This is a genomic window from Cyclobacterium salsum, from assembly GCF_010119245.1.
GTDB lineage: Bacteria > Bacteroidota > Bacteroidia > Cytophagales > Cyclobacteriaceae > Cyclobacterium > Cyclobacterium salsum.
The window spans coordinates 114,431-229,773 of record NZ_WNKG01000002.1; the positions used below are offsets into that span (position 1 = coordinate 114,431).

At 45.9% G+C, this 115,343-nt stretch carries 93 protein-coding genes and 1 riboswitch (2 of these 94 running past the window's edge); of the genes, 51 read left to right on the top strand and 42 right to left on the bottom strand.

Annotated elements, in window-relative coordinates; genetic code table 11:
• From GJS45_RS03390 to GJS45_RS03415, 6 genes are all read right to left on the bottom strand, one after another.
• Nucleotides 1–273, bottom strand: partial view of an RbsD/FucU domain-containing protein gene (locus tag GJS45_RS03390; protein WP_162340061.1) — the start only. Its footprint begins 294 nt before the window's first position; 273 of the gene's 567 nt are visible here — the first part of the coding sequence; its start codon is at nt 271–273; its stop codon lies off the left edge, out of view.
• 219 nt (nt 274–492) lie between these two features.
• Nucleotides 493–2,067 carry a solute:sodium symporter family transporter gene (locus tag GJS45_RS03395; RefSeq protein ID WP_162340062.1) on the bottom strand — a complete coding sequence of 525 codons (1,575 nt, stop codon included), beginning with the start codon at nt 2,065–2,067 and terminating at the stop codon, nt 493–495.
• Between the two features lie 72 nt (nt 2,068–2,139).
• Nucleotides 2,140–3,021, bottom strand: coding sequence for an inositol oxygenase family protein (locus tag GJS45_RS03400; protein ID WP_162340063.1), 882 nt, complete (start codon nt 3,019–3,021; stop codon nt 2,140–2,142).
• Nucleotides 3,022–3,108: 87 nt separating this feature from the next.
• Complete coding sequence (menD, locus tag GJS45_RS03405; protein WP_162340064.1) at nt 3,109–4,815, bottom strand: 2-succinyl-5-enolpyruvyl-6-hydroxy-3-cyclohexene-1-carboxylic-acid synthase; 1,707 nt, start codon at nt 4,813–4,815, stop codon at nt 3,109–3,111.
• Nucleotides 4,812–6,017 (bottom strand): chorismate-binding protein, encoded by a 1,206-nt coding sequence (locus tag GJS45_RS03410; RefSeq protein WP_162340065.1) that lies wholly within the window; start codon nt 6,015–6,017, stop codon nt 4,812–4,814. Before GJS45_RS03410 ends, menD begins: the two co-directional genes overlap by 4 nt.
• Nucleotides 6,018–6,022: 5 nt before the next feature.
• Nucleotides 6,023–6,442, bottom strand: a complete 420-nt coding sequence (locus GJS45_RS03415; RefSeq protein WP_162340066.1) for a hotdog fold thioesterase — start codon at nt 6,440–6,442, stop codon at nt 6,023–6,025.
• A gap of 53 nt (nt 6,443–6,495) precedes the next feature.
• Between GJS45_RS03415 and GJS45_RS03420 the strand changes: the two genes are divergently transcribed.
• Nucleotides 6,496–7,125, top strand: coding sequence for a histidine phosphatase family protein (locus tag GJS45_RS03420; protein ID WP_162340067.1), 630 nt, complete (start codon nt 6,496–6,498; stop codon nt 7,123–7,125).
• Here GJS45_RS03420 and GJS45_RS03425 read toward each other — a convergent pair.
• The 3 genes from GJS45_RS03425 to GJS45_RS03435 form a co-directional block, all read right to left on the bottom strand.
• Complete coding sequence (locus GJS45_RS03425; RefSeq protein ID WP_162340068.1) at nt 7,115–7,525, bottom strand: hypothetical protein; 411 nt, start codon at nt 7,523–7,525, stop codon at nt 7,115–7,117. The genes GJS45_RS03420 and GJS45_RS03425 overlap by 11 nt on opposite strands.
• Before the next feature lie 105 nt (nt 7,526–7,630).
• Complete coding sequence (locus tag GJS45_RS03430) at nt 7,631–8,398, bottom strand: zinc ribbon domain-containing protein (RefSeq protein ID WP_162340069.1); 768 nt, start codon at nt 8,396–8,398, stop codon at nt 7,631–7,633.
• Between the two features lie 3 nt (nt 8,399–8,401).
• The gene (locus GJS45_RS03435; RefSeq protein ID WP_162340070.1) at nt 8,402–9,502 is read right to left on the bottom strand and encodes a Nif3-like dinuclear metal center hexameric protein; all 1,101 of its coding nucleotides are present in this window, start codon (nt 9,500–9,502) and stop codon (nt 8,402–8,404) included.
• Between the two features lie 44 nt (nt 9,503–9,546).
• Here GJS45_RS03435 and lpxK point away from each other — a divergent pair, with 44 nt between their 5' ends.
• From lpxK to GJS45_RS03460, 5 genes are all read left to right on the top strand, one after another.
• Nucleotides 9,547–10,614 carry a tetraacyldisaccharide 4'-kinase gene (lpxK, locus tag GJS45_RS03440; RefSeq protein WP_162340071.1) on the top strand — a complete coding sequence of 356 codons (1,068 nt, stop codon included), beginning with the start codon at nt 9,547–9,549 and terminating at the stop codon, nt 10,612–10,614.
• Nucleotides 10,607–12,520: a putative porin gene (locus tag GJS45_RS03445; protein ID WP_162340072.1), complete on the top strand. Its 1,914-nt coding sequence runs from the start codon at nt 10,607–10,609 to the stop codon at nt 12,518–12,520. The genes lpxK and GJS45_RS03445 overlap by 8 nt, the downstream gene beginning before the upstream one ends.
• Before the next feature lie 8 nt (nt 12,521–12,528).
• The gene (gene miaE, locus GJS45_RS03450; protein ID WP_202928024.1) at nt 12,529–13,140 is read left to right on the top strand and encodes a tRNA-(ms[2]io[6]A)-hydroxylase; all 612 of its coding nucleotides are present in this window, start codon (nt 12,529–12,531) and stop codon (nt 13,138–13,140) included.
• A gap of 114 nt (nt 13,141–13,254) precedes the next feature.
• Complete coding sequence (locus GJS45_RS03455) at nt 13,255–14,499, top strand: ABC transporter permease (RefSeq protein WP_162340073.1); 1,245 nt, start codon at nt 13,255–13,257, stop codon at nt 14,497–14,499.
• A 10-nt stretch (nt 14,500–14,509) separates the two neighbouring features.
• A complete protein-coding gene (locus tag GJS45_RS03460; RefSeq protein ID WP_162340074.1) occupies nt 14,510–16,204 on the top strand; it encodes a GMC oxidoreductase in 1,695 nt (564 codons plus the stop codon).
• A 276-nt stretch (nt 16,205–16,480) separates the two neighbouring features.
• Here GJS45_RS03460 and GJS45_RS03465 read toward each other — a convergent pair whose 3' ends face one another.
• The 3 genes from GJS45_RS03465 to GJS45_RS03475 form a co-directional block, all read right to left on the bottom strand.
• Complete coding sequence (locus GJS45_RS03465; protein ID WP_162340075.1) at nt 16,481–17,239, bottom strand: LytR/AlgR family response regulator transcription factor; 759 nt, start codon at nt 17,237–17,239, stop codon at nt 16,481–16,483.
• A gap of 6 nt (nt 17,240–17,245) precedes the next feature.
• Nucleotides 17,246–18,241, bottom strand: a complete 996-nt coding sequence (locus GJS45_RS03470; protein ID WP_162340076.1) for a sensor histidine kinase — start codon at nt 18,239–18,241, stop codon at nt 17,246–17,248.
• A 212-nt stretch (nt 18,242–18,453) separates the two neighbouring features.
• Nucleotides 18,454–20,991, bottom strand: coding sequence for a TonB-dependent receptor (locus tag GJS45_RS03475; protein ID WP_235954575.1), 2,538 nt, complete (start codon nt 20,989–20,991; stop codon nt 18,454–18,456).
• Between the two features lie 36 nt (nt 20,992–21,027).
• Here GJS45_RS03475 and GJS45_RS03480 point away from each other — a divergent pair, with 36 nt between their 5' ends.
• The 3 genes from GJS45_RS03480 (at nt 21,028) to rbsK (ending at nt 23,403) form a co-directional block, all read left to right on the top strand.
• Nucleotides 21,028–21,417, top strand: a complete 390-nt coding sequence (locus GJS45_RS03480; RefSeq protein ID WP_235954576.1) for a DUF2784 domain-containing protein — start codon at nt 21,028–21,030, stop codon at nt 21,415–21,417.
• Nucleotides 21,418–21,500: 83 nt separating this feature from the next.
• Nucleotides 21,501–22,238, top strand: coding sequence for an iron-sulfur cluster repair di-iron protein (gene ric / locus GJS45_RS03485; RefSeq protein ID WP_162340078.1), 738 nt, complete (start codon nt 21,501–21,503; stop codon nt 22,236–22,238).
• Between the two features lie 232 nt (nt 22,239–22,470).
• Complete coding sequence (rbsK, locus tag GJS45_RS03490) at nt 22,471–23,403, top strand: ribokinase (RefSeq protein ID WP_162340079.1); 933 nt, start codon at nt 22,471–22,473, stop codon at nt 23,401–23,403.
• 89 nt (nt 23,404–23,492) lie between these two features.
• On the opposite strand, the gene GJS45_RS24035 is transcribed toward rbsK, so the two are convergent.
• The 9 genes from GJS45_RS24035 to GJS45_RS03535 form a co-directional block, all read right to left on the bottom strand.
• Nucleotides 23,493–23,708, bottom strand: a complete 216-nt coding sequence (locus GJS45_RS24035) for a serine hydrolase (RefSeq protein WP_162340467.1) — start codon at nt 23,706–23,708, stop codon at nt 23,493–23,495.
• Nucleotides 23,709–23,768: 60 nt separating this feature from the next.
• Nucleotides 23,769–24,152 (bottom strand): DUF3037 domain-containing protein, encoded by a 384-nt coding sequence (locus tag GJS45_RS03500; protein ID WP_162340080.1) that lies wholly within the window; start codon nt 24,150–24,152, stop codon nt 23,769–23,771.
• Nucleotides 24,130–24,921, bottom strand: coding sequence for a HipA family kinase (locus GJS45_RS03505; RefSeq protein WP_162340081.1), 792 nt, complete (start codon nt 24,919–24,921; stop codon nt 24,130–24,132). Before GJS45_RS03505 ends, GJS45_RS03500 begins: the two co-directional genes overlap by 23 nt.
• Nucleotides 24,914–25,759: a sulfurtransferase gene (locus GJS45_RS03510; RefSeq protein ID WP_162340082.1), complete on the bottom strand. Its 846-nt coding sequence runs from the start codon at nt 25,757–25,759 to the stop codon at nt 24,914–24,916. Before GJS45_RS03510 ends, GJS45_RS03505 begins: the two co-directional genes overlap by 8 nt.
• A gap of 110 nt (nt 25,760–25,869) precedes the next feature.
• Nucleotides 25,870–26,070: a hypothetical protein gene (locus tag GJS45_RS03515; protein WP_162340083.1), complete on the bottom strand. Its 201-nt coding sequence runs from the start codon at nt 26,068–26,070 to the stop codon at nt 25,870–25,872.
• A 61-nt stretch (nt 26,071–26,131) separates the two neighbouring features.
• Nucleotides 26,132–27,199 carry a DNA polymerase IV gene (dinB, locus tag GJS45_RS03520; protein ID WP_162340084.1) on the bottom strand — a complete coding sequence of 356 codons (1,068 nt, stop codon included), beginning with the start codon at nt 27,197–27,199 and terminating at the stop codon, nt 26,132–26,134.
• Between the two features lie 8 nt (nt 27,200–27,207).
• Nucleotides 27,208–28,557: an NADP-specific glutamate dehydrogenase gene (gene gdhA, locus GJS45_RS03525; protein WP_162340085.1), complete on the bottom strand. Its 1,350-nt coding sequence runs from the start codon at nt 28,555–28,557 to the stop codon at nt 27,208–27,210.
• On the bottom strand, nt 28,558–29,838 hold the full coding sequence (locus GJS45_RS03530) for an anthranilate synthase component I family protein (RefSeq protein ID WP_162340086.1): 1,281 nt from the start codon (nt 29,836–29,838) through the stop codon (nt 28,558–28,560). It lies immediately after the preceding gene.
• Between the two features lie 81 nt (nt 29,839–29,919).
• The gene (locus GJS45_RS03535; protein WP_162340087.1) at nt 29,920–30,642 is read right to left on the bottom strand and encodes a YceI family protein; all 723 of its coding nucleotides are present in this window, start codon (nt 30,640–30,642) and stop codon (nt 29,920–29,922) included.
• Nucleotides 30,643–30,790: 148 nt separating this feature from the next.
• Between GJS45_RS03535 and GJS45_RS03540 the strand changes: the two genes are divergently transcribed.
• Nucleotides 30,791–31,300 carry a gamma carbonic anhydrase family protein gene (locus tag GJS45_RS03540; RefSeq protein WP_162340088.1) on the top strand — a complete coding sequence of 170 codons (510 nt, stop codon included), beginning with the start codon at nt 30,791–30,793 and terminating at the stop codon, nt 31,298–31,300.
• Nucleotides 31,301–31,305: 5 nt separating this feature from the next.
• On the opposite strand, the gene aceK is transcribed toward GJS45_RS03540, so the two are convergent.
• Nucleotides 31,306–33,033, bottom strand: coding sequence for a bifunctional isocitrate dehydrogenase kinase/phosphatase (gene aceK, locus GJS45_RS03545; RefSeq protein ID WP_162340089.1), 1,728 nt, complete (start codon nt 33,031–33,033; stop codon nt 31,306–31,308).
• 224 nt (nt 33,034–33,257) lie between these two features.
• On the opposite strand from aceK, the gene GJS45_RS03550 reads away from it, so the two are divergent.
• The 11 genes from GJS45_RS03550 to GJS45_RS03600 all read left to right on the top strand — a co-directional run bounded on the left by GJS45_RS03550 (nt 33,258) and on the right by GJS45_RS03600 (nt 48,607).
• The gene (locus GJS45_RS03550) at nt 33,258–33,902 is read left to right on the top strand and encodes an NUDIX hydrolase (RefSeq protein ID WP_162340090.1); all 645 of its coding nucleotides are present in this window, start codon (nt 33,258–33,260) and stop codon (nt 33,900–33,902) included.
• On the top strand, nt 33,892–35,142 hold the full coding sequence (locus tag GJS45_RS03555) for a DUF819 family protein (protein ID WP_162340091.1): 1,251 nt from the start codon (nt 33,892–33,894) through the stop codon (nt 35,140–35,142). The genes GJS45_RS03550 and GJS45_RS03555 overlap by 11 nt, the downstream gene beginning before the upstream one ends.
• A gap of 14 nt (nt 35,143–35,156) precedes the next feature.
• Nucleotides 35,157–35,399, top strand: a complete 243-nt coding sequence (locus GJS45_RS03560) for a (2Fe-2S) ferredoxin domain-containing protein (protein WP_162340092.1) — start codon at nt 35,157–35,159, stop codon at nt 35,397–35,399.
• A 186-nt stretch (nt 35,400–35,585) separates the two neighbouring features.
• A complete protein-coding gene (locus tag GJS45_RS03565) occupies nt 35,586–39,533 on the top strand; it encodes a PAS domain S-box protein (protein WP_162340093.1) in 3,948 nt (1,315 codons plus the stop codon).
• Nucleotides 39,534–39,610: 77 nt separating this feature from the next.
• The gene (locus tag GJS45_RS03570) at nt 39,611–40,921 is read left to right on the top strand and encodes a hypothetical protein (protein WP_162340094.1); all 1,311 of its coding nucleotides are present in this window, start codon (nt 39,611–39,613) and stop codon (nt 40,919–40,921) included.
• Between the two features lie 102 nt (nt 40,922–41,023).
• Nucleotides 41,024–41,125: riboswitch (SAM riboswitch) on the top strand.
• Between the two features lie 73 nt (nt 41,126–41,198).
• Nucleotides 41,199–42,242, top strand: a complete 1,044-nt coding sequence (locus GJS45_RS03575) for a homocysteine S-methyltransferase family protein (RefSeq protein WP_162340095.1) — start codon at nt 41,199–41,201, stop codon at nt 42,240–42,242.
• A gap of 4 nt (nt 42,243–42,246) precedes the next feature.
• Nucleotides 42,247–44,958 carry a methionine synthase gene (gene metH / locus GJS45_RS03580; RefSeq protein ID WP_162340096.1) on the top strand — a complete coding sequence of 904 codons (2,712 nt, stop codon included), beginning with the start codon at nt 42,247–42,249 and terminating at the stop codon, nt 44,956–44,958.
• Nucleotides 44,959–44,983: 25 nt separating this feature from the next.
• A complete protein-coding gene (gene metF / locus GJS45_RS03585) occupies nt 44,984–45,937 on the top strand; it encodes a methylenetetrahydrofolate reductase [NAD(P)H] (RefSeq protein ID WP_162340097.1) in 954 nt (317 codons plus the stop codon).
• A 53-nt stretch (nt 45,938–45,990) separates the two neighbouring features.
• Nucleotides 45,991–46,461 carry a hypothetical protein gene (locus tag GJS45_RS03590; RefSeq protein ID WP_162340098.1) on the top strand — a complete coding sequence of 157 codons (471 nt, stop codon included), beginning with the start codon at nt 45,991–45,993 and terminating at the stop codon, nt 46,459–46,461.
• Entirely contained in the window at nt 46,458–47,882 is a 1,425-nt protein-coding gene (locus GJS45_RS03595; protein ID WP_162340099.1) for a CCA tRNA nucleotidyltransferase, read from the top strand. Before GJS45_RS03590 ends, GJS45_RS03595 begins: the two co-directional genes overlap by 4 nt.
• On the top strand, nt 47,882–48,607 hold the full coding sequence (locus tag GJS45_RS03600; protein ID WP_162340100.1) for a tetratricopeptide repeat protein: 726 nt from the start codon (nt 47,882–47,884) through the stop codon (nt 48,605–48,607). The genes GJS45_RS03595 and GJS45_RS03600 overlap by 1 nt, the downstream gene beginning before the upstream one ends.
• Nucleotides 48,608–48,680: 73 nt before the next feature.
• Here the strand turns inward: GJS45_RS03600 and GJS45_RS03605 are convergent, their stop codons facing one another.
• On the bottom strand, nt 48,681–48,917 hold the full coding sequence (locus GJS45_RS03605) for a hypothetical protein (RefSeq protein ID WP_162340101.1): 237 nt from the start codon (nt 48,915–48,917) through the stop codon (nt 48,681–48,683).
• A gap of 143 nt (nt 48,918–49,060) precedes the next feature.
• Between GJS45_RS03605 and GJS45_RS03610 the strand changes: the two genes are divergently transcribed.
• The 6 genes from GJS45_RS03610 to arsS all read left to right on the top strand — a co-directional run bounded on the left by GJS45_RS03610 (nt 49,061) and on the right by arsS (nt 53,357).
• On the top strand, nt 49,061–49,684 hold the full coding sequence (locus tag GJS45_RS03610) for a Crp/Fnr family transcriptional regulator (RefSeq protein WP_162340102.1): 624 nt from the start codon (nt 49,061–49,063) through the stop codon (nt 49,682–49,684).
• Nucleotides 49,685–49,707: 23 nt separating this feature from the next.
• Complete coding sequence (locus GJS45_RS03615; RefSeq protein WP_162340103.1) at nt 49,708–50,283, top strand: DUF4256 domain-containing protein; 576 nt, start codon at nt 49,708–49,710, stop codon at nt 50,281–50,283.
• A gap of 684 nt (nt 50,284–50,967) precedes the next feature.
• Nucleotides 50,968–51,180 carry a hypothetical protein gene (locus GJS45_RS03620; RefSeq protein ID WP_162340104.1) on the top strand — a complete coding sequence of 71 codons (213 nt, stop codon included), beginning with the start codon at nt 50,968–50,970 and terminating at the stop codon, nt 51,178–51,180.
• On the top strand, nt 51,177–51,500 hold the full coding sequence (locus GJS45_RS03625; RefSeq protein ID WP_162340105.1) for a type II toxin-antitoxin system VapC family toxin: 324 nt from the start codon (nt 51,177–51,179) through the stop codon (nt 51,498–51,500). Before GJS45_RS03620 ends, GJS45_RS03625 begins: the two co-directional genes overlap by 4 nt.
• 491 nt (nt 51,501–51,991) lie before the next feature.
• Nucleotides 51,992–52,324, top strand: coding sequence for an arsenosugar biosynthesis-associated peroxidase-like protein (locus GJS45_RS03630; RefSeq protein WP_162340106.1), 333 nt, complete (start codon nt 51,992–51,994; stop codon nt 52,322–52,324).
• A gap of 1 nt (nt 52,325) precedes the next feature.
• Nucleotides 52,326–53,357, top strand: coding sequence for an arsenosugar biosynthesis radical SAM (seleno)protein ArsS (gene arsS, locus GJS45_RS03635; RefSeq protein WP_162340107.1), 1,032 nt, complete (start codon nt 52,326–52,328; stop codon nt 53,355–53,357).
• Nucleotides 53,358–53,707: 350 nt separating this feature from the next.
• On the opposite strand, the gene GJS45_RS03640 is transcribed toward arsS, so the two are convergent.
• Nucleotides 53,708–55,747: a M3 family metallopeptidase gene (locus GJS45_RS03640; protein ID WP_162340108.1), complete on the bottom strand. Its 2,040-nt coding sequence runs from the start codon at nt 55,745–55,747 to the stop codon at nt 53,708–53,710.
• A 38-nt stretch (nt 55,748–55,785) separates the two neighbouring features.
• On the opposite strand from GJS45_RS03640, the gene GJS45_RS03645 reads away from it, so the two are divergent.
• Nucleotides 55,786–56,340 (top strand): DinB family protein, encoded by a 555-nt coding sequence (locus GJS45_RS03645; RefSeq protein WP_162340109.1) that lies wholly within the window; start codon nt 55,786–55,788, stop codon nt 56,338–56,340.
• A gap of 64 nt (nt 56,341–56,404) precedes the next feature.
• Nucleotides 56,405–56,722 carry a thioredoxin gene (gene trxA, locus GJS45_RS03650; protein ID WP_162340110.1) on the top strand — a complete coding sequence of 106 codons (318 nt, stop codon included), beginning with the start codon at nt 56,405–56,407 and terminating at the stop codon, nt 56,720–56,722.
• Nucleotides 56,723–56,738: 16 nt separating this feature from the next.
• Here trxA and GJS45_RS03655 read toward each other — a convergent pair whose 3' ends face one another.
• Nucleotides 56,739–57,218, bottom strand: coding sequence for a DUF4442 domain-containing protein (locus GJS45_RS03655; protein ID WP_162340111.1), 480 nt, complete (start codon nt 57,216–57,218; stop codon nt 56,739–56,741).
• A gap of 167 nt (nt 57,219–57,385) precedes the next feature.
• The gene (locus tag GJS45_RS03660; RefSeq protein WP_202928025.1) at nt 57,386–59,716 is read right to left on the bottom strand and encodes a CHRD domain-containing protein; all 2,331 of its coding nucleotides are present in this window, start codon (nt 59,714–59,716) and stop codon (nt 57,386–57,388) included.
• A gap of 189 nt (nt 59,717–59,905) precedes the next feature.
• On the opposite strand from GJS45_RS03660, the gene GJS45_RS03665 reads away from it, so the two are divergent.
• The gene (locus GJS45_RS03665) at nt 59,906–60,709 is read left to right on the top strand and encodes a M48 family metallopeptidase (RefSeq protein WP_162340112.1); all 804 of its coding nucleotides are present in this window, start codon (nt 59,906–59,908) and stop codon (nt 60,707–60,709) included.
• Between the two features lie 16 nt (nt 60,710–60,725).
• Here the strand turns inward: GJS45_RS03665 and GJS45_RS03670 are convergent, their stop codons facing one another.
• Nucleotides 60,726–63,146, bottom strand: coding sequence for a glycoside hydrolase family 31 protein (locus GJS45_RS03670; protein ID WP_162340113.1), 2,421 nt, complete (start codon nt 63,144–63,146; stop codon nt 60,726–60,728).
• A gap of 162 nt (nt 63,147–63,308) precedes the next feature.
• On the opposite strand from GJS45_RS03670, the gene GJS45_RS03675 reads away from it, so the two are divergent.
• Nucleotides 63,309–64,409, top strand: a complete 1,101-nt coding sequence (locus GJS45_RS03675) for a DUF6544 family protein (protein ID WP_162340114.1) — start codon at nt 63,309–63,311, stop codon at nt 64,407–64,409.
• On the opposite strand, the gene GJS45_RS03680 is transcribed toward GJS45_RS03675, so the two are convergent.
• Complete coding sequence (locus GJS45_RS03680) at nt 64,399–64,761, bottom strand: hypothetical protein (protein ID WP_162340115.1); 363 nt, start codon at nt 64,759–64,761, stop codon at nt 64,399–64,401. The genes GJS45_RS03675 and GJS45_RS03680 overlap by 11 nt on opposite strands.
• A 456-nt stretch (nt 64,762–65,217) precedes the next feature.
• Between GJS45_RS03680 and GJS45_RS03685 the strand changes: the two genes are divergently transcribed.
• The gene (locus tag GJS45_RS03685; protein WP_162340116.1) at nt 65,218–66,495 is read left to right on the top strand and encodes a hypothetical protein; all 1,278 of its coding nucleotides are present in this window, start codon (nt 65,218–65,220) and stop codon (nt 66,493–66,495) included.
• A gap of 264 nt (nt 66,496–66,759) precedes the next feature.
• On the opposite strand, the gene GJS45_RS03690 is transcribed toward GJS45_RS03685, so the two are convergent.
• Nucleotides 66,760–68,607, bottom strand: a complete 1,848-nt coding sequence (locus GJS45_RS03690) for a M1 family metallopeptidase (protein WP_162340117.1) — start codon at nt 68,605–68,607, stop codon at nt 66,760–66,762.
• Nucleotides 68,608–68,717: 110 nt separating this feature from the next.
• Here GJS45_RS03690 and GJS45_RS03695 point away from each other — a divergent pair, with 110 nt between their 5' ends.
• Entirely contained in the window at nt 68,718–71,009 is a 2,292-nt protein-coding gene (locus GJS45_RS03695; RefSeq protein ID WP_162340118.1) for an efflux RND transporter permease subunit, read from the top strand.
• On the opposite strand, the gene GJS45_RS03700 is transcribed toward GJS45_RS03695, so the two are convergent.
• Entirely contained in the window at nt 70,978–72,015 is a 1,038-nt protein-coding gene (locus GJS45_RS03700) for an endonuclease/exonuclease/phosphatase family protein (protein ID WP_162340119.1), read from the bottom strand. The two genes, GJS45_RS03695 and GJS45_RS03700, sit on opposite strands and share 32 nt — an antisense overlap.
• A 263-nt stretch (nt 72,016–72,278) precedes the next feature.
• Here GJS45_RS03700 and GJS45_RS03705 point away from each other — a divergent pair, with 263 nt between their 5' ends.
• From GJS45_RS03705 to GJS45_RS03720, 4 genes are all read left to right on the top strand, one after another.
• Nucleotides 72,279–72,854: a DUF2911 domain-containing protein gene (locus GJS45_RS03705; protein WP_162340120.1), complete on the top strand. Its 576-nt coding sequence runs from the start codon at nt 72,279–72,281 to the stop codon at nt 72,852–72,854.
• Nucleotides 72,851–75,262 carry a penicillin acylase family protein gene (locus GJS45_RS03710; protein ID WP_162340121.1) on the top strand — a complete coding sequence of 804 codons (2,412 nt, stop codon included), beginning with the start codon at nt 72,851–72,853 and terminating at the stop codon, nt 75,260–75,262. The genes GJS45_RS03705 and GJS45_RS03710 overlap by 4 nt, the downstream gene beginning before the upstream one ends.
• Nucleotide 75,263: 1 nt before the next feature.
• Nucleotides 75,264–75,623, top strand: coding sequence for a hypothetical protein (locus tag GJS45_RS03715; protein WP_162340122.1), 360 nt, complete (start codon nt 75,264–75,266; stop codon nt 75,621–75,623).
• 146 nt (nt 75,624–75,769) lie between these two features.
• Nucleotides 75,770–77,944 (top strand): bifunctional alpha,alpha-trehalose-phosphate synthase (UDP-forming)/trehalose-phosphatase, encoded by a 2,175-nt coding sequence (locus tag GJS45_RS03720; protein ID WP_162340123.1) that lies wholly within the window; start codon nt 75,770–75,772, stop codon nt 77,942–77,944.
• Nucleotides 77,945–77,988: 44 nt separating this feature from the next.
• On the opposite strand, the gene GJS45_RS03725 is transcribed toward GJS45_RS03720, so the two are convergent.
• The 4 genes from GJS45_RS03725 to GJS45_RS03740 all read right to left on the bottom strand — a co-directional run bounded on the left by GJS45_RS03725 (nt 77,989) and on the right by GJS45_RS03740 (nt 80,205).
• Entirely contained in the window at nt 77,989–78,426 is a 438-nt protein-coding gene (locus tag GJS45_RS03725) for a DUF6526 family protein (RefSeq protein WP_162340124.1), read from the bottom strand.
• A 168-nt stretch (nt 78,427–78,594) separates the two neighbouring features.
• Nucleotides 78,595–79,107, bottom strand: coding sequence for a DUF1905 domain-containing protein (locus GJS45_RS03730; protein ID WP_162340125.1), 513 nt, complete (start codon nt 79,105–79,107; stop codon nt 78,595–78,597).
• Nucleotides 79,104–79,517 (bottom strand): hypothetical protein, encoded by a 414-nt coding sequence (locus GJS45_RS03735; protein WP_162340126.1) that lies wholly within the window; start codon nt 79,515–79,517, stop codon nt 79,104–79,106. Before GJS45_RS03735 ends, GJS45_RS03730 begins: the two co-directional genes overlap by 4 nt.
• Complete coding sequence (locus GJS45_RS03740) at nt 79,492–80,205, bottom strand: NUDIX hydrolase (protein WP_162340127.1); 714 nt, start codon at nt 80,203–80,205, stop codon at nt 79,492–79,494. The genes GJS45_RS03735 and GJS45_RS03740 overlap by 26 nt, the downstream gene beginning before the upstream one ends.
• Nucleotides 80,206–80,877: 672 nt before the next feature.
• Between GJS45_RS03740 and GJS45_RS03745 the strand changes: the two genes are divergently transcribed.
• From GJS45_RS03745 to GJS45_RS03770, 6 genes are all read left to right on the top strand, one after another.
• Complete coding sequence (locus GJS45_RS03745) at nt 80,878–84,156, top strand: SusC/RagA family TonB-linked outer membrane protein (protein ID WP_235954577.1); 3,279 nt, start codon at nt 80,878–80,880, stop codon at nt 84,154–84,156.
• Between the two features lie 20 nt (nt 84,157–84,176).
• A complete protein-coding gene (locus GJS45_RS03750; protein ID WP_162340128.1) occupies nt 84,177–85,952 on the top strand; it encodes a RagB/SusD family nutrient uptake outer membrane protein in 1,776 nt (591 codons plus the stop codon).
• Nucleotides 85,953–86,508: 556 nt separating this feature from the next.
• Nucleotides 86,509–89,781, top strand: a complete 3,273-nt coding sequence (locus GJS45_RS03755; RefSeq protein WP_162340129.1) for a SusC/RagA family TonB-linked outer membrane protein — start codon at nt 86,509–86,511, stop codon at nt 89,779–89,781.
• Between the two features lie 18 nt (nt 89,782–89,799).
• Nucleotides 89,800–91,575, top strand: coding sequence for a RagB/SusD family nutrient uptake outer membrane protein (locus GJS45_RS03760; protein ID WP_162340130.1), 1,776 nt, complete (start codon nt 89,800–89,802; stop codon nt 91,573–91,575).
• Between the two features lie 337 nt (nt 91,576–91,912).
• Entirely contained in the window at nt 91,913–93,802 is a 1,890-nt protein-coding gene (locus GJS45_RS03765; RefSeq protein WP_235954578.1) for a heparinase II/III domain-containing protein, read from the top strand.
• Nucleotides 93,803–94,429: 627 nt separating this feature from the next.
• Nucleotides 94,430–96,310, top strand: coding sequence for a heparinase II/III domain-containing protein (locus GJS45_RS03770; RefSeq protein ID WP_162340132.1), 1,881 nt, complete (start codon nt 94,430–94,432; stop codon nt 96,308–96,310).
• A gap of 413 nt (nt 96,311–96,723) precedes the next feature.
• Here the strand turns inward: GJS45_RS03770 and GJS45_RS03775 are convergent, their stop codons facing one another.
• The 4 genes from GJS45_RS03775 to GJS45_RS03790 form a co-directional block, all read right to left on the bottom strand.
• Nucleotides 96,724–97,251: an REP-associated tyrosine transposase gene (locus tag GJS45_RS03775; RefSeq protein WP_162340133.1), complete on the bottom strand. Its 528-nt coding sequence runs from the start codon at nt 97,249–97,251 to the stop codon at nt 96,724–96,726.
• A 454-nt stretch (nt 97,252–97,705) separates the two neighbouring features.
• Nucleotides 97,706–98,035, bottom strand: coding sequence for a thioredoxin family protein (locus tag GJS45_RS03780; RefSeq protein WP_162340134.1), 330 nt, complete (start codon nt 98,033–98,035; stop codon nt 97,706–97,708).
• The gene (locus tag GJS45_RS03785) at nt 98,026–99,387 is read right to left on the bottom strand and encodes a hypothetical protein (protein ID WP_162340135.1); all 1,362 of its coding nucleotides are present in this window, start codon (nt 99,385–99,387) and stop codon (nt 98,026–98,028) included. The genes GJS45_RS03780 and GJS45_RS03785 overlap by 10 nt, the downstream gene beginning before the upstream one ends.
• The gene (locus GJS45_RS03790) at nt 99,384–100,439 is read right to left on the bottom strand and encodes a c-type cytochrome (protein ID WP_162340136.1); all 1,056 of its coding nucleotides are present in this window, start codon (nt 100,437–100,439) and stop codon (nt 99,384–99,386) included. The genes GJS45_RS03785 and GJS45_RS03790 overlap by 4 nt, the downstream gene beginning before the upstream one ends.
• Nucleotides 100,440–100,626: 187 nt before the next feature.
• Here GJS45_RS03790 and GJS45_RS03795 point away from each other — a divergent pair, with 187 nt between their 5' ends.
• Both GJS45_RS03795 and GJS45_RS03800 read left to right on the top strand, forming a co-directional pair.
• Entirely contained in the window at nt 100,627–102,579 is a 1,953-nt protein-coding gene (locus tag GJS45_RS03795) for a heparinase II/III domain-containing protein (protein WP_202928026.1), read from the top strand.
• A gap of 178 nt (nt 102,580–102,757) precedes the next feature.
• On the top strand, nt 102,758–103,156 hold the full coding sequence (locus GJS45_RS03800; protein ID WP_262887926.1) for a glycoside hydrolase: 399 nt from the start codon (nt 102,758–102,760) through the stop codon (nt 103,154–103,156).
• Between the two features lie 33 nt (nt 103,157–103,189).
• Here GJS45_RS03800 and surE read toward each other — a convergent pair whose 3' ends face one another.
• The 4 genes from surE to dnaG form a co-directional block, all read right to left on the bottom strand.
• On the bottom strand, nt 103,190–103,981 hold the full coding sequence (gene surE / locus GJS45_RS03805) for a 5'/3'-nucleotidase SurE (protein ID WP_162340138.1): 792 nt from the start codon (nt 103,979–103,981) through the stop codon (nt 103,190–103,192).
• Complete coding sequence (locus tag GJS45_RS03810; RefSeq protein WP_162340139.1) at nt 103,981–104,631, bottom strand: hypothetical protein; 651 nt, start codon at nt 104,629–104,631, stop codon at nt 103,981–103,983. Before GJS45_RS03810 ends, surE begins: the two co-directional genes overlap by 1 nt.
• Nucleotides 104,632–104,715: 84 nt before the next feature.
• Nucleotides 104,716–105,933 (bottom strand): bifunctional 3,4-dihydroxy-2-butanone-4-phosphate synthase/GTP cyclohydrolase II, encoded by a 1,218-nt coding sequence (locus GJS45_RS03815; protein ID WP_162340140.1) that lies wholly within the window; start codon nt 105,931–105,933, stop codon nt 104,716–104,718.
• Between the two features lie 78 nt (nt 105,934–106,011).
• Nucleotides 106,012–107,940 (bottom strand): DNA primase, encoded by a 1,929-nt coding sequence (gene dnaG / locus GJS45_RS03820; RefSeq protein WP_162340141.1) that lies wholly within the window; start codon nt 107,938–107,940, stop codon nt 106,012–106,014.
• A 180-nt stretch (nt 107,941–108,120) separates the two neighbouring features.
• Between dnaG and GJS45_RS03825 the strand changes: the two genes are divergently transcribed.
• From GJS45_RS03825 to GJS45_RS03850, 6 genes are all read left to right on the top strand, one after another.
• Entirely contained in the window at nt 108,121–109,218 is a 1,098-nt protein-coding gene (locus GJS45_RS03825) for an Mrp/NBP35 family ATP-binding protein (protein ID WP_162340142.1), read from the top strand.
• 3 nt (nt 109,219–109,221) lie between these two features.
• Nucleotides 109,222–109,470, top strand: a complete 249-nt coding sequence (locus tag GJS45_RS03830; RefSeq protein ID WP_162340143.1) for a NifU family protein — start codon at nt 109,222–109,224, stop codon at nt 109,468–109,470.
• A gap of 12 nt (nt 109,471–109,482) precedes the next feature.
• Nucleotides 109,483–112,533: a M43 family zinc metalloprotease gene (locus GJS45_RS03835; protein WP_162340144.1), complete on the top strand. Its 3,051-nt coding sequence runs from the start codon at nt 109,483–109,485 to the stop codon at nt 112,531–112,533.
• A gap of 146 nt (nt 112,534–112,679) precedes the next feature.
• Nucleotides 112,680–113,453, top strand: a complete 774-nt coding sequence (locus GJS45_RS03840) for a PASTA domain-containing protein (protein ID WP_162340145.1) — start codon at nt 112,680–112,682, stop codon at nt 113,451–113,453.
• A complete protein-coding gene (locus GJS45_RS03845) occupies nt 113,453–115,291 on the top strand; it encodes a T9SS type A sorting domain-containing protein (protein ID WP_162340146.1) in 1,839 nt (612 codons plus the stop codon). Before GJS45_RS03840 ends, GJS45_RS03845 begins: the two co-directional genes overlap by 1 nt.
• A 3-nt stretch (nt 115,292–115,294) precedes the next feature.
• Nucleotides 115,295–115,343: the start of a rhodanese-like domain-containing protein gene (locus GJS45_RS03850; RefSeq protein WP_162340147.1), read on the top strand. Its footprint extends 260 nt past the window's final position; 49 of the gene's 309 nt are visible here — the first part of the coding sequence; the start codon lies at nt 115,295–115,297; its stop codon lies beyond the right edge, outside the window.

Below are 115,343 nucleotides of genomic sequence, written 5' to 3' on the forward strand. Positions count from 1 at the left end.
ATCAATAAAAATATTAGCCTTTACATGTGTAGCTTTTTCAATTAATTGATTAACAAATTCAACTGCTTCTAATTGATCGGCATCAATAGCTAGCGTTTTGATTGCCTTATTGCTTTGTTTTGGGTAGGCAGCATCTGCTATTACGATCCAATTTCTATGACCAAACAGTTGTAAAAAGCTTTTCACCTCTGATTTCCAATCTTTTACATCTGCCTTTTCTCCAATATTTGGTTCTTGACGCACTGGTTTCGTACATGATAATATTGTTATCATTATTATAAATATTTCCTGCCTCTTATTCATGTGCATCTTTCCGGACCAGGCTTATTGCTGCCAACCACCGCCCAAGGCCCGGTACAAACTGGTGATGCTTTGCCGTTGTTGAACATTTAGATTGATATAATCCAGCGCTGATGATAAGGCGCTGGACTGCCCTGTTGATCACCTCCAGGCAGTCGGCATATCCTATCTTGAACTGACAGGAGGGTAAACTCAACTTCCCAGCCAGATATAGATCAATAACGTCACCAGGCAGAGTATGGCGGAAACCGGTTTGGCATACTTCCAGGGCTTCATTTCCAGCACCGGAGGTCTGCTGACATAGGTATTGGGCTTTCCCGGGAAGTAGTGGCTAATGGCAATCATCAATAATAGGTTCATCACGAATTCAATGGCCCATATATGGATAAAGTGAATACCTGTATCCAAAACAAAGCTGGTCAGTAGGTAGAAGCTCAGCCCCGTGATCAATCCAATTTTAGCTCCCCGGGCCGTTACTTTTGGAATGAAAAAACCGGCAATCAAAACGGAGGCAATGGGAATAAAAAAAATGCCATTGAGTTGCTGCATGAGTTGGTAAAGCCCTTCCGGGGCGTTTCCCACCAAGGGGGCGATGCCTATGGCAAATAAGGCCAGGACCAGGGAACTCAAGCGCCCCACCCGGACCAGTCGCTTGTCGGTACAGTCCGGATGAATCAGTTTTTTATAAATGTCGAGGCTAAAAATCGTCGCGGCGGAATTTAGTACGCTATTAAAGGTACTCAATATGGCACCCAAAACCACCGCAGCAAAGAATCCCAAGAGTCCTACCGGCATCACCCGGGTGAGCAGTACCGGATAGATGAAATCCTGATTGTCATAATAGGTATCGCTGTAGTAATAGTAGGCAATGATTCCTGGCAACACGATGATCAGGGGGATAAAAATTTTGAACATTCCCGTTAATAGTAGCCCTTTTTGGGCTTCCGCCATGTTTTTTGCTCCAAAAGCCCGTTGGATAATGGTTTGGTTCATCCCCCAGAAATAGAGTTGATTGATCATCAATCCGGTGAAAATGGTTCCAAAGGGAAGCACCGAGTCTGCTTCACCGATCACATTGAATTTTTCCGGGGCATATTCATATACCTTGCTCATGCCCGTTAGGATATTGCCTTCTCCGATATCCCATAGTGCAAAAATGGGAACCATCAGCCCTCCGATAACCAGGCCTATGGCATTGATCGAATCCGATAAGGCCACGGCTTTCAATCCTCCAAAAATGGCATATACCGATCCAATGACCCCGATCGTAATGACGGTGATCCAGATGCCTTCGGATAAACTTACGCCTAAAACCTCGGACACATTAAAAATGCTTTCCAAATTGATGGCTCCGGTGTATAATACGATGGGCAGCAGGGTAACTACAAAGGATACCATCAGTAAAAAGGCCACCAAGGTCTTGGTGCTGCTGTCATACCGGTTTTCCAGGTATTGGGGGATGGTGGTCAGCCCCATCTTTAAATAGATGGGCAGGAAGTACAATGCCGCAATCACCAATGCAATCGCACTGGTCACTTCCCAGGCGATGATGATCATGCCGTTTTTATAGGCAGAGCCATTCAGCCCTATCAGGTGCTCGGTAGAAATATTGGTCAATATCATGGAACCGGCGATTACGCCTCCGGTGAGCGAACGACCACCCAAAAAATACCCGTCTCTGGAGCGAATATCGTCTTTTCGTAATTTATACCAGGAAAAAATAGCCACGAATAACGTGAATCCAACAAAGGTCAGGGCTGTAAGCATGGGTGAAAATTAAATTGCTGCCCGGGATCCGTTCCAGGCAGCAATGAATACGTTATTTTGGAAAAAAGGAAATCAAAATCTAAGGGTTGCCGGCAAATACTTAGCAACCAGATCTTCGTAATAGGGCCTTAGTGCTTTTGCATCCGGCGGTACCGGAACTTTCGAGTACAGGTCGTAAGGATTGAATTTATCTACCCATTTAAACATCTCCTTGTCGTGATCATTTAGTAGGTGATCGTAGGCACCTTCCCGGTGCTGGGCATAAAAAGAATGGTACCGAATCATGTACAGTGCCGGTTCCGGCAAGTAATCCTTGACCATTTGGTAAAGGTACTCGTCATGTCCCCAGGACATTTTTACGTTATCCAGGCCGGTGTTGGGTTCGTAGATTCCATATTGGGTATTAAACCGTTCGTCTGATGCGTCGGGGTTTTCCTCAAAAAACTCCGGGTAAACGATTTTGTCCGAATGGCGACAGCCCACCGGAAAAGTGTCACCCACAACGGCCCACTGGGGCTCCCCGAAAAGGCACAATACCTTTCCCATATCGTGGATAAAACCGGTCAGCACAAACCAATCCGGATGTCCGTCTGCACGAATGGCTTCCGAAGTTTGCAAGAGGTGCTGCAACTGATCCAGGTTGATATCCGGGTCCGAGTCGTCTACCAGGGTATTTAGATAATCAATGGCCTCCCAAAAGGGCATTTCTTTCTTGTCAAACTTCAGGTAATCCTGTTGCTTTTGGCTTACAAAATCATACGTTTGATACTGGTGGTTTAATCGGTAAAATTCCCGTACCGTGTCTACCCGTTCCGAATCGTGGTAGTTTCGGTAATCCTGTTTGCTTTTAGCTTGTTCGGCCTTGGGTTTTGGGTAACGAACTTTTAAATCGTCTTCCCATTCTTCTATATTTCCCAAGGGGGCTTTTTCTTTATCTGTATATTGTTTGGTCATGATTCAGAAGATTTTATTCAGTGGTTTAAATTTAGAAAAAAACAACTTGTATTTTATTACCTAACTTATATTTTTCAAAATAATTGTTCACAAATTACGATCGATCAGAAATTTTTGTATCGCTTCATGAAGCATTTTCAGGGTTCGGGTATTGCTTTCACTGCTACTTTCTATTTCTACGATTTTTGGGTGGAGGGATTTTTGGAAAAAAGTTTCCAGACATTCTTCCAGCGCAGCGGCATCCCGGACTACCCGGTATTCAAATCCCATTTCTGCGGCCAGGTGTTTTGCACTAAGCTTCTGGTGGGTTTCAAAATACTCTTCCAACTCCGGTTGTTCGGCCGGCCCCTCGATCATTCGGAAGATGCCCCCTCCGTGATTATTAAAGAGCACCACCCTCAAATTTGTTAGTTGGTACTGATGCCAGAAGGCGTTTCTGTCGTAAAAAAACGCCATGTCACCGGTAATCAGGGTGACGTTTTCTTTGGTGGTGAAGGTGCAGCCTACCGCGGTACTGGTGGAGCCGTCAATGCCGCTGGTCCCCCGGTTACAGATAATCTCCAGGTCTTTTTCCGGCAGGCCCAGCCTATTCACATTCCGCACGGCCAGGCTATTGGCTAAATGTACCTTCCCGAAGGGAGGCAGTTTGGCTAACACCCGTTTCAGTGCCAGCAGTTCCCCGAAAGCCTGTTTCTCCAGCAGGCCTTGAATACCGTTTCGCAGGGCTTCGTTTTTTTGACTCCAGCTTTGACTAAAAACGGGATCTGCCGGTCCTTGTTCGTTTGTGAAATGTTCCAGGAAGTATTCGGGATGCACGCGGATGATCTGCCCCAGTTTTTGAAAGGGATCCGGTACCCTACCGGCGGGTTGCACGTGCCAGTGAGTGGCCTGGCTCTTTCGCAGAAACTGCTTCATTGCCTTTGATAGGATGGATTTTCCAAAACTAATGATAAGCTCCGGAGCCATTTCTTTTTGGGTTTCGGGGTCTTTAATAAAAAAATCGTGGTGGATGATGGCGCCTTCCTGTACCTGGTTACTGATCACATCCGTCACCAGGACGGCCTGCCGTTTACGAATAATTTCAGCCAGTAAGGTTTTGATTGCCTGATTTGGCCGCTGCTGGCCAGGAAGAAGTAGGATTTTCCGGTATTTTCCCAATTGTGCCCGGATCTTCTGTATGGCCTCCTCCCCAAAGGTGCTGAGGCCTGTCTGTATTTCCAGCGGCGGTTCGAGGTCGGTCACTTCAAATGAATACTTCTCCTCAGGCAAGGGGTAGAAAGGCTCCCTCACCGGAATGTTTATATGTACCGGACCCATGGGGAAACTTTTGGAAAGGACCAGGGCCTCTTTTACGATGCGTTTGGCATGCCATAACTTGTCGGGAAGCTGTGCTTCGTCAGGAAAGGTAAAGCTTTCTTTTACATGTGGCCCGTAGAGGTTTTCCTGCCGAATGGTTTGGCCGTCCCATTGGTCGATCCATTCCGGCGGACGGTCTGCTGTCAGCACCAGTAATGGGATTTGTTGGTAAAACGCTTCGGCGATGGCTGGTGCGTAATTTAAGGCAGCCGAACCACTGGTGCAAACCAACACCACCGGTTTTTGAAGTTGCTGGGCCATTCCCATCGCTATAAAGGCAGCCGATCGCTCGTCCGGAATGGTCCGGCAGTGGATTTCAGGGTGACGGATAAATGCCAGAGAAATCGGAGCACATCTGGAACCAGGCGATAATACCGCCTGAGTCACGCCACTTTTGGCACAGATAGAAGCTAAATGAGTTAATTGAGGAAGTATCAATGGGGCTTCGTGGTTTGGATGAATTTTCCGATAATGTCACACTTTAGCTCTGTCTCCTCCCATTCCTTTTCCGGGACGGAATCTTCCGTAATCCCCGCACCGGCATAAAGAAGTGCCTGGTTGTTTTCCAATTTGGCGCAGCGAAGATTCACAAAAAGGCTGGTTTCCCCATTTAGATTTACCGGACCAATAAACCCGGAAAAATAAGAGCGGTCAAAACCCTCTTCCTCCTTCAGAAAAGTCAGGGCATCCTCCTTCGGCATGCCACAAACGGCAGAAGTAGGATGTAATAACTCCAACATGACCGAGCCGAGTTGCGGGAAGTTAGTTGCCTTCATATCCACCAGGAATTCGGATTTTAAATGAAGTAGCCCTCCCGCTACTGAGGTTTTAGGCCCCAGTTCCTGGTATTCCCGAAGCCGGATTTTTTTAAAGCAGTTGACAATGTAACGACTTACCAGGGCTTGTTCTTCGATTTCCTTCTGCGTCCAGGCGGCATTTTTCAAGGGGTTATCTCCCTGCGCTTTCTGGGTGCCTGCCAGGGCCATGGTGTAAAAAAGATCGCCCTTGGTCCGGATTAGGGTCTCAGGACTGGCTCCGATCCAGCATCCACTGGTTTCACTATAAAAACAATTGACAAAGGCGCTGGGATAGGCCTCGCATAATTCCAGAAATACCCGGGCCAAGTCAAAATCCGGGGGGAGTTGTCGTTTTTTTAAGCGGGCGGGCACCACTTTGTAGAATCCTCCCGATTGAATACGATCAATGGCGTTTGCGACGGTACTCAGAAAGTTTGCTTTGTTGGAAGGGGTACTGTTGGGTGCTTCCGGGAGAGAGGCAATTTTATTTCTAACAATAGTTGCGGATCCCTCCAGTATCGGTTCATTGGAATTCCACTCCTCTTCGGCGGCGGGAGATACTTCTCCCAGCATAAACCGTTCGTAGCGAGAGGCTTTTACGTATACTTGTTCATGGACTTCAGAACTCTGGAAGGGGTGTATCATAAAGCCCCCCGGCAATTCGTCCAGGTCCAGGTTTGGACGGGAATAGGCTTGTGGATCCTTATCCATAATCATCTCCACCAGTGGCTGGCCCGGTTTTTTCCACACAGCGAACGGACATCCTTCGCGAAAGGCTTCCGCTATAAAGGATTCCAGGAACAGCTCCCGGGTGGTATTGTTTGCAATGTTTTGTGTATCCATCGGATTTACTTTCGGATAATAGCCAGGGTGATCCGGCTGACACAGGTAAGGTTTCCCTCCTGATCGTTAATTTTTATTTCCCATACCTGTGTCCTTTTGCCAATGTGCAGGGGAGACACCCTTCCTGTAACCTTGCCTTCTTTTACAGATTTTAGGTGGTTAGCATTAATTTCGAGCCCTACAGGATAAGCACCTTCTTCATCCAGGGTTAGCAAGGCTGCTACAGATCCCAGGCTTTCGGCTAATACCACGTTTGCTCCTCCATGTAACAGGCCAAATGGCTGTTTGGTTTTGGCTTCCACCGGCATTTCTGCTTCCAGGTAATCCTCGCCAGCGGCCGTGTAGCTGATGCCCAGAAATCCGATCAGGTTGCCTTTTCCCATCTGATTTAAAAAATCCAGGTCGGGTTTTTTCTTAAATAGCATGTTTTATGGGATAAAATTTTTTTCTTTGAATCCAAATTCAAAAATAGAGAATCTTGAGCAGTAAAAAAATTTACGTGGTGCGCCACGGACAGACAGATTTCAACCTCAAAGGGGTGGTACAGGGAAGTGGAATAGACGCCCCGATAAACGAAACGGGGAGAAAGCAAGCGGAACTATTCTTTCAAAATTTCAAGCATATTCCGTTTGACCGGGTTTTTTACTCCTCCCTGATACGAACCAGGCAGTCTATTGAAAAATTTTTAACTCCGGATATGTATCAGGAGGAACTTTCCGATCTGAATGAGATCTCTTGGGGAGATTACGAAGGTCTTCCTATGGACCACGACGAAAACCAATATTACCTCAACATGCTTACGAAATGGTCCTCCGGGGAGCTGGAACATAAAATAGGTGGCGGGGAGTCGCCCATTGACGTGGTGCAGCGATTAAAACGGGCCATGGATCACATTCTGTCGACAGGGGGAAATAACCTGCTTATCTGCATGCACGGTAGAGCCATTCGAATCTTAATGACGCTGTTGTTGGGGTATGATCTTAGGTATATGGATGTGTTCAGGCACGAAAATCTATGCTGCTACGAATTGCATGTGGAGGAAAATGGAAGCCTGATCTTGGATAAATACCACCCTTCCCCATTAAAAAAGACGGCCCCTATAAGCTGAGTTTGATGGTAGCCACTTTTTTTTGTGATCCCTGGTCCTTGGATTCGGAAAGCAGGGCCTGAAAATTTTCCTGACATTCATTCATGTCAATGATGCGGAACGCAATGGATTCCAGCGGAATTTCGCTTTTGTCAGATAGGCGAACGAGCGATTTTCCCATCTCGCAAACGGTCCAATCCGAAAAGGGAACGGTAACAAACAAAGCGTGTTCTGAATTTCCTACGTATACCTTGGTTTTAAAGGCATCCAGAAAACTCAATTCCATCTTTTGGGCACTGGATTGATACAATTCCAGCTCGGCCTCATCAAAAATAATCAAAAAGGTTTTTTGTGGACCCTCCTTGGCGGTGGAGAGATGCGTAAGACAAACGAATAATAGGGTGTAGATCAGCTGTTTCATTGTTTGGAAATATATGGAATAAACATATACGAAACAACAAAAGTTTTTGGATCTAACCAAAAAAGAAAAAACCGGAGAATATCCGGTTTTGGTAATAAGGAGATTTTAAGCTTTGCTTCGCTTTCTTTTTGGAGTTGGTTCTTCTACGATTTCATCTTCCACTCCTGCCAGAATTCGGCCACAGTGTTCGCAGACGATAATTTTTTTCCGTTCGCGAATTTCGGCTTGCCTTTGTGGAGGAACGATATTGAAACAGCCACCGCAAGCCCCTCGTTTTACCAAAACAACTGCCAATCCATTCTTAGCATTGTTTCGGATTTTATCATACGATTTGATGAGGCGATCTTCCACTTTCTTGGCGGCTTTTTCCCTTTCGGTTTTAAGCTTCTTTTCGTCGGATTCGCTTTCTGCTACGATGGTATCTAATTCCCCCTTCTTTTGATCCAGATCGTTTTGCCGATCGTCAAGGATTTCTTTCAGATCTGCGATATCTTGCTGCTTTTCTTCTATTCGTACCTGCGCTTCTGCGATTTTCTTTTTAGATACTTGAATTTCCAGATCCTGCAGTTCCAATTCTTTGGTGATGGCATCGTACTCCCGATTATTTCGCACGTTCATCTGCTGTTCCTGGTACTTTTTGATCAGCTTCTCAGATTCCTTAATGGCATCTTTATTTTTTTTAATCTCGGCCTCCTTCGCTTCAATATCGGTATTGAATTTGTTCAGTCGGGTTTCGTAGCCTATAATTTCATCTTCTAAGTCCTGGACTTCCTCCGGAAGGGCCCCCCTGACCTTAAAAATGGCATCTAGACGGGAATCAATATTCTGAAGATTGAGGATGGCTTCTAGTTTTTGTGCGACTGGACTTTCCATGTACTAAAGGTAACTTATCGGATTGGTAACTAAATTTGTCAAATAGGTTGCAATATTACTAAATTTTTGCGACAATAAATCTTTTAATAGTTCTTTTGTGTAAATTTCACTTTCGTAATGTCCGATATCCACCAGGAGAAGCTTTCGGTCAGCGTCGAAAAATTCGTGGTACTTAATATCAGCCGTGATAAATACATCAGCACCTGTTTTCATAGCAGATCCCAGCAGAAATATTCCTGCCCCTCCGCAAATGGCTATCCGCTGCACCTTTTTATCTAAAATGGCAGTATGTTTGAGAATTTCCAGCCCCATTGCCGCTTTTAGGTGTAGTAAAAAAGATTTTCCGTCCATAGGTTCGGGAAGCATGCCTACCATTCCAGAACCTACTTCTTGGTGCTCATTTTCGAGGGATTGGAGGTAATAAGCCACCTCCTCGTACGGGTGGGCTTCCTTTAGAGCACGAATGATACCCGTCCGGAGATATTCCGGAAACATGAGCTCTACCCGAACCTCATCCACGCTTGCCTCTTCTCCCCGGACTCCCAGGTGAGGGTCAGCACCATCTAGCGGCAAAAACGTACCTTTTCCCTGGATTTGAAAACTACAATGGGCATATTCCCCGATTGTCCCCGCTCCGGCCTGGTACAGGGCATTTAGGACCTCATCTGCATTTTCTTTCGGAATGAAGGTCGTGAGCTTAGTCAAGACACCCTTTTTTGGGTCTAAGATTCGTGTTTGCTGCAACCCGATTTTTTGGGCTATTTTTTGATTTACGCCCTGATAAACTACATCCAGGTTGGTATGGATGGCGTAGATGGCAATGTCATTTTTTATGGCCAATATGACCGTTCGCTCTACATAGTTTTTTCCAGTTAGCGTTTTTAATCCCTTGAAAACAATAGGGTGATGCGCCACGATGAGATTACAACCTTTCGCTATCGCTTCCGCTACCACTGCTTCGGTTACGTCCAGACTGCACAATATCCCAGACACTTCGGCATCCCGGTCACCGGTTATCAGTCCGGAATTGTCGTAATTTTCCTGATATACAGGTGGAGCAATGGATTCCAAATGAGATATGACATGCTTAATCAAATAAACCATATATTTGCTTTTGTTTTTCAATCAAAATTACAAAAAAATCCACAATGCGCTTTTCTGAATTATTGCTGTATCCTTTTGCCTGCATCTATGGGGCGGCTACTGCATTCAGAAACAGGCTGTTTGATCTGGGGATAAAAAAAAGTCAGGTTTTTGAAGTCCCTACTTTGGTGGTAGGAAACCTGGCCGTAGGCGGTACAGGCAAGACTCCTTTCGTTGAATTTCTACTCCGCCACCTTTCTTCCCAATACAGATTGGCGGTCCTGAGCCGGGGTTATGGACGAAAAACCCGTGGATTTATTTTGGCGGATGATAGCACCGGCCCTGAAGCGATTGGAGACGAGCCCTTGCAGATTTACTCCAAATTTAAGGAGAACGTAAAAGTAGCCGTAGGGGAGGAGCGGATCCTGGCCATACCCATGATCCTGGCTACAGGTGGAGATATTCAAGCCATTTTGTTGGACGATGCCTACCAGCATCGCTACCTGGAACCAGACATGCGGATATTGCTTACTACCTATTCCGAACCCTTTTTTTCTGACCGTTTGATGCCCCTGGGAAGGCTCAGGGAAAGTCCTGCGAATGCGGTACGGGCAGATGTGGTAGTGGTCACCAAATGCCCCTTACCGGTATCTCCAGAACAAATGGAAAGATACGTTTCCAGGTTGCGTGAATTTACGCGAGCGGAAGTGCCGATATATTTTGCTGGTTTGACTTACGGAATGGCTTACCCCCTGACCTCGAAAGCGGAGGAACTGCCAAAAAACCTGATTGTAGTTACCGGTATTGTTGACCCCAATCCCCTGGTGGAAGAACTTTCCAAAAACCACAGCGTATTGGAAGTGATGTCGTTTCCTGATCACCACCGGTATCGCTTAAAAGACCTGGAGGGTATTCGGGCTGTTTACGATAAATACCAAAAATACCAGCCTGCTATTTTGACCACCGAAAAAGATGCGGTAAAATTGAAGAACAGAAAATTTGAGCCGGTAATCGATGAACTCCCTATCTTTGTCATGCCTGTAGAGGTGCGGATGGACCCGCAGGATGCGGAACAATTAATACATCAGGTAGCCCATTTGATAAAAGAAAAACAATTTGGTGGTGATGCGTAAGAGAGGTTATTTTTTGGCAATGTGGATCGCTTTGTTGGCTTGGAGTCCGGCGGCATTTTCCCAGCAACAAGATGAGGAGGAAGGAGAGGGGGCTAGGAGAGGATTGCTGGACGACTCTACTAAAATGGTCTACGGCCCCAATACTTCCCTTTACTTCTATGAGAAATTTGTCCGGAACAACCGGTTTGAGAAAATAGAACTGGACACCTCGCTGACGGGTTTTCACAATTACGAACCCGTTGCCGACACCTGGTACAAATACCAGGACCTGGGAAATCTGGGCACTGCCGCCAGACCGGTTTTTTACGATGTGCCCCAACAGATTGGAAGAACCTCCGGTTTTGAGGCATACGATCTTTACCATAATTCTTCGGACAGCATCCGTTATTTTGATACCAAGTCACCTCACACGCACATTGCTGCGTTTTTCGGTGGTGGCAATCGCAACCAGCTGGATGTGGAATTTGTGCGAAACATCCGTCCGAACTGGAATGTTGGCATTGCTTACCGCACGATCCGGGCACGGAAAACCCTAAACCCGACCCGAAGGGACGATAATAATGTGGTTAACGACTCCTACGAGATACATACGAATTATTCCTCCCCTAATGGCAAGTACAGGTTGCTGGCTAATTTTACCCGGATGGAGCACAACGTGAACGAACAGGGGGGAATCATTCCGCCTGAGGTGGATACGACTTCCCTTTATTTTACCTATGAAGACTCCAAAGTCTGGCTACGAAACTCCAGAGCCAAGGATTTACGGCAGGAATACCATCTTTATCAGCAATACGAGATAGTGAAGGGCTGGCAGGCCTACCATGTATTCGATAAGAAAAAACAAGAAGTGAGGTTTTTTTCCGATCTGGAAACATCAGATGCCGATTTTTTTAATGAAAACCGCTTCAATTCCTCGGATACCACCCTGGTATTCAGTAAACGGGATACGACCAATAACCACAATCATTTTTCGGAATGGAAAAATGAATTTGGATTCAAGGGGGATTTAGGTCCTGTTTATTACAATGCCTATTTGAAATTCAGAACCGGCAGAATGGCCAGTCGCTTTTTTTCTTATAACAACTCCTTTACCGAGTTATACCTGGGGGGAGCTTTAAGAGGGGAGATCAATGAAAACTGGGTTTTTGAAGCCGAAGGGGAGTACCTGATCCCTGATGGTTACCGGCTCACCGGTTTGTTTATCTCCCCCTACCTGGATGTCCGGTATACCAAGGCCCTGTACAAACCTACACTGGCTCAGGAAAAATACCGGGGCAATCACTACCGCTGGGACAATGACTTCTCCAATATCGGAGTGGATCAGATTCAGGGAACAATCAAGGTTAATGTAGGCGACATGAGTCTCAGACCCAACCTGACCATAAACAGGATCAATAACTACGTGTTTTATAACGAAGAACAGGTACCCGAGCAGGCAGCGTCACAGGCATTTATGGTTATTCCCGGATTAAACAGCCACTTTGTTGTTGGGAAACGATTTCATTGGGTATCCGAAGCGCGTTATACGCTCATCACGGGAGGAGCTGCAGATAAATTCAGAATCCCCGAATTGTTTATCAATTCCCGTATATACTTCGACGGCCCTTTATTTGACGAAAATATTTTTGTACAAATCGGACTGGAAGGAAGGTACCGGTCGGATAACCTTGCTCCGGCCTACATGCCAGCCACTCAGCAGTTCTACCTACAGGACGACTTCAATGTGTATGCCTACCCGGTGGCCGATGCCTTTCTTAATTTTCGGATCAACCGCACGCGTGTGTTATTCCGGTACAATCACCTGAATGCCGGTTTTATGGAAAACGACGGGTACTTTGTTACCCCCGGGTATACCGGATTAAAAAACATGCTGGATTTGGGGATTAGTTGGTATTTCTTTGATTAACCGTTAGTATGGACTGGAAAGAATCTACGAAAAGCAAAATGTTGCACCTGCAATTGCCTACGGACCCGCGCTGGGTAGATATTGCTAAAATCAGTTTGGAGGCTATTTTGGTGGACCACGCTTATTGTGAGCAAAAGGCAGCCTCGTCCTGCATCTCCCTGATCATAAAATTCCCCGAGTTTGATACCATGGTGGATGTACTTAGCCCCGTGGTAGCGGAAGAATGGGCGCATTTCGAAGCGGTAATGCACCAAATCCGTAAGCGAGGGTACCGTTTTGGACATCCGCGGAAAGATGAATATGTGGTACAATTGCAAGGGTTTATTCATAAAGGAGGCAGCAGAACGTATCAGCTTACCGAACACCTTTTAATGAACGCATTGATCGAAGCCAGGTCCTGTGAACGCTTTAAATTGCTTTCCAGAAATTTACAGGATGAGGAGTTGAAACAATTCTATTATGATCTAATGGTTTCGGAAGCGGGGCATTATGTGAATTTTATCCAGTTGGCCAAGACCTATCAGGATCCTGATAAGGTGGAACGGCGATGGAAGGAATGGCTTGATTATGAAAAGGAAGTTATGAATTCGCTGGAAGTCAGAGGGGACCGCATGCATTAAGGTCCATAAAATACCGTTAAAATTTCTGAAATTCTTTGCCCAGACTTGATTTATGATTAATATTATCAAAATAGTTCGTTCAGAAAAATTCTTTTGCCCTTATACAGACAAAACATGGATTTGATAGAAAATATCCGGGAGGCTTTCCGGTCCGTCAGAATGAACCTGTTACGGACGATTCTGACAGGCTTGATTATCGCCATCGGTATCACCTCACTGGTGGGCATGTTGACGGCCATTGATGCCATGAAGGCGCAGATTGAGGAAAGTCTTTCCGGATTTGGGGCGAATAATTTTGATGTCAGAAGCCGGGGGTTTTCAGGTGGAAGGGCGACCAGCTCCGGTGTGGCCCCCAAAAATTACCCCAATATTTCCTACAGAGAAGCATCAGCTTTCAAGGAAAAGTATAGTCAAAATGGCATTTCTACCATCACTACTACGGTCACAGGTTCTGCCGAGGTTTCAAGGAGATCCAAAAAAACCAATCCAAATAGCCGGATTATCGGAGGAGATGAAAATTATTTTTTAATCAAGGGAATCGCACTGGAGGAAGGGCGGAATTTCAGTAATGTGGAAATTGAGTATGGCAACAATGTTTGTATTATTGGTACTGAAATTCAGAAAACGCTTTTTGACGAGGGAGAAAACCCCATAAATAAACATGTTACGTTCTATGGAAGGCGCTATACCATTGTAGGGATCATGGAGCGACAGGGGGGTGTTGGAGGCGATACCGGTCCGGATAGGGCTATTGTCATACCCATTCTGAATGCGCGAAACCTGGATCAAAGGGGGACCTTTCGGTATACGATCACAGTGGCTGGGCAAGACCCCCTTAAGCTGGAATACGAGATGGGCCAGGCTACTGGGGTCATGCGTTCCATCCGGGAGGATGGCATTGGTATGGAAGATTCCTTTGAGGTGGTCAAGTCCCAGACGCTGGGAGAAAGTTTGGAGGAGATTGCGGGCTTTCTCCGAATCGGAGGGTTTGGGATTGGGTTCATTACCCTGTTGGGGGCAGCCATAGGGTTGATGAATATCATGCTGGTTTCCGTGACGGAAAGGACACGCGAAATAGGCATTCGAAAGGCAATGGGGGCGACCCCTAAACGAATCCGGCAACAGTTTCTGATCGAGGCCATCGTGATTTGTGTGTTGGGAGGGATCTTAGGTGTCCTGATGGGCATTGGTATTGGGAACCTGGTAGGAAATACCGTAGGACCAGGTGGTTTTCTCATTCCCTGGGTTTGGATTGTTTTTGCTTTTGTGGTGTGCATTGTGGTGGGCTTGTTTTCCGGTCTTTTGCCCGCGTACAAAGCCAGCCGTCTGGATCCGATTGAATCGTTACGGTACGAATAGAAAAATGAATATGAAAGCGAATACATACGATGCCATCGTCATTGGCTCCGGCATTAGCGGAGGTTGGGCGGCAAAGGAGCTTTGTGAAAAAGGATTAAAGACCTTGGTATTGGAGAGGGGACGGCAAGTGACTCATAGGGAGGATTATCCCACCATGCATACCCCGCCTTGGGAGTTTCCCTTGCGAGGGCAATTGCCGTTGGAGTTGCGGAAAGAAAACCCCGTGGTTTCTCGTTGTTACGCATTTAGAGATGATGCAGACCATTTTTTTGTAAAGGATAAGGAGCACCCCTACATTCAGGATAAACCGTTTGATTGGATCAGAGGGTATCAGGTAGGAGGTAAATCCCTTTTGTGGGCAAGACAGGTACAGCGCTGGAGTCCTTTTGATTTTGAAGGGCCTGGAAGGGATGGTTTTGCCGTGGATTGGCCGATACGCTATGAGGATGTGGCGCCCTGGTACAGCTATGTGGAAAAATTTATTGGGGTAAGTGGCAATAAAGACGGGTTAGACACGCTGCCTGACGGGGAGTTTTTACCGCCCTGGGAAATGAATAAAGTGGAAAAGCTGGTTCAGGAGCGAATCCTGGAAGCCTATCCTGACCGAAAATTTGTTATTGGGCGCTGTGCGCACCTTACAGAACCCCAGGCCCATCACACCGCTCAGGGTAGGGGGCAATGCATGGCCAGAAGCCTTTGCCAGCGGGGATGTCCCTTTGGGGCCTATTTCAGCTCCAATGCCTCTACCTTGCCGGCTGCCGCTGCTACGGGAAACCTGACGCTCAGACCCCATTCGGTGGTACATTCGTTGATTTACGACGATGCCAGGGGAAAGGTGACTGGAGTGCGGGTTGTCGATGCGCTTACCAAGGAAACAACCGAATACTTCGCCAAGGTAATTTTTGTAAACGCCTCCGCATTGAACTCCAACTTGATTTTATTGAACTCCAAATCCGACCGTTTTCCGGATGGGTTGGGCAATGACAATGGCTTGTTGGGCACCCACATTGCCTTTCATAATTATCGGGGTTCCCTTTCAGCCAGCATGGAAGGCCATTTGGATTCCTATTATTATGGAAGGCGACCCACTGCGGTGATGTTGCCGAATTTCAGAAACGTCAAAAAGCAAGAGATGGACTTTTTGCGAGGATACATGAGTTTTTACTCTGCTGGCAGGGGCGGTTGGGGCGGTGCCCGAAACGAGGAATTCGGCCCGGATTTTAAAGAGGCCAACTCGGAAGCCGGGCCTTGGGGGGTATACATGATGATGCAGGGAGAAACCATTCCAAAACGGAGCAATAGGGTTTACCTGGATGAAAATCAAAAAGATGAGTGGGGAATGCCCCAGTTGCGCGTGGATGTGGGGTATGATGATAACGATGAAAAGAGCCTTCGGGACTTTTTGGATCAAGGTGCCGAAATGCTGGAAAGTGCAGGCTGCAAAAATATTCGTCAAAATGATAGCCGGCAGGCTCCGGGATTGGATATCCACGAAATGGGTGGCGTACGGATGGGTAAAGATCCCAAAACCTCTCTTCTGGGTAGGTTTCATCAAATGCATGCCTGCCCAAATGTCTATGTCACCGATGGGGCATCCATGACTTCCACCGGCACCCAAAACCCCAGCCTTACCTATATGGCCTTTACGGCCAGGGCAGTGGACCACGCAGTTGGGGCGTTGAAGCGGGGGGACTTGAGCAGCTAACCTAGTTAGTTGCCCTTCACGAAGTGGATAGGTTCGGTCTGTTGAATTTCGAAAAGGCAGTTTCAGTGTGTACTGACGAGCGCATTCATAAATACTGTATTCACTTTTTTGAAAGTTTCGGATATATGGAAAAAGTTAAGAATTTAATTAAAAAAAATCACCAAAATCGATCGAATATTCTTTTAATTGGCGAGATAGGCCCGACAAAGGTTGCCTGATTAGCGAACCGCAGTATGCTGCCGGTGTTTGGCGGATATTACCCATGTAATTAGGAAATCACCTCCCCAACCAACCCTTAAATTCCGCCGTTTTCTCCGAGCTGCTGATACATTCTTTGCTACAGGCTGGCTCCAGGTCCAGCTTGATCCGGCTGCGGGAATAGGCATGCATCTGACGGATGGCATCTACCTGTACCATAAAGCTTCGGTTTACCCGGAAAAATACCTCCGGGTCCAGTCCCTCCGATAGCTGATCCAGCGTTTCGTCCAGCACGTATTTACCGCCCGTTTTTTCTACCAGGTATACCGCCTTGTTTTCGGCAAAAAAGTAGGCCACCTCCGATATACCGATGGACTTGATCGTATTGCCATACGCAACCAAAAAACGCTTTCGGTAGGGCGATTCTCCCTTTCGGATTTGGGCCAGCAGGGCATCCAGGGAGGCTACCTGCGTCCCGGAAGCCTGTATGGCTTTTAACTTTTGCAGGCTCGCTGCCAACGCATCTTGTCCGATGGGCTTTAGCAGGTAGGCAATGCCATTGACCTGAAACGCCCGCAGCGCGTATTCGTCGTATGCGGTCGTAAAGATGACCGGGCAGTTCACCCGCACCTGATCAAAAATCTCAAATCCGGAGCCATCTGCCAGGTGAATGTCCAGAAAGATAAGTTCGGGTTGCTGATTTTTTAGAAAAGCTACTGCGGCACTTACCGAATCAACTTTCGCCTGCACCCGGATATCCGGAGCGATCTGTTGCAGCATTCGTTCCAAGCGGTCCGCCGCCAACTTTTCATCTTCTACAAGTAAGGTGGTGTACATGGTGGCTTAATCAGATTCTGGGATCAAGGGAATTTCAGCACAGAAATACCCCTCTTTTTCATAAAATTTAGCGTCTTTGTTTGCGACCAACTGTAGCCGCTGCACCATATTCCGCAGACCCGTTTGGGTGGAAGCGGCAGGGTAACTCCTTTTTTGGAGATTATTGCGCACCAATAAAGTGTCATTTTGTATCTCAAGACGGATGACCAGGGGACGGTCTTTCAGAATAACGTTGTGCTTGATAGCATTTTCCACCAGGTTTTGCAAAATCAGTGGTGGAATATGGTATCGGTCCAGGTGTTTTTCCAGTTGCTGCTCAAACTTCAGGTGCTCACCAAACCGGATTTTAAGGAGGTAGACAAACGAAGATACAAAGTCCATTTCCTCCCGGAGAGAAACAAAATTCCGGTCTTTCACTTCCAGCACATACCGGTAAATCCGCGCAAATTCCTGCACGAATTTTTCTGCCTTTACCGGATCCACGGGAATCAGAGAAGCCAGGCTGTTCAGGCTGTTAAACAGGAAGTGGGGGTTCACCTGGTTTTTGAGGCTTTCAAATTGCAAACGGGCTGCTGTTTTCTTTAACCGTTCACTTTCCAGTAAAGAGGATTTCCAGAGGTCAAAATAGAAAATGGTCTCATACACAATGGCAATGATAGCGGTGATAAACAAGCCCATCAGCAGGACGCGCAAATGATAATCCCATTCGTAGGGTGCCCAGCCAAACAAATCTAATAGTAAAGTTACTGTTGTTCCGCCAAGAATGGTGTACCCTATGGATAGCCCGGTTTGGGTAACGATTCGTTTTCTGGTTTGTTGCATAAGTGGAAATCGCTCCCTGACCCATCCCACCAACTGGTAATTTCCTTCCCAGTAAACAAAGGTGAATAGAATGTTTGCTATAAACTGGTGCCAGAAATGCCCTTCCGTCCTGAGATTAGCTAGGAGAAGGGCCAGGCCCAGCATCAATAGGTATCGGTCAAAGGGAGCTTTTATCTTCATTTTACAGGTAGCTTTACTGACAATATAATCAAAGCTATTGGTTAAACCCGAAATATGCATTAGCCTATCTATTACGAACTTAAACTGCTTCAAAATCAGCCGCTACGCTGCTGTTTTCGATTTCACCATAGCGATGCTATGCCTCAATCTCCAAACAGCCTGATTTTCTTGCAGTTTCAGCTCTCATTACGATTACTAATGCATAATCCGGGTTAAAAGGTAAGCCGGTATTGGGGAATCGGGAAAATCCCCAACTGATAACTGTTCACAACAGATTCGGAAATGGGATTATAGGTCTGCCGAAATAAATTTTGGTGATTGGTCAGGTTTTGTATGTCCAGTGACCATTCGTGTGTCAGGTTTTTCTTATTCACCCGGTAATTTATTTTTAGATCGGACCGGAAATAATCGGGGTTTTTTACCGAATAGGCCCGCTCTTCCTGATAGACGGTCTGGTTTTCCATGATACTGCGCTCCAAATCGATCGGAGTGATGTATTGTCCGCCTGCAAAGGTAATTTTGAAATCCAGGGATAAGATACGGTTAGGACTTCCTATCTGCCATTCTTTGCCCAGCAACCCATTCAGCACGTATTGGCTGTTGAAGGCAGTGTTTCGCCACTGTCCATCACTGCCCCGGTATTTGGAATCAAATAGGGATGTGGTGAACAGAAAATAGGAGCCTCCGCTAAATTGTTTTTCCAGGGTCAATTCCAGTCCGTAATTTCTCCCCCGGCCCCTATTGGTAAGGCTGTCCACATCCGGAATCCCAAAATCCGCACCTGCATTCAGCATGGAAAAACTGCTGGGGTTTTCCTCTACCGCGATTCCAAATAGATGTTGGTAGTAAATCTCGGATTTTAGGTGAACATCCGGACTTAGTTGATACCGGTATCCGGCGACAAAGTGATGAGATTTGCTGAAGTCCAGGTTTTTGTTCGTTCGTACAGGCTCCTGAAAAGGGATCTCGGATTCCAGAAAGTAAATGGGTAGTGGCTGCAATTGGCTGTGCAGTCCATAGCCCAGACTAAAGGTATTCCGTTCGTTTTGTTCAAAGGAAAGACCGATCCGGGGCTCTACCTGTTGGGAATTATTCAAGATAAAATGCTGGTAATGTATACCGGCGTTGGCTTTTAATCGCTGGTTGAACCGGTGTTGCCATTGCAAATGGGATTGGAACAAACCGGAATTACCAGATTCATTTCTCAAATTCCGAAAACGGTTTTCATCGGCCTGGTAAAGGCTATCCCGTAGATTGAAGTCTAGGTAGTCGTAATTGATACCCGCACGAAAATTGTTTTTGTTGTCCACTTTTCGATGCAGCTCATATTGAGCCCTGATTTTGCTCAAACCGTAATGATTGCGGAAAAGCGGTACGGCTTCCCGGTTTTCCATACTCAATGAATCCACCCGGTTTCCTGAAAAACTATGGTCAGCGGACAGTGTCATCACAGCAAAGGTCTGGGGGTCATAATACTGCGTGTGGTTGATGCCAATCACGCCCATTTTTGCCCGGTTGTAGATGTTTTGGGACATTTCAGAGTATAAATCCGTAGTGCTGCTGTCCGTTTCCGATCCAAGCAGGTCAATGTTACTTTTGCCACCTAGGGCAAACAGGGAGAATCGTCCCATTTTTTCGGTTGGGATATCCACTTTCATGGAAAAATCCTGATAATAAGGTACGGCATTCCCTGTACCGGCAGAAAAACCCACTTCCTGCATCATGGCAATGGTAGAGTACCTGTAATTAAGCAGGTAGGATGCACCCTTATCCCCGCCTAGTGGACCCTCGGTACCGAGTTCCAATCCATTGAACCCCATTTGCACCAGGTGCTCCCTGCGATAGGCATTGCCTTTACGTAGGTTTAGATCAAAAACTCCGGCCGTGGCATTTCCATAGGCCGCAGGAAAAGCACCCGTGATAAAATCACTCTTTTCCAATAAATTGCTGTTCAGGATGCTTACCGGACCTCCGGTAGTTCCCATGGCCCCAAAATGGTTGGGATTGGGAATGTCCACTCCCTCCAGTCTCCATAGCACGCCAGTAGGTGAATTACCACGGATGATGATGTCGTTCCGGGAGTCATTGGCACCACTTACCCCGGCAAAGTTCTGAGCCATGCGGGCCGGGTCATTTCTGCTACCAGCAAAGCGGTTGGTTGCCTCCATGTCAAATCCCCTGGCCGAAACCGTTGCCATTTCATTCCCGGCTTCACGGGAATCACCGGTAGCGCGGACGACCACTTCCTCCATCTGTTCCAGATTCTCCTGCAATTGAATGGTGAGCACCACCTCTTTCCCACTGGTAATGGGTATTGCACGTAAAGTGGTGGACTCGTAGCCTAAATAGCTAACTTGGATTGTTGCCCTCCCCGCTGGGACTTTTTGCAAGATAAACCCCCCATCCAGATCAGTGGCAGTTCCGATCAAGGGATCCGTATCCGGTATGCTTACCGAAGCTCCTGGCAGAGGAGATTGACTCACCTTGTCCAAAACCCTGCCTCGGACCGTTTGCGTATACGATGCGGTTTCCTGTGCCTGTGCCCAGGCGGATAGGCTGATTAGCATTGTCAGTAAAATTATTCGTTGTCTCATGTCGTTTGTGGTATAGGTTAACATACCTGCAAAGCAAGCCTCCGTTTGGGATTGGTGAAAATCAATCAGGACAGAACCGCTTAAGTTGGAGATGAATGCGTAAATTAATCGGATGAATTTCTGATCCCGATTTCTAAACGATAAAAGGTTTTTCATTTGAAAATGCCTGATTACAGGATAATGCTTCTGTTTATGAACTGGTTGGTAATTGCTGATTACGCGCTTTTGATATTTCACACCTCCTTAATTCTATTCAATTTGCTGGGGTGGATGGGTAGATCTACCCGAAAATGGCACTTGTACAGTATTTCCCTGACGCTGGCCTCCTGGTTTTTGCTGGGCATTTGGTATGGATGGGGATATTGCCCGCTTACGGACTGGCATTGGGAAATCCTTCACCGCCGTGGCGTGAGGGATTTACCAAATTCGTATATCAGCTATCTTTTACACCGGCTTTTGGGGATACAGCCAGCTGCTACACTCATCGAAGTGTCCACCCTGTTAGTTACACTTATGGCGTTTCTGCTTTCGCTGTGGGTAAATTTCCGAAAGCGACTCAAGGAAGTAAAAAAGGAATGGTAATAAAAGATAAAAATATCTTTTATTAGAATTTTTATTATCTTTGCCCAATAGAAAGACAAACATAGGCTTAAAATAGACACACAATGGAGCAGTTAAAAGCAGAAAAAATAGGAACAATTGTCGCCCGGGATTTCAGAACAGCAAAAATTTTTACGGAGTACGGGTTGGATTTTTGCTGCGGCGGAGGCATTAGTATTTCCGAAGCCTGTCAGAAAAAAGGCTTAGATGAAGCAGATTTGTTGCGGAAACTCGAAGGCTTGGACAGCCGTTCAAAAGATCTCCGATTTTCCCAAATGAAACCGGTAGAACTGATTAACCATATTTTGGAAAAGCATCATCGATACGTGGAAGAGACCTTACCCTCCTTAACGTTATATCTAGAAAAGATCGAAAAAGTACATGGTGAGCTACATCCGGAGTTGGCTAAAATCAATCAGTTATTTTCAGCAGCGGCAGCCGCCCTGACGGTGCATATGAAAAAAGAAGAACTGATCCTTTTCCCGTTTATTCAATCCATGGAAAAGGCGAAAAACGAGCGGATCGATTTACCGAAACCTTATTTTGGTCATATAGACAATCCCATTTCCATGATGGAAGATGATCACGCAGCAGAAGGAGAGCGCTTTGTAGCCATTTCGACCCTCAGTCAGGGGTACACCCCACCTGCGGATGCTTGCCAAACATACAAAGTAGCATTCGCCATGTTAGATGACTTTGAAAAGGACCTGCATGTACACATACATTTGGAAAATAACATTCTTTTCCCCGCTGCCCGTAACCTGTATAAAGAATTAATGCCCGCTACATCGGAGTTGAATTAATAAGTCCACGAAACCGACCAAAGCCCGAAATTTTCGGGCTTTTTTTTAGGGGCTTCAGGAAAGGAACCGTTTTTAAGCTGGGATTTAGGAAGATTTGTTTTAGCTTTAATCCTGAATACGCTTTGCCAATTTGGGGCATGGCCGGATGCAGGAAATGGGAGGCCATTTGATTCCAACAGCCGGGCTGCCTTTGTAATTTTTACATTCATTTTCTGACTGACGAATCCATCGTATGGGGCAAAATCGAAAAATTGTGGTGGTTGGGAGTTCCAATACCGATATGATTATCCAGGTAGACCGGTTTCCGGTCCCGGGAGAGACGCTCCTAGGGAAAGATTTCAAGGTTCTTCCTGGAGGAAAAGGGGCCAACCAGGCCATAGCAGCCGTTAGATTAGGGGGAGATGTTGCGTTAGTTGCCAGATTAGGAAGCGATTTATTTGGTGATCAACGTTTGGAAAATTTTAAAAATGAGGGGTTGGATGTTCAGGGGGTGGTCCAGGATAAGCTGTTACCTTCCGGTGTCGCTCAAATCACCGTGGATGCTGCTGGCGAAAACACGATTCTCGTGGCCAGTGGGGCCAATAACGCCCTGAGTACAGCGCAGGTATCGGAACACGCAGGACTTTTGGAATCGGCAGAATTTATCCTGATGCAACTGGAAATTCCTTTGGACACTGTGTCTTTTATTGTTGAAAAATACGGGAATAACGGAAAAAAATTGATTTTAAATCCGGCACCTGCTTTTCACTTACCTGAGGAAATGTATGCCGCTCTCCATGCCATTATTCCCAATCAGGCAGAAACCAGGTTTTTAACCGGAATTGGAGTAACGAATGAGGATACAGCAGTACATGCTGCAGCGTTTTTTCACGAAAAAGGAGTGGAAGTAGTGGTGATTACCCTTGGGGCTGCCGGGGCTTTTCTTTCATCTCCCGGTTTTACCGGAAGCCTGCCCGCTCCGGAAGTCAATGCGGTGGATAGTACCGCTGCGGGAGACACGTTCATTGGGGCAGTAGTCGCCGGACGTTGTGCAGGAATGGACTGGAAGGATGCCGTAATTTTCGCCAACCAGGCCGCGGCACTGTCGGTAACCAAATACGGGGCGCAGTCTTCGATTCCGGATTTGCATCAGGTCAAAAGCTTTTTTAAAGAAGATATCCCCTAAGATTCAGAATTTCTTGTTCCCAAAAATTAGCAATGCTCGTTACAGTAGCTTACCAACTTGATATAAGGGGCTTCTACGATACAAATCAGCTACTTTCCATACGTTTCATAGGCTAGCTTCCCGATTTTAGCGATGATTTTCTCTGCTTCGGAAAGGTCACGAAAGTCCTCAACAAAAACAGAAATGACTAATGGCCGCCTCCCAAAAATGATCCCGGCATCGCCCCTGACATAGTCGAGGGTTCCGGTTTTATGCGCTACTTCCAGCTTTTCAGGTAAAAATGCAGCGCAGAAAATTCGGTCTATGTTTCATGATTATTTTCATCGTAAAGATCCACCTGATCCAATTCCGTTTTTTATACAGGTTTAGCCAACATAGGCCTTAAATAGATTTTCAAAGGTTTCTTCCAGGTTGTGAGAAAGACCAGGGTGTGGCCGGGAGGTTTGAATTATGGAACTCCTAACCGCTGTCAGCCAGCGGAACCGGGACGCAACGCTTTTAGTAGCGATGGGGCTGAGTCCTTTTTTACCCTGGCACACCTGAGAAAAAGCGTCCAGGTGATCGCTAATTGTCTCCGGATCGGCTTCGGGATCCAGGGCTTTCAGTTTTGATTCATTAAGCGTTGTGGCGCACTTTAAAAATTGTTGTTGTATGCAGCACAGGATTACACCCACATTGATAAATTCCTCCCGCTCTACCCGGGGAACTACCCGGATGATGGCATATTCATACAAGTGCTTTTCTGGCATCTTGGGCTTGGGTTACAAATGTTTCAGAATGTTTCAAACGGAGCAATAGAAAATCCAGATAGACTTGTTTCCATATTTCTACCGTGCCTGGTTCACCCATGGCTTCCAGCCACTCCTCCGGCAGCGAGTTAACGATTCGCCAAAGTGATTCCGGGGAAAGGATCTGTTTGAAGGCTGCATCCACTTCTTCCAGCTTTTCTGCACCGGGCAATAATACATGGTCTTTGATCAAAGGGAAAGGACTTTTGGCATGTTTTTCCCACTTGTCCCAGGTGTGGTGAAAGATAAACGATGCCCCATGATCAATTAGCCACAATTCGCGGTGCCACATCAGCATGTTGGTATTGCGGAACGAGCGGTCTACATTCGTAATAAACGCATCCAGCCATACGATGCCAGAGGCCAGTTCTGCGGAAACGGATACTGCCGCCGGATCAAAATTGACGGCGGCTGATAAAAAGTGGAGTCCCAGGTTCAGACCCTGGCTACTTTTTAGTAAATCCTGAATTTCTTCATCTCCTTCCGTTTGCCCAAAGGCAGGGTCCAGCCGGGCAAAGACCAATTCCGGTACCTTAAAACCCAGCAAACGCGCAATTTCCCCTCCCAGCAATTCTGCTAACAGGGCCTTTTCACGCTGCCCGGCACCCCGAAATTTCACCACATAAGTAAACGCATCATCTGCCAGGGCCAGGGCGGGTAATGAGCCGCCTTCCCGCAGGGGCATCTTGTATTGCATGACATGAACCAACCGGAGGTCTAACTTATTCATTTCCTGTGGCCACCGGCCGGTTATTTCGGGACCATTCACTCCAGGAACCGATATATAATTTGGGGATGGCTAGCCCTGCATGTGCCAGCGCAAGTAGTGTATGGCAGGCTGTCACTCCCGAACCACAGTGAACAAGGGTATTTTCCGCAGGACCTGCGGCCAGCAGCTCCAAATAGTTCTTTTTCAAGGTTTCTGCGGGTAAAAAATGACCATTTGAATCCAGGTTTTCTCCAAAAGGAACGTTGATCGCTCCGGGAATATGGCCGGCTATCAAATCAATGGGTTCCGTTTCTCCCAAATAACGGACCGTTTCCCGTACATCGATCACCTTGTAGACCGGGTCTTTCGCTTTTTGGGCAACCTCTTCTAAATCTGCCAAAGGCAATTGCCATTCGCTAGCAGGGTAGGGGGCAGTAGGAGTAGCCGATTCCTCACCGGTACTTATGGGATAGCCCGCCGCTTCGGCGGCTTGTAGACCGCCATCCAGTACCTGAACGAGTTGATGCCCCATTGCCTTCAGCATCCACCAAAACCGGGCTGCTGACATGGCTCCTTGTTTGTCATCGTAAACAACTACCCGGCTTTCCGGGGTAATTCCCAAGTTGCCAAGGGTCTTACCAAATCCCAGCGGATCGGGCAGGGGATGCCTGCCTCCTTCGGCTGGATCTTCCTTAATCAACGACAAATCGCGATTTAAGTCTACATAGAGGGCACCTGAAAGATGCTTTTGAAGGTATTTTTCTTTTCCAAATCCGGCATCAATCAGCACCAGGGACGGATCATTCTTTAGTTTGAGTAAATTAGTAGCAGGAATTAGCGGGGTCAATTCGGACTTCATGTTTTAGGTCGTTTGATGGTTGTCAATGAATCGTTGACCAAAGATAAAAGCTAAAACATATAAATCCGGATTAGCACCAGCAAATTAACTAAAAAAGGAGCCTGAATCCGTTACAACTCCGGTTGCCTGTTTAGGGAGTCTTTGGCCTTTTTAAGGCTGTATAAGTACCCCAGTAAAGTGGGGGTGACCAAAGCAAAGACAATCAAATTCCCCACTCCTTTGGCTTTTTTCATGGACAGGGTCGCCAGGATAATGGACAGGGGAACGCCATATTTTAATCCGAAGTCAAGGTATTTTTGGTAAGTATTCATTTGCAGGTCGTTTTTTTCAATGATTACTGCAAGATTGGTGCCGAACGAATTTGGCATCCGGTTAGTAAGCAATTCGTAGTTGCTCCCCCGGATCATCCGGACGACTTAAATTGGAAAGACTGACACCCAATAGGCGCACCGGACCAGCCAGAGGCTCTTGCCGGGCAAGTCCGACGGCCAGACCTTCCATTTGATTCAAGGGAATGGATTCTGCAAATGTCCGGCTCCGGGTATGCACAGAGAAGTCGTCGTACTTGATTTTCAGGGTAAGTGTCCTTCCTTTGGTTTGGTTTTGGTTTATCCGCCTAAAAAATTCAGGAAGAATTTTTTCCGTTAAGGTAGCGATCACCGCTGAAAGATTTGGCAAGTCCTTTTCGAACGTATTTTCTACACCTAACGATTTCCGGATTCGGTCCGGTTTTACCTCACTGGGATGAATTCCCCGGACTATATCGTAATAATGAAGGCCCGATTTACCAAACCTTCGGGTAAGGAATTCCAGCGAGTATTGTTTGAGGTCCAGTCCGCAATGAATGCCGAGGTTCTTCATTTTTTCCGCTGTCACTTTTCCGATACCAAAGAATTTTTCTATCGGAAGTTTGTCTAAAAAAGCTTCCGCCTTTTCCGGGGGGATTACGGCCTGTCCGTTTGGTTTGTTGAGGTCAGAAGCGACCTTGGCCAGGAATTTATTGTAGGAAATTCCTGCGGATGCCGTGAGCCCGGTCTCCGAATGGATTCGATGCCTGATCGCTTTTGCTATCAGGGTAGCTGATGGAAGTCCGAAATGGTTGTGGGTTACATCTAAAAAAGCCTCGTCTAGGGAGAGGGGTTCGACCAAATCGGTAAATTCAAAAAATATTTTCCGAATATTTCGAGAAATTTCCTTGTAGCGTTCAAATCTAGGTGGCACAAAAATAAGGTTGGGGCATTTTTTTGCCGCCAGCCTGGAGGGCATGGCCGAACGGACACCATATTTTCTAGCTTCATAACTGGCCGCTGCCACCACCCCCCTTTCTTTATTGCCTCCTACGGCAAGCGGTTTACCACGAAATTCTGGCCGATCCAATTGCTCTACCGAGGCGAAAAACGCATCCATATCTACGTGTATGATTTTTCGGTTTGCGGCCATGGTTGCGGTCAGACGGTCCCCTGAGCATTCATCGATTTCGCTACTTTTTCGAAAGCTCCAATATTGGACGCATTCAGGTAATCCTGTTCCTGAAGATCGTGTTTGGCGATCGTTTCCAGGCATTTGTCATGAATGTCTTTCATGATGGTGCGAAGTTCTTTCTCCAGATCATTTTTGGTCCAGTACCTGCCCACCCTGTTTTGGGTCATTTCCAAGCCCGACACGGCGACCCCTCCGGCATTGGATGCCTTTCCAGGACCGTACAGTACCTTTGATTCCTGCAGGTAATTGATAGCCTTGGGAGTACAGGGCATATTGGCACCCTCTGCCAGTAAAATGAGTCCGTTTTTTTGAAGGGTCTTGGCATCGGCTTCTTCAAGTTCGTTCTGCGTCGCACAAGGGAAGGCACAATCGGCGGGAATAGACCAAATGTTTTTATCCCCTTTGGAGGTGAAACTGGCAGAAGGATACGTTTCGACAAATGCCGAAATGCTCTTTCTCTGACCATTTTTAAGCATCTTTAAATGCGCTAATTTTTCCTCGTTCATTCCTTCAGGATCATGAATGAATCCCGACGAATCCGAAAATGCCACTACTTTGGCCCCTTCCTGAAGAAGTTTTTCGATGGCAAACTGAGAAACATTCCCAGCCCCCGAAACCAGGCACACTTTATCCTCTAAATAGTCATCTGCTTCCGTCAGCATAAAATGGGCAAAATGAATCAGCCCGTATCCGGTGGCTTCTGGCCGCAGGTAGGAGCCACCCCAATCCAGACCCTTGCCGGTCAATACCCCCTGAAACTCATTTTGAATCTTTTTATAAGCGCCAAAAAGATAGCCGATTTCCCTTTCGCTCACACCAATATCCCCGGCAGGTACATCCGTAAAATGACCAATATGCCGGTAGGCCTCCATCATCCAGGCCTGGCAAAATCGCATCACTTCTCCATCTGATTTACCCTTTGGATCAAAGTCGGCGCCCCCTTTTCCGGCCCCCAGAGGAAGGCCGGTAAGTGCGTTTTTAAACACTTGCTCAAAAGCCAAAAATTTTAAAATGCTTTGATTCACGCTGGGGTGAAAACGTAGCCCTCCTTTGTAAGGCCCCAATGCGCTATTCATTTGTACCCGGTATCCTTTATTTACCTGCACCTTTCCTTGATCATCCGTCCAGCAAACGCGAAAGGATATGATCCGTTCCGGTTCGCAAATCCGCTCAAATAATCGGGCATCGACATAGTTTTTATGAACTTTCAGGACTGGTTGAATGCTTTCAAACACTTCTTCCACAGCTTGGTGAAACTCCGGTTCGTGGGGGTTTTTATCGATAATGCTTTTAAGAATAGGGTTTCGTGGTGCCATTTATGATATAATTGGGTTTGATTGATATAATTTTTTTAATGTCTTTAGGATGGGAGCAGCCTTTAACTGGCATTCCTGGTATTCATCGGTAGCATTGGCATCCAGTGTAATGGCACTTCCAACCCCGAAATAAAAAGAATTTTTGGTTTGATCGATCACCAAACTTCGGATCACCACACAAAAATCAAAATCACCAGAGCTGTCAATATACCCCAATGTGCCAGAAAACCAGGATCTTTTAAAGGACTCGTACCTTTCTATTAATTCCATGCATTTTATTTTTGGAGCACCCGTCATGCTCCCCATAGGAAAGGTTTTGGAAATGATTTCCTCAAAGGTAACCTTGTTTTTCAACTGACAGCTAACACTGGAAATCATTTGGGTAATGCTCTGAAAAGAATAAATACCAAACAACTCGGTTACGTTTACAGATCCAATTTCTGCCAACCGGGATAAGTCATTTCGCATTAAATCTACAATCATCAGGTTTTCAGCTCTTTCTTTTTCGCTTTCAACTAATGATTTTACAAGCTGCGCATCGGCCTCCGGGTTCAATCCTCGCTTCACGCTTCCTTTTATAGGCTGGGACAATAGGTTTTGTCCGGTTTTCTTGAGAAACCTTTCGGGAGAAGCGCAGCAAAGGAATAGGTCTTTCGCTTTAAAAAAAGCACTAAAAGGCATGGGCGATTGGGAGCAGAGCTCCAGGAAAATCCTCTCCGGTGCCTGTGCAGGTAAAGAACCGTGAAAATCCACACAAAAATTCAGTTCGTAAATAGTGCCTTCCAAAATTTGATCTCGAATTTGAGAAAAGACACGGCTATATGCCTGCTGGTCATGAGAAACCTGCATCGTTAGTTTTTTCTCAGGCCGCTGCCCATTTACTTTCGTCGATTGAATGGAATTGGCAATTTCGGCAGGCCTACGGGCCGTGATCTGTACTACATCCTCGCCAAGTTGAATGACTACTTCCGGACTGAAAAACACACTATCCGGGCAGTCAATCCAGGGAGTGTTATGGCTGGATAGCTTTTCGTACTTATTTTTCTGATCGTATCCGATAATACCGATTTTGGGTTTTTTATCAGGTAATTTGCCAATGCGCTCCAAGGGCTCCGCCCGATTTCCTGCATAAAAGACGTGGTCAAATCCCCCTTGAGGATAAGGTATATTATTGGAATGGAAATATCCGAAATAATTGAATTGCTGCCTGCCCCAAACCAGCATTTGTTCAACCCAGCCTCGGCTCAGGGGAATATGGATCGTAGATTCGGTTTCAGGCATGGTTGCAAAACTAGCAAAATGACAATAAAAAAAGGGGACAAATAGTCCCCTTCTTTTCAATCTTAAACTAAGAATTTGCTATTAATTCGCTTTTACATCAAAATTTACACTAACGGTGTTGTAAATAAATTGATCTTTTGCTTTATCCACTGCGGAAGCTTCGTCACCATAAGACAGGCCCCAGTCGGTTCGATTGATGTTAAATCCAGCCTGGGCTGAAATGGTACCGTTGTCTAAGGATACACTTGCCGGAAACTTAATATTCTTTGTGTTCCCTCTCATGGTCAAATTTCCACTAATCCAATGGGTTGGAGCCTCAGGAGCAATTTCCGAAGCACTTTGTGGGGTGTTTTCTGACTCGAATTGTTCCTTGTCCTCTATTTCATCACCAGACGTGTAAGGCGTAATTTCGGTGATTACAAAACTGGCCTGAGGATGGTTGCCAGCATCGAAAAAATCATCCGACTGAAGGTGGTTCCAAAGTTTGCCATGATCTTCGCTTCCTTCTTCCAAATCATGTATTTCCAGACCGGTGATGTTAAACGTAAATTCTCCGCCTGTGATGGCATCGCCCTCTACTGACAATTGCCCTTCTGTGACTGGGATTAACCCAAAATGCTGACCGGTTGGCTTGTATCCTCTCCAGTTAACGTTACTGGCATCGGCATCAAGGCTCAACGTTTGCCCGGTTGCGGCTGCTGCTTCCTGGGCCTCTGTGGTTTCGACGGTATCCGAGCTTTTTCCACATGCAAAAGTTAACAGCGCTGCTGCCAACATAAATCCTGATAGTTTTATTGATTTCATACTAATACTGGTTTAATTTAGATTGGTTTAGATCCTTTAAATGTATAGACACTAAAACTGAATTTTCAGAAAAAAGTTCAGTTAATCTGAAAATAAATTTCTTATTTTGAATATATTATCCTGCTTTACTGAATTAAATTTTGAATCTATGGCATTAATTAAGAAAATCAAGGACAAAATTCCGCAGTTGGGAGAGGGTTGTTGGACGGCTGAAAATGCCACCCTAATCGGTGATGTGATTCTAGGCAGGGATTGCACGGTTTGGTTTAACGCCGTTGTGCGGGGAGATGTGCATTCCATACGTGTGGGAGACCGAACCAATATTCAGGACGGAGCGGTCATTCATTGTACCTACCAACAATGTCCGGTTCTCATTGGGTCGGATGTTTCTATTGCTCACAATGCCATCGTTCATGGATGTACCATTGAGGATCGTGTATTAGTGGGAATGGGGGCAATCATCATGGACAAGGCCTGGGTGCAGGAGGGAGCTGTGATCGCTGCCGGAGCAGTGGTATTGGAAGGTACCGTGGTGGAGAAAAACAGCATCTATGCCGGCATTCCTGCCAGGAAAATTAAAGAAACCGGGGCGGAAATGCAGGCCACCATTCGCAGAATAGCTTCCAACTATCCCAAATACGCGTCTTGGTACAAATAATAGGATTAGACTTTTTCTTCCGAACGAAAACGCATGCTTTCCGGATAAGGATAGGCATGGATCAGTTCCCCTTTGGTGAGTTTCGTTTGTATTTCTTTCCAGTATTCAGGATCAAATAGCTGTGGATTGGATTCGATAAAAAAGTCTCTGACATCGCTTCTACCGATCATAAACCGCTTGAAATCCTCCGGAAACACGTCATTTTCTCCTATTTCATACCAAGGTGTGGAGGAATAAATTTGTTCATAAGTTTCCGGTTTGGGCTTGGCTCTAAAATTCATCTTTACCAGAAATTCTATTTCATCGTAGTCGTAGAAAATAACCCGGTTTTGGCGGGTTACGCCAAAGTTTTTGGTCATCATGTCACCAGGGAATATGTTCGCTTGAGCCATTTGAAGGATGGCTTTGGCATAATCGTTCACCACCACACGGGCAAGTTCCAGGCTACAGTCTTCCAGAAATATATTCAAGGGAGTAAGGCGTCTTTCGATATACAAATGCCTGATAATTAATGTATCTCCTTCGATTCTCAAAAGAGAGTTAACTGTTTTCTTTAATTCCTGCATTAACTCCGGGTGGATGCGATGAAGCGGAAGTTTGAAATTTTCGAACTCATGCGTATCGGCCATCCGACCGACCCGATCATGTAATCCTACCAATTTGTATTTTTCCCGGACCTGTTGGCGGGTCATGTTTTTTGGCGGGTCAAAATGATCCTTGATCAGTTTGAACACAATATTGTAAGAGGGAAGGGTGAAGACGGTCATTACCATTCCTTTTATTCCCTGAGCGAGTACGAAATCGTCCTTGCTGTGCCGTAAATGGTTGGTAAAATCCCGATAAAAGGAAGTTTTGCCATGTTTGTTGAAGCCGATGGCATTGTACAGTTCGTAGGGGCGTTTGTGCTGAATGACCGAATTAAGAAAGGCGACGGTTTGAGAGGGTGTTTGAATGGGTGCCATAAAATAGGAGCGGGTATAACTAAAAATGCCACTCATAATATTGGGATCAAAGATAAGGGTATCGGCAAACACACCCTTTTCATTATGAACAAAAGGGATAATGAAGGGCATCCACTTTTTTCCGAGAAAGGTTCTACCGATCAGGTAAGCAGCCTTGTTTCGGTAGAAAATATCCCGCAACACCTGAGTAATGGTTTCGGAAGTGGCTGGGTACCGGCTAAAAATAACTTGTTGGACCTCCTTCTCCAAAAACGTAATATCCCCTTCTAAATCATAATAGGGGGCACCAAAATCAAAATCATTGAGTATTTTCCGGAAAATAGTTTGAATGTTATCACGGGCAGGATAGCTAAAAAACAGGCTGGTGTCTATCTTAGCTGGCAACTCATCAAAGGGGGCCTCCACAAACATCAATGCTTCCTGGGTGCTGTTTCCCGGGTAGGTTTTCCTGAATACAGAATTGAAAAAAGTAGCTGCCAGTTCTTTGTCTGTTCTGGCTTTTATTTTCTCCAGGTATAGGGATTTAAGATCTTTCCAGGAATCCGCATGAGCTAACCTCTCTCCGAGTTGATCCCGGCATAGAGGTACTATGTTTTTCAGGTGATCTTTATAGAGTCGAAGTCTTTTTTTATGATTTTCCTGAAGGGCTTTCCAGTCCCTATGGACGAAATTGGCCGGTATTTCCCGGGTGACCTGGTTAAAGTTGGAAATGTATTGGTCGTACCCATTTAAAATGGTCAGGGCCGTTTGGTAAAGGTCGTTTTTTGTCATGCGATATACTGGGAAGAAAAACGGAATTTCAGGCCGGATAATAGGTTATTATTTTTACCTGTCAAAATTTATTGCCTTTGGAATTGTAGATTTATTCATTAAATTTCGATGAGTTTGTTCATTTCACATGAATAAAACCCAATAGGTTTAATAGGTTTGATAAGTGAAAAAGGCCTGAATGGTATTCAGGCCTTTTTTCAGCTACCAAGTAAGGAAACACATGTATGGAATTGAAATACCTGGTTCGCGTTTTGGAGGATCTATTAAAAGAACCATTGCCCGGCAGAATAGGGCAGCAGGCCATGGCACCGGTACCGTTGGAGGAAGAGCGCTTTGATAGCCGAAGGATGGAACGGGCCAGAAAAGGGGCCGTATTGATGTTGATTTGTCCGTTTGAAAACGGAATACGGGTACCTTTTATCAAGAGGGCTGTTTACGAGGGTGTTCACAGTGGTCAAATAGCTTTTCCAGGCGGGAAAATGGATTCGGGCGATAAAAATCTGGAAGAAACGGCCCTTCGGGAAACGGAGGAGGAAATAGGCGTTTCCCGTAAAAAAATACAGCTTCTGGGAGTTTTGTCGGATTTGTACATTCCTCCCAGTAATTTTTCTGTCAGGCCATTTGTGGGATTTACGCCAGAGCCTCCAATCTTCAGACCCGACCCCAGAGAGGTAGCGCGATTGATTTCCTGTGATTTTGACTGGCTATTAGATGAGAATAATAAAAAGGAGAAAGATTTTCCACTTCCATCCGGTCAAACGATTCAGGCTCCCTACTTCGATATAGACCAGGAGGTTGTTTGGGGAGCCACAGCCATGATATTAAGTGAATTTTTAACGATTTGGAAAAATAAATCAAATGGGGGATAGTGCGCTGATTCAGGATGATGCCGTGGTTTTTGGCTTATTAATGGCCGTATTGGGGCTGGTTTTTTATACCTCTGCTAGTGATCATCCCATTTTCAAAGTCATTTATCGATTTGTACCGGTGGTATTGCTATGCTACTTTATACCGGCGTTATTCAATACATTCGGATTGGTCTCTGGTGCTGATTCCGGTTTGTATTTTGTCGCTTCCAGGTACTTATTACCCACCTCCCTGGTGTTACTGACCCTGAGTATTGACTTGAAGAGCATTTTGAAATTGGGGCCAAAAGCCTTGATTATGTTTTTGACGGGAACTTTTGGAATTATTTTAGGTGGGCCGATCTCCTTAGTACTGGTATCATCTTTATTTCCAGAGGTATTGGGAGGGATGGGTGCCGACGAAACCTGGAGGGGGTTAGCGACGATCGCTGGTAGTTGGATCGGAGGCAGTGCCAATCAAACCGCCATGCTGGAAGTGTTTGGTGCCAGCCCGGTATTATTTAGCCAAATGATAGCGGTAGATGTTATTGTTGCGAATTTGTGGATGGCTTTTCTACTTTACTGGGCGGCGAAACCGGCCCTTCCTGATAGGCTATTGAAAGCGGACACGACCGCCATCACCCAATTAAAAGAAAAGGTTGAAAATTATCAAAACAGCATCCTCCGAATTCCACGGCTTTCAGACACCATGGCTATTCTGGGATTGGGATTTGCAGTGACCGGTATTTCTCATTTTCTTGGAGGAAATTTGGCGGCTTTTATTTCTGAAAATTATCCGTCTCTTAAGCAGTATTCGTTGGATTCCCCCTTTTTCTGGTTGGTAATCCTGGCAACTACCGGAGGTTTGCTGCTGTCTTTTACCCGCTGGAGGAAACTCGAAGGGGTGGGGGCTTCAAGGATGGGCAGTGTCCTGTTGTACGTTCTGGTAGCCACCATAGGTCTACAAATGGACTTGCGTGCCGTGTTGGATAATCCACTTTTCTTTCTTATTGGGCTTATTTGGATGGCTTTCCACATCTTTTTTATGCTACTGGTGGCATTTCTGATACGGGCACCCTTTTTCTATGTGGCCATAGGCTCACAGGCAAATGTGGGAGGAGCTGCCTCGGCCCCGATCGTAGCCTCCGCTTTTCACCCTGCCCTTGCTCCGGTGGGTGTATTGCTCGCCGTATTGGGTTATGCATTGGGTACCTATGGCGCCTATATTTGCGGGCTGCTACTACAATTAGCGTTTGGGAACTAATTTATTGATAGTCGATGAAGAAAAGAAGAACCTTTATCTTTGCCTGTTCTGGATCGGATTGCAAGTCCAACGGAGCCAAGGCTTTTGCGGACGCTATAAAAGGCACCATTAGCGAGAAAGCTTTCCGCGGAAAATTCAAACTGGTGAAGACGAAATGCATGGACTGCTGCAAATCGGGTCCCGTAGCAGTTATAAAAAATGAACTCATTAAAAAGGGCGATTTGGAACAATTGGTGAAAGAATTAGTTCTGGAATAGGTGCCTGGTTTGCCCTATTTATTTCCCTATATAGGAGTGAAATTAAGTAATGCCTATATTATTAGGATAAATTTGTGATGAAATTGATTTTTGTTAGTATCTTGAGGGGTTGATAGCAAGAAGCAAAACCCGTGGCGTATCAGACTGATTTTCCTGCGGTTATGAATAAATTACCCAGTTTTTAAAATGGAAAAAGGATTTGAGCAAAATCTATTTCAACGCTCTAAGAATGGGAGCGAACTATTTTTGGTTTTTAATGGGAATCAACTTCTTTTAGCCGAAGGTGACTGGTCTCCCTATAAGAAGAACGGAACTGATTGGAAGGCCTATCTCTCGGGGTTTGATGGTCTGATCCCAGAAATTCAATCGTTTTTCGAAAGTGAGCAGGAAAAGGGGGTAATGTTTGAGTATCTTTTTGAGGGGGAAGAAAATAAGCCGCATTTAAAATTAAAAATTACAGGGAAACAGGCAGACGGTATGGGGAAAATCTGCATGCTTACCGGATTCAGGGAGGAAAGTACCGCAGGGTCAAAAAATGGTGTTGAAAGGGAACCCTCGAACCCCACGCAAAATGCAGAGCACTTGCTCCACCGCAAGGTAGAATTTGAGCGGATGATCAATTGGGTTTCGACGCGGTTTTTAAATGCTACCGATGACGAATGGGATCAGGTTTTCCTCAAGGCCCTGTCAATGATTGCCAACGCTCAGGGTGCCGAACGAGCCAATTTTTTTCTGGTTTATCAGGAAATAAAAGTGCTGGAATGTGTATTTGAGTGGGAAAAAGACACCGCCCAGCCTTCAAAAAAAATAGAAAAATCACTTTCTTTCTCCGGGCAAGCCAGTTTTATGGAAAAACTGGCGGATTCAGGGTTTCGTGCCATAAATGATTTACAGCAGTTTCCAGACATGCATCCTTTTGAGGCAATGATGGCCGAAAGGTTTGGTATACGGGCCTTTATACTCGTCCCTATTTTTGCAGAAAATAAGCTGTTGGGCCTTTACACATTGAGCAGTTCTTCCCGGCAAAAGCATTGGGTACAAAACCACCGGGATGAGTACATTCTCAAGCAATTGGGAGATGTGTTCGGGGCAGCGTTTATCAACCGATCTACCAAATCCAGGCTTTTTAGAAACGAAAAGCTGCTTAGCTCTACGGAGATACTAGCCAAATCCGGCTCCTGGCGGTTCAACAATTCCGACCGTAAAATTTATTTTTCAAAAGGGATCAATCGGATCTTTGAAATGGATCCAGATACCGATGGCACCAGTATCCGAAATTTTTTGAACCTGATACGCCTGAAAGATAAAGAAAGGGTGAAATCAATGGTTCAGAAAGCCATCAACCAGAGGAAGTCAGTTTCGGGTGAATTTATTTTCACCACGATCAATGGTAAGGAAAAATACATTGCTTACGGAGTTCAGGTAAACCAGTTGACACCTCAGGGGAACCTGGAGGTGTTCGGCTATTGCAATGACATCACCGAGAAGAAGACGGTAGAGCGAAAGCTTCTTTTTGAATCTCAAATTCTTGCTCAGGTCAATGAACCCATCTACGTTACCGATCTGAACCTGAAAGTGATTTATATGAATCAGGCAGCGATATTTGAAGGGGAGCCTCAACCCAATGGACAGGGTAAAATAAGTGACTTTTTCAAGATTACCAATCCGCCATCCAAATCTTTTCAGGACCTGGTTCGAAAAGCGGAGGACCTGGGAATTTGGATGGAAGAAGTGCAAATCCTGGATAATTCAGGTCATGTTCAGCCCTATGAGGTTTCGGTCAAACCCATCAAGAATATCGAAATAGAAAAGATTGGTTATTCGTTTCTGATTCGAAATATTACCTCCAAAATCCAACGGGAGGAAATGGCAAAAAAAGCGAAGTTAATCGTAGAAAATAGTCCTGCCATTTTATTTGAGGTGGCACCCAGCCAGGGCTTTAAACTTTCATTTATCACCGAAAACATCAACCAATTTGGTTATCAGGCGGAGCAATTGATCGAACAAGCTGCCAGTTTGTTGGATTTCATCCATCCGGAAGATTTGGGTGTTTTTGAGAAAGAATTGATCCGCCCGGAAAAAACCCAGTATAACCGGGAATACCGGTTGCTTTCGGCGGATGGGACTTACCGCTGGGTGGAAGATAAAATACGACCGGTCTTTGACCAGCAGGGAAACGTCCTGCTTTACGAGGGACTGCTACATGATGTGACCGAACGGAAAAAAGACCGTCTGGAAATCGAAAAAATAAAAAACAGGTACCGGGTCCTGGCATCAAATATCCCTCATACCAATGTCTTTCTGATAGATCGACACCTGAAATACCTGGTGGCAGAAGGGTCGAATTTTAAATATTGGGGGTTGGACAAGGCCTATTTCGAAGGTAAATCCATTCAGGAAGTCCATACCACCACCCTGGATGAAGTAGAACCTTTGTTTAAAGATGCCTTGGAGAAAAGGAATACCGTCAGCAAAGTGATCCCCTACATGAGCCGGTTTTACGAGTTGACTGCCAAACCGATTTATTACGGCGAACAATTGGAATATTACCTGGGAATCGTTCGTGATATTTCAGAGGAATACAAGGCGAAAAAAGAGCTGAAAAAAAGCGAAATTAAATACCGAAATCTGGTGGAGGAGTCCACCGAGATTATTTTTTCTATCACGGCCCAGATGGAGCTGAGCTACGTTTCTCCCAATATCAAACAATTTCTGGGCTACGAAACCTATGAATTTACGAGTGGGGATTTTACGGATTTTCTGCATCCCGAAGACGCACAGGTTTTTTTGGACGGGGAAGCCAGTCCCATAAGTTATTTTCAGAAAAACCCGGAATTTGAATTCAGACTTCGGCATAAGAAGGGGCATTTCAGGGTGTTTAGTTCCAGCGGAAAGGTGATCAAAGACGAAAAAGGAGAGGTCCGCTATTACACCGGGATTGCCAGGGACATTACCAAGCTCAAAGAAACTCAAAAAGAACTTCGCAAGGCCAAGGATAAGGCAGAATCTGCACTCAATGCAAAAAGTCAATTTCTGTCTGTCATGAGCCACGAGATCCGAACCCCCATGAACGCAGTAATTGGGCTTTCCCACCTGCTCCTGGAGGATAACCCCAGGGAAGATCAGTTGGAGAATCTCCGAACCCTGCAATTTTCGGCTGAAAATCTTCTGGGCCTAATTAACGATATCCTGGATTTCAATAAAATTGATTCCGGAAAACTCATCCTGGAGAAAGTACCCTTTGAGCCCAAAAATCTAATAAACAGAATCATTCATTCCTATTCGTATCAAATACGGGATAAATCCCTGGAAATCATTTATGAGCCTGATTTTGAGCTTCCTAAATTGCTGATAGGTGATCCGGTCCGTATCGCACAAATACTCAACAACCTGGTGAGTAATGCGATTAAATTCACAGACAGGGGTTACATAAAAATTACCTTGGAACAGGTAAGACAAAAAGAGAACTGGGTGACCGTCCGTTTTGCTGTAAAAGACACCGGAATAGGTATCGCCAGAAGTAAGGTTAATTCCATTTTTGATGCCTTTACACAAGCCAGTTCAGATACCACCAGGAAATATGGAGGTACCGGACTGGGTCTTGCCATCGTGAAGAAACTTACCAAACTTTTCGGGACTGATATTCACCTGGAATCCAAATTGGGCGAGGGATCTACCTTTTGGTTTGAAGTGGATTTCGAAATTCAGGATGAAGTGCTGGAACTGAAGCCAACCCATACGATTAATGAAAATGGTAAATTGGGAGAAAAGAAAATTTTAGTGGCAGAGGACAATCAAGTCAATCAGGTGCTTCTGAAAAAATACCTCTCCAAATGGGGAGTGGGAGATATCAGCTTTGCTGCAAATGGAAAAATTGCCCTGGATTATTTTTTCAAAGAGGATTTTGACCTGGTGCTTTTGGATTTGCAAATGCCCGAAATGGATGGGTTTGAAGTAGCTAAGATTATTCGCAAACTAGACCTGCTTTCCAAGAGGAATGTCCCGATAATTGCATTAACGGCATCTTCCCTGATCGAAGTAAAGGACCAGTTGGAGGCTTCGGGGATGGACGACTACATATCGAAACCGTTTACTCCGGAAAACCTCTATGGTAAAATCATCAAATACCTTTGATCCAGGCAGGGTTAAATAGGTGAGCGGTATGGTTTTTCCCCGGTTTAAGTTCTACCTTTGCATCTTTAAACGGCATTATGAGAGGAATTTTATATGTTTTACTGCTCTTTCTAGGCCTGACTGGAAGTCTGCGGGCTCAGGAAAACCTATCCGAGCGGTCTACACTGTATTTTCTTTTAGGCAGTTCCGGTTCAAATATTCGCGAGTTTAATGATATGTTGGCCGAGAAAGGGATTTCCCCCCTTAGGGGAGGGTATAGAACGTTTGGCTTGGGATACCAGTATCGCCTGACAGATTTCATATTGGGTTTTGAGCTGTTTCAGAATAACGGCACCAATTCGTATTTCCGGGATTATACCCTGGATCATCGCACCACCCGTTTTTATCTGAACATTGGGTATTCACTCACCGAGGAGGGCCGCTTTCACTTGATTCACTACATGTCTCTTGGAGCAGGGTACCTTAATTTCCAAATGCTCACAGATGACCGAAAGGTGGCGGATTTGGGAAGTTTTCTGGATCAGCCGGCCCAGGGATTTCTTATTCGTCAGCATGACATTCAGCGAGGCAGTTCCAATTTGGGTGGGTTTCTGACGGAAATCGGCTTTCAGTTTGGGTACGACGTACCCCTGCCCCTTTTCGAAGAAAATTTGGGGATTTTAGGAAAATTCGGGTATTCCTTCAGTCCCTTCGAAGGGGCCTGGAAATTGAATGACATTACCTTCGATAACCTGCAAAGTGGAGCCTTTTTTCGATTGGGAGCGGCACTCTCCATGCCAGATCAAAACTTGTTTTTTCCCGACGCAGGAATTGGCGTTCATTTCTTTTATGGAAAAACATTCCGGAACCCCGACCGGTTAAATGCTTACCTACAGGAAAATGGATGGAACCCGTTGGGTAGTACCCCTTCTAACCTGGGGATGAAAATTCTGGGAGAAAACAGAAGATGGATTTACGGAGTAGATGTAATTAACGTCGCCAATAGCGGACAAGCAAGTGAAGATTACCAACAGACGCTAAATAGTGTGCGGGTGTATGGAAATTATGGCTATCAGTTGTACAAACGCCGTAATCTGGAAATGGGTGTCATCGGTGGAATTGGGTACGGTAACATCCGCTACACGCTTGAAAATAAGAATAAACCCGACTTCCCTTTGCTGTTTGAAGAACCCGATTTTGACGGCTACTTGCGAAATAGTGGGATCATGAGTAAATCAGAAGTTTTGGTATCCTATTCCATGCCGCTTTCAAAAAACACCTTTCGATTCGTTTATTCCCTTCATGCCGGATACGAAGTTCCGTTGAGTCGGTATCGCCTAGGTGAACTATCCATGGCAAGGTATCTTTCCGGTCCCTATTTCCAGATAGGCCTGGGTCTTCGCCCCTAAGCAGGGTGAATCTCCATTTTGCGATTTTTCATTTCGCCTTTCCAAAGCAAAGTTTTTTAAAAAAAGGGATTTTTTTTGCTGAATTCCTGTTACTTTTGGCATTGCTTATCGAGAAAGACGGAGGGTAGGGCCCTATGATGTCTTAGCAACCTGATGTGACAAGGTGCTAATTCCCGTTCCGGAAATGCCGGATAAAGATGAGCCGAAAAAGTTAGATAAACCTTTCTAGTTTTACGCCGGTTCATGCTCGTATAAGTTTTTTATAAATTACGACAACATGCCAAACAGAACCGAATTATTACTACAGCAGTTACAGATAAAAATCTTGATTTTGGACGGAGCCATGGGTACCATGATTCAGCGGTATGCCCTGCAGGAGGAGGATTTTAGAAATGAGGCCTTGTATGGTGTTAAAAAATCACTTAGAGGAAATAATGACCTGCTTTCCCTTACCCGGCCTGAAATAATCAAGGATATCCATAAAGCCTATTTTGATGCCGGTGCGGATATTGTTGAAACCAATACCTTTAGCAGTACTTCCATCGCCCAGGAAGATTATGGATTGGCCGACCTGGCTTACCAGCTCAATTTTGAATCGGCAAAACTGGCCAGGGAAGTGGCCGATGCCTGTACGGCATCCAATCCGAAAAAGCCCCGATTTGTCGCCGGAGCTATCGGTCCTACCAATCGAACTGCTTCCCTTTCACCCGATGTGAACGACCCCGGATTCCGGGCCATTAACTTTGATCAGCTAGTAGAGGCCTACAGTGAGCAGGTAGAAGGACTGCTCGATGGGGAGGTAGACATACTACTTGTAGAAACGGTTTTCGATACGCTTAACGCCAAGGCGGCACTGTATGCTATACAGGAGGTTTTTGAGAAGCGGAGCATTCCGTTGGATCCGCATGAGGGGGGGATTCCCATCATGGTTTCCGGAACCATTACGGATGCCTCTGGCAGGACCCTCTCGGGACAGACGACGGAGGCCTTCTTGATTTCGCTTTCTCATGTTCCCTTGTTGAGCATCGGTCTTAATTGTGCCTTGGGAGCAAAAGAACTCCGGCCGTACCTGAAAGTATTGGCAGAAAATGCCCCTTTTTACGTCAGTGTCTATCCCAATGCGGGTTTACCTAATGAATTTGGTAAATACGATCAGGGACCCGGAGAGATGAACGAACAGCTCGAAGCTTTTCTTGAGGAAGGTTGGGTCAACGTCGTGGGTGGATGTTGCGGCACCACTCCCGAACACATAGCAGCCATCTCCAACACAGCATCCAAATTTTCGCCGCGGCAATTAAAGGCATCTATTCCAGAAAAATAATTTCATGAGCGCAACGAACAACAAACCCACATTGAAACTTTCCGGATTGGAACCCTTGGTTTTTGGTCCGGCGATCAATTTTGTAAATATCGGCGAAAGAACCAATGTAACCGGATCCAAAAAATTTGCCCGGCTGATCCTGAACGGCAATTACGACGAAGCACTGGAAGTAGCCCTGGACCAGGTGCGGGGAGGTGCTCAGATTCTGGATGTTTGCATGGATGAAGCCATGCTCGATGGCGAAGCCGCCATGGTAAAATTCCTGAATTTGATTGCTTCCGAACCCGAGATCTGCCGGATCCCGGTGATGGTAGACAGCTCCAAGTGGAAAATTATTCTTGCCGGCCTTAAATGCATACAGGGAAAAGGCATCGTCAATTCCATCAGTTTGAAAAATGGCGAAGAGGAATTCATCCAACAGGCCAAAACCATCAAAAAATTTGGGGCCGCCGTGGTAGTCATGGCCTTCGACGAAAAAGGGCAGGCCGATAGCTATGAACGGAGGATTCAAATTTGTCAGCGGAGTTACGACATTCTTACCCAAGAGGTAAGGTTTAATCCACAGGATATTATTTTTGATCCCAATATTTTTCCCGTAGCCACAGGGATGGATGAGCATAGGACCAATGCGATCGATTTTTTCAGAGCTACCCGATGGATCAAAAATCACCTTCCCGGTGCAAAAGTCAGTGGAGGCGTAAGTAATGTGTCCTTTTCCTTTCGAGGAAATAACCCGGTCAGAGAGGCCATGCATGCGGTATTTTTATACCATGCCATCAAAAACGGCATGGATATGGGAATCGTCAATCCAAGCATGTTGGAGATTTATGATGACATCCCGAAGGACCTATTGCAACACGTGGAGGACGTGATCTGGAACCGGCGTGAGGATGCCACCGAGCGTCTCCTGGATTTTGCAGAAACGGTAAAATCCCAGGGTAAGAAAAGTAAGACCGATGAAGCCTGGAGAAGTCAACCCGTAGAAAAGCGCATACAGCATGCCCTGGTGAAAGGTATTTTGGACCATATAGTGGAAGATACGGAAGAAGCCCGGCTGTCGCTAAACGACCCTCTAAAAGTAATCGAAGGCCCCCTGATGGATGGGATGAATGTGGTAGGAGACCTTTTTGGAGAAGGGAAGATGTTTTTACCTCAGGTGGTGAAAAGTGCCCGGGTCATGAAAAAGGCGGTAGCCTACCTGGAGCCCTTCATGCCGCTCCCGGAAGAAAATGACGATGACGACGCAAAATCTGACAATATTAACCGGATCCTGTTGGCTACCGTGAAAGGCGACGTTCACGATATTGGAAAGAATATCGTAGGCGTGGTTTTGGCCTGTAATAGCTATAAGATCATTGACCTGGGAGTCATGGTGGAAACGGAAAAGATCATTGATGAAGCAGTGGCCCAGCAAGTGGATATCATTGGTTTGAGTGGATTGATCACGCCATCGCTTGACGAAATGGTAAATGTGGCCTCGGAGATGGAAAGAAGGGGGCTTAAAATACCCCTGTTGATAGGCGGTGCCACCACTTCCCGAATTCACACGGCCGTTAAAATTGACCCGGTATACAGCGGTACCGTAGTGCATGTAGCAGATGCTTCGAAATCCGTACCGGTAGCAGGAGAGGCGATCAGCAAAGAGAGCAAGGAAAAATACCGACTCGACATGAAGGCCTTGTATAGCAAGTTGCGCGATGAACATGAGGCCAAGCAGCAGGTAAAGCAGCTGGTGACCTACAAGGAAGCCAAAACGAATCCGGTTCAACTGGACTGGCCTACCTATCGGCCATTTATCCCCAAAAAGCTGGGCGTACAAGTACTGGAAAATCTGGACCTGGGGATTATTCGAAAATACATCGATTGGACACCCTTTTTCAGTACCTGGATGTTGGCTGGTAAATTTCCTAAAATATTAAAGGATCCGGTAGTCGGTAAGGAGGCGTTGAAACTTTATAATGATGCCAACAACATGCTGGATCGGATTGTGAATGAAAGGTGGTTGAAAGCCAAAGCGGTCCTGGGGCTTTTTCCCGTTCACCGCTCGGGAGATGACCTGTTGATCGATCCGGAATTTACGTCCAGCAAGCAGTTTGTGTTCCATTTTCTTCGACAACAGGGGCGAAAGGGCAAAGGGGTTCCCAACCGTAGCCTGGCGGACTACATCCATCCGAAGAAAAAAGATTATTTCGGGGGATTTGCCGTCACGGCTGGCCTTGGAATTGAAGCTAAAATTAAAGCCTTTCAGGAAGAAGGGGACGATTACAACGATATCATGCTGAAGGCCATGGCAGATAGACTTGCCGAAGCAGCAGCAGAGTACCTGCACGAACAGGTAAGGAAAGTGTATTGGGGCTACGATCCTGATGAATCACTGGACAATGAAGGGCTGATAAGGGAATCCTATACTGGAATACGCCCGGCTCCCGGTTATCCTGCCTGTCCCGAACATTCGGAGAAACGCACCTTATTTGATTTGTTGGAGGTGGAAAAAAATATTGGAATGACCCTAACAGATAGTTTTGCGATGTATCCTACCTCGTCGGTCAGTGGCTATTATTTCGGTCATCCGGAAAGCAAATACTTCGGCCTGGGAAAAATCGGGGAAGACCAGGTGGAAGATTATGCCCGGCGTAAAGGGGTCTCCAAGACCCAGGCAGAAAGGTGGCTTTCACCGAACTTATCCTATTCCCCTCAGTTGTCCCAAGAAGGTTAATGCCTCTGCATATCAAAAAAACGAAATGAAAGTAACAGAGTACATAAAAGCTGCAAAGAAAACTTTATTTTCCTTTGAAATTCTGCCCCCATTGAAAGGGCAAAGCCTTAGTAACCTCCTGGAGGGGATCGCTCCACTGATGGAGTTCCAGCCTCCTTTTATTGATGTCACCTATCACCGTGAAGAATACATTTATAAAAAACATGCCAATGGCTTGCTGGAAAAAGTGAGTACCCGGAAGCGTCCGGGAACGGTGGGGATATGCGCCGCCATCATGAACCGGTTTAAGGTTGACGCTGTGCCGCACTTGTTGTGTGGTGGCTTTTCAAAAGAGGAAACCGAAAATGCCCTGATTGACCTTTATTTTATCGGCGTGGAAAATGTACTGGCCCTGCGTGGGGATGCCCCCAAGACGGAAGCGAACTTTGTACCCCATAAGGACGGGCACCGGTACGCCTCCGATTTGGTTGGCCAAATTGTCGGCATGAATCATGGCCGCTACCTAAATGACGAAACAGAAGTTGGCTTTCGAACCGATTTCTGTGTGGGCGTAGCTGGTTATCCCGAAAAGCATTTTGAAGCTCCCAGCCTGAATTTTGACCTGAAAAAACTACAGGCAAAGGTGGATGCCGGAGCCAGCTACATCGTTACCCAAATGTTTTTTGATAATAAAAAATTCTTTGCCTTCGTGGAAAAAGTGCGGGAGATGGGCATAGACATCCCCATCATTCCGGGATTGAAACCCATTACGACCCTTTCACAAATCGTCAACCTTCCCAAAATTTTCTACCTGGACCTTCCCGATGACCTGTTGGCAGGACTGGAAAAGTGCAAGACCAATTCGGATGTAAAGGAATTGGGCATCGAATGGGCCATTCAGCAAAGCAAGGAATTGGTAGCATACGGGGTGCCTTCCCTCCATTATTACACCATGAGCCGTGCCGATGCTACCTATCGGGTAGCTAAAGAGGTGTTTTAGTGGTTTTTCCACACCCATTTCCTTTTCTAATCATTACGAAATAAATCAATCCAGTGGACTACCGGGCGGCAAAAAACCAGTTCAAAGAAACAGAATCACTTACCTTTAAAGATCCAAAAGGGAAGTGCTTTCGATGGGTAAAGGCTGGATCCTGGCAGCCCACAGGCAAGGGCGTATTTTTGATCCATGAGACCTACCAATTGCAAGCTTTGGTGGGGTCGTTTTCAGAGGTGGCGTTGGACCTGGTGGAATTTTCTCCGGATACGGTAATGTTTCAAAGCCCCCCGAAAGGCTTTTTGGGGACGGAGATGATTTCCGAAGGATTGATTACATTTGCATTGATCAAATCACCTTATTGGCACCGGCTCCTGTTTGAATTGCGGGAAATCGTGTACATGGAGTGGATTCCGGAGTTGGTAACCGCTGAGCTGATCGGCTCCGACCAGGCATTTCCGCTTGCGGAAAAGGGAGCCAGATCCATTGAACTCCATGCCGACGGAAAGGTGAAAATACGTAACGCATGAATCTAGAAAAATCGTTAGATAGCATATCCATTTTTCGCCAGGTGGGGGCGGTAGCAGACCAATTGGAAATGGAAACCTACCTGGTGGGCGGGTATGTCCGGGATTTGTTATTGGACCGGCCGAGTAAGGACATTGATTTTGTGTGTATAGGTGATGGCATTCGCCTGGCCAGAGCAGTAGCTGAGTCATTGGAAGAAAAAACGTCCGTCAGTGTTTTTAAAAATTTCGGTACGGCCATGATAAAGGTGGGGGATTGGGAGGTGGAATTTGTCGGAGCCAGAAAGGAATCCTACCAGAGCCATTCCAGAAAACCACAAGTGGAGGCAGGAAGCCTTCAGGAAGATCAGGAACGGAGAGACTTTACGATCAATACCCTGGGAATTGCGGTCAATCAGGGAAATTTTGGAGAATTGGTGGATCCTTTTGACGGTGTCAAGGACCTGAAACGAAAAATCATTCGCACGCCTTCCGACCCGGACATCACCTTTTCTGACGACCCCCTTCGAATGATGCGGGCCATTCGGTTTGCATCCCAGCTAAAGTTTGACATTGCCCCGGATACCTTTGACGGCATCATTACGAATGCCAGCCGGCTTTCCATTATTTCTGGCGAGCGGATCATAGATGAGTTGAACAAAATCATCATGACCGACAAGCCCTCCTATGGGTTTAAGTTGCTATTTGTTAGCGGATTGCTGGCGGAATTTTTTCCGGAGATGGTAGCTTTACAGGGAGTGGATTCGGTCGGGGATAAATCACACAAGGACAATTTTTACCATACCTTGCAGGTGCTGGACAATGTGGCAGCCCGAACGGATTCCCTTTGGCTGCGTTGGGCGGCGATTATGCACGATATTGCCAAACCTGCCACCAAACGGTTTAATCAAAAAGTAGGCTGGACTTTTCACGGGCACGAAGACAAGGGAGCCCGTATGACCCCTGGGATTTTTCGAAGATTGAAACTTCCCATGGACGAAAGAATGAAATACGTTCAAAAGTTGGTAAAATTGCACCTGCGACCGATCGCACTGGTAAACGACAAGGTAACGGACGCAGCGCTTCGTAGGTTACTGTTTGAAGCCGGAGACGATATTGAAGACCTGATGCAGCTATGTCGGGCAGATGTAACATCAAAAAATGACCACAAAGTCAAACGTTTTTTGGCGAATTTCGATAAAGTAGACAAGAAATTACAAGAGGTAGAAGCCAAAGATCAATTAAGAAATTTTCAGCCTCCTGTATCCGGAGATGAAATCATGGCTATATTTGATCTCAAACCTTCCCGGGTGGTAGGGGATCTGAAAGAGGAAATCAAAGAAGCCATCCTGGAGGGACAAATTCAAAACAATAAATCAGAAGCTTTGGAGTTAATGTACCGATTAGCCGCAAAAAAAGGAATTGAGAAAAAAACAAACTATTGATGATGAATATGAAATATGCTGTATTGATTATGTTGCTGTGTTTCAGTACACTTGGGGTATTGAGGGCGCAGGAAAATGCCAGTCCCGACTCCACCATCGCTGCCGCTTCCGGCAGCAAGCAGGCTCAAAATGAGGTAGATAACCGGATTTACTCCCTGGCCATGAGGTATAACGACGTATCTGTGGCCAAAATAAAGCTCTACGAGCTCATGGAGCGAAATCCCCGGAATCTTTCCTATGCCGAAACTCTGGCTTCCCTGTATTTTGAGATGGAGCAGTATGGTTCAGCGGCGCTGGTTTCGTTGGATATTCTGGAAAGAAACGATGAAAGTCTTACCGGTCTTAGAGTAGCCGCCTTTTCCCTGGAGCAACTTGGTGCCTTGGAACGCGCCTTGCCGCATTTTGAATCCTTACATTTACTTTCGGGAGATCTTTTTAGCTTGTACAAAACCGGATACCTACAATACACCCTGAAAAAATACGATGAAGCCCTGAATTCAGTCAACATGCTGATTAAGGATAAAAAGGCAGCCGAGCAAAATTTAAACTTTCCTATGGGGGATAACAACACGCAGGAAGTCAGTATGGTGGCAGCGGCTCAGAACCTGAAGGGATTGATATATAAAGACCAGGGAAGTGCTGAGGAAGCCAGAGCCGCTTTCGAAGAAGCGCTTGCGCTCAGTCCTGAATTTCAATTGGCAAAGGAAAATCTGGGAGAGTTGTAATTTTTCCAATAATTCTCAGTACGCAGCGGCCTGTCCCACAATTGTAGGGGCAGGCCATTGTTTTTTTAGGTCCTTACTTTTGGGTTTTATTCTCCTCTTCGTTTTCATTAAAAAGCGCTTTCATGTCCTTGTTTTTTAAGTGATGAAACAGCAGGCCGGCTACAATCATCCACATTCCCGGACCGATGTTTTCCAAATGACGCATAAGATCCATATGGGGATCTTTAACAAAAATGATCAAATGCAGGGCAAAATACACACCGGCACAGCTCAGAAAAACATATTTCAATAGGTTCAGTAAATATTTCATGGTTTCTTTTTGTTCAAGCTTTATTTTCATCCAATTAGTCGATGAGGCAAAGGTATCCGCATTTTATACCCCGCGAATTGACCTATGTTAAGGAATTACTTACCTTGAGGTGGAAATTAGAGGTAAAAAATATTCTCGCAGGTATGTCATTACCACAACCGTCTCTTTCTGCTGAGGAATACAAGCAGCACCTCCAAACTGCCAGGGAGTTATTACATGCCTATTTACCGATGAGTGAGGAGCAATGGGAAGTATTTAAGCAGGGATTTAAAATCAGAAAATACAAAAAGGACGATTTCATTTTAAATGAGGGCGATACCGAAAAGTACCTCTCGATCGTACTTATTGGCAGCACCCGGCATTATTTGATGGTTAAAGGGGAAGAAAGGTCCTTTGATTTTTCTTTTCAACATGAGTTTAGCTGTTCTTATTCCAGTTTTATTCAACAAGAACCATCGCAGTTTTGCATACAAGCGATGGAGGAAAGTGTTTTAGCTTCTTTACCTTACCGGTTTTTACATCAATTGTACGAGCAGTATCCCGAGAGCAATTATTTTGGCAGGACAGCAGTAGAGCAATATTACCTTTGGAGAGAAAAAAGGGAAATTTCCCTGATGGTAGATTCTGCTCGGGAGCGGTATGTTAAACTGCTTGAAAAATACCCAATTTATCTGGAACAAGTGCCTTTGAAATACTTGGCATCTTATCTGAACATCCAACCGGAATCTCTTAGCAGGATTAGGAAAAAACTCCTGGAAGAGTCCTGAACGCTCAATCAATTCACAATACTATGAATACCCGCACTAAAGATTTCAAAGACTGGTATGCCGATCAGGGAGAGGCTTTATTAGGCCTATTAAAGCACCGGTTTGAAGAGCATCCGATTCGGCACCAAGGCCATTCCTGGACACCAATTCAAAAAAGGCTGGAAGAACAGCCGGAAAAGCTCTGGTCGCTACAGCAGATGGAGGACACAGGAGGTGAACCGGATATGGTAGGCCTGGATTCAGAAACCGGCAGTATTCTCTTTTTTGATTGTTCCCCCGAAAGCCCCAAAGGGCGTCGAAGTGTTTGCTACGATAGGGAAGGGCTGGAGTCCAGAAAGTCCTATCCCCCTGAAAACAATGCGCAGGACATGGCTCGCTCCATGGGGGTTTCCCTGCTGACGGAAGCCCAATACCAGTACCTCCAACAGTTTGGCCCGCTGGACACCAAAACCTCCAGCTGGTTAGATACCCCCCAATCCGTTCGACTTCTAGGCGGAGCCTTATTTGGCGACTACCGCTACGGTCGGGTGTTTATCTATCATAACGGGGCACAGTCCTACTATTCCGCACGAGGCTTTCGGGCAGCACTTTTGGTTTGAATCAGGTTTCAGATTATTCGCTGTCAGGATGGGCCTCCAACAAATGAGGGAAGGGCATCGCTGACCAATGGAATCCTTCCCTTTTTTATTCCTTCCAATCGTGTAAATCGGGAGAAAGGTAGCGGGGATCAAACCGATTCATTCCGATTCCCCGACCACTTCCCAATCGGACCTGTTATTTCAGAAATCAAGAGGACATTGACTCCGGTGCTGCATCCCGCCGCATTCGCTGCGCCTTCTTGGCAGTCTTGGCGTGAAACCATTTTCCGAAGGTTTTTACCCCCCCCAAAAAAAATGGGTAATCACGATGCCATGTATTCAAGTATCTCATCCCGCTGCGTTCGCTGCGGTCTTGGCGTGAAACCCTTAGCTAAAATACTTTTCCTCATATAAACCAACCTCCGGGAATCGATTTTCACTGCCAGGATAGCCAACAGGTATCGTCACCAAATAGCAATAGCGGCAGCCTAATTTAAAAAATACCAGTTCGCGCTTGATTCCTTATCCGAAATCCCTAATTTGACCAATGAAAAAGGGGGAGGGATGTTGGACATCGTACCTATACACGCAAACCCCTTCCAAGACATAGTTTTATACTGATGTTGTGGCACATGCAAAAACAACCAACAGTTAACAAAGCGGGAATTTTGTCGTATATTTAGTAATATTTTAGTGCTTTTGATTATGAACATTGACGCTATAAAAGTGGAACTAATTGACTGGATTGCCAAGCTCAATGACCAGCGGGACATCATTAAGCTAATGAATTTGAAAAAGCGACTCAGTACCAAGAGTAAATCGAACCAGAAAATATTTGGTTCGGGAAAGTACTTAATTGAGTTCATCGATGATGACTTCAATGCTCCTCTTGATCAATTCAGAGATTATCAAAAATGAAATACCTGATTGATACTCATATACTACTTTGGTATATGGTAGGTGATAATAGAATAACTCAAGACACTCAGACCAAAATTGAGAATATTGATAATACAGTATTTCTAAGTAACGCAAGTTTATGGGAGATTGCCATCAAATTAAACATCGGCAAATTAAAACTAAAAGGCAGCTTGACTGATCTTGAGGAATATCTTAATCAAAAAGGATTTATTATTCTTGAGTTCAATTTTGAAGACCTGGAAACACTTCAAACGTTACCTTTCCATCATCAAGACCCATTTGATCGAATGATAATATCACAAGCAAAATCCAAATAGCTGGAAATAATAACAAATGACATCCAGGTACTAAAATATTTCGGATAACCCGAAATGAATAATTAAATTGGGAGTCATTTGTCCCACCGCCACTTCTATCATTACCTCCAATCACCCTTCCGAAGCTGATAAATGACGATGCCACACACTCCCGGTTTGCATCCCGCCGCGTTCGCTGCGCTTCGTTGCGGTCTTGGCGTGAAACCCTTAACTAAAACACTTTTCCTTGAAAATAACCAACGCCCGGAAATCGATTGTCACTACCAAAATAGCCAAAAGGTATCGATACCAAATAGCAATAGCGGCCGCCTGGTATCAAAAAACACCCGTTCACGCTTGATTCCTTATCCGAAATCCCTAATTTGACCAATGAAAAAGGGGAAGGGATGTTGGACATCGTACCTATACACGTAAACCCCTACCAAGACATAGCTTTATACAGATGTAGGAAAATATTAATTAATAATTTAAAATAAATAAAATTGATAATTATGGAAACCTATTACAAACCAGAAGATTTAAAAAAGTTCGGTAACATTGGAGAGTTTCAAAAGAAGCTGGCTGACAAATTTTTTGACTACTACGGAGAGGTTTTCAAAGAAGGTGCTCTTACGGGCCGTGAAAAGGCGCTGATTGCATTGGGAGTGGCTCATGCTATTCAATGCCCTTATTGTATTGATGCTTACACTTCGGACACCTTGGAAAAGGGCTGCACAGAAGAACAGTTAATGGAAGCTGTGCATGTAGCCGGAGCTATAAGAGGTGGCGCTTCTTTGGTTCATGGTGTGCAAATGATGAACCAGACTAAAAAGATAATGATGTAATATGAAGTCATTAAAAGCTCAGGGACATCTGTTCGCCAGCTCAGATGCGCAAATGGAAGTACTGAATAAAAGCGATCATGAACCCTTCGACAGCAAGCTGAAGGACGTTGGTCTGTACCCGTTTAAACCAACCGGGATTGACATATTTCAGGTAAATCTAGGTAAAATGTGCAATCAAACCTGCAAGCACTGCCATGTGGATGCCGGACCCGACCGAAAGGAAATCATGACCCGCAAAACCATGCAGCAATGCCTGGATATACTTGCCGTTCATGACATTCCTAAAGTTGACCTTACGGGTGGTGCTCCTGAAATGAATCCGAATTTTCGCTGGTTTGTGGAAGAGGCAGCCGCTTTAGGAAAACACATTATGGATCGTTGCAACCTGACGATTATTACGGCTAATAAGAAATATAACGATTTACCGCAATTCTTCGCTAAACATAGGGTAGAAGTTATTTCTTCATTACCCCATTATACTTCCCTGCGAACGGACAGCCAAAGGGGTGATGGTGTGTTCGATCGATCGGTAAAGGCTATTAGAATGTTAAATGAAATTGGGTATGGCATTGAAGGAACAGGTTTAGAGTTGAACCTTGTATATAACCCAACCGGAGCCATTTTGCCCGGCTCGCAGGAAACACTTGAAGCGGACTATAAAAGAGAACTTAAAAGGCGGTTTGGTATTGAGTTCAATAACCTCTATGTAATTACCAACATGCCAATCAGTCGTTTTCTTGACTATTTGTTGGTAAGTAATAATTATGAAAATTATATGCAAAAACTCGTTGAGGCCTTTAACCCAAATGCAGCCGGTAAGGTGATGTGTCGAAATACCCTCTCTATAGGATGGGATGGATATATCTATGACTGTGACTTTAATCAGATGCTTGACATAAAAGTTAAAAGTACAGCACAACACCTATCGGATTTTGACTTTGAAGGGCTTAATAGCCGGGAGATTGAGGTGAATCAGCATTGCTATGGTTGTACTGCAGGCCCGGGGTCCAGTTGTGGCGGACAAACATCCTGATAATTGAATGAACGTTTGCAAACAATACCTATACGCAATGGGGGCTGAGGGAATAACCGAAAAGTCTCATGTTAGAAATTATACACATGCACCTCCTTTGTTTGCTATCAAAAATGGTCACGTTAGTAAAATTAGTAGTGGAATTAAAATCTCATTCCTCAAAATGGGTGAAGACGCAGTAACAGGGTTGCAGGAAAGGGAAATACCCCCTTCCTTCCTAACCGATTTGGTTATCCTGCCTTAATTCCACTACCTAATCCTATATTCAACTAATAAAGACTGTCAGGGTTCATCTACTCAGCGTTTGTTGTTGGTTGAAATTCAATAAAAACCTGACAGGTATGCCGATTTTAGTTATCCTGTATTTCCAACCCTGCCCGTTTGATTAAGGCATCGGTTTTGGGACCTCTTCCCCGGAATCTTTTGTAAAGTATTTCCGGGTGCTCTTTTCCTCCCATCGCCAGGATATTATCCCGGAAGGAGTGGGCCGTTTCGGGATCGAAAATGCCCTTTTCGAGAAACAGTTCAAAGGCATCCGCATCCAGGACTTCCGCCCATTTGTAGCTGTAATACCCAGCCGCGTATCCGCCTTGAAAAATATGCGAAAAGGAGGCGCTCATCAGGGTTCCTTCGACGGGTTCCAGAAGTTCGGCCGGCTTGGTGACCTCCCTTTCAAAACGTGCAATGTCTTCGATTTGGGAAGGATCGGTCGAATAATAGGCCATATCGAGTAATCCCAGACTGATTTGCCGTACGGTTTGATATCCCTGATGGAAATTGGCCGCTTTTTTTATCCGCTCTATCAGTTGTTGGGAGATGGGTTCCCCTGTTTGATAATGCCTGGCAAACAGATCCAGGCAGTCTTTTTCGTAGCACCAGTTTTCAAATATCTGCGAAGGAAGCTCCACAAAATCCCAATAAACGTTCGTTCCGGATAGGGATTCAAAGGTGCCATCTGCCAACATACCATGTAGGGCGTGGCCAAATTCATGAAAGAGCGTGGTTACCTCATTGAAGGTAAGTAAGGAAGGTTTGGTTTTGGTAGGTTTTGTAAAATTGCAAACGATGGACACGTGGGGTCGTTGCTCCTGGTTATCTTTTCGCTTTTGACCGCGGTAGATGGTCATCCAGGCACCGTTTCTTTTGCCTGCCCGAGGGAAAAAATCAGCATAAAACACGGCCAAATGAGCTCCTTTTTCATCTTTCACCTCATAAGCCTTGACATCTTTATTATATACCGGGATGTTGGTGTTTTCCTCAAACGTAATCCCGAATAATTTCCGGGCCGTCTGGAACACGCCCTGAATGGCACGGTTTAATTCAAAGTAGGGCTTCAGCAACTCGTCATCTACATCAAATTTTTTCATTTTTAGTTTTTCAGCGTAGTAGCCGACATCCCATTTTTGAAGCTTTTCCAAGCCATCCCTTTCCCTGGCAAAGGCCTCCAGTTCTTTCACTTCTGCAACGGCTTTGGGATGGGCTTTTTTAAGTAATTCATCCAAAAATGCCATGACCTTTTTCTCGTCTTTAGCCATTCGTTCCTCCAGGACGAAGGCGGCAAAATTGGAATACTGAAGAAGTTTGGCCCGCTCGTCTTTTAGCTCGACGATCTCCTTGATGATAGGACGGTTGTCCAGGTCATCCCCTTTAGAAGCCTTGGTATTATACGCGATAAACAGTTCCTTTCTCAACTCCCGGCTGGCAGCATAGGTCATAAATGGAATGTAGCTGGGATAGGCAAGTGTAAATACCCATTTCCCGGCTTTTCCTTTTTCTTCTGCTGTTTGAGAAGCGGCTTCAATCACCCCTTCCGGTAGTCCTTTCAGGTCTTCTTCCTTGCTGATGACCAATTCGTAGGAATTGGTTTCCTTCAGTACATTCTCTCCAAATTGCAGCCCCAGCCTGGAAAGTTTCTGGTCGATTTCCCGCAATCTCTTTTTGCCATTGGCATCCAATAACGCTCCATTCCGAATGAAGGATTTATAGGTTTTCTCCAGCAGGGTATTTTCTTCGGTGGTTAAATCCAATGCCTCCTTTTGCGAATAGACTTGCTGGATGCGGTCAAAAAGATCCTCGTCCAATAGGACATCGTTGCTGTGTGCAGATAGCAGGGGGGAAATTTCTCTGGCCAGTTTTTGAATCTCATCAGTGGTTTCCGCTGCATTCAGGTTAAAGAAAATGGACGCAACCCTCGATAATTTTTCCCCCGAATTTTCCAGGTGGACGATGGTATTAACGAAATTTGGTTTCGAAGCTTCTTTTATCTGGGAGATTTCTTCCTTGGCCTGCTGGATGGCCTCTTTTATGGCAGGAAGGAAATGTTCATCTTTGATCAACTGAAAGGGAGCGGTTTCAAAAGGGGTATTGAATTTTTCCAGTAATGGATTCATATCGTATATTTATATTGAATTGCAAAATTAACAAAATAATGGAGACAAGTAAGGGATTGCCAGAACCTAAGGCCGGAAGTTACAAGCCATTCTATAAGGGCTATGTCGCCCGGGTGTCGGGAATGGACCTGAGGAAAATTTCGGCAGAACAGGAAGATTTCATTTCAACTGTTTTCAAGGATTTGTCCCCTGCAGCAGCATACACCCGCTACCAACCGGGAAAGTGGTCCTTCAATCAGCTTTTGGGCCATATGCTGGATACCGAAAAAATAATGCACTTCCGGGCTTTGTGCATCAGTAGGGGCGAAAAGGCTTCCTTACCTGGATTCGATCAGGACCTATATGTGCATTCTGCCGATTTTGATTCCCAATCTCCCCAAAAAATACTCGCTGCCTTTCTGCTCCACCGGGAATTATTGTGGGAATTTATAGAAGAGATACCGGCTGAAAAATGGCACCTGGAAGGACGGGTAGATAATCATCCCATGTCGGTATCTGCACTGGTTTACATCATTTTTGGACACATGGAGCACCATGTAGCACTTCTGAGAAGCCATTACCTTCCCTTGCTTGCACCCGAAGCTCCTTTGTGATTTTTATTACTGTTTTCAAACGGTACAAGAAGTACTTTTGTTATCAAATAAAACAGATAGAATTATGGCCAGTGGAAAAAGTTTCTCAGAAATCATCAATAGTGATCAACCCGTCCTGGTGGATTTTTACGCCACCTGGTGTGGTCCTTGTCAGATGATGCAGCCCATCCTTCAGGAAACAGCAGCCAAAGTAGGGGCGAAAGCAAAAATTATCAAAATCGATGTGGATAAAAACCCCTTAGCTGCCAGTAAATTTCAAGTACGAGGCGTTCCAACGCTGATCCTATTTCAACATGGGAAACCAGTATGGCGGCAGTCCGGAGTAGTTCCCGCGCATCAATTGATTCAGGTTATCGACCGGCAATTAGCAGAAACTGCCTGAGCAGGTTATTATCATCCTACCTCCTTTTGAAAGACCAGGTGATCGAAAAGGAGGCTGGGCTTTCTCCGTTAGGAAGCTGACTGCTTACGACTACGGTGACGTTGGCGGTATCTCCTTTCTGTCTTAATCCGGCAAGGGTCTCCCGGATTTTGTTCCCATCCAGGCAGGTCATGGTGACGGTCTGATTGGCTTTTTTAGTAAATGTTGCTTCAAAATGAGTGACCAGCATGGAATAGGAACCCTGGCCTGTCGTATGTAACAGGCAGAGGGCACCGCTAGCCAATTCAGCGGCACCTGCCAATGCCGAGAAATAAATAGATCGGAAAGGGTTGGTGGACCTCCAGTTAAACGGAAGTCGGGTCTGACATTGCTCCAGGTCCAGGCGGGAAATACGTATCCCCCAAAAAATCACCGATGGTAATTTCCGCATCATGTACCAAACAAAAGACGGCGCAGAAAGGAGGGATTTTTGGATTTTTTGTTGGCGGTTATTCATAACGAAGGGGGCTTAGGCAACTTCTTGCCAGTTTGGAGTTTGATCTCAATGGGTTGACAATATAAAAAAACCGCAGCCAAAATGACTACGGTTTTTTCTTTATAAACCCATACTAAATTTCATAGTACCCTTCTTGGGCTAAGCCGTTCCTAATAAGGTAATTTCTCCTATATTGTTGCCAATACATTGCTTCCTATATTTCCCTGTGCGACGATGACACCGAGCTGATCTAAGGATAAATGGACATTGACATAGCCATCTATGGTTTGCAGGTCTTCATAGGTTAGTGGCGTTCCATCGTCTAACGCACGTAGCGTGGTCTGACTCATGCCGGTCGTTCCGTCCACCGAATTAAAGGAGACGATGATACCCCCACCGGTTGCCGCTGAATTGGCATGAATATGGGCGGGATGTATCCCTCCATCCGGTGTATTTTCCAGTTGAATGGTTGCCAGCGTAAATCCATTTTGTCGTTCACTAAAGGTAATGGTTCCACTGATTCCGGGCGCGGCTAATTCTCCCAGCTCATAGCTACTTGTTGTACCGGTTAATTCGTTTCCACCAATATCTCCCTGCGCCACAATCACTCCTAATTGATTCATGGACAAATGTACATTCACGTACCCATCGATGGTCAACAAGTCTTCATACATTAAAGCGGTACCGTCGTCCAAACTTCTAATGGTTGTTTTACTCATGCCTGTGCTGCCATCCACCGAATTGAAGGAAACAATAATTCCTCCACCTTCAGCGGCGGAATTGGCATGAATGTGTGCTGGATGGACACCGCCATCCGGCGTATTCATTAGTTCTATGGTAGCGAGTGAAAACCCATTCATTCGCTCTTCAAAGGTGATGGTTCCCTCTAACCCGGGAACAGCGAGTTCATTCAATGGATACATTTTCATTACGCCCGTTAGTTCATTTCCTCCGATATCTCCCTGGGCAACGATTACGCCCAATTCGCTCATGGAAAGATGGACATTTACATAGCCATCCATTTCCAGAATTTGCTCATAGGTAAGGGCTTCACCTGAATCTTGTGCGCGGACGGTCGTTTTGCTCATGCCGCTTGAACCATCTACAGGATTAAAGGAAACCAGAATTCCCCCTCCTTCAGCAGCTGAATTGGCGTGTATATGTGCCGGATGTACCCCGTCCTCGGGCGTATTATTTACCATAATGGTGGCCAGGGAAAATCCATTCTTCCGCTCCTCAAAAGTGATTGACCCGTCTATACCAGTTACGGCCAATTCATTAAGGGGGTACATTTTACTCATTCCAGTCAGCTCGTTGCCACCAATATCCCCCTGGGCTACGATGGTGCCAAGTTGATTGGTTGACAAGTGCACATTAACATACCCGTCTATATCAAGGATCTGATCATAGGTCAAGGGTTGTCCATTATCTAAGGCGCGAATGGTGGTCTCACTCATTCCCGTGGCTCCATCCACTGGGGTAAAGGAAACGATAATCCCGCCGCCTTCGGCCGCTGAATTTGCATGGATATGGGCCGGATGAGAACCGTCTTCAGGGGTGTTGTCCAATTGGATGGTGGCCAGAGTAAAGCCGTTGATTCGCTCTTTGAATATGATGGACCCCGAAATTCCAGGCACGGCTAACTCATTTAAGGAATATTCCTTAAAATTCTCGGTTAGTTCATTGCTACCGATATCGCCCTGCGCTACGATGGTACCCAATTCGTTTGCACTCAGGTGTACATTTACATAGCCATCCATACTGAGAATATCTTCATAACTGATTGGATTTCCCGCATCATCGGTTCGAATGATGGTTCGGCTTGTACCAGTCGTTCCATCTACTGGGTTGAAGGAAATAAGGATTCCGCCTCCTTCGGCTGCCGTGTTTGCATGAATATGGGCCGGATGGGAACCGCCGGAAGGAGTTCCGTCCAATTCTATGGTGGCTACGGTGAATCCACCAACGCTTCTTTCAAATAATATACTTCCGCCGATACCGTCTATATCTTTGGTTAGCAGGTTATAGCGTTTGGAATTTCCATCCAGCGCATTGCCTCCAATATCTCCCTGAGCTACCACCGTTTCCAATTGCCCGTAAGCCAAATGGACATTAACGTAGCCTTCAAAAGCGACTAAACGCTCGTAATCAATATACGATCCATCATCCATTTGATTGACCAGCGTAACGCTGGTTCCGGTCGTACCGTTGATCGGTTCCAGGGAAATGGCAATATCCCCTCCTTCGGCGGCAGAATTAAAATGAATATGCGCCGGATGAGCACCTCCATCGGGCGTTCCGCTCAGATTTATCGTCACTTTGGTATATCCGCCTTCTCCTTCTTCAAAAACCACATTTCCGCTAATTCCGGATCCATCTACCGCATTCAGAGGGTACCCTCTGCTGCCACTCAATAACTCCAGCGCATCTGCAGGGCTTTGTTCGTCTACACAGGATTGTAGGAATAAACTTCCTGCAATGCCCATCATGAGAATCAAAAATTGATAATACTTTTTCATAACGTGATTGGGGACTAGGTTAAAATTTGTTTTCTTGTTAATTTGTAAACCAATTCAATGGTATTATGTTTTACGTCTGTGAATATTTTTGGTTGATTTACAGTATGGCAGCTTTTATTTTTTTTGACTGTGGATCCTTTTCTGGCATCTTTTTTGAACATTTGGAAAGGATTCTTTACCAATAGTAGTATGTATAAAAAAATTATTGCCCTTCTTTTTACTGGTCTTATAGCTTACAGTTGCGCCACCGTACCGCTTAGCGGCCGAAGGCAGTTGAATCTTGTGAGTAACGCTGAAGTATTGCCCCTTTCCTACGATCAATACGATCAGGTGTTGGGTGATAGTAAGGTTTTGACGAATAGCACCAAAGGTAAGCAGGTTGTAAATGTGGGAAGAAAGATTGCGGCGGCTGTCGAAAAATACCTGGAAGACAACGGGCAATCCGAGATCACGGAGGGATTTTCCTGGGAGTTTAATTTGCTGGAAAGCGAGCAGGTAAATGCCTGGTGTATGCCTGGCGGAAAAGTGGCTTTTTACACGGGTATCTTACCTATTTGTGAGGACGAAACGGGCATCGCGGTGGTCATGGGTCACGAAGTAGCGCACGCCATTGCCAACCATGCCCGCGAACGCATGTCACAAGGAATGGTGGCTAATGGACTTTTGGGTGGAATTCAGGCGGCCATGGGAGAAAATCCCACCCTGACACAAACGATCTTTTTACAGGCCATTGGTTATGGGGGGCAAGTGGGAATGTTGAAATTTTCACGGGATCAGGAGTTGGAAGCGGATCAGCTGGGCCTGATCTTTATGGCCATCGCTGGGTATAATCCCCGGGAAGCACCTGCTTTTTGGGAACGAATGAATGCCCAGGCAGAGGGAACCAGACCCCCCGAATTCCTTTCCACTCACCCGGGTCCGGAGCGAAGAATCGATCAATTAAATGATCAAATGGAAAAGGCCATGGAGTATTACAATAAAAACCAACCCTAAACCAAAAAGCTTCCCATTATTCGATTCCTTTTAAGGTAAGGGTTTGGCTGGCGGCTGTGAGGGTAACGGTTACGCTGGGAACAGCCGCACAAATCTGAAATTCATGTTCGCCGACGGGCAGGGGATCAAATTCCGCTATTTCGTCCAAAAAAGCGACATTGGTTCGATCCATCTTTACCCGATTTCCTTCGATCTCAACCAGCTGGTCCTGGAATCCATGGAAGTAAATCCTGGCCTGGCGATAATTACTTGAGTAATCGCCCTCTAAAGCTCCTATTTTTAATACGCCGTGGTCATGATCCATTTGAATGATCCGTTTGGCCCAGTCTCCATTCTGGTGGGCATTGCTAATCCCATCGTCTTCGTACAAGATTTGTTCACGTACTCCTTTTCCCTTGAAAACATGCCATTTGATCCTGCCATCCGAGACCGCTGCGGTATGTTGCCCGACGCTTTGCATGGGTAAAATACTTCCGGCAGCCACAAATACAGGAAGGTAGTTCAAGGGGCATTCCCATAAAAGTTCGTTTCCGCCTTTCAACTTTTTACCTGAAAAGAGGTGGTACCAGTCGCCTTCGGGCAGGTATATTTTGGTAATGGTTTTATAGCTTTCTACCGGCGCGATCAATAGCTGTTCACAAAATAGGTATTGGTTGTCATAAGCACCATTATAAACAGTATCGTCAAAAGGATACTCCAGGGCCAGGCTTTTGGCCACCGGCAATCCGGTTTCCTGGCTTTTGTAAAATGCGGCATAAATGGCTGGCATCAATTTGTACCGTAGCCGTATGTAATTCCTTGCAATGGATTCCACTTCCTCCCCAAACGACCAGGGTTCGGAAGCATGGCTGTTGACCATGGTGTGTGCCCGAAACAGCGGGCAAAATGCAGCGATACTGATCCACCTGGCAAAGAGCTGCGGGGAGCAATTCCCCACAAACCCTCCGATATCGTAGCCTGCGAAGGGTACGCCGCTGATCCCCATGCTATTTACCAGTCGGATGCCAGCCATCATGTGCTCATCGCTGGACACATTGTCACCGGTCCAGACGGCTGCATATCGCTGAATTCCGGCAAACCCGGAACGAGTCAATACAAAGGGCCTTGCATTGGAATGGGCCTGGATTTGGCCTTCGCGGGTACTTCTGGCCATTTGCATGCCGTACATGTTTCGGGCCTTTCGGTGATTGGCACCGGTACCTTCGAAGTCAAATTGCACGAGATTCGGTACGGTCTGCCCCCAGGTAGCCGGTTCATTCATGTCGGTCCAAAATCCGTCCACTCCCAGTTCGGTATAAAATTGCAGCTTTTCTCCCCACCAGGCCCTTGCTTCCGGGAGGGTGAAATCAGGAAAAGTGCACCAACCCGGCCAAACCTGTCCCAGGTAATGCTCTCCATTTGGGTAGTTTAAAAATAGGGATTTCGATTCCCCCTCCAGGTAAATCGGATAGGATTCATCGGCTTTTATGCCAGGATCAAGGATGACCACCACCCGAAACCCCAATTGCTTTAAATGGCGGATCAATCCCGCAGGATCCGGAAAGGTTTCTTTATCAAAAGTGAATACCTTATATTTTTCCATGTAGTGAATGTCCAGGTATATCACATCTCCGGGGATGCTTTTTTCCCGAAAGGTTTGCGCCAGGCGCATCACATCCTTATCCGGATAGTAGGAATAGCGGCATTGCTGATAGCCCAGTGCCCATTTGGGGGGAAGCGGCGTCTGGCCCGTCAATCTGGTGTAGGCGGACAGAACCTGCGACACGGATTCGTCATGGATGAAATAATAATCCAGGTCTCCGTCTTCTGCCGAAAAGTAGGAATACCGGTTGTTCCCTGCCCCGAAGTTAAAGGTGGTTTTGTGGGTATTATCAAAAAATATCCCATAAGCCAGTCCATGATGAAGGCCCATGTAGAAGGGAATGGAAAGGTACAAGGGATCGTCATCAACACCATACCCAAAGTGATCTGTGTTCCAATGGGTGTAACTTTGCCCATAGCGATTCAGCCTACCTGTTTTTTCGCCCAAGCCAATAAACTTTTCCCATTCCTGTAGCTTCTTATAACAACTGACCTCAGTGCCCAGCCAATTTATTCCAACATCAGGATCGTCCTCCGATAGCATCTGACCGGAACTGGTTTTGAAGATTAGAGATAAATTATCCTTGCGTAAAAATAAATGGATGTTGGCGGTTTTAAGAATCAGGTGCCGGTCGTCTTCCTCAAATCCATAACTGTTTTCTATCGGAGAGGCGATTACTGAGTAGGGATTGCCTTCCCATTCCTTATGCTTACTAACCCGTATTCTAAAGGTATTTTCAGCATAAACCATAATTTCAAAAATACAGTTGTCCGTGGCACCAAGCAGACCGGTAGGGGTTAAATGGAAAGAATCAATCTGTCCGGGAATTTGAGGTAGGGATTTGTTTTTTTTCATTTTTTTAGCTGCTAATCGCTTTCAATGTAAGCAGGATAATTAGCTTAGAAAAACCCTTTCGCTGTTCTATTTTGGAAAAATTGGTTCATTTAATGGAAGAATGAAGCTATTTCCGGTGGCTCCTATATTGTTTCGGTAACGTGAATTTGGTAAATTAGGTACATGAAGATAACCGTTATCATTTTGCTGGCCTTACATGGGTTCATTCATTTTTTAGGTTTCTTAAAAGCCTATGAATGGATGGAATTGAAAGAACTACCCCTGCAAATTTCCAGGGATGCGGGCATGCTGTGGTTGCTTGCCGGAATCGGTATATTAGTTGTAACGGTTGGGTATGCCTGGCAGGTACACTACTGGTGGTACCTCGGAATGGCGCTGGCCATTTTTTCACAGGTGCTGATAATCCTGTACTGGGGAGAGGCAAAGTTCGGAACCGTACCCAACGTGGTCTTATTTTGCCTATCCGTACTGGCGGGAGCTGATGTGCGTTTTGAAACGCAGGTCATGCAGGAAGTAAACGCGTTGTTTAGCCAATCCACAACGATATTTGAAAAGTCAGATTCTCCACCAGCATCTTCCTACCCGGAGCCCGTCCAGCGATGGCTTGAACGATCAGGAGCATGGGAGGCACCGATACCCGGCAGGGTAAAGGTAGAACAGGATTTCCAACTAAAACTCAATCCTACCCAGAAAGACTGGTATCAAGGTACGGCCCATCAGTACTTTAATCCGGTCCAACCCGGTTTTGTTTGGTCCTTGGACCTACAGTTATACCCTTTGATTCAGGTAAAGGGGAGGGATAAGTTGCTGGGTGGAAAAGGTGAAATGGCGATTAAACTCTGGTCGCTGATTGCTATGGTTAATGAAAAAGATAATCCCAGAATAGATGAAGGTACCCTACAGCGCTTTTTAGGTGAAATAGTTTGGTTTCCTGCTGCTGCCAAGTGCCCTTACCTGAGCTGGGAAGGCATTGGTGAAAACGAGGCCAGGGCCATTTTGACTTTTCAAGACCGTTCAGTATCCGGCGTTTTTACCTTTGATGAGGTCGGCAGATTTGTGAAATTCAGCACCGAACGGTACATGGGTGGGGAGGAATCCGCTACTCGAAAGCCCTGGATCATAGAAGCCAGGGAATACCAAAAATTTGAAGGGGTGGAAGTTCCTACCCTTTGTGAGGCAACCTGGATGTTGGCGGATGGCCCCTGGAAATGGGCGCAAATCCGTATTCTATCCGTTGAAACCAATTTCGGGGCTACTCTTTAGGTTTTGTTTCTCTCTTTACCAAATAATAGCTGGCTGGTTTTTCATTCAGGTCCTTGCGATCTATTAATTTCTGGCAGATTTCCTTCGGAAGGGTGATTTTTATGATTTTAAAATCCTGGTAATTCCCCATGGGCGGTCCGGGCACAGGCGATTTTTGGTAGCTCAAATCCTTTGCAAGAAAAGTAGTGGTAGTTACCTCATCCGGACTAACGGCTTCAAACTGTAGGACCTCAAACTCTTGAAAATGATAGGTCTTGTCTTTGGTATTCCGCTCGGTTTCTAATTCTTCCTGCGCTTGCGCCCGGATGGTAAATAGAAACACCATACAAGTAAGTAGTACAAAAGGCTTCATATCATTTTGGCTTATTGGTTACGCAATCAAAGTAGCCAATTCCTTTTTCAATTCCCAATTTAATCAATAAAATAAAGCAAATAATAGTATTCTGACCGGTTGTAAGGGAGTTGGGCCGGTAAAATGCTCATACAAATGGTTTGAGTTTTTATCGGATATACCTACTAATTCCTTTTCCAGCAAGTACAAATCCAAAAGCGGGAAACAAAAAAAGTCCGCATAGGTATAAGCTGTTGATCAATGCGCTTGTCAGGCCTATTGAATTTTTCATTAACTTAGAATTTACCGGAAAGGATTGGTTAAAAATAAGGTATTAAGGGTAATCCTCAATCAATTTAATCCGGCTTAGTTTTGAATTCATCCAGGGGATATAGTTACTTTATAGAAAATAACTGCTTCCGGATGGCAAAACCCAGTCCTTTTGTCGCTTTTAATAATCTATACTTCTATCTGAAAATGAAATTTTTACTTTTTTTTGCGGTAGCTGTTTTCGTTTTGAACCAGGCTCGGGCGCAGGATTTCCCGCTTCGGGTTTATTCGCAAAAAGATAGCAGTTCGTATGCGGGGCTCCGGCTAACGGGCCAGGTGTGGATGCGTTACAACCAGAACAATCCGGGAACGCTGATCAACGGAGAGCCCTCTTCCTCTTTTTTTGATATTTCGGTGAGGAGGTTGCGATTCCAGGCTTACGCCCGGATCAGGGAAAAAACAAATCTGACCATGACCCTGGGTCAGAACAACATCAATTACCTTACCGCAAGATCCGGGGAAATACGTTTGTTGGACTTCTACATAGATCACCGGCTGCACCGGTACCTGACCGTAGGAGGGGGGCAATCCGGATGGAATGGTACCTCCCGATATGCGGCACCACTGACCAGTAAGCTGTTGACACTGGACCTGTCTCCCTTTCTGATTCCGACGGTGAATCAAACGGACAACATTTTGCGCAAGCTGAGCGCCTTTGCAGCAGGCCAGGCCGGTCCATTGGACTATCGGATCGTTTTCAGCAGGCCTTATGCGCCGGTAGCGAATAGCCAGATAGGTTTTGATTCAGGTTTTGCAAATGTCAAGCCGGGTATCCAAACAGCGGTGTATTTAAAATACCAGTTTTTTGATCACGAAAGCATCAGTCCGTTTCATGCCGGAACGCTGGATGGGCAAAAGAAGGTGTTGACCCTTGGGCTGGGTATCGAAAGACAAAATAAGGCCATGTGGCATCTAACTAATGAAGCCGACACACTGACCACTCCCATCACGCTGATGGCTGCAGACCTATTTGGGGAAATTCCCCTCCCCGGTAACAAGGCCTGGACCTTTTACATGGGTTATTTTTACTATGATTTTGGACCCAATTACCTGAGAGTCATTGGTTTTAACAACGTGGGTAGCGGCTTGAATACGCAAGGTACCTTCAGTGGTACCGGCAATGCCTGGCCCGCCATTGGTACGGGGCAAACCGGTTATTTTCAAGTGGGTTATACCTGGCCTATACCCAATAGGAACGAACGCATCCAACCCTTTATTTCCGGCCAATTTTCCGACTACGAAAAATTACAGGAGCCGGTCACGTTTCTGGAAACAGGGGTCAATCTACTGCTGGACGGACAACGGTCCAAGTTGACCCTTGCCTACCAAAATCGGCCTGTTTTTGATGCAGATAGGACGGGTGATTTGGTGCAGCAAATGAGAAAAAGTTCCCTTGTTCTCCAATATCAGATTCGACTGGAATAGACCTTTATAACGTGAGTTCGACCTATTTTCATAATAAAACCGTCATTCCGAGGCTCTTAGAGTGGGTATGTGCGAAGGAAGCCGTGGGAATCTTTAGTAGAACGAGACCGTCACTCCATAGTGCCCATAAAACAGAGTCGCAGTGACGATATAGCCGGGTATTGAGTACGTTCTTAACTCGACCTCACGTTTACACAGTGTTAAAGAGATTCGTTTTTGTGCCTGGCCGGATTTTACAACCCGGCCAGGTACTTTTGCTAAAAGCTACTCCCTTATCCAGTCATTATCATCCCTGTTAATGTCGGCTAGCCGAAGGGATGGGTCGATGGACAGACTTTGGATAGCCGAGAGGGGTTCATCGAGGATTATTTCAGTTCGGGTGTGTGTCCAGGGCCATCGCTGGGTGCGGACCCTTTCGGGAAATCGGGCCTCTTCCCCTTTGTTTCCGCGCATAATGGTAAGGGGCAGGTAAATAGTCTCCTGCTTGCCATCTTCATAGGTGATTACAAAATCAATGGGCATGGGCATCAATCCTTTTCTTTCAAGGGTCACTTTGGTTTGGCCATTTTCTTCGCTTACAGAGGAAATGGCGTAATCAATGGATTTGGTTGTGTAAACCCAATATTCCTTAAACCAATCCAATTCCAGCCCACTGGCCTTCTCCATTACCCGGGTAATGTCATTGGCATTTGGATGTTTGAACTTCCATTGATCCCAATAATGCAGCATCGCCTCATCCCGGACTTCTTCTCCGATGATATATCCTAGCTGGGCAAGGAACAGTGCTCCCTTGGAGTAGGCCGCAACCCCATAGGCCGTGTTCGTATGGTAATGGTCCGCATGAGTGGCCATGGGTTCTTCCAGACCCGATTTTGCTAGTTTTTCGTAACTGGCATAGGCTCCGAGCTGTGGAAATCCGGAAGGGTTCTCGGAAAAAATGGCTGCCATGCAACGGTTGCTGGCAAAGGTGGTAAATCCTTCATCCATCCAGGGATATAAGGACTCGTTGGAACCTAACACTCCCTGAAACCAACTGTGAGCCAATTCGTGAACCGTCACCCCTACCAAACTACCCAGGGTACGCTGTCCGGTGATCAAGGTGGACATGGGGTATTCCATTCCTCCGTCTCCGCCCTGAATGACCGAAAACTGCTGATAGGGATATTGCCCGTAATGCTCGCTGAAATAGGCCATCGCTTTTCGGGTATATTCCTGTAAAGCCGCCCAGTTTTTTTCTGTTTTTGAATTTTTTTCGTACAGAAAATGCAAGGTGATCCCGTTATCCATCACCAACTTATCATGGGTAAAATCAGGGTCCGCAGCCCACATGAAATCATGTACCTGTGGGGCATAAAAATGCCAGGTTAGGCTGGATTCGTTGTTTTTTTTGGTACGCTCTCCGGGGGCTTCGTAGCCATGGCCGATTTCATGGGCATTTTGCAAGTAACCTGTTCCACCCAATACATAGTCTTTATCGATGGTTATTTTTACATCAAAATTCCCCCAGGTCCCATAAAATTCCCTGCCAATATAAGGGTTGGCATGCCAGCCCTGTTCGTCGTAATTGGCCAGTTTTGGATACCATTGGGCCATGCTATACCGGATGCCTTCCGCATTATCTCTGCCCGAACGTCTAACCTGTAAGGGTACCTGTGCCTCAAATTCGGATTCAAAAATGACCGTGCTGTTGGGCAATATGGGTTCCTGAAGGCTCACTTCCAGCACCGAACCAACCTCTTCCATAGCGACCGGTTGACCGTTCATCTGTAGGCTGTTTACCTGCATGTAGCCGATTTCTTCGGGACTTAAATCGGCTATTCTGTCCCCAACCCTCCGGTCTGGGTCGGATATGGTTCGGGACCTTTCGTCCATCATGCTGTTTGGTTGAAAGGCATTGTAATACAAGTGAAAAAATACCCGGTGTAAGGTGTCCGGTGAATGGTTGGAATAGGCTATGGTTTGGCTTCCCTTGTACCGATTCGTGGAAACATCCATATCCACTTCCATCTGGTAATGGATGGATTGTTGCCATCGGGATGATTGGGCCTGGCTATCATAGCCGATAAATGCCTGTAAAAGCCCCCAAATAAAAAAAAAGGTATGTTTTTTCATGTGTATCTAAATTTTTGCTCTAAAATAAATCAAATTCGGGGGCTGGCCAAACCGTTTATCCTTGTTGCCTGTTATGGGTAAACATTTAACCAGGCAAAGGACATACAAACATGACTAAAAGAAAGGCTTTTTGGAGACTGGTAGGTGCCATCGCACTGACGTTATTTTTTGTTTATAGCTGGGAAGGACTTCGGTTTAATTATGATTTTGAAAACTTTTTTCAGCAAGGGGATGCGGATCTGGAATTTTATCAGAACTACCGGTCCACGTTCGAAAATGATAACGATTACCTTCTTCTGGCCCTGGGCAGGCAACCGGATGTGTACGATAGCATTTTCCTCGAAAAAGCCCTGCAACTGGAAAATAAAATCAGGGAATTTGAAGGGGTAGAGGAGGTGAATTCGCTACTTCGAATGGAAGAGCCCCGGATTGGTCCTTTTGGGGTAAGCTTCAGACCATTGATGGATTGGTCTTCTCCCGAAGCACTGTCCCAGACAGCCGAAAAACTTTCTGAGGAGGATCAGTGGCAAGGAAGCCTGATTAGCGAAGACCAGGATTACCTCCTGTTGGTTATTCAAAACCAACAACTTATAGGGAAGGAGGCCGGTGATTCTTTGTTCAGGTCGATCGAAAATGCAGTGCATAATGCAGGGCTTCCTGAATCTAAAATAGCTGGAAAAATAAGGGCTCAGGGAGAATTTGTCAGCTTGCTTCAGGAGGAGTTTACGCTTTTTCTTGGACTGGCGGGGATTTGGGTGTTGCTATTGTTATGGCTATTATACCGTAGTTGGTGGGCGGTGCTGCTTCCCTTCGTAATCATCGTCCTGGGAGTCTTCTGGGCCGGTTCTTTCCTGTTGGCTACCGGAGGGCAGTTGGATGTCATGCTGGTCATGCAACCTCCGATCTTGATGGTCATTGGGCTAAGTGGCCTGGTCCATTTCTTAAATCATTATCAACAATCCCTGAGAGACTCCCTGCCGAAAGAGAAGGCGGTAGCCGCTATGTGCAAGGAACTGACCCTTCCGGTGTTTTTGACAGCCTTGACGACTTCCCTGGGATTTCTTTCTCTTTATTTTACCGATATAGGGAGTTTGCGTTGGTTTGGTGTGTACACGGGATTGGGAGTTCTTTTTATGTTTCTGGCACTGGTCACCCTGCTACCCTGGGCTTTGCTGGTCTTTCCTGCCCTGCCATCGGCTGAAAATCAGGATTGGGCCCGGCGCTGGGATCGGGTATTGGGCTCGGTTTACAAGAAGGTGATCACCCGGGGAACCCGTATTTCCTTGATTTTTGTCCTGGTCAGCCTGGGTGCCGGATATTTGATGGCTCAGGTGAAGACCAATGGCTACATCGTCGATAGCTTGCCGGAAGATCACCCGCTAAAGGAGGATTTTCGATTTTTTGATCAAACCTTTGACGGGTCGAAGCCATTGGAAGTTTATCTGGAAGTGGGGAATTCGGAACAAGGTTTATTTGACTACGCCGTCCTGAAGGAAATCAAAAAACTGGAGGATTTTATAGGGGATAATTACGGTACGGGTGCTATTTTGTCTCCCCTCACCCTGGTGAAGGGAATCAATAAGGCACAAAACAGCGGGAATCCAAATGCCTACACCCTCCCGTCTGAGGGCAGCTATGAACGCATGGCTCCGATGATGGAGCGGTGGATGGATGAAAACGAATGGAAATTGTGGACGGAAAACCTAAAATCCGGAAGAATTTCCGCTCGCGCTAAAGATGTGGGTAGTTATATCGGATACCAGCAGCACGCAAGGCTCGAGGCATTTGTAGCCGATGAAGTGAACGAAAATTTGTTACAGGTACGGCTTACCGGCACTTCCTTTCTGATCGATAAAAGTCACGAACAGGTCACTCGGAAAGTTTTTTCCGGATTGGGATTCGCTTTTTTGTTAGTGGTTTTGGTGATTGGATTGCTATATAAATCCTGGAGAGTGGCACTTATAGCATTGCTTCCAAACATCATTCCCCTGGTATGGGTGGGGGGGGTCATGTTTTTACTGGGGGTTGATTTTAAATTATCCACTTCCATTGTATTTGCGATAGCTTTTGGAATTGCCGTGGACGACAGCATTCATTTCCTAAGTAGCCTGCGCATGCAACTGGCCAAGGGATTTCCTTTTGAGAAAGCGCTCAGAATTACGTTTCTCACCACCGGAAAAGCGATCATACTTACTACTATTATTCTTTCTTCCGGTTTTATGGTATTGGCCTTCAGTGATTTGGAGATTCCCTGGTTTACGGGAGTTTTGGTGGGCTTATCCTTGTTTTTCGCTTTAGTGGCAGATCTATTTTGGCTACCGGTACTATTGAAGTACCTCCAAAAATGGATTCAGAAAAAGACAGGGCTGGCTATTCAGGAAAAGCAAAATTGGCCGAAATAGGGTAGTGGTCGGAATAGTCAACTTCCCGGTGGGTGCGAAATTGTTGGATTTCTAGGGGGGCATCGAAAAAAATATTGTCTATGCGAAGGAAAAAAAGCACCTTATTATAAGTAAAACCGAATCCTCTTCCCATTTCCTCGAACGCATTTTTCAGCACTTCTTTAAAGCTAAAATAGGTGTAACTGTAGGGCAGATCGTTAAAATCTCCGGCCAAAATGACCGGGTAGGGGCTATTTCCTATATGGTCTTTTAAAATTCGTGCTTGTGAGGCCCTCATTTGTATTCCTTCTTTTAATTTCTTTATGGTGCTGCGGTATTGGCTTTTGATTCCTTCCAGGTTATTCAAGTCAGCAGCCCGGATATTCATGGACTCCAGGTGGGTGTTGTACACGCGAATGGTATCCTGCCGGATTTTAATATCCGCAAACATGGCCCCATTGTTTTTCTTGTTGTCAAAAACCTTACCGCTGTTGATGATGGGGAATTTGCTGAAAATGGCGATACCGTAGGCTCTTTTTTTTGGATTACCGTCTACCGGCAAAAAAGCATGTTCGTAAGCTCCGTCCTTACTCAATATTTTTAGCGCATTTTTGGAAGGAGTGGTAAAATCCTGATAGAATTCCTGAAAACATTTGATATCCGAAGGATTATCGCGGGCCCATTGTACGGAGTTTATTATCAGCTCTTCCCGATTGGGGCCCCAATTGTTGTTGAATAACATTACGTTATAGCTTAAAATGGAAAAGCCTTCTGTGGTAGTATCGGGAGTATTCCATTGGAAACTGACCGAAAGAAATTTCCATCCAATCACGAGGGCAAGAATAGGAAAAATGATTAACCTTAATCTGCCAAATAGCAGCAGGACAATTAAGAAGAGGTTTAGTAGAACAAAAACGGGTATCAGCAGGGAAAATAATCCGGTATAACCCCAGCTTTCGGGAGATACGTGAACACTGAAAAAAAGGAGCACAGAAACGAAAAAGAAAGAAACGATTATGAAACGCATAGGATAGCTGAAATTTCAACACAAATTGGTGAAAAAAACATACAAGAAACAACAAATTCATTTTTTTTGCCGCCCAATCCCAAAATGGACTTCGAGTATGGCTTCCATTCTGCGACCGGATACTGGTCTGATTCCCCAAATGTACTACCTTTTCGTAGGGGATATTCGAATATCGCTTCCATTTTGCTGCATTATTCTGGTAAATGAATATGGCAGGGCAGAAAAAAATACATAAATTAGAATAAAATTAAACAAGGTTATCCATGTGTACGACGATAAAGAATTTTTATCACCTATTTGGCTCATTTCTGCTATTTTTCATTTGGTCCTGTTCCGGACCTTCAACGAATAATGCCGGTTCGGAAGCGGATGCGACCATGGAGTCCGCTTCTGAAGAAGAGCGAGCCAGTCCACTGAAAACCACCTCCGGAGAAATCGGGGATAAATCCATAAAGGTGCAATACGGTTCACCTGGCATCAAAGGCCGGGAAATCTGGGATGACCTGGTGCCCTACGAAGAAGTGTGGCGGACGGGAGCCAATGAGGCTACCTATATCACGCTGGAAGAGGAGGTACTAATAGAAGGGGAGCCATTGGCTCCAGGAAAATATTCTCTTTTTACCATTCCCAGAGCCAACGATCCCTGGACCGTCATCTTTAACGCTGAATGGGACCTGGAGCACGGGCATTTCCAATATGACGAGGAAAAAGACGTATTACGGGTTGAGGTAACTCCTACCTGGGCCAACGAAAGCCAGGAATGGCTGTCCATTGAGGTTGTTGCGGATGGTTTGGAAGTAAAATGGGAAAAACTGGTATTACCCATCACGATTGAATGAAATACATCGGGTTCTTTATTTCGTTAATGGTCACCTTGCTGATCGCGGTAGGGCTATCGATAAACCTGGCCGGTTTGCCTCCCCTTGCCAGTATATTTGATCCTTTTCGGGGATTTTGGCAAAATATGACGAGTGAAGATCGAAATCCGATGGAGGAACTGGATTTGGAAGGCTTAATGGCCCCTGTGCAAGTGAAATACGATTCGAACCTGGTACCTCATATTTTTGCGGAAAATGAGGCTGATTTGTTTCGGGTGCAAGGTTACGTGACCGCCATCCATAGGCTGTGGCAAATGGAATTTCAGGTACGTGCAGCCGAAGGCAGGCTATCAGAGGTAGTGGGGGAAATTGCGTTGAATCACGACCGGGAAATGCGTCGAAAAGGGCTGGGTTTTGGTGCTGAAAACAAATTATCCTTCCTGGAAAAAACGGATCCGGAGACCTTGAGCCTCATGAAGGCATACGCTGACGGGGTCAATGCCTACATACGGAATTTGTCCCCCGGTGACCTTCCCATCGAATACAAATTGCTGGACTACCAGCCCGAACCCTGGAGCCCGTTTAAGACCCTTATCTTTTTAATGAACATGGCGGAAACCTTGTCCGGCGACCGGGATCTGGCCTATTCCAATTTTAGAAATCTTTTTGGCGAAAGCTGGATGCAGCAATTATTTCCGGAGTACCCGGAGGGAACCCGCCCGGTGGTGTCAAAAGAAAACTGGGGTTTTCAACGGGAACCGGTTACTGTTCCCCAACAGAACTACCCCGATTCGGGCTTGGTTTCCAGTGTACTGCCTGATAAAGAACCCGGATACGGATCAAATAATTGGGCGGTGTCCGGAAGTAAAACAGAAAGTGGATATGCGATGCTTGCCAATGATCCCCATTTGGCATTGAATCTTCCCTCGCTTTGGTATGCGATCCAGTTGAGCACGCCAGATTATTCCGTTAAAGGAGCAAGCCTTCCCGGAGCCTTGGGAGTCATCATTGGATTTAACGAACGAATAGCCTGGGGAACGACCAATGCCGACAGGGACGTAAAAGACTGGTATAAAATAACTTTTAAAGACGAGTCCCGGAAAGAATACCTGTACAATGGGCAGTGGATTCAGAGCACCACCCGATTGGAACGTATCAAAATAAAAGGTCAGCAAGATTATCTCGATACGGTGGTGTATACGCATTACGGGCCGGTGGTGTATGACAGAAACTTTCTCATGGAGGGGAAGCCCACCGATTTTGCATTGAAGTGGACCGCGCTTGAGGGCTCCAATGAGCAGCGAACCTTCCTACGGCTGAATCAATCAAGAGATCACGATGATTTTTTAGAAGCCATTGCCAGTTATGCTGCTCCCGCGCAGAATTTTGCCTTTGCCGATATCGATGGAAATATCGCTATGTCGGTTCAGGGAAAATTTCCCATTAAATGGACTGGACAGGGAAAATACCTGATGGATGGCAGTGATCCGGATTTTGAGTGGCAGGGCTGGATACCGCAGGAGCATCAGGTTCGGGAATTCAATCCGGATCGGGGTTTCGTCATGTCGGCCAATCAGCACCCTGCTTCCGAAAACTATCCCTATTATGTCTTTGCAAACGAATTCGAATATTTCCGAAACCGGAGAATTCAGGCGCGTTTATCTGAAATGCAGGCCATTTCGACAGCAGATATGATGGCCCTTCAATTGGATAATTTTGACCTGCATGCTTCGGAAATACTCCCCTATATGCTGGAAAATCTGGATAGCAGTTACCAAACACCCCTAAACCAAAAATGGATACCCCCCCTACAGTCCTGGGATTTTGATGCGGGAGCGGATATTTCGGCTCCGGCCATTTTTACTTCCTGGTGGCGTAATTTGCAATCGGCCTTGTTCGGGTCCTGGAACCCGGACCAACAGCCCCTAGTCTACCCCAATAAATACGTGCTTTCCCGCTTGCTGCAGCAGGAACCCTCCGGCCCTTGGTTTGATGACCCCTCCACGACGCAGCAAGAACAGTCCGGACATTGGATTGGTAAGGGGTTTGAAAGGATGGTCGAAGAGATGGAGGCACTGGGAACCCCTGTGGATTCCCTGACCTGGGCCGATTACAAGGGTACTACCCTGGCACACATCATTCCCAATCTGGAGGCATTTGGAAGAAAAAACATACCAATAGGGGGCGGGAAAAACATCGTAAACGCCACCAGCGACGACTGGGGGCCAGGTTGGCGAATGGTGGTGGAAATGGGGCCGGAAATTCAGGCCTTCGGTATTTACCCTGGCGGGCAGTCTGGAAATCCAGGGAGCCGTTTTTATGACAATATGATCGACAAGTGGGCTTCAGGTGATTATGTGAAAATGGACCTGAAGGATTCGGAGGAGGAGGAAGGATTGCTTTTCAAAACACTTTTTAAACCGGAATAAGATGCGTCTACTCGTTCAATTGCTACTGAATGCACTGATCGCCTATGCCTTGGGCGGGCTGGTTCCTTATTGGGTCATCATGATCCTGATTGGGGCACTTGCCGTAGGCTGGAAAGGTCCGGCCCTACATTCCTTTATTGCAGGGGCATTAGGGGTTGGCCTGGTTTGGCTACTGGTTCCACTGATCACTTGGTCTGCCACTGATTCGGATTTTCCCGAACGGATTGCCAGGATCATGGGGATGGAAAATGGTGCTGTTCTGGTGGGAATTACCAGCTTGCTGGGTTTTTTGATTGGTGGATCAAGTGCCCTGACCGGCAATTTACTGTTGAAATTATTCCAGCGAAATCAATTTTACTAAAGCCTTTCAGGTAGAAAGCGTTGGTGCTGGAATACCGCATCCGGTTTTTTTTATCAAGGCATTTTCCTTAAATTAGAAGCTGTTAGTAGTGTTTTTAACGAACCTTACCGAAATACCTTTTTATACCAAGCAACCCACAGCCAGACATGTCCAAAACGATTATTGTTTCCAATAGACTGCCCATTAGTTTGCAACACAAAAATGGCAAGTTCGAATTTAAACCCAGTGCAGGTGGATTGGCCACTGGCTTGGGTTCCATCTATAAGGAAGGAGAGAATATATGGGTAGGCTGGCCTGGGAATGATGTAGCCGATGAAGAGCAGCGAAGTGAAATTGTCGAGGAGTTGAAAAAGCTGAAAATGGCACCCGTTTTTTTGACCAAAAAGGACGTAGAGCTTTATTACGAAGGGTTTAGCAACGAGACCATTTGGCCTGCCTTTCATTATTTCACTCAATACATCAATTACGAGGATTCTTACTGGGAAGCCTATGTGCAGGTAAATCAGAAATTCTGTGACGCGATATTGGCCAAGGCAAATCCGGATGATACCATCTGGGTCCACGATTACCAATTACTCCTCCTGCCAATGATGCTTCGGAATCACCTTCCCAATGCGACCATTGCTTTTTTTCAACACATACCCTTTCCGTCCTACGAGATCATCCGCATGTTGCCATGGAGAAAGGAAATGCTAGAAGGGATGGTGGGTTCCGATTTGATCGGTTTCCATACGTATGACGATATGCGCCATTTCCTCAGTGCGGTAGGGCGTATTCTGGGGCTTTCCAATGAAAGTGGGTTTATTCAGGCAGATAACCGGTTGATCAATGTGGATTCGTTTCCCATGGGCATTGATTATGAGAAATTTGCCAAGGCCGCTGAAAGTAAAAAGACGCTGAACCACGTTAAGAAATTTAAGGAAATGCTGGGGGATCAGAAGTTATTGATCACCATTGACCGGTTGGATTATTCCAAAGGAATTCCTCAACGTATCAAGGCTTTTACCCAATTATTGGAAGACCATCCGGAATTCCATGGCAAGGTTTCCATGATCATGGTAGTGGTGCCTTCCCGGGATAAAGTAAAATCATACCAGGTACTGAAGGAGGAAATCGATACCCTGGTAGGGGGGATCAACAGTAAGTTCTCCACCCTAAATTGGGTGCCGGTACATTATTTCTACAGGAGTTTTCCATTCAATGAGTTAAGTGCCTTCTATACCATGTCAGATATCGCACTTGTCACCCCGCTGAGGGATGGGATGAATTTGGTATGTAAGGAATTTGTGGCCAGTAAAACCCATAAAAAAGGAGTGCTAATCCTTTCGGAAATGGCTGGTGCCAGTAAAGAGCTGGTAGATGCCATACTTGTGAACCCAAACAATCAGGAAGGGGTTGTAAGCGCCATTGTAGAAGCCCTTTCCATGGACGAAGAAGAGCAAGAGTTACGGATAAGTTCCATGCAATCCAGCCTGAAAAAATACGATATTTTTCAGTGGGTAAAGGTATTTATGGACCGGCTGACACACGTCAAGGAAAAACAAACCGAGTTGGAATCCAAATCCCTGGATCCTAAAATTGTGGGGCAATTAGTCGACTCATTTAAAGCCGCTAAGCGGCCCATCGTTTTCTTGGATTATGACGGGACGTTAGTAGGATTCAAAAGTCGTCCGCAGGATGCTTTTCCCGACGAGGAGCTGAAGTCCCTGGTCGCCACGCTCTCCAAGGTATGTCAGGTGGTCATTATCAGTGGACGGGATAAGGAGACCTTAGGCAAATGGTTTAAAGGCCAACACGTAGATATGATTGCCGAACATGGCGTTTGGCTCAAAAAGAAGGACCAGCCGGAGGAATGGTCCTTGTATGCAGATGTAGATGATAGCTGGAAAGAAGATATCCGACAGGTAATGGAATATTATGTACTGAGAACTCCGGGAGCCTTCATCGAAGAAAAACACCATTCCCTGGTTTGGCATTACCGGAAGGTGGAGAGCGGCCTGGGCGACCTGCGAATGAGAGAGTTATTCAGTCACCTTAAATACATGGCCAGGGGCCACAATTTGCAAGTGCTGGAAGGAAACATGGTTTTGGAAATCAAAAGGCCCGACATCAATAAAGGTCGTGCCGCTTTGTCCATGATGAGAGGCGAAGAGTACGATTTTGTGATGGCCCTGGGAGATGATTGGACAGATGAAGACACCTTTAAAGCCATGCCCAAAAATGCCTACACCATACGGGTAGGTTACGCCTACACGCAGGCAAATTACAACATCAAGAACCCTAAAGAGGTCCGCGTATTGTTGAAGAAGTTGATTGATTAACCGGCTGTCTCCAATGGTATCCCGATTGAGGATGCCATTGGCGTTTAAACCCGCATGTAATCTCCTTGCCAGTCTTGGATGGCTCTTTTTATTTCTCTGGGGCTTAGGTTTTCTTGAATAGCCCGGTCTATCAGTGGGATGAGTTCCTTACTTCCGGCAAAGCGCAGGGCAATGAGTTGCTTCATTTTCAATTTCTTTTCCAGGTGCAAAAATGGTTTGCCCGAAAGCTGGAAATACCGCAACCTCATTTCCAGCCGGATGATGCGGTTTTGATTTTTCAATGCATATATTCGGGATATGACGGGCAGCAAAAAAAGGACCACCGCTCCTAAAGCCAGGTAAAGGCTATTCAGCCAATCCCCACCCGCTGCAAATGCTTCTGCCAGGTTCCAGAAAGACCAGGAGAGTAAAATCAGCGTAAGCGGAGCCACGACATAATGGTGCAGCGGGTAATATCGGCTATGGTTGGCGTAGTTTTGCATAGTAGTTAAAAGTTGCCTGTTTGATTGATCGCAAAAATAGGAATTCTAAGGCAGTAATCAGTTCGATTTGGATTTAAAAGCGGTCATTAGGAAAATGAAAACTTGTCAAACCAGGCAAGCAAGTGTCGAAGCAGTCATTTGTTTCAATCCTGTCATAATAACCAAATTTTAAAGGTTATTAAAATAAATGATTTTCTCATTCAATTGTTTAAAATTTAGCTCTCCGCCCGTTTCCTTTAAATGGGTCATGATGGCCAGGGCCTTGTTCAACTGGCTTTGCGGATTTTTCACCTTTCCGGTTAGGTAGACTAAACTTCGTTGTTTTCCTTTCGTGAGTGCATAAAAATGCTTGCTAAATAGTTCATCCTGCTCCAATAGGAGTTGCAGGGGTTCGGGAAGGGAATGACCAAACTCCGAAAAATCTGACGTTAAACTTACCTGCACCAGTGATTCGGGATTTAAACGAAGGGTTGTTTTTATCTTTTTGTTGACCAAGACAAACCAATAATCCTGGCATTTCATCAAGGCTGCCGAAAAGGTATGGCTATCATTTAGCGTGCAAATGATTCGTTTATTTCCTTCCCGCGTGAGCTCACGGACCACTTCCTCCGGAACGGGCAGGTGATATTGCCACAAGTCCGAGTGAAAGTTTTTCAACTTGCTCTGAAAGGCGTGTTTCATGGGGAAGTGAGCGGTTGATTTGCCGACCCTTGAAGTATCCAGGTTGCGAGCTTTTCCATCATCGGCTCGTGCATGGTTTCCTCGATTTCGCCGTATTCGGACACGGCTCCGGTTGGAGCCGTTTGAAACAAATGGTTCAGATTTTCAAAACGATGTATTTCAAATAAATCCTTTTCCATCGCCTCCAGGACTTGGAAATGAAGAACTAATGGAAGTTTTTGGATACCCAAATCCAGTTCTCCTCTCCAGGCCCCACTAATTTCCTGGTTTTGGGCAAATAGTCCTGACGCCATAAAGGTAATGGCCCCTACACAGCCCCAAAACAATAGCAGAGAGGTGCCGGATGAAACAGCACCGGATCTTTCCCGGGAGAAGAAGGGGAATTTATTCCATAGCGGCAGGCATTTCATTTTTAGGGATCAGGTTTAGCAAATTTTGACCATTGTCTTTATAGATGGCCTCGTTAAGTGAATAGAAATAGGCCCCTTTTTTTGAAGTAGATTTATCCTTTTCTTTTTTCTTTTTCAGGATGTTGCTAGACAACAGTTTCCGAGTAAAATTCCGTTTGTCTATCTTGGTGTCGAAGAGTCCTTCGTACAAGGCCTGCAGCTGAGGCAAGGTAAACTTCTCCGGAAGCAATTCAAATAAGATAGGGTGAAGCGATGCTTTATAACGGAGGCGATTAAGTGCCATCTGCACCATTTCCTCATGGTCAAAAATCAGTTGGGGTAATTCTTTCATCAAAAACCAGCGGGCATGGAAATCGTCGTTGATTTGCTTTTCGTATTTTTCGATATCGATCAGGGCCATGTATACGACACCCACCACTCGCTCCACCGGGTCTCGATCCGGACGGCTAAACGCATGCATTTGATCCAAATATACGTTTTCCAATCCGGTTAGCTGTTTTAGGATTCGCGTGGCCGCTTCATCAAGGGATTCTGTGGGCTGGAGAAACCCGCCCATGAGGCTCCACTTTTCTTTTTCCGGCGCAAACCCACGCTGAACCAGTAATAATTTGTAGTCTTGACCATCAAACCCGACAATGATGCAATCCACGGCAACTAAAATTCTGGTTTGATTAGAGTATTTGATCATTTTGTGTTCTAAATTTTTACTCAAACGCAGGTACCCAAGAAGCATTTATTACTAAGATGACCTGCGCCGGCGAAACATACTTTATTGTAAATAAACTGAATGATTTGGGCAAATAAAAGAAAATTTTCATCCCTGTTTTCATATAGACAACCACATATTTACTTAATATTTTTTTTAAACAGAAAATGCTTCTCTACTTTTTGTAAGATTCAATTTTGATTAGGTAATTACTTTATTAGCACATTAGGACTTTTGATTTTCCTATTAGCATTACTAAAGCAACCGCGAATGGACTAATGCGTAACCTTTCGTGCAGGGGTCGAAAGTAGCGGTTTTAATTTAAAACAAGCATTTGAAAATAAAAATTATTTTTATTTTAAGAAGTAATTAAAAAACATGTTATATTTATTGAATATAGAATTAGATGGTAATCTAAATGTATTTTTTAGAATAATAATTTTAATTTTTAATTAAATTGCATAAAATATTCTGTTTGGTATTACCAGCAAATAGTCTAGAGTATTTTTTTTGTTAGTTTAAAAAGTAATTTAAAATTGGTGGAATTAATTTCCAGGTGTTAAAACGATGGTTAAAAAAAAGAACTAATTCTTGCCCGCCCCAGGTAAACACTTTACCTCACAATTATCAATTCAATTTATAATAAATCCATTTATGAAAGTAAAATTACGAACCCATGACATGGTGGGGTTTATCCCGCTGTGTCTTATGGTATGTCTCATTTTTCTTAACTTTAAGACTGAGGCTCAAATTCAAAATGCATTGCAAAACAATACGGCACTTGCCGTTGTTTCAACCAAATTTATTTCCTCCTCGCCAAAATCAGTTGTCGTTTCAAAATCTCTGGTAGAGGTAATCGTTTCTGGTACCGTTGTGGACGAAAACGGCCAACCTATCCCTGGAGCTACTGTATCTGTTCCGGGAACTTCAATAGGCACTGCCACTGACCTGGATGGAAAATACTCCATTACAGTACCGGATGGATCCTCGCTGGTATTCTCTTTTATTGGCTTTGAAAGTCAGACGATAACAGTGGGAAACCAGCAGACCATAAATATAACACTGGCAGAAAGTGCGCAAGCATTGGATGAAGTGGTGGTCGTAGGGTACGGTACCCAGCAAAAAGTAAACCTGACTGGTGCGGTGGGGGTAGCGACCAGCGAGCGTCTGCAGAATAGACCGATTGCCAATGTAGCAGAAGGATTGCAAGGCGTAATCCCTAACCTGAACATTGCTCCCAGAAATGGAGATCCTTCTCAAAGCCCTTCGTTTAATATTCGTGGATTTCAGTCGATAAATGGAGGTTCCCCACTGATTCTGGTGGATAATGTTCCCATGGACTTAAACAGAATTAACCCCAATGATATCGAAAGTGTATCCGTGTTGAAGGATGCGGCCGCAGCTGCCGTTTATGGTGCTCGCGCCGCTTTTGGGGTGGTGTTGGTCACTACCAAAAGCGGGAAAGCCGGTAAAGTAAGAGTGTCCTTAAATAGCCAGTTTTCACTAGCCAAGCCGATCTTTAATATGGATCCGGTCACCGACCCGCATGACTTTGTAAATGCACGAAATATAGCAAATATTCGAACCAATGGGGTACCTAGTTTCGATGATGACATGGTGGAGGGAACTCGTAGATGGTCTGAAAACCCAATCCCGGAAAACGAATGGGGTGTGGTAGATGGAAACCTCCGTTTTTACGGATATAACAATTACCAGAACAATATCATGACTGATTTCGCACCCACGCAGCAGCATGACTTGTCCATTTCTGGAGGATCCGAAAACTCAAACTATTTTGTTTCGTTTGGCCACCTCAATAAAGATGGGTACCTGGACTCAGACCGCAATGAAAACTTCAAGCGGTACAACATCCTGATGAAGGGTGAATTCAAGGTAACGGATTGGTTGACCCTGGACGAAAAACTGGTGATCAATTCCCAGCAGAGTGACAAACCCTTTTTTTACAACTGGGATGTGAATATCAATTCCCTGGCAAGGGTGAACCCCACTATGCCGATTCAGTTTCCTGACCTTCCATTTTACGTCCAGCAGGGTGATCGGAGCCAATACGAACCGTATATCGGCATGTATTTCGGCGGCACCAATTTCTGGCCTTATCTGGAAGATGGAGGAAGGTCTACCTGGACCAACAATGATATTTGGATGACTCAGGGCGCTACGCTTACGCCTGTTAAAGGCCTTACGATAAAGTCTAATTTCTCGTATAATTTCTTCCACCGAAGTGAGCAGAATGTGGCGAGTAAAGTAGAGATTGTCGATAACAATCTGCTAGCCGCCAACTTGATCAGTAATGGCTTTAGTGGCAATGATTTTATTGATGAGCAGAGCAATTACAATCAATACTACGTCTTTAATGCCTTCGCAGATTATCAGTTTTCTTTGCCGGAAATTCACAGCCTGAATACTATGATTGGTTTTAATCAGGAGTGGGGACAAAACAAGTACATTAGGGCGCAGGCAAATACACTGCTTACTCCTTTGATTACCGATTTGAATGCCACCACAGGACTGCAGCAAACTTCAGGAAGTAGTAGTCATGTTTCCTTAAGAGGTGCCTTTTATCGGGTAAACTATATTTTCGATGAAAGATTTCTGCTGGAAGCCAATGGCCGATATGACGGTACTTCGCGTTTTCCTCAAGATAGTCGATTCGGTTTCTTCCCCTCTTTTTCTGCAGGTTGGAGAATCTCGAATGAAAACTGGATGGCGGGTACCAGCAACTGGATGGATGAACTGAAAATCCGGGCTTCTTACGGAACGTTGGGTAACCAACTATTGGGTAACAACTATTACCCCTATATTCCTACTATGGGAACCGGCCAATCACCCTATATGATGAACGCCGGGCAGCGAACACCGTTTGTATCTCCTGCTGGATTGGTAAGTCCGACCTTGACTTGGGAAACAGTTGTATCTCAGAATATTGGTCTTGATTTCACTTTATTTGGTGGTAAAATTGATGCCTCCTTTGATGTGTTTTCGAGAGAAACCAAAGATATGCTGATGAGGCAGCAATACCCTTCTATTTTGGGAACAGGAGCACCACAGTCCAATGCGGCTGATCTTAAGACTACCGGCTGGGAACTGGCATTAACCTGGAGAGACCAGGTCAGAGACGACCTGAATTATGACGTCACCCTGGCCTTGTCAGACTGGACGGCAGAAATAACCAGATTTATCAATCCCGAGGGAGTGATCAACCAGTATTATGTAGGTCAACAATTGGGCGAAATTTGGGGTTACGAGACGGTGGGGATTTTCCAGACGGAAGAAGCGGTGGATAATCATGCCGATCAGTCTCGCCTGGGAGCCAACTGGAGACCTGGAGATATTCAATATGCGGACCTTAACGATGATGGGGTGATTTCACCGGGTAATAACACGCTTTCAGAACCTGGAGACAGAAGAATCATTGGAAACAATACTCCTCGCTATAGCTTCGGCGTCAATAATAACCTGCAATGGCGGAACTTCAACTTGAACTTATTCTTCCAGGGAGTAGGGAGAAGGGACCATTGGCCAACCTCCGGAAACTGGACCTGGTTTTTCCCTTTCAACGCGGGTCATGTGGAAAAATATTTCATCACCGATTCCTGGTCTGAAGATAATCGGGATGCCTATTTCGCCCATCCCCATATCTCCACCAATGATAAAAAGAATATTCAGCCCCAGACCCGATTTTTGCAGAACGCCGCGTACATACGCCTTAAAAATGTCAACTTGGGCTATAATCTGCCCGCCGGTTGGATGTCAGCGATCGGCTTTCAAGAAGCCAATATCTATTTTGCAGGGATGAATCTTTGGGAATATTCTCCTATCCGGAAGCCATTGGATCCTGAATCCATTTATGCCGGAGCGATAGAATATCCGATGCAACGGAATTATACCATCGGAGCGAGAATAACCTTCTAATTTTAAAAACTGAAATTTCTATGAAAAGCAATATATATATCGGTAGCATCGTGTGTCTGATGGCATGCCTGTTTACTGCTTGCAATGACGATTTCCTGGAACGCTTTCCTTTGGATGAGGTAAGCAATGAAACGTTCTGGAATACAGAAAATGACCTGGCCACGTATAACAATACCCTCTATCACATGGCTTTAAATGATAATGAGGTACCCATCATGATGGCGCATCATGAAGGTTTTAATAGTTTAGCCTGGAGTTACTATTTTCAGGATGAATTTGCCGATAACCTTGCTCCCAGGCATGAGCGGCATTTGTTTTTCCAACAGGTAAGAGCCGGGAGACAAATTGTTCCTAACGATGCCCAGTGGTTTGGCTATAGTGGTTGGAATTTTGTTCGGGCCATAAATATAGGTCTTGAAAATTACGGAAAGGCGTCCATTTCTGAAGAAGCTCGAAACAAGTACATAGGAGAAGCGCGACTTTTCAGGGCCTGGTTTTACGCTGAAAAAGTCCAGAAATTCGGAGATGTTCCCTGGGTGGAAAAGGAGCTCAACATTGACGATGAAGAGCTATTTGCTGCCAGAACGCCACGAGAGGAGGCCATGGACAAGGTGTTGGCCGACCTGGAATTTGCCACGACACATATTCCCAATGATTGGGGCGATGGCAATGAACCCGGTCGCCTGAATCGATGGGCAGCCCTGGCAGTGATGGCGCGGGTATGTTTGTTTGAAGGTACCTGGAGAAAGTACCATGGCGGATCAAACCCCGAAGTGTGGCTTAGAAAAGCGGCAGAAGCGGCCAAAGAAGTGATCGATAACAGCCCCTATGACGTTTACAGTACCGGTGATACCGAAAATGACTACAATGCCTATCACCGGGTTTTAGACGTAAGTGGAAACCCTGAGGTGATGGTGTGGAGAAGATACCAATTGGGTATTTACACCAATCACGTGCAAAGTTATTTCAGTTATACAGGTGGCGCTACCAGAAGTCTGGTAGAAGACTACCTGGCAGCAGATGGCTTACCTATTTCTTTATCTCCGCTATATCGGGGGGATGAAACCATCGAGGATGTTTTCGAAAACCGGGATCCTCGTTTAAGGCAGTCCATCCTGCACCCGGAGGATACTGAAAAGTATAAGTACCATGTGAATGATGGAAGGGAATACCCCCGAATTGTAGGCATGCCTGGTGGCTATACTACGACTACCGGCTACCATATCATCAAGCATTACAATGCAGACGATATGATTGGTAAGGCTTACAATACTGCCGAAACTCCGGGAATCATTCTTCGGTATGGGGAAGTACTACTAAATTATGCCGAGGCCGTGGCGGAATTGGGTGAAATTACCCAGGCAGACTTGGATATGAGTATCAATCTTTTGCGTGACCGGGTTGGAATGCCTCACCTTGACTTAAATCCTCCCATGGATCCCCGATATGCAACTGACGGAATATCTTCCTTACTTGTGGAGATCAGGAGAGAGAGAAGGGTAGAATTGTTTTTGGAAGGTTTTCGATATAATGACCTGAAGCGCTGGAAGCAGGGTAAAAAACTGGAGAGTCCTGATTTGGGTATCCGATGGACCGCGGATGCAGAAGCCAGATATGCCGGTGCCGCCATACAGACCAGTGTGGATCCTATGAGTGGAAATACCTACATTGATGTGTACAAAGGCACGGATTGGGCTGATCCTGTATTTGATGAAGGCAAGCATTATTTATGGCCGCTACCATTAGATGATTTAGCACAAAACCCGCAATTGGAACAAAACCCTGGTTATAACTGATAAGTGCTGAGGTTTAATTAATTACATTTTAGGGGTATAAGCCTGTCCAGACGATAGAAGTTTGGGCAGGCTTTTTTTATGTAGTTTTAAATTAAGGTGGTTTTATTTTTTCGTGTTTTTAAAGATAATAAGATTAGATTTTTCCTATATTATTTCTAAAAATTACATTTTGCAGCAATATAATTTCGAAAAAATAAGTGATGGTTGATCCTGTTTAAGTGCAATTCCCTTCACCAAATAAAAAAAGTCCTATTTTTCCTTTTTATTTATTGGATATTTCTTTAGACTTGAAGATGATAGGTGAAAAACCTAGATATATGGTATTCTGACATGATAAATGACTTAGTTTAATAGTTAGTTTCTATTATCTAAATTATTTTTCGTTGAAAATAGAATAGATCCGCGAAGATTATCACCTAATTGCGGACATATGTTTCATATTTAACCTAAATGCCTATGGAAAAAAAGCAAGAAAAGTTTTAACTTATCCAATTAAAGTAAAATGCTGGAATGACTTCCATTCCGGGATTTCAAACTCAATTAACAACAATCCATTATGAAAAAACAAGTACTTAATTGTCGCCTGGTGAAATCGATTTCATGCCTGGCGGCAATCCTGTTTTACCTGGTATCCGGCAGCCTGATGGCGCAGGAACAGCAATTAGACAGGAATCTAGAGAATGTGGCAGTGAATGTGCCAGACAGAGCCTCCATCAGCAGCGTGGAGAAAACCCAAAATGAATTTGATATCACCGTATCCGGGACCGTGACGGACCAAAATGGGCAACCCATACCCGGTGCTACCGTATCCGTTCCGGGTACCTCCGTAGGTACGGCGACGGATCTGGATGGAAAATATTCCGTGACCGTACCGGAAGGAGTCTCCCTGGTATTCTCTTTTATTGGCTTTGAAAGTAAGACCGTAGAAGTCGGAAACCAGCAAACCATTGATGTCACCTTGGTAGAAAGTGCGCAAGCATTGGATGAAGTGGTGGTCGTTGGATATGGTACGCAGGAGAAAGTAAACCTAACAGGAGCTGTTGGGGTAGCTACTAGTGAGCGACTCGAAAGCAGGCCGATTGCGAATGTGGCAGAAGGGCTGCAAGGGGTAATTCCCAACCTGAACATTACCCCCCAAAACGGAGATCCCTCGCAGAGTCCGTCTTTCAATATTCGTGGATTTCAATCCATCAATGGGGGTTCTCCTTTGATTTTGGTGGATAACGTTCCCATGGACCTAAACAGGATCAATCCCAATGATATTGAGAGTGTATCCGTACTAAAAGATGCTTCCGCCGCTGCCGTTTACGGTGCCCGGGCTGCATTTGGAGTTGTTTTGGTCACTACTAAAAGCGGAAAAGCCGGTAAAGTAAGAGTATCCTTAAATAGCCAGTTTTCATTAGCCAAACCGATCTTCAATATGGATCCGGTCACGGATCCGCATGATTTTGTAAATGCCAGAAACACTGCGAATATTCGAACTAACGGCGTGCCTAGTTTTGATGATGACATGGTGGAAGGCACTCGCAGATGGTCTGAAAACCCAATCCCCGAAAACGAATGGGGCGTGGTAGATGGAAACCTTCGTTTTTACGGTTTTAACAATTACCAGAACAATATCATGACGGACTTTGCTCCCACGCAACAGCATGATTTATCCATTTCAGGGGGTTCAGAAAATTCGAATTATTTCGTTTCCTTTGGTCACTTGAATAAGGATGGGTACCTGGATTCAGAGCGCAATGAAAATTTCAAGCGATACAACATCCTGATGAAAGGGGAATTTAAAATAACAGATTGGTTGACCCTTGATGAGAAAATCGTGATCAACTCTCAGCAGACTGACAAACCTTATTTCTACAACTGGGATGTGAATATCAACTCACTGGCGAGGGTAAATCCAATTATGCCCATTCAATTTCCTGATTTGCCTCACTACATAGAGCCAGGTGACCGAGAGCAGTACGAACAATACATTGGGATGTATTTTGGCGGAACTAATTTCTGGCCCTATCTGGAAGATGGAGGAAGAAATACCTGGACAAATAACGATATTTGGTTGACGCAGGGAGCAACGCTCACGCCAGCGGAAGGCCTTACGATTAAGTCTAATTTCTCGTATAATTTCTTTCACAGAACACAGCAGGAAGTAGCCAGCAAAATTGATATTGTCGACAACAACCTCCTGGCCGATCAAATGATTAGTAATGGTTTCAGCGGTAACGATTTCATCGATGAAAGAAATACTTATAACCAGTATTATGTTTTCAATGCCTATGCGGATTACCAAGTTCCACTTCCGGAAATACACAATCTGAAAACCATGATTGGTTTTAATCAGGAGTGGGGTCAGAATAAATTCGTCCGATCACAAGCCAATACCTTGCTTACTCCCCTAATTACGGATTTAAATGCCACCATTGGGATGCAGCAAACAGCAGGAAGCAGTAGTCATGTTTCGTTGAGGGGAGCCTTTTACCGGGTAAACTATATTTTTGACGAACGATTCCTACTGGAAGCCAATGGGCGGTATGACGGTACTTCTCGTTTTCCTCAGGACAGTCGTTTTGGTTTCTTCCCTTCTTTCTCTGCAGGATGGAGACTTTCGAATGAAAACTGGATGGCGGGAACCAGCAGCTGGATGGACGAATTGAAAATAAGAGCTTCCTATGGAACCTTAGGTAATCAATTATTAGGTAATAATTTTTACCCCTATATTCCTACCATGGGAACCGGTCAATCTCCTTATATGATGAGTGCCGGTCAGCGAACACCTTATGTGTCTCCTGCCGGATTGGTAAGTCCGACCTTGACCTGGGAAACGGTTGTATCTCAGAATGTTGGTCTTGACTTCACCTTATTTGGCGGTAAAATTGATGCCTCTTTTGATGTATTTTCGAGGGAAACCAAAGATATGCTGATGAGGCAACAATACCCATCCATATTGGGAACTGGTGCGCCACAATCCAATGCGGCTGACCTTAAGACTACTGGCTGGGAACTGGCATTAACCTGGAGGGACCAGGTCAGAGACGACTTGAATTATGACATTACCCTGGCCTTGTCAGATTGGACGGCTGAGATTACCAGGTTTATCAATCCCGAGGGAGTGATTAATCAGTATTATGAAGGCCAACAATTGGGAGAAATCTGGGGCTATGAAACCGTTGGTATATTCCAGACGGAAGAAGCGGTAGATAACCATGCCGATCAGTCCCGCTTGGGAGCCAACTGGAGACCAGGAGACATCCAATATGCGGACCTGAATAACGATGGTGTGATTTCACCAGGTAACAACACGCTTTCCGAGCCGGGAGACAGAAGGGTGATAGGAAATAATACACCAAGATATAGTTTCGGTGTCAACAATAACCTGCAATGGAGAAATTTCAACTTGAATTTGTTCTTCCAGGGAGTAGGGAGAAGGGACCACTGGCCAACCTCAGGCAACTGGACCTGGTTTTTCCCTTTCAACGCCGGGCACGTGGAGAAATATTTTATCACCGATTCCTGGTCTGAAGATAACAGGGATGCTTATTTTGCCCATCCTCATATCTCTACCAATGATAAAAAGAATATCCAGCCTCAAACACGGTTTTTGCAGAATGCAGCCTATGTACGTTTGAAAAATGTCAACTTGAGTTATAATCTGCCCCTTAGTTGGATGGAAACGATCGGTTTTCAAAATGCCAACATTTACTTTGCGGGCATGAATCTTTGGGAATATTCTCCTATACGTAAGCCCTTGGATCCTGAGTCCATTTATTCAGGAGCTATTGAGTACCCGATGCAACGTGTGTACACGCTAGGTGCGAGAATAACCTTCTAATAAAAAACCGAAAATACTATGAAAAGCAATAAATATATTTGGATCATGACTTGCCTTTTGGCAGTGATGTTTTCCGCCTGCAACGATGAATTCCTGGAACGCTATCCACTGGATGAAGTGAGTAACGAGACATTCTGGAATACAGAAAATGACCTGGCTACCTACAACAATACACTGTACCACATGGCATTAAACGATAACGATGTGCCCATTATGATGGCCCATGATGATGGGTTTGACAGTCATAGGTATAGTTATTATTTCCAGGATGAATTTACAGATAACCTGGCTCCCAGGCACGAGCGGCACTTGTTTTACCAGCAGGTAAGAGCCGGGAGACAAATTGTACCCAATGGTGCCCAACCCTTTGGCTATAGGGGATGGCATTTTGTCAGAGCCATCAATATTGGACTGGAAAACTACCCCAAAGCAGCCATCCCTGATGCAACTCGTAATAAGTATGTAGGGGAAGCCAGACTGTTCAGAGGCTGGTTCTATGCTGATAAAGTTCAGAAATTTGGGGATGTTCCCTGGGTGGAAAAAGAACTCAATATCGATGACGAAGCCCTCTTTGCCGCAAGAACGCCAAGAGAAGAGGCGATGGATAATGTCCTGGCTGATCTGGAATTTGCCGCTACCCACATTCCTGATGACTGGGGAGATGGCAACGAGCCGGGCCGATTGAACCGTTGGGCCGCTTTGGCCATCATGTCCCGGGTTTGTCTGTTTGAAGGTACCTGGAGAAAATACCACGGTGGATCCAATGCCGAAATGTGGTTGACAAAAGCGGCGGAGGCAGCAAAGGAAATCATGGACAACGGGCCCTATTCGGTGTACAATACCGGGGATCCGGAAAACGATTTCAATGCCTTTCATCGACAGTTGGATGTAAGTGGCAATCCGGAGGTGATGGTGTGGAGAAGGTACCAATTGGGAATCTATACCAATCACGTCCAAAGCTATTTCAGCTATACAGGTGGAGCCACCAAAAGTTTTGTCGAAGATTTCCTGGCAACCGATGGCTTACCGATTTCTATGTCTCCGCTGTATCAGGGCGATGAGACCATTGAAGATGTCTTTGCTAACCGGGATCCTCGCTTACGACAGACGATCCTTCATCCGGATGATTCCGAAAAGTACAAATACCATAATAATGATGGAAGGGATTACCCCAGAATTGTAGGGATGCCCGGAGGCCTTACTACCACAACGGGTTATCACATTGTCAAACATTACAATGCAGATGATATGATCGGCAAGGCTTACAATACAGCGGAAACGCCCGGAATCATTCTTCGATACGGGGAAGTGTTGCTGAATTATGCAGAGGCCAAGGCCGAGCTGGGTGAAATCACCCAGGCCGACCTGGATATGAGTATCAATTTGCTTAGAGACCGGGTAGCCATGCCTCACCTGGATGTAAATCCACCGATGGATCCCCGATATGCCAATGATGGTATTTCCCCCTTACTAGTAGAGATCAGAAGGGAAAGAAGGGTTGAGTTGTTTTTGGAAGGTTTCCGATACAACGACCTGAAGCGTTGGAAGCAGGGTAAAAAACTGGAAAGCCCTGATTTGGGTATCCGGTGGACTGCAGACGCTGAAGCCAGGTACGCCGGTGCAGCCATACAGACCAGTGTAGATCCCGATAACGGAAATACCTATATCGATGTGTATAAAGGCACCGACTGGGAAAATCCGGTATTCGATGAAGGCAAGCATTACTTTTGGCCCCTTCCACTGGATGACCTGGCTCAAAATCCGCAACTGGAGCAAAATCCTGGTTACGAATAAAATATTGGTTTAGTTAGGTGACTTTCAGAATTGGAGTCATTAGAAAGACCAAGTTCTAAATATTGGTAAAAGGTCAGTTTTAATCTGGCTGTTAAATTTGATAAGACCTGTCAACAATTTTTCCCGGATCGTTTTTTCGGAGGAATTGTTGGCAGGTTTTTTTCTTTATATTACATGGAAGGATTGAAAGGAATAGCAGAAAAATGTAAATTACCTTTTATAAACAGCAGAATGAACGGCTAAATTCTTGTTTCGTCACCCAAAATCGCCATTTTGCCTGGACCTTTCTTAACTTAGTGAATCCCATGTTGAATGATTGAAAAACCATAAAATAGATATGAGAAACCCAAAATTACTACTAATGCTTACACTGTTTGCAGGCCTTCTGACAGGACCGGTTTCTGCAGTAGAAGCAGCCAACGTACCCCTTGTCCTTTTGGAACAAGATCCCCCCAAACTGGAAAACCCCATTACGGTAAACTACATCAAGCGCAACCTGCGCAAAAGAAGCCCGAAACTGGCCCTTACACCCGCCTGGGAACGAAACCTGAAGCGAGAAATTAAACAGGATCCGATGGTGGCCAATTACTACCAAGCAGTGAAAGCCAATGCCGAAGCGGTACTTAGTGAGCCGGTATTAACCCGCAAGGTGGTGGGGCGCCGGCTATTGGGAACTTCCCGAGACATGCTGCATCGAATGAACGTATTGGGAATTACCTATCGAATTGACGGCGATCAAAAGTACCTGGACAAAATGAACGAAGAGCTGCTGGCCGTTTCCAACTTTTCTGACTGGAACCCCTCGCATTTTCTGGATGTGGCAGAAATGGCTACTGCCGTGGCCCTGGCCATTGATTGGGTAGGGAAGGACCTGCCAAAATCAACCGTAGCTTTGGCCAAAACCGCTTTGATTGAAAAAGGCATTCAGCCCAGTTGGGAAGGCAACCACGGCTGGATCGATGGAACCAATAACTGGAACCAGGTTTGTAACGGAGGCATGATCGCAGCATCCATCATGATTGCCGATCAGGATCCGGAATTGGCCGCCAAAACCATTTCCCGCTCTCTGGATGGCATGCCCCATGCCCTGGAAGAGTATGGTCCGGATGGGGTGTACCCGGAAGGGTCTACCTATTGGGGCTATGGAACCGCCTTTTCGGTCCTGACATCCGCCATGCTGGAATCAGCTTTTGGAACCGATTTTGGCATAGCCGAATACCCGTCCTTTAAAGCCAGTGCCGATTTCAGGAAACTAAGCATTGCCCCTTCCGGCTGGTATTACAATTATGCGGATTGTGGGGATCAACATGGAACAGCCGGGGACATCGTGTTGGCCTGGTTTGGGACCAAAACAGGGAATCCGCTTTATATCGAAAATGAAAAGTTCCTCCAGCCAACAGCGGATATGGGCAAGTTGCACCGTATAGCCGGTGCAGGCCTGATCTGGCTGGCACAATTTGAATCCACATCAGAGGAAGGTCTTCCTACGGCCTGGAAAGGAGACGGATCCAATCCAATAACCATCTTCCGGGATGATTCAGACGCTTCCGATGCGTATTATTTTGGCGGTAAAGGAGGCAAGGCCACTATCAGCCATGGCAATATGGATGCCGGTTCCTTTATTTGGGAACTAAACGGGGTTCGATGGGTCATTGATCCGGGAAATCAGCCCTACCACGAGCTGGAAACGACAGGATTTAACCTTTGGGGAAGTTGTCAGGATTGCGAACGCTGGACCCTGCTGACTAAAAACAACTACGGTCACAGCACCTTGACGGTAAACAATGAATTGCATGTCAACGATGGCTTTGCCAGCCTGGAAAATTTCTCGAAGGGAGCTCAACCCGAAGCTTTGTTTGACCTGACATCGGTCTTTGGGGGTAATTTAGATAAGGCTCATCGGAAGTTTGTACGTCCGGATGATCATTCCTTACTAATAGAGGATCAGCTAGTCACCAATGAAAACACCAAGATGATCACCTGGCAATTGATGACGCAGGCCGATGTGGAAATCGTTCCAGGGGGAGCGATTCTGAGGCAGGACGGAAAGCAGGTGAAATTGGAAAACCTATCTCATCCGGATCTAATGGTGTCGGTCGTTTCCCTTGATCCTGCGCCGCTGGCATTGGACAGGCAAATTGATGGATTAAAGCGTATTGAAATCCGTATTCCTGCCTGGGTGCTGGAAAAAGAAACCACCCTGAAAGTGAAGTTAGAGGCTTTGTAGGGATGAGTCGATTTGAGACTTAGACACCGAGAAAAAAAAATAGTGAACCATATAAGTGATATAAGGGCATTGTAGAATTTAGCTTAAACCTTTTGTGTACTTTTATCCCTTACATGGTTTAAAAAAAAGAGAGCCGCGCTGTTCGACATTTGCCATGTCGAACCACAGATAACCAGGATTTGTAATCCTGCTTACGTCCACGTTCGGGGATTACAAATCCCCCGGTCTGTGCCACGGAATTGCAAATTCCGCGGAGCCGTGCTGTTCGACATTTGCCATGTCGAACCACAGATAACCAGGATTTGTAATCCTGTTTCCGTATCCGTCCGGGGATTCCAAATCCCCCGGTCTGTGCCACGGAATTGCAAATTCCGCGGAGCCGTGCTGTTTGACATTTGCCATGTCGAACCACAGATAACCAGGATTTGCAATCCTGCTTACGTGCCCGTCCGGGGATTCCAAGTCCCCCGGTCTGTTCCACGGAATTGCAAATTCCGCGGAGCCGTGCTGTTCGACATTTGTAATGTCGAACCACAGATAATCAGGATTTGCAATCCTGCTTCCGTACCCGTCCGGGGATTACAAATCCCGGGGAGCGATTAACGTTTTAAACAAACCTGAATAACCATGAATTTGAAATTATTGGCATATCGATTTATCCTGATAGGAATGATACTTGTCTTTTCTCCGACCTGGGCCCAAGAGGTTCCTATGGAACTTCCCGTAGATAGTCATCCCAGGATTTTGCTAATGGAAGGGGAGGAAGATGAAATCAATCAACTGATTGAAAAAGATCAGCGATGGAATCGCTTACATCAAGCCATTATTAAGGAATCCGATCAAATCATAGGAGAAGACCTATTGGAAAGGAAACAAATCGGCCGAAGGTTGCTTTCTGTGTCCCGAGAGGCGTTGAGAAGAATATTCCAACTTAGCTATGCTTACCGGTTGACCGGAGCGTCCAGGTTTGCCCAACGGGCAGAACAGGAGATGGTGAATATTTCCGGTTTTAGTGATTGGAATCCCAGCCACTTTCTGGATGTTGCGGAAATGACCATGGCTCTGGCGATTGGTTATGATTGGCTTTTTGACGTTTTGTCTCCGGATAGCAAAATAAAAATCAAAGATGCCATCGTTAAAATGGGATTGGAACCCTCTTTTAACGAGGAATACAACTGGTTTTTAGAGGCCACCCATAACTGGAATCAGGTCTGCAATGCAGGAATGATTTACGGGGCGTTAGCGGTATATGAGGATTATCCTGAGCTGGCTCACCGTACCCTTCAACGGGCGGTGGACACCATCGCGAAAGCCATGGATGATTACCAACCCGATGGGGCATACCCGGAAGGATATGGTTACTGGGGGTACGGGACCACCTTTAATGTGTTGTTTTTGGATGTGCTGGAGAAAGTTTACGGAACAGACTTTGGCCTAACCAATACTCCCGGTTTTCTTGAAACTGCCGGCTTTTATGAACACATGACCGGGGTTACCGGATATGCTTACAATTGGGGAGATGCCGGAGGAGGCAAAGGGAATTTAACACCTGCTATGTTCTGGTTTGCCCAGCAGAACGAACAAGCCTCTCTGCTATGGGTAGAGCGGGATTATCTCGACCAGTCAGACTTAAGTGGGTTGAACAGAAATCGAGTGCTTCCTGCTGCTTTGATTTGGGGGAAAAATATCCCGCTGGAAAACATCCCGGTGCCTGATGAGAAGGTCTGGGTAGGACAGGGAGCCAACCCCGTAGCACTGATGAGAACCTCCTGGACCGATCCGAACGCCATCTATTTGGGTTTTAAGGCCGGTTCCCCTTCTGTAAACCACGGACACATGGATGTAGGCTCTTTTGTTATGGAAGCGGAGGGGGTCCGCTGGGCCATGGATTTTGGTAGCCAGAACTACGAGTCGCTGGAGTCCAAGGGGATTCAACTTTTTGGAAGAACGCAGGATGCGGAAAGATGGACCGTTTTCCGCCTCAATAATTATGTTCACAATACCCTCACCATAGATGCTGCGTTACAAAGGGTGGATGGCTATGCCAAAATTGAGCGGCACGGAACGTCCGATGATTTTCCTTTTGCTGTTTCCGATGTGACTTCCGTTTATGAAAATCAACTGGAACAATTCCATAGGGGAGTGTCCATCGTGGATCAGGCGTATGTTTTGGTTAGGGATGAAATCCGGAACAAAAACTCCCGATCCCATATCCGGTGGAACATGCTAACGCCGGCCGATGTGACATTGGACGGAGACAGAGCCCGATTAACCCAAGAGGGAAAAACGCTTCATTTAATGATTCAGGGATTGGACGGTGTCCAATGGAAAACCTATAGCACGGACCCTGGAACAGACTACGATGCCCCCAACCCGGGAACGGTAATGGTGGGTTTTGAGTACCATGCCCAGCCCGGAGAGGAATTGGAATTCCAGGTGCTGCTGGTGCCGGAGCATTCCCTGGACAAGGTACGGCAGGAGCATAAAAATTTAGCAGAATGGAAATAGTATGGAGGGTTAAGTAGAGATACCGAATACAATGCTGTGTATTTGTCACTTTCGCTTGTTTTCCGGTTCCTGATAGCCGTGCTGTTCGACATTTGCTATGTCGAACCACAGATACTCAGGATTTGCAATCCTGGTTACGGCCACGTTCGGGGATTACAAATCCCCGGATCTGTGCCACGGAATTGCAAATTCCGCGGAGCGATGCTGTTCGATATTTGCAATGTCGAACTACAGATAATCAGGATTTGCAATCCTGGTTACGGCCACGTTCGGGGATTACAAATCCCCCGATCTGTGCCACGGAATTACAAATTCCGCGGAGCCGTGCTGTTCGGCATTTGCCATGTCGAACCCAGATAAGCAGGATTTGCAATCCTGCTTACGTATCCGTCCATTCTACTAAAATAGCATCGTCAATACTCGGTCAGAATGATTTTACTTTTTCTTACGCCATAAAGCTCTCCACAACTGCTGTTAAGGTACTCTTCTTCTTTTTCGACTATTCCGGCTTTTACCGGATTGAGGTGAATGTAATTTATTTTCGACTCTAAGAACTTCTGAGAAAAAATCTCTATTCCATGGTATCCCTTTTCCCAAAACCATATGTGTCCATTTCTTTGAAACAACCATAAGAGCCATTTTCTCCTACTTTCTTTCTCATTTTCTCGAATCTCTTCAACAATTTTTTTCGCAGTATATTTCTTGAAATCCCTAATGATATCCGTTAGTGGAAACTTATCACTACTCAATATAAAGTGGCAATGATTGCTCATGATTACCCAGGCATAAACCTTTAATCCTTTGGCTTTTTGGCAGTAATTGACGCTTTCGGTAATGATTTCAACATAAACATTTCTTGTAAAAACGTCTGCCCATTGGTGAACAGTGAAAGTCACAAAATGAAGGGCTTGCTGGTCTTTGATGGTATATAAAAACGCCACTGGTAAAAAAAATGAAGTAAGTAATTAAATTTGTCCTAACAATTTACTATTCAGGTAGTTAAAAGTCAATGTTCTTTTTACATTTTTTTTTGCGGAGCCGCGCTGTTCGATATTTGCCATGTCGAACCCAGCTAACCAGGATTTGCAATCCTGCTTACGTGCCCGTCCGGGGTTTACAAATCCCCCGATCTGTGCCACGAAATTACAAATTCCGCGGAGCCGTGTTGTTCGGCATTTGCCATGTCGAACCCAGATACTCAGGATTTGTAATCCTGCTTTCGTATCCGTCCGAGGATTACAAATCCCCCGGTCTGTGCCACGGAATTACAAATTCCACGGAGCCGCGCTGTTCGACATTTGCAATGTCGAACCACAGATAACCAGGATTTGTAATCCTGGTCTCGGCCACGTCCATGGATTACAAATCCCGCGGAGCTGATTGTCGTTTTATTGTTTATTCTTCGTATAAAAACGCATAGGGGCGGGCAATTTGGGCTTGTATATCGGTAATACTCACCAAACCATTACTTCGAAAAACTTCTTTTCCTTCCATGAAAAGCAAAATCCCTGGAACCGATAGCATCCGTAACTGTGCCGCCATTTTCAGGTGGTGTCCGGCATCCAGCTTCAATAGGGCAATTTTCGGAAATTCATCCGTCATTAACTTTTTGATTTTCGGATACAATGCCTGGCAGACGCCACATCCTTCCGCAAAAAAATAGAGCATAACGGCTGAATTCTCGTCTAGGTACTTTCTCAATGGTAGCGCTTCCATTATTTCCATGGGATGGTATAATTAAGTATGGTATTGACATGAAACAGGTTGACTTTATTATATACCCAGGCAGGTCGGAGCTCTGTTTGATCCAGGGCCGTTTTACTCATGAGTATCAAATGTACATTCAATCCTTCTACCCATTTTTTAGGGGTGTATCGGAGCCCTATATTCGCCTGCGCATAGCTTGGAAGGGCATATTTATTCCGTTTGGCATCGGATGGATTGGGCAGGAAATGGAAACCCAGGTAGCTATACACTTGCAGTGATTTTTCTGGAAAAGCATGTTGAAAATACGTACTGACCGCATCTACGCTTTCCAATCCTTCGTTTCTCTCCCGGGGAATAAAGGTATAGAAAGGATCTTTTCCCCATTCCCGAGGGCTTAAAAAGCGTCCATTTCCTCCCATCTTGGTGTAATTGATATGCCACAGGCTTTTTTTGGATTTAAGGCCGATTCTTCCACTCAGAATCCAATTGTAATCCTCCGGGTTTTTATAACGCAGGGCGATTTCTTCATTGCCGCCATCTCCTATACCATGTTGAACGATGCTTTGTAGTCCGGTGATACCTTGTAACGAACGGTTTGGCAGCCCCCAGGTTTTGTCCCATTGGGCCAGGTAGGTGCTGTAAATGTTTTGCACCAGCGTGTGATTCAACAGCAGGCTGGCGTTTGGTTCCAGTTTGATTTTTACATCCAATACATGCGCAAAATCCACCTCGGTTTGTCCAAAATAGGAGGAGGGCTGTCCCCATTCATCCCGGGCAACCGGATACATGCCGATACTTTCTCCGAGAGAAAACCAATTACCGGTGGATCGGGGAGAAACTCCCCAGATCAGGTGATGGGTGACGGCTATTTCAGGTATCGGTTGAAAATCCCAGCGAAATCCTTCCACAAAGGTGGGGCTTAAACGGCCATCCTGAGCATTAATAAAGGGGGTGTTGACCTCCATTCGACCCAGCCTGGCCTGGAAGTTGGTATGCAGGTAATCCAGGTGAAGGTTACCGATCTTGCCAAAAACGCGTTTATCCAGGTTGTTTACGTCAAATAGACCGACTTCGTAGCGGTTTAAATTTGGCACCCGGGGGTCCAATGCCTGGAGGTTGGAGCTTAGGATTCTAAGAAACCCCAGGTATTCGGCGGTTACCTGAAATCGATGCGGCAGCATGGTTCGGGCGGACAGTCGTGCCATTTGTCCCCAGGCGTAGTCGTCCTTGAAATCCTCCCGGTAGGAGGTACTCATAAAGTAGGAACGAAGGCCGAGCCGTAGTTCCGGTTTCCACAGGCTTGAGTCTTGTTGCCCGAAGCCAGATAACCACATTAAACTACCCATCAGGGAAAAAATTATCTTTTTCATTTGTTTTCGTTTTTTGCCGCCAAAATGGGTTGAAAGGGGCCGTATTTATGTTGTTTTTCTGAGAATGGATCGCTATAGGGACCAAAAGGGTGGTCCATAGGTTTTTTGGAAATATCCGGCCAATCGCCGGAAAGCTCTTTGGAGGGCCTTTCCATGGAATTGACATAGGCAGCCAGATCCCAGGCTTCTTCGTCGCTAAGAAGTGGCCTTTTGTACGTGGCACCCAAAGGCATATTGGCTTTAACGTATCCGGCAAAGCGAGACAAACGGTACAGGCCGGCACCTTGGTTATAGCTGGCTGGTCCCCAAAGTGGGGGATACAGGTAAGCGGTTCCAGCGGGAGTTTTCAGGCCCAGACCTTCTGTTCCGTGACAACTCGCACATTGCCGTTCATAGACACTCTTTCCCTGAACCGGATCGGCCGCTCTGTCTAGCAAGGGAATCTCATAAATCCCCACTCCTGGTAGTTTGCTACCTTTAGGGACTTCCTTTCCCAGCCATTGCATGTAGGCTACCATCGCCTTCATTTCCTCACTTTCCGGGTCTAGCCCCTGACCGTTCAAACTTCTTTCGAAGCAATCGTTGATCCGTTTGGGAATACCTTCGGAAAGTCCGGACCGTCCCCTGATTTTCGGATAGGTGGAGGCAACCGCCCCATAATTATTACCTAAAGGCAGAGTTCCCGCCTCCAAATGACAATTCTGGCAATTCATTCCATTGGAAATTCGGAGTACCTTGCCCTCGGGACCCAGGTATTCTGCCGTATGCGCGATCAGTTCCTTTCCATATTCGATCTGACCTGCGTTGGGTTCTAATGCTACCGTGTTCCAAGCCGGAGCTGTCCATATCCCTTCCTCTTTAATAAGTCGGGTATCCGGCAACTTCGTTTCCGCAGTCTTTTTTACCAGCTCCTGATCAGGTGTTGAGGAATCGGAAAGGCTCCACTGGCTGATAACCAGGGCACCTACGAAGAGGGTCAACACAAATACAAGAAATGACAAGCCAAAAAGGCCCCGGATTAAGGGTACGATAGATGGAGCAGTTTTTTTCACGTTTTCTGATTTTTACCTTTCACAAAATTACCTTTCCTTTAAGCCCTAAAAAGTGATCTGTATCACACAATTGCCTTCTTGGTAACAAAGAAATTTGTATATTCAGATTTAGAATAATAATGCCCCACCTGGTGTTAGACTTTGCGTGGAAGAACTAAAAACCCGATTTACCTAAACCCTAAGCACGATGAATACTGGTAAAAAATGCTGTCTGACTATACTGGCTTTGATGCTCGCCTTCGGAAACCATGCGCAGCAACTGATTAGTGGTACCTATACAGAAGAGGAGCTTTCTGATTTATTGATTCCCTTATCCAACTGGCAGCCCTTTCCTTCACTCGAAGACAGGGATGCCTGGAATCAGGCTGATCGGGACTTGTTGCAGCATTACCTGGATTTCGCCAATGAAAACCTGGACTATGAATGGCCTTACATTCCAGCTACCAAATCGCTGCTGATCGATCGTACCGGTGACCGGAACGAATATCAGGCCATCACCTTCGAAAAGCGCCGGGTTTTGGGTAGCATGATCCTGGCGGAAATTGCCGAAAACAAAGGCCGTTTCATTGACCCCATCATTAATGGCATCTGGTCTATTTGTGAGGAGTCTTTTTGGGGGGTGCCGGCTCATTTGCCGAAGACCGAAGAATATTCCGGACTCATGGACGTTTCCAAGCCCTTTGTGGACTTGTTTGTAGCCGAAACGGCCACCTACCTGGCCTGGGCCGACTATTTTCTTGGCGAAAAGTTTGATGAAATCTCTCCGCAGATTCGAAAACGAATTCGGTATGAAACCAGCAAACGAGTGTTTGAACCGCTGATGAATCAGCACCACGGCTGGATGACTGCCAATGAAAACGGCCGGCCGCCCAACAACTGGAATCCCTGGATTTGTTCCAACTGGATCAATACGGCCCTGCTACTAGAGGACGATGAAGAAAAACGCGCCGCACAAGTTTATAAAGCCATGGAGGTATTGGATGAGTTTCTGACTCCCTATCCGGAAGATGGGGGTTGTGATGAGGGGCCAAGTTATTGGGGAGCGGCGGCAGCTTCCCTATTCGACAATATTTCCCTGCTGAATCTGGCCACGGAGGGGGGCTTTCAGTATGTGTACGAAGATCAGAAAGTAAAAAACATGGGCAAGTTTATATACCGAGCCCAAATCAGCGAAGACTATTTTCTCAATTTTGCGGATGCGGACCCCCAGCCCAATATGGCAGCTTCGATGATTTATCGTTACGGTAAAGCCATAGCGGATCCAGACATGATGCGTTTTGGAGCTTATTACCTCGAGGAAGACGCTGCCTCCCTGCCTCGCTTTCATTATTTCCGGAAATTTTTCGAGCTCTTTATGCAGGAAGAATTCCGGCAAGCGGAAAAAGGGCTTCCACTCCCCAAGGACGTTTGGCTTTCGGATACGCAGGTGATGGTAGCCAGAGATACGGAAGGTAGTACGGAGGGGTTCTTTTTTGCCGCTAAGGGAGGTCACAACGATGAAAGTCACAACCACAATGATATTGGCAATTACGTGGTGTTTTATGACGGGCTTCCCTTGCTGATAGACGTAGGAAGAGGTACCTATACCCGCAAAACCTTTAGTGACGAACGATATACGATCTGGTACAACCGTTCCGATCACCACAATTTACCTACCGTTAACGATCAGGTGCAATCTCCGGGAAGTCAGTACCGGGCCAGCAAGCTGAACTACGATGTGCGTAAAAACCGCAGCACCCTGTCGATGGATATTTCGAACGCCTATCCGGAGGATGCCGGAATCGAATCCTGGCATCGAACCCTGCGGCTGGACCGGGGAAAGCGGGTAACCGTAACCGATCAATACCGGTTGAGGGAGGATGGCGGCCTTACACAACACCTGATGACAGTCTATCCTGCCGTGGTAATTAGTCCTGGAAAAATCCGCATTCCCTTCAAGAACAGCGCAGGAGAGGAACGGCCCTTTCTGGTATCCTACGACCCGGACAAAATGGATGTCAAGGTTGAAAAGATAGCCTTAACCGAACCAGAAGACCAGGGCGTGGGGGAGAAATGGGGTGACCGTATTTACCGGATCAATCTGGAACACAAGAACCCAAGTCAAAATGGGGAAACCGCATTTGAAATTTCCAGGGAATAGTATGACAGTGGAGTTTTTCACTGACCATTGCGTGGATAACTCTTGTTGTCGCAATCGTAGCTTATTTAATTTTCCAGAACATTCCGAAGACAGCAATTTTCTTTTTGTTATGCTTTTCGGTTGCCTGCGTTCACTTCGTGGGTTCGCCTACGGATAAGCCAAAATTCATTCCCTGAGAATTGACACCCGGATTCGGTATCAGGAGATGGATCATTTTGGCGCCTCCGACGCCTGGTCCGGACAGTTTGTAGGCAATTGGCCTACGCAGAAAAAGGAAGCCATTGCGGATTTGCTTTTCAGTAATGCAATGGATGATCAAGGAAACCCGATTGGTATTGGACTGTCCCTGTGGCGTATAAACCTGGGATCCGGATGTGCCGAGCAGGGCGAGGAAAGTGGGATTAGATATCCCTGGAGAAGGGCACCTTCTTTTCTGGATAAAAATGGAAAATTTGATAGCGAAAGACAATATCTCACCGACAAGAATCATGATTTGGGTTACCAGGAAATACCCTCATCAAAATCGGTAGGTATTCCCGGACGTTCCATTCTCACATTAACTACTCATTCCCTTTGAAAGGGATTATATAGGTATCAAAACCCAAAAACACTACAAGCCCGCCTTCAGATTTTCCCAGTCCCAATCATTATTGATCTGGGCGATGGCATGGTGAGCGGTCATATCAAACTGGCAGGGAACCACGGCGGCATAATTATTGGCAATGGCCCACTCGTCGTTGTCTTCGCCTTTGTCAAAATTCACAAAGTTGCCCGCCATCCAGAAGTATTTTCTACCATTGGGATCATAGCGTTCTTCGAAATCTTCCTGCCATTTGGCCCTGGCTTGCCGGCATATTTTGATGCCCTTCATGGCTTCGTTTCTTTTGGGAGGGAAATTGACATTCAGCGCCACTCCTTTAGGAATGCCAAAGTCCAGCACCTGTTTGGCGATTTCGTATACGTAATGTTCCACATGAGAAAAGTCCGCCTGAGAGCTGTAATCGCAGAGGCTAAACCCAATGGAGGGATACCCTTCGATGGCTCCTTCTATCGCAGCAGACATGGTACCGGAGTACAACACGCTGATAGAAGTATTACTTCCGTGGTTGATACCGCTGACGATAAGGTCGGGTTTCTTATCTTTTAATACATAATGCTTGGCCAACTTGACACAGTCGGCGGGGGTGCCGCTAGACTTATACGCCATCACATCCTGAAAAATCTCTTCCTCCGAAAGGCGGAGTGTGTTGCCAATGGTGATGGCATGTCCCATGCCTGATTGCGGACTGTCGGGTGCAACTACCACCACGTCCCCGAGTTGTTTCATCACGTCTACCAACACCCGAATACCCCTGGAGGTGATTCCATCATCATTGGATACTAAGATTAAAGGTTTTGCCATTAAGAATTTCTTTTTATCTGATTGTAATGCGCCGTGATCCGGAGCAGGTCGCCTCGCTTGTCGTGAGAAAGCTTATTTTTTCGCATGTAGAGCTTCATTTCTGAGGATTTGTCATCCATGAAATCGTTTAGCAATTCCCGCTTTTTCTGGCTGTACTTATAAATTTTCTGATCCTGAAGGAAATAAAAATCGAAGTCTAGCCGGTTAAAACCCATGCCCATTGGCATTCCCCACATGGGATTCATGTACATTCCCCGCATGCCCATGGTGTTGAAATTCCGGTTATCAACCGTGATAAATTCCCGACAGAGAAGGGTTATTTCCTCTCCTTCGGTTAACAACTCAAAGAAAATCGGTGTTTTGTAGTCGGAATTCAATGCATAGGGGAGGCTGTAAAAGATACGGATGCCCCCATAAATTTCGTCATAAATTTCAAAATGACTTATGGAAGCAGAGCTGAAGGTTTCGATGGTGTTGGACTGCACCTGGACTATATTTGCCTCCAGGTCGTATTTCACCTTTCCCTCATAGGACTCTCCTGTATTTAAAAACACCTGCCCATCGTGCCATACCTGAGAAGGAAACTCCTGGGCAAAACCTGCCGAGGATATCACTAGTACAAACAGCAGTGAATAGATTGATTTTTTCATGACTGTGTTGGTTTTGTTTCTACCCCTGATACGTAATTGAGACCGTTTTTGTTGAATGGGCCAGAATGAAAACGCGGGCAAGCCTTACTTTTTCAGAATTTGATGGCCCATTTTATCCCGTTTGGTTTGCAGGTAACGTTCGTTATGGGGATTCGAATTGATTTCCAACGGTACGGTATCGACAATTTCCAACCCATACCCCGACAAGCCCACTCGTTTGGTGGGATTATTGGTGATCAGCCTGATTTTGGTGACATTCAAGTCACGCATAATCTGGGCACCTACACCGTAATCTCTCTTGTCCATCGGAAAACCCAGTGCCAGGTTGGCTTGCACGGTATCCATGCCCTCTTCCTGTAACTTATAAGCTTTTAATTTATTTATTAACCCAATGCCGCGGCCCTCCTGATTCATATATAATACCAGGCCTTTGCCATGGGCTTCTACCATTTTCATGGCCTGGTGCAGCTGGGGACCGCAATCACACCTGCAGGAACCGAAAATATCTCCGGTGATGCAGGAAGAATGCACCCGTACCATGACCGTTTCACCCTCCTCCCATTGACCCTTGATCAGGGCCATATGGATCTCATCCGTATTGGTCTGCCGGTAAGCAATCAGGTCAAAATCACCCCACTCGGTAGGCATTTCCACGCCTATTTCCCTTTTGATCAGGGACTCGTTTTTCAGCCGGTAGGCAATCAGGTCCTTGATGGAAATTAGTTTCAGGTCAAACTTTTTCGCCACCTTTACCAGATCTGGAAGGCGGGCCATGGAGCCATCTTCGTTCATGATTTCCACCAAAACACCGGCTGGTTGTAACCCGGCCAATCGCGCCAGATCTATGGCGGCTTCGGTGTGGCCCGTTCTTCGTAGCACGCCTCCTCTTTTGGCTTTCAGCGGAAAAATATGGCCGGGCTTACCTAACTCCTCCGGTTTGATATCCGGATCGATCAGTGCTTTAATCGTTTTGGAACGATCGCTGGCAGAAATCCCCGTCGTGCAGCCATGTCCAATTAAATCTACCGAAACGGTAAAGGGCGTCTCAAATGTAGCGGTATTGGTTCCCACCATCAGATCCAAACCCAGGGCTTCGCAGCGGTCTTCCACCAGGGGAGCGCAAATGAGTCCCCTTCCGTGAGTAGCCATAAAATTGATGATTTCAGGAGTCACCATTTCAGCGGCACAGACAAAATCGCCTTCATTTTCGCGATCCTCGTCGTCGACTACAATCACTATCTCCCCGTTTTTAATGGCATCAATGGCCTCTTGTATGGGATCCAATTGAATAGTATCTTTCATTTTATTCTTTCTAGGCGATAAATCAAGTTGCAAAATTACGATTAATTATCTTCTTAACCGTTTTTCCAAAATTTTAGTTTAGTTTTTAGAGGGAATCACATTTCCCAACTCCTGATCTATTTTATTCTTCATTTGCGTGATTTCCATATGAATTCGAAGCAATTCTTCCACCTCCGGTTCGGATGCATCTTTGATTTTTTCCATCACTTCTAAGCGCATTTTTTTTAAATAGGCACTCTTTAACCTCAGGGAAGTTCGATAGGTAGTTCCGGAGAGATCATCCGTTTCCTTTCGGGTAAAAATCTGGTGCCTGCTTTCCCAGTTGAGGGATATTTCCCTCCCTTCGGCGATCATATCTACTACCGCCTGTTTGATTTCCGTATCCTGGATTTTTAAGAAATGATCGAATTTGGGCAGGATTTTCTGCATCAGTGCTTTTTTATAGTGCACCAGGATCTTCTGGTACACCGGCGTTTCAAATTGCAACTCCTTGATTTCTTCCAGCAGGTATTCACAGAGGTGCATCTCATTGGATACTTTCTCAAATCCGTAATTGATCAGAATTCGTATTAACTCCCGTTCTTCTTTGAGCGTTTTTAATGGCGCGGTTTCTTCCTTTTCCTTGTCGACCGGCAAAACCTCCTCCAGTGGTGTGGGGGGTTCCCGATGAAACTGTCCGGAAGGTTTCTGATGGTTTTTGAGAATCTGCCTGTTGAGTTCTGTCAGCAGAATTTCTTCCTCCATGGAAAGCAGGTTGGCCGATTCTTTGGCGTAGACCGAACGAACGATCGGATCGGGGATTTTTGCGATACTCCCCACCACCTGCCGAATCGCTTCCGCTTTTTTGATCGGGTCATTCGCCGCATCCCGGGCAAAAAGGGCAATTTTAAACTGAATAAAATCTTTGGCCTCGTTTTTAATAAATTGCTGAAAAGCTGCCTGACCTGATTTTCGGGCAAAGCTATCCGGATCTTCTCCCTCAGGGAATACCACCGTTTTCACATTCAGCCCACCTTCCAGCAGCATGTCAATGCCCCTCAGGGAAGCTTTGATGCCCGCATCGTCGCCATCGTATAGGACCGTAACCTGATTGGTAAACCGTTTGATGAGTTTGATTTGGTTTTCAGTCAGGGAGGTGCCCGAGGAGGCTACCACATTCTCAATCCCCGCCAGGTGCATGGAAATCACATCCGTATACCCCTCTACCAGGTAGCAATTATCCTCCTGCCGGATGGCCTGTTTGGCCTGGTAGACCCCATACAGCACATCACTTTTGTGATAGATGGCCGTTTCCGGGGAATTGATGTATTTGGGCTGCTTTTTGTCCTGGGTCAGGATCCGGGCACCAAAGGCGATGGCTTTTCCGCTGAGGTTGTGGATGGGAAACACCACCCGGCCCCGAAAGCGGTCGTAGAAATTTCCGGGATTGTTTTCTCTTTCCAGAATCAGCCCGGCTTTGAGCAGGATGTCCGTCTCAAAGCCTGATTTTTTGGCCTGCAACAGGAGCTGATCCCAGCTATCCATGGCGTACCCAAGCTGAAATTTTTCGATGATGGTCGGACTAAATCCCCGTTCTTTGAAATAACTCAGGCCAATGGACTGGCCTTCTTCGCTAGTGAGGTTGGTTTGAAAAAATTCCCGTGCAAAGTTCAGGGCGATGAACAGGCTTTCTTTTTCATTGTATGCCTGTATGGCCTCCGGGTCTTTGGGCGTTTCTTCTTCGATTTCGATGCCATACTTGGTTGCCAGGTGACGGATGGCTTCAATGAACCCGATCCCTTCAATATCCATAATAAACTGTATGGGGTCGCCGGCTTTTCCACAACCAAAGCACTTGTAAATTTGCTTGGCGGGAGAGACCGAAAAGGAGGGTGTTTTTTCCTGATGGAAGGGGCAGCAAGCCCAAAGGTTTTGCCCTTTCTTTTTCAGGGTAACGTAGTCATTGACGACGTCCTCTATGTCGACGCGGTCCCGGACTTTATCGGTGGTCTGATCGGAGATGGCCATGGTTTTTCTTCAATTCCCAAAGATAAGGTTAATCGTTGAAACTCGGTAGTTCAGATCTTTTCAGTAAAAGAAACTATTTGAAGGCCGCGAAAGTTGACTTTAACAAAGGAGGGTTAACGGGCTGATTATTTTAAAAAGTGCCAGATTAACTATAGATTGCAGGAAAATTAACGATAAGGAATGAATATTTCTAAAGAGGAAGTGTTAAAAGCCCTATCTACCGTAGAGGACCCCGATCTGAAAAAGGATTTGGTAACGCTCGGTATGATTCAGGAACTGGAAATAACAAGTGATCAAACCATCCATTTTAAGGTCGTGTTGACCACCCCGGCATGCCCTTTGAAAGAATTGATCCGGATGAATTGCGAAGAGGCGTTGAAAAAGGCCTTTGGAGATAGCGTGGAAATGGACATTGTGATGACTTCCAACGTAACCACTATCCGGGATAATGCACCGCTTTTACCCAAGGTAAAAAATATTATCGCCGTGGCTTCCGGTAAGGGGGGGGTAGGAAAAAGCACCTGCGCCTCTAACCTGGCGGTTTCCCTGGCCCGATCCGGGGCTAAGGTAGGGCTGATCGATGCCGATATTTTCGGTCCTTCTGTCCCGACCATGTTTAATGTGGAAGGGGAACAGCCCGCTGTAAAACAAGAAAACGGAAAAAACGTTATCATACCCATAGAGCAGTATGGCGTAAAATTAATGTCCATAGGGTTTTTGACTCCGGCGGAAAGTGCCGTGGTATGGAGAGGACCGATGGCGAGTTCTGCATTGAAGCAATTTATTGGGGATGTGGAATGGGGTGAATTGGATTATTTGCTGATTGATCTGCCTCCGGGAACTTCCGATATTCATCTGACAATGGTTCAGACCGTGCCGGTCACCGGGGCGGTCATCGTCACCACCCCGCAAAAAGTAGCCCTCTCAGACGCTACTAAAGCCCTTACCATGTTTCGACAGGCTCAGATCAACGTTCCTGTTTTAGGAGTTGTGGAAAATATGGCTTATTTTACACCTGCCGAACTTCCTGATAATAAGTACTATATTTTCGGTGAAGGAGGAGGAAAAAAGCTTGCGGAAAAATACGACACCCCATTTCTTGGGGAAATCCCCTTGGTACAAGGAATTAGGGAAAGTGGAGACAGCGGCTATCCGGCAGTGATGAAAGAGGGGGTGATCGCCGAAGCCTTCGGCTTGTTTGCCGAGAATGTGGCCAGGCAGGTAGCCATCCGTAATGCGGAAATGAGTAAAACAGAGGTAGTACAGGTAAAACAATAAGCCATGTTGGAACAGTATAAAGATCAGATTGAATCGGCTTTGGATACCATTCGTCCCTATTTGGAAGCGGATGGGGGAAATGTAAAGGTAATCGGGCTCACCGAAGATATGGTGCTGCAGTTGGAGTTGACAGGTGCTTGTAGTTCCTGTCCCATGTCCACGATGACCTTTAAAGCAGGCGTAGAGGAAGCCATAAAAAAAGCCATTCCGGAGATCACCAAAGTGGAAGCGGTAAATGTTGAAGTGGCCTGATTCTAACGTCTTATGGTAACAAAACATCAAGCACTGATGCGCATTGCTGTATCAGTGCTATTCTTTTTTCTGGGTTTTTCCCTTTTCCTTTCCGGGCAAGTATTGGATCCGCTGAGCCCGCCGATGGATCCAGCCCGCTGTGGAGCGGTTTTTTTAGAAAATAAGCAAGCCGATAAATTAGGGTATTTTGGTTCCCGGGAATACTTTGAAGGATGGATGGAAGACAAATCGAAGGAACGCAGGGAACTCCGTGCCGGCAGCCGGCTGATGCTCGATGAAATCAGGCAGATCCCGGTGGTTATTCATGTCATCCACCAGGGAGAACCCATAGGTCAGGGCTCCAATATCTCCGAGGAGCAGATACTGGATCAGCTACGTATCATTAATGAAGATTTTCAGCAACGCAACGCCGATTTTTCGAATACCCCCACCGAATTCATAGGTGTAGCCTCCAGTCCCAACCTGGAGTTTGTATTGGCCAAACAGCGCCCTGACGGGCTTCCGACCAACGGTATTAACCGGGTTCAGGGTCCAAAAAACGAGTATAGTTCAAGAGATGCCGCCCTGGTGGCCGATATGGTTTCCTGGTCTCCGGAGGAATACCTCAATATCTGGGTGCTTCCCTTGATTGATGCGCAATTAGGATACGCCAGTTTCCCCGTTTCGGACGAGCTTGAGGGCTTGACCAACCCTCCAACCTTCAGAGATTTGGATGGCATCGGAGTAGATACCTACCATTTTGGCAGCGTGGGGAATGTGGTTGATAACTCCCGCGGAAGAACGGCTACGCATGAATTGGGCCATTTTCTTGGATTAAGGCATATTTGGGGAGACGGGGGCTGTGAAGCGGATGATTTTGTGGAAGACACACCCCTTCAGGATGGTTTTAATCCGGTTTGCTCCAGTACACCCCGGCAGACCTGTGGTTCCCGGGATATGATCGAAAACTTTATGGATTACACCCCCGACCGGTGCATGAGTTTGTTTACCCAGGGACAGGTAGAACGGATGGATGTGGTCCTGGCCTTTAGTCCACGGAGAAATTCCTTACTTAGCAGCAGGGCGCTGCAGGAACCGGAGATGCCCGAGCTGGACTTGGCCCTGGAATCCATTCGTTCCCCGGTCGGTTTTAACTGTTCAGAAGTAGTGCCTACCCGGGTAAGAGTGCGGAATACGGGAATGACGACCATATCCGAAGTCTTACTGGAATTGTCGCTGAATGGAGAAGTACAAACGAGTCAGTCCTTTGAAGTGAACCTGGCCACCGACGAGCATACCGACCTGACCTTTGATCCCGTGATGTTTCCTGGCCTGGAAAACAGCCTGGAGCTGTCCGTTCTGGAGGTAAATGGGAATACGGATGGCAATCCATTTAATAATACCCTTCAGACCATCGCGAGCTTTGTCCGGGAAGAAAGGTTGCCCTACAATTATCCCGGCCACAACGCCGCTAACGGATGGGATATCGTAAACCCGGATAATGCCGTCACCTGGCAAGCCATAAGCAGATCGGTGGATGGGGTTCAGCAAGATCTGTTTTATGTCAACAGTTTCAATTACAATGGCAGCGGGGAGCTGGATTATTTGATAAGTCCCAGGTTTGACCTGACAGATATACCCCGGCCGCAGCTTTCCTTTAATATGGCTTACGCTCCCTATAATAATCCCGTATTGCAGGAAAACCTGTTGGTGGCCATTTCAACGGATTGCGGTAATTCCTTTGATTTGTTGACTGCTCCCTATAACAAAACAGAGGAAAGTCTGGCCACGCAACCGGTAACGCTAAGCGAGTTTATACCCAATGCTTCCAATCAGTTTCGTACGGAGGTCATTAATTTATCTCCCTATGCAGGGAATCCAGATGTACGGATCGCCTTTGTCTCCATAAATGGATTTGGTAATAACCTTTATATAAAAGATATAGAAGTACAGTCAGAGGAAGTTTTTTCCTATGATTTTGAATTGACGAGCATTGAAAACCCACTTCCAATAGTCAGCCAGGCTCCCGGAAGGGAACGCCTACAAATACGGAATCAAGGGAACCTGGATATCCAGCAATTTCGAATCCTGCGAACTACGAATCTCACTTTCCGGGACACCCTGGTAGTGGAGGAGAACTTGGCAGCGGGAAACACGACTACGACTGCCATTGGAAACGAAAACCCCCTACGTCAGGGCTTAAACCGGTTGGATTACCAATTGCGCGATCCTAATTTCGATCAGAATCAACCGCCGACGGGCGAAATCAGCTATTACCTCTTCGCAGATGATACCCGTATTCCCAGCCCTTGGAGGGCCAATTTCGACAGGGAAGCTCAGTTTGACGATTGGATCAGTATAAATCCGGAATCAAATAGCCCTGCCTGGGATTCGTATCCGGAAAGCGATGGGGAGAGTAACCTGTTGCTGCTAAGCCGAATGGAATCCGACAATTCCTACTGGTTGGCTTCACCTGAGTTCTCGCTGGAGGGAACCTCCCGGGCGAGCGTGTTTTTCGATTGGGCAGGTGTGGGGTTTGACCCGGAATCCATGGCATCCTTCTCTGTTTGGGTGAGTACCAATGGAGGGTATAGCGGAAACAGGTTATGGGAGGTATCGGGAGCGGAACTGGAAACCCTGTCCGGCCTTGCGGGTGCCTTTCCCGATTCGAAAGAGCAGTTTGAAGCAGCGTATATCAACCTGTCCTCCTATGCAGGACGAGACAGTGTCCGGCTCTATTTCAAAGTAGAGGAGGTCAGCCAAGCGGAGGCGGTGGTGTACCTGGATGATATCGAATTGTTTTTATCCGATAATCCGGAACCGGTGGACCCTGGTGCCGGTGAGGTGCTTCTTTATCCCAATCCAGCTGATGATTTGTTTAACCTGGTATTTAATCTGGAAGCATACGAAGATATCCGGATAGAAATATACAGTACGACGGGACAGGTGGCTTATGAGAAGGATTTTCCAAATACCCTCAACCAGACATATTCCTTTAGCAAAGCACTGCTGAGTTCGGGGGTCTTTGTGGTGAAAATTTCGGGAGAGCAGTGGTCAGAGACCAAAAGATTGATCCTTCGCTAATACCAAAAGGGGCTACGACGGCGTTTTATCAGAAAAATAACCGGTTTCATTCGGCATCTTCTAAAAATATAACCGTAATTTGCCGGTAGGTAGGGAGGCTCCAAGAGGCTATTCCTGAAGTACAGCGGCATTAGGTTCAACCAACTATGAGTGAATTAAAAACAGGATTAAAAAAAGTAGGCATCCACCTGCTGGCAATCATGGGGATTGCCTTTGCGCTTTTGTTTGTCTTTTTTAAAATTTATTTACCAGGGTACACCCATCATGGGGAGTCGGTGACGGTGCCCGATCTGGAGGGGTTTGATTTTGAAGAGGTTCAGTCTTACCTGGAGACCAGGGGCTTGTTACTGGAAATCACACCCGATAGTGGTTTTGTAGCGGAGGCCGATCCGTTGGAGGTTTTGAAACAAAACCCCAAACCCGGTTCGAAGGTCAAGCAGAATCGAAAGATTTACGTAACGCTGAATGCCAAAAATGCTCCCATGGTACGGATGCCAAACCTGGTAAACACACCACTCAAAAATGCACAGGAAATCCTGGCTAATTTTGGATTGGTAAGGGGTGATATTGTGTATGTTCCGGATATTGGTCTGAATGCGGTATTGGAGCAAAAATACCGGGGAAGGGAAATCAAGGAAGGTTTTGAGATTCCCAAAGGGTCGCAGATAGATTTGGTCGTAGGAGATGGATTGGGCAACCAAATTCTGGAAATGCCCAATATTATCGGAATGGATGACGTAGAGGCCGAATTTCTGATTCTCGGATCCGGACTGAGTATGGGCAACATTAATTTCGTGGAAACCGACACCGTGCCTAAAGGAACGGTCATAAAACAATTGCCACCTCCCGGTCTGGATATGAAAACCGGCGAGCGGGTTGACGTGTGGGTATCCAAATTATCCGATGAAATAAATTTTTAATGGCCGAAAGAGGAATAGTTGGTTTTTTTTGTTTCCTGCTGATTTGCTTTGCCTTTCAGAATGAAACGCAGGCTCAATTCCACCAGTTACCCCTTTCCCTCAGCCAACCTGAAACGAAACCGGCTTCTTCACAGCTAAGGGTGCAACAGGAGATGGCAAGCCTGCCGTTTTGGGATGATTTCTCCTCCGGTGAAATTTCAGCAGACAAGTGGCTGTCTAAAGGCACCCTTCATTCCTACACCATTGGGAATAATCCACCGTCCCTGGGAATGGTTTTTCTAGACGGCATGGATGCTGGCGGTAATCCGTATTCCCGAAGCCGGTTGGAAAACGGAGAGGGAGACGAATTGCAATCCCTACCCATAGACCTTTCCGGACTGAATGGGGAGGATCAAAATAGCCTATTCATTAGTTTTTTCTGGCAGGCTGGGGGAAAAGGGGAAATGCCCGATTCCCAGGATGCCCTTGTACTTTCCTTTTTAGATGGCGAGGGCAATTGGATTCCTGCCTGGACACAGGATGGAGGAGAGGAGCTTTCCACAGATGGTTTTCAGCAAGCTATTTTGCCGGTACCAGCGGCATTTCAGCATGCAAACTTCCAATTTAAGTTTACGCAGTCGGGCAGGTTATCGGGGCCATTTGACACCTGGATCCTGGATTACATCCTGTTGAATACCGGGCGGAATGAACAGGATTTGTTTACCAATGACCGCAGTCTTACCCGACTTCCCGGCAGTCCGTTTGCGCCCTATTATGCCATTCCCTATTTTGAATTTGATCCGGAAATGGTTTCGGGCACCATCCAAAATCAATTTAATAACCTGGCCAACCGGTTTCGGGCCATGGAGTACACGGTGGAGCTGCGGGATCTGGCTACCGGGAATTTAATCGCAAGGCCGGACCAAAATACCCCGGTCAACCCGGTAGCTCAAGCAGGAGAGCGAAGAGATTTTTTCAGCACCTTGCCGGAAGACCTGGAGTTGATGGCAGACAATGCGTTTGATCTTGAGATTGCCGTGCAGTTGATGGCGGGAGATGATTTTTTGGTGGCCTCTATTGAGGGACAGGATACGGTTTTTAACGAAGCGGTGGATTTTAGGGTAAACGATACCAGCAGCACCATTATTCCCTTCCAGGATTATTATGCCTATGATAACGGCCACGCAGACTATGCCGCCGGTATCAACCAAAGAGGAGGTATGCTGGCGCTGGAGTACACCACTTTGAACCCGGGCTACCTGAGCGGCATCAGCATTAATTTCACCAATCTGGCCCAAAGGGGCAATGCCATTGAATTGATGGTCTGGGATTCCTTGGAGAACGAGCCGCTGTTGCGGGAAGAGGTGCTCATTCCGGAAGATGACGGGTTGGCTTCCTTTGCCTATTTCCCTATTGATACCAATATTTTGGTGCAGGATACCTTTTACGTAGGGTTTGCCCAATATTCCAATGATTACCTTCACGTAGGCCTGGATAAGAGTGGTGATACCGGTGAAAAGGTGCATTTCAACGTGCTCGGATCCTGGCAGCAAAATGAGGAGGTCTCCGGAAACCTGATGATTCGCCCGCATCTAAGTCAGGTGCCCGTGCAGGAAATTTCCGAAGAAACGGACCCGGAAATCCACCTCTATCCCAATCCGGTAGTAGACCGATTGCGGATCAGCGGGCAGGTTACCGGAGTAGCCGTTTTTGATTTTCAGGGACGGGAGATAAAAGTACCCCAGGAAGGGGATAAAAATGGGGAAATTCTTAATTTTACGGGCGTTCAAAAAGGAATGTATTTAATTAAATTTATACAGGGTGACCATTCCTTCACCAAAAGAATAATAGTCAAATAAGCCATGGAAGATATAGAAGTAGACGAACTAAAAGCACGATTGGATAAAAACG

What these genes read in the sequence shown, in the direction of transcription:
- GJS45_RS03395 (WP_162340062.1), bottom strand. Translation starts at nt 2,067, where the DNA reads ATGCTTACAGCCCTGACCTTTGTTGGATTCACGTTATTCGTGGCTATT.
- GJS45_RS03400 (WP_162340063.1), bottom strand. Translation starts at nt 3,021, where the DNA reads ATGACCAAACAATATACAGATAAAGAAAAAGCCCCCTTGGGAAATATA.
- GJS45_RS03410 (WP_162340065.1), bottom strand. Translation starts at nt 6,017, where the DNA reads ATGGATACACAAAACATTGCAAACAATACCACCCGGGAGCTGTTCCTG.
- GJS45_RS03415 (WP_162340066.1), bottom strand. Translation starts at nt 6,442, where the DNA reads ATGCTATTTAAGAAAAAACCCGACCTGGATTTTTTAAATCAGATGGGA.
- GJS45_RS03425 (WP_162340068.1), bottom strand. Translation starts at nt 7,525, where the DNA reads ATGAAACAGCTGATCTACACCCTATTATTCGTTTGTCTTACGCATCTC.
- GJS45_RS03430 (WP_162340069.1), bottom strand. Translation starts at nt 8,398, where the DNA reads ATGGAAAGTCCAGTCGCACAAAAACTAGAAGCCATCCTCAATCTTCAG.
- GJS45_RS03435 (WP_162340070.1), bottom strand. Translation starts at nt 9,502, where the DNA reads ATGGTTTATTTGATTAAGCATGTCATATCTCATTTGGAATCCATTGCT.
- lpxK (WP_162340071.1), top strand. Translation starts at nt 9,547, where the DNA reads ATGCGCTTTTCTGAATTATTGCTGTATCCTTTTGCCTGCATCTATGGG.
- GJS45_RS03445 (WP_162340072.1), top strand. Translation starts at nt 10,607, where the DNA reads ATGCGTAAGAGAGGTTATTTTTTGGCAATGTGGATCGCTTTGTTGGCT.
- miaE (WP_202928024.1), top strand. Translation starts at nt 12,529, where the DNA reads ATGGACTGGAAAGAATCTACGAAAAGCAAAATGTTGCACCTGCAATTG.
- GJS45_RS03455 (WP_162340073.1), top strand. Translation starts at nt 13,255, where the DNA reads ATGGATTTGATAGAAAATATCCGGGAGGCTTTCCGGTCCGTCAGAATG.
- GJS45_RS03460 (WP_162340074.1), top strand. Translation starts at nt 14,510, where the DNA reads ATGAAAGCGAATACATACGATGCCATCGTCATTGGCTCCGGCATTAGC.
- GJS45_RS03465 (WP_162340075.1), bottom strand. Translation starts at nt 17,239, where the DNA reads ATGTACACCACCTTACTTGTAGAAGATGAAAAGTTGGCGGCGGACCGC.
- GJS45_RS03470 (WP_162340076.1), bottom strand. Translation starts at nt 18,241, where the DNA reads ATGAAGATAAAAGCTCCCTTTGACCGATACCTATTGATGCTGGGCCTG.
- GJS45_RS03475 (WP_235954575.1), bottom strand. Translation starts at nt 20,991, where the DNA reads ATGAAAAACCTTTTATCGTTTAGAAATCGGGATCAGAAATTCATCCGA.
- GJS45_RS03480 (WP_235954576.1), top strand. Translation starts at nt 21,028, where the DNA reads ATGAACTGGTTGGTAATTGCTGATTACGCGCTTTTGATATTTCACACC.
- ric (WP_162340078.1), top strand. Translation starts at nt 21,501, where the DNA reads ATGGAGCAGTTAAAAGCAGAAAAAATAGGAACAATTGTCGCCCGGGAT.
- rbsK (WP_162340079.1), top strand. Translation starts at nt 22,471, where the DNA reads ATGGGGCAAAATCGAAAAATTGTGGTGGTTGGGAGTTCCAATACCGAT.
- GJS45_RS03500 (WP_162340080.1), bottom strand. Translation starts at nt 24,152, where the DNA reads ATGCCAGAAAAGCACTTGTATGAATATGCCATCATCCGGGTAGTTCCC.
- GJS45_RS03505 (WP_162340081.1), bottom strand. Translation starts at nt 24,921, where the DNA reads ATGAATAAGTTAGACCTCCGGTTGGTTCATGTCATGCAATACAAGATG.
- GJS45_RS03510 (WP_162340082.1), bottom strand. Translation starts at nt 25,759, where the DNA reads ATGAAGTCCGAATTGACCCCGCTAATTCCTGCTACTAATTTACTCAAA.
- GJS45_RS03515 (WP_162340083.1), bottom strand. Translation starts at nt 26,070, where the DNA reads ATGAATACTTACCAAAAATACCTTGACTTCGGATTAAAATATGGCGTT.
- dinB (WP_162340084.1), bottom strand. Translation starts at nt 27,199, where the DNA reads ATGGCCGCAAACCGAAAAATCATACACGTAGATATGGATGCGTTTTTC.
- gdhA (WP_162340085.1), bottom strand. Translation starts at nt 28,557, where the DNA reads ATGGCACCACGAAACCCTATTCTTAAAAGCATTATCGATAAAAACCCC.
- GJS45_RS03530 (WP_162340086.1), bottom strand. Translation starts at nt 29,838, where the DNA reads ATGCCTGAAACCGAATCTACGATCCATATTCCCCTGAGCCGAGGCTGG.
- GJS45_RS03535 (WP_162340087.1), bottom strand. Translation starts at nt 30,642, where the DNA reads ATGAAATCAATAAAACTATCAGGATTTATGTTGGCAGCAGCGCTGTTA.
- GJS45_RS03540 (WP_162340088.1), top strand. Translation starts at nt 30,791, where the DNA reads ATGGCATTAATTAAGAAAATCAAGGACAAAATTCCGCAGTTGGGAGAG.
- aceK (WP_162340089.1), bottom strand. Translation starts at nt 33,033, where the DNA reads ATGACAAAAAACGACCTTTACCAAACGGCCCTGACCATTTTAAATGGG.
- GJS45_RS03550 (WP_162340090.1), top strand. Translation starts at nt 33,258, where the DNA reads ATGGAATTGAAATACCTGGTTCGCGTTTTGGAGGATCTATTAAAAGAA.
- GJS45_RS03555 (WP_162340091.1), top strand. Translation starts at nt 33,892, where the DNA reads ATGGGGGATAGTGCGCTGATTCAGGATGATGCCGTGGTTTTTGGCTTA.
- GJS45_RS03560 (WP_162340092.1), top strand. Translation starts at nt 35,157, where the DNA reads ATGAAGAAAAGAAGAACCTTTATCTTTGCCTGTTCTGGATCGGATTGC.
- GJS45_RS03565 (WP_162340093.1), top strand. Translation starts at nt 35,586, where the DNA reads ATGGAAAAAGGATTTGAGCAAAATCTATTTCAACGCTCTAAGAATGGG.
- GJS45_RS03570 (WP_162340094.1), top strand. Translation starts at nt 39,611, where the DNA reads ATGAGAGGAATTTTATATGTTTTACTGCTCTTTCTAGGCCTGACTGGA.
- GJS45_RS03575 (WP_162340095.1), top strand. Translation starts at nt 41,199, where the DNA reads ATGCCAAACAGAACCGAATTATTACTACAGCAGTTACAGATAAAAATC.
- metH (WP_162340096.1), top strand. Translation starts at nt 42,247, where the DNA reads ATGAGCGCAACGAACAACAAACCCACATTGAAACTTTCCGGATTGGAA.
- metF (WP_162340097.1), top strand. Translation starts at nt 44,984, where the DNA reads ATGAAAGTAACAGAGTACATAAAAGCTGCAAAGAAAACTTTATTTTCC.
- GJS45_RS03595 (WP_162340099.1), top strand. Translation starts at nt 46,458, where the DNA reads ATGAATCTAGAAAAATCGTTAGATAGCATATCCATTTTTCGCCAGGTG.
- GJS45_RS03600 (WP_162340100.1), top strand. Translation starts at nt 47,882, where the DNA reads ATGATGAATATGAAATATGCTGTATTGATTATGTTGCTGTGTTTCAGT.
- GJS45_RS03605 (WP_162340101.1), bottom strand. Translation starts at nt 48,917, where the DNA reads ATGAAATATTTACTGAACCTATTGAAATATGTTTTTCTGAGCTGTGCC.
- GJS45_RS03610 (WP_162340102.1), top strand. Translation starts at nt 49,061, where the DNA reads ATGTCATTACCACAACCGTCTCTTTCTGCTGAGGAATACAAGCAGCAC.
- GJS45_RS03615 (WP_162340103.1), top strand. Translation starts at nt 49,708, where the DNA reads ATGAATACCCGCACTAAAGATTTCAAAGACTGGTATGCCGATCAGGGA.
- GJS45_RS03620 (WP_162340104.1), top strand. Translation starts at nt 50,968, where the DNA reads ATGAACATTGACGCTATAAAAGTGGAACTAATTGACTGGATTGCCAAG.
- GJS45_RS03625 (WP_162340105.1), top strand. Translation starts at nt 51,177, where the DNA reads ATGAAATACCTGATTGATACTCATATACTACTTTGGTATATGGTAGGT.
- GJS45_RS03630 (WP_162340106.1), top strand. Translation starts at nt 51,992, where the DNA reads ATGGAAACCTATTACAAACCAGAAGATTTAAAAAAGTTCGGTAACATT.
- arsS (WP_162340107.1), top strand. Translation starts at nt 52,326, where the DNA reads ATGAAGTCATTAAAAGCTCAGGGACATCTGTTCGCCAGCTCAGATGCG.
- GJS45_RS03640 (WP_162340108.1), bottom strand. Translation starts at nt 55,747, where the DNA reads ATGAATCCATTACTGGAAAAATTCAATACCCCTTTTGAAACCGCTCCC.
- GJS45_RS03645 (WP_162340109.1), top strand. Translation starts at nt 55,786, where the DNA reads ATGGAGACAAGTAAGGGATTGCCAGAACCTAAGGCCGGAAGTTACAAG.
- trxA (WP_162340110.1), top strand. Translation starts at nt 56,405, where the DNA reads ATGGCCAGTGGAAAAAGTTTCTCAGAAATCATCAATAGTGATCAACCC.
- GJS45_RS03655 (WP_162340111.1), bottom strand. Translation starts at nt 57,218, where the DNA reads ATGAATAACCGCCAACAAAAAATCCAAAAATCCCTCCTTTCTGCGCCG.
- GJS45_RS03660 (WP_202928025.1), bottom strand. Translation starts at nt 59,716, where the DNA reads ATGAAAAAGTATTATCAATTTTTGATTCTCATGATGGGCATTGCAGGA.
- GJS45_RS03665 (WP_162340112.1), top strand. Translation starts at nt 59,906, where the DNA reads ATGTATAAAAAAATTATTGCCCTTCTTTTTACTGGTCTTATAGCTTAC.
- GJS45_RS03670 (WP_162340113.1), bottom strand. Translation starts at nt 63,146, where the DNA reads ATGAAAAAAAACAAATCCCTACCTCAAATTCCCGGACAGATTGATTCT.
- GJS45_RS03675 (WP_162340114.1), top strand. Translation starts at nt 63,309, where the DNA reads ATGAAGATAACCGTTATCATTTTGCTGGCCTTACATGGGTTCATTCAT.
- GJS45_RS03680 (WP_162340115.1), bottom strand. Translation starts at nt 64,761, where the DNA reads ATGAAGCCTTTTGTACTACTTACTTGTATGGTGTTTCTATTTACCATC.
- GJS45_RS03685 (WP_162340116.1), top strand. Translation starts at nt 65,218, where the DNA reads ATGAAATTTTTACTTTTTTTTGCGGTAGCTGTTTTCGTTTTGAACCAG.
- GJS45_RS03690 (WP_162340117.1), bottom strand. Translation starts at nt 68,607, where the DNA reads ATGAAAAAACATACCTTTTTTTTTATTTGGGGGCTTTTACAGGCATTT.
- GJS45_RS03695 (WP_162340118.1), top strand. Translation starts at nt 68,718, where the DNA reads ATGACTAAAAGAAAGGCTTTTTGGAGACTGGTAGGTGCCATCGCACTG.
- GJS45_RS03700 (WP_162340119.1), bottom strand. Translation starts at nt 72,015, where the DNA reads ATGCGTTTCATAATCGTTTCTTTCTTTTTCGTTTCTGTGCTCCTTTTT.
- GJS45_RS03705 (WP_162340120.1), top strand. Translation starts at nt 72,279, where the DNA reads ATGTGTACGACGATAAAGAATTTTTATCACCTATTTGGCTCATTTCTG.
- GJS45_RS03710 (WP_162340121.1), top strand. Translation starts at nt 72,851, where the DNA reads ATGAAATACATCGGGTTCTTTATTTCGTTAATGGTCACCTTGCTGATC.
- GJS45_RS03715 (WP_162340122.1), top strand. Translation starts at nt 75,264, where the DNA reads ATGCGTCTACTCGTTCAATTGCTACTGAATGCACTGATCGCCTATGCC.
- GJS45_RS03720 (WP_162340123.1), top strand. Translation starts at nt 75,770, where the DNA reads ATGTCCAAAACGATTATTGTTTCCAATAGACTGCCCATTAGTTTGCAA.
- GJS45_RS03725 (WP_162340124.1), bottom strand. Translation starts at nt 78,426, where the DNA reads ATGCAAAACTACGCCAACCATAGCCGATATTACCCGCTGCACCATTAT.
- GJS45_RS03730 (WP_162340125.1), bottom strand. Translation starts at nt 79,107, where the DNA reads ATGAAACACGCCTTTCAGAGCAAGTTGAAAAACTTTCACTCGGACTTG.
- GJS45_RS03735 (WP_162340126.1), bottom strand. Translation starts at nt 79,517, where the DNA reads ATGAAATGCCTGCCGCTATGGAATAAATTCCCCTTCTTCTCCCGGGAA.
- GJS45_RS03740 (WP_162340127.1), bottom strand. Translation starts at nt 80,205, where the DNA reads ATGATCAAATACTCTAATCAAACCAGAATTTTAGTTGCCGTGGATTGC.
- GJS45_RS03745 (WP_235954577.1), top strand. Translation starts at nt 80,878, where the DNA reads ATGAAAGTAAAATTACGAACCCATGACATGGTGGGGTTTATCCCGCTG.
- GJS45_RS03750 (WP_162340128.1), top strand. Translation starts at nt 84,177, where the DNA reads ATGAAAAGCAATATATATATCGGTAGCATCGTGTGTCTGATGGCATGC.
- GJS45_RS03755 (WP_162340129.1), top strand. Translation starts at nt 86,509, where the DNA reads ATGAAAAAACAAGTACTTAATTGTCGCCTGGTGAAATCGATTTCATGC.
- GJS45_RS03760 (WP_162340130.1), top strand. Translation starts at nt 89,800, where the DNA reads ATGAAAAGCAATAAATATATTTGGATCATGACTTGCCTTTTGGCAGTG.
- GJS45_RS03765 (WP_235954578.1), top strand. Translation starts at nt 91,913, where the DNA reads ATGAGAAACCCAAAATTACTACTAATGCTTACACTGTTTGCAGGCCTT.
- GJS45_RS03770 (WP_162340132.1), top strand. Translation starts at nt 94,430, where the DNA reads ATGAATTTGAAATTATTGGCATATCGATTTATCCTGATAGGAATGATA.
- GJS45_RS03780 (WP_162340134.1), bottom strand. Translation starts at nt 98,035, where the DNA reads ATGGAAATAATGGAAGCGCTACCATTGAGAAAGTACCTAGACGAGAAT.
- GJS45_RS03785 (WP_162340135.1), bottom strand. Translation starts at nt 99,387, where the DNA reads ATGAAAAAGATAATTTTTTCCCTGATGGGTAGTTTAATGTGGTTATCT.
- GJS45_RS03795 (WP_202928026.1), top strand. Translation starts at nt 100,627, where the DNA reads ATGAATACTGGTAAAAAATGCTGTCTGACTATACTGGCTTTGATGCTC.
- surE (WP_162340138.1), bottom strand. Translation starts at nt 103,981, where the DNA reads ATGGCAAAACCTTTAATCTTAGTATCCAATGATGATGGAATCACCTCC.
- GJS45_RS03810 (WP_162340139.1), bottom strand. Translation starts at nt 104,631, where the DNA reads ATGAAAAAATCAATCTATTCACTGCTGTTTGTACTAGTGATATCCTCG.
- GJS45_RS03815 (WP_162340140.1), bottom strand. Translation starts at nt 105,933, where the DNA reads ATGAAAGATACTATTCAATTGGATCCCATACAAGAGGCCATTGATGCC.
- dnaG (WP_162340141.1), bottom strand. Translation starts at nt 107,940, where the DNA reads ATGGCCATCTCCGATCAGACCACCGATAAAGTCCGGGACCGCGTCGAC.
- GJS45_RS03825 (WP_162340142.1), top strand. Translation starts at nt 108,121, where the DNA reads ATGAATATTTCTAAAGAGGAAGTGTTAAAAGCCCTATCTACCGTAGAG.
- GJS45_RS03830 (WP_162340143.1), top strand. Translation starts at nt 109,222, where the DNA reads ATGTTGGAACAGTATAAAGATCAGATTGAATCGGCTTTGGATACCATT.
- GJS45_RS03835 (WP_162340144.1), top strand. Translation starts at nt 109,483, where the DNA reads ATGGTAACAAAACATCAAGCACTGATGCGCATTGCTGTATCAGTGCTA.
- GJS45_RS03840 (WP_162340145.1), top strand. Translation starts at nt 112,680, where the DNA reads ATGAGTGAATTAAAAACAGGATTAAAAAAAGTAGGCATCCACCTGCTG.
- GJS45_RS03845 (WP_162340146.1), top strand. Translation starts at nt 113,453, where the DNA reads ATGGCCGAAAGAGGAATAGTTGGTTTTTTTTGTTTCCTGCTGATTTGC.